This window comes from Streptomyces sp. RPT161, from assembly GCF_027533845.1.
Classification (GTDB): Bacteria; Actinomycetota; Actinomycetes; order Streptomycetales; family Streptomycetaceae; genus Streptantibioticus_A; species Streptantibioticus_A silvisoli_A.
The window spans coordinates 1-115343 of sequence record NZ_JAPZVN010000010.1 but is presented as its reverse complement, the minus strand read 5'-3'; the positions used below and the strand labels follow the sequence as shown (position 1 = coordinate 115343).

Annotated in this window: 84 protein-coding genes and 7 pseudogenes (1 of these 91 running past the window's edge); 51 read left to right on the top strand and 40 right to left on the bottom strand. The window is 69.5% G+C overall.

The window, feature by feature from the left end; all coding sequences use genetic code 11:
- The 4 genes from O5O46_RS20755 to O5O46_RS20740 all read right to left on the bottom strand — a co-directional run.
- Positions 1-821, bottom strand: partial view of a zinc-binding alcohol dehydrogenase family protein gene (locus O5O46_RS20755; protein ID WP_269857015.1) — the 5' portion only. It extends 214 nt beyond the left edge of the window; the window shows 821 of its 1035 coding nt (coding positions 1-821); the start codon lies at positions 819-821; its stop codon lies beyond the left edge, outside the window.
- A gap of 21 nt (positions 822-842) precedes the next feature.
- A complete protein-coding gene (locus O5O46_RS20750; protein ID WP_269857014.1) occupies positions 843-1649 on the bottom strand; it encodes a glycine betaine ABC transporter substrate-binding protein in 807 nt (268 codons plus the stop codon).
- Positions 1646-2638: an alpha/beta hydrolase gene (locus O5O46_RS20745; protein ID WP_269857013.1), complete on the bottom strand. Its 993-nt coding sequence runs from the start codon at positions 2636-2638 to the stop codon at positions 1646-1648. The genes O5O46_RS20750 and O5O46_RS20745 overlap by 4 nt, the downstream gene beginning before the upstream one ends.
- Positions 2639-2707: 69 nt before the next feature.
- On the bottom strand, positions 2708-3007 hold the full coding sequence (locus O5O46_RS20740; RefSeq protein ID WP_269857012.1) for a YciI family protein: 300 nt from the start codon (positions 3005-3007) through the stop codon (positions 2708-2710).
- Between the two features lie 144 nt (positions 3008-3151).
- Here O5O46_RS20740 and O5O46_RS20735 point away from each other — a divergent pair, with 144 nt between their 5' ends.
- Positions 3152-4096 carry a LysR family transcriptional regulator gene (locus O5O46_RS20735; protein WP_269857011.1) on the top strand — a complete coding sequence of 315 codons (945 nt, stop codon included), beginning with the start codon at positions 3152-3154 and terminating at the stop codon, positions 4094-4096.
- A 167-nt stretch (positions 4097-4263) separates the two neighbouring features.
- Here the strand turns inward: O5O46_RS20735 and O5O46_RS35595 are convergent, their stop codons facing one another.
- Positions 4264-4500, bottom strand: coding sequence for a hypothetical protein (locus tag O5O46_RS35595; protein WP_443072585.1), 237 nt, complete (start codon positions 4498-4500; stop codon positions 4264-4266).
- A 52-nt stretch (positions 4501-4552) separates the two neighbouring features.
- Between O5O46_RS35595 and O5O46_RS20725 the strand changes: the two are divergent.
- Positions 4553-5034, top strand: a pseudogene (locus tag O5O46_RS20725) (pyridoxal-phosphate dependent enzyme); the annotation flags it as partial.
- Positions 5035-5113: 79 nt separating this feature from the next.
- On the opposite strand, the gene O5O46_RS20720 reads toward O5O46_RS20725, so the two are convergent.
- From O5O46_RS20720 to O5O46_RS20705, 4 genes are all read right to left on the bottom strand, one after another.
- Positions 5114-5674 (bottom strand): hypothetical protein, encoded by a 561-nt coding sequence (locus tag O5O46_RS20720; RefSeq protein WP_269857010.1) that lies wholly within the window; start codon positions 5672-5674, stop codon positions 5114-5116.
- A 391-nt stretch (positions 5675-6065) separates the two neighbouring features.
- On the bottom strand, positions 6066-6875 hold the full coding sequence (locus O5O46_RS20715; protein ID WP_269857009.1) for a hypothetical protein: 810 nt from the start codon (positions 6873-6875) through the stop codon (positions 6066-6068).
- A 291-nt stretch (positions 6876-7166) separates the two neighbouring features.
- On the bottom strand, positions 7167-8519 hold the full coding sequence (locus O5O46_RS20710) for a DUF6183 family protein (protein WP_269857008.1): 1353 nt from the start codon (positions 8517-8519) through the stop codon (positions 7167-7169).
- A 204-nt stretch (positions 8520-8723) separates the two neighbouring features.
- Positions 8724-9359, bottom strand: a complete 636-nt coding sequence (locus O5O46_RS20705; RefSeq protein ID WP_269857007.1) for a TetR family transcriptional regulator — start codon at positions 9357-9359, stop codon at positions 8724-8726.
- A gap of 91 nt (positions 9360-9450) precedes the next feature.
- On the opposite strand from O5O46_RS20705, the gene O5O46_RS20700 reads away from it, so the two are divergent.
- The 4 genes from O5O46_RS20700 (at position 9451) to O5O46_RS20685 (ending at position 13041) form a co-directional block, all read left to right on the top strand.
- Positions 9451-10950 (top strand): FAD-dependent monooxygenase, encoded by a 1500-nt coding sequence (locus O5O46_RS20700; RefSeq protein WP_269857006.1) that lies wholly within the window; start codon positions 9451-9453, stop codon positions 10948-10950.
- Between the two features lie 255 nt (positions 10951-11205).
- On the top strand, positions 11206-11784 hold the full coding sequence (locus O5O46_RS20695; RefSeq protein ID WP_269857005.1) for a hypothetical protein: 579 nt from the start codon (positions 11206-11208) through the stop codon (positions 11782-11784).
- A gap of 223 nt (positions 11785-12007) precedes the next feature.
- On the top strand, positions 12008-12367 hold the full coding sequence (locus tag O5O46_RS20690; RefSeq protein ID WP_333482409.1) for a carotenoid oxygenase family protein: 360 nt from the start codon (positions 12008-12010) through the stop codon (positions 12365-12367).
- Positions 12368-12858: 491 nt separating this feature from the next.
- Positions 12859-13041, top strand: a complete 183-nt coding sequence (locus O5O46_RS20685; protein WP_269857126.1) for a hypothetical protein — start codon at positions 12859-12861, stop codon at positions 13039-13041.
- Here the strand turns inward: O5O46_RS20685 and O5O46_RS20680 are convergent.
- On the bottom strand, positions 13034-13612 hold the full coding sequence (locus O5O46_RS20680; RefSeq protein WP_269857004.1) for a dienelactone hydrolase family protein: 579 nt from the start codon (positions 13610-13612) through the stop codon (positions 13034-13036). The two genes, O5O46_RS20685 and O5O46_RS20680, sit on opposite strands and share 8 nt — an antisense overlap.
- 302 nt (positions 13613-13914) lie before the next feature.
- Here O5O46_RS20680 and O5O46_RS20675 point away from each other — a divergent pair, with 302 nt between their 5' ends.
- On the top strand, positions 13915-14079 hold the full coding sequence (locus tag O5O46_RS20675; protein WP_443072584.1) for a hypothetical protein: 165 nt from the start codon (positions 13915-13917) through the stop codon (positions 14077-14079).
- Positions 14080-14252: 173 nt separating this feature from the next.
- On the opposite strand, the gene O5O46_RS20670 is transcribed toward O5O46_RS20675, so the two are convergent.
- Entirely contained in the window at positions 14253-14552 is a 300-nt protein-coding gene (locus O5O46_RS20670; protein ID WP_269857003.1) for a TetR family transcriptional regulator C-terminal domain-containing protein, read from the bottom strand.
- 5 nt (positions 14553-14557) lie between these two features.
- On the opposite strand from O5O46_RS20670, the pseudogene O5O46_RS20665 reads away from it, so the two are divergent.
- The 5 genes and pseudogenes from O5O46_RS20665 to O5O46_RS20650 form a co-directional block, all read left to right on the top strand.
- Positions 14558-15121 (top strand): annotated as a pseudogene (locus tag O5O46_RS20665) (Tn3 family transposase); the annotation flags it as partial.
- Positions 15122-15338: 217 nt separating this feature from the next.
- Positions 15339-15668, top strand: coding sequence for a trypco2 family protein (locus O5O46_RS20660; RefSeq protein WP_269857002.1), 330 nt, complete (start codon positions 15339-15341; stop codon positions 15666-15668).
- Between the two features lie 40 nt (positions 15669-15708).
- Positions 15709-17535: a trypsin-like peptidase domain-containing protein gene (locus tag O5O46_RS20655; RefSeq protein ID WP_269857001.1), complete on the top strand. Its 1827-nt coding sequence runs from the start codon at positions 15709-15711 to the stop codon at positions 17533-17535.
- 209 nt (positions 17536-17744) lie between these two features.
- Positions 17745-18080 (top strand): zinc finger domain-containing protein, encoded by a 336-nt coding sequence (locus O5O46_RS35590; RefSeq protein ID WP_443072583.1) that lies wholly within the window; start codon positions 17745-17747, stop codon positions 18078-18080.
- A gap of 159 nt (positions 18081-18239) precedes the next feature.
- A complete protein-coding gene (locus O5O46_RS20650) occupies positions 18240-18830 on the top strand; it encodes a DUF4291 domain-containing protein (protein WP_269857000.1) in 591 nt (196 codons plus the stop codon).
- Between the two features lie 113 nt (positions 18831-18943).
- Here O5O46_RS20650 and O5O46_RS20645 read toward each other — a convergent pair whose 3' ends face one another.
- A complete protein-coding gene (locus O5O46_RS20645; RefSeq protein WP_269856999.1) occupies positions 18944-19132 on the bottom strand; it encodes an ArsR/SmtB family transcription factor in 189 nt (62 codons plus the stop codon).
- 752 nt (positions 19133-19884) lie between these two features.
- Here O5O46_RS20645 and O5O46_RS20640 point away from each other — a divergent pair.
- From O5O46_RS20640 to O5O46_RS20610, 7 genes and pseudogenes are all read left to right on the top strand, one after another.
- Entirely contained in the window at positions 19885-20130 is a 246-nt protein-coding gene (locus O5O46_RS20640) for a hypothetical protein (protein ID WP_269856998.1), read from the top strand.
- A 21-nt stretch (positions 20131-20151) separates the two neighbouring features.
- Positions 20152-20517, top strand: coding sequence for a hypothetical protein (locus O5O46_RS20635; RefSeq protein WP_269856997.1), 366 nt, complete (start codon positions 20152-20154; stop codon positions 20515-20517).
- A complete protein-coding gene (locus tag O5O46_RS20630; protein WP_269856996.1) occupies positions 20507-20719 on the top strand; it encodes a Tn3 family transposase in 213 nt (70 codons plus the stop codon). Before O5O46_RS20635 ends, O5O46_RS20630 begins: the two co-directional genes overlap by 11 nt.
- A gap of 487 nt (positions 20720-21206) precedes the next feature.
- Positions 21207-22703, top strand: a complete 1497-nt coding sequence (locus O5O46_RS20625; RefSeq protein WP_269856995.1) for an IMP dehydrogenase — start codon at positions 21207-21209, stop codon at positions 22701-22703.
- 154 nt (positions 22704-22857) lie between these two features.
- A complete protein-coding gene (locus tag O5O46_RS20620) occupies positions 22858-23394 on the top strand; it encodes a GNAT family N-acetyltransferase (protein WP_269856994.1) in 537 nt (178 codons plus the stop codon).
- Between the two features lie 242 nt (positions 23395-23636).
- Positions 23637-24707, top strand: a complete 1071-nt coding sequence (locus O5O46_RS20615) for a tyrosine-type recombinase/integrase (RefSeq protein ID WP_269856993.1) — start codon at positions 23637-23639, stop codon at positions 24705-24707.
- A 263-nt stretch (positions 24708-24970) separates the two neighbouring features.
- A pseudogene (locus O5O46_RS20610) lies at positions 24971-26557 on the top strand (tyrosine-type recombinase/integrase); the annotation flags it as partial.
- A 221-nt stretch (positions 26558-26778) separates the two neighbouring features.
- Here O5O46_RS20610 and O5O46_RS20605 read toward each other — a convergent pair.
- The 4 genes from O5O46_RS20605 to O5O46_RS20590 all read right to left on the bottom strand — a co-directional run bounded on the left by O5O46_RS20605 (position 26779) and on the right by O5O46_RS20590 (position 32756).
- The gene (locus tag O5O46_RS20605) at positions 26779-28581 is read right to left on the bottom strand and encodes an ISL3 family transposase (protein ID WP_443072582.1); all 1803 of its coding nucleotides are present in this window, start codon (positions 28579-28581) and stop codon (positions 26779-26781) included.
- A gap of 560 nt (positions 28582-29141) precedes the next feature.
- The gene (locus O5O46_RS20600; RefSeq protein WP_269856991.1) at positions 29142-30554 is read right to left on the bottom strand and encodes an amidase; all 1413 of its coding nucleotides are present in this window, start codon (positions 30552-30554) and stop codon (positions 29142-29144) included.
- Positions 30555-31205: 651 nt separating this feature from the next.
- Positions 31206-31673, bottom strand: coding sequence for a helix-turn-helix domain-containing protein (locus tag O5O46_RS20595; RefSeq protein WP_269856990.1), 468 nt, complete (start codon positions 31671-31673; stop codon positions 31206-31208).
- 474 nt (positions 31674-32147) lie between these two features.
- Positions 32148-32756 (bottom strand): DUF7691 family protein, encoded by a 609-nt coding sequence (locus tag O5O46_RS20590; RefSeq protein WP_269856989.1) that lies wholly within the window; start codon positions 32754-32756, stop codon positions 32148-32150.
- 295 nt (positions 32757-33051) lie between these two features.
- Here O5O46_RS20590 and O5O46_RS20585 point away from each other — a divergent pair, with 295 nt between their 5' ends.
- The gene (locus O5O46_RS20585; protein ID WP_269856988.1) at positions 33052-33489 is read left to right on the top strand and encodes a hypothetical protein; all 438 of its coding nucleotides are present in this window, start codon (positions 33052-33054) and stop codon (positions 33487-33489) included.
- Between the two features lie 83 nt (positions 33490-33572).
- Here the strand turns inward: O5O46_RS20585 and O5O46_RS20580 are convergent, their stop codons facing one another.
- The gene (locus tag O5O46_RS20580; RefSeq protein ID WP_269856987.1) at positions 33573-33785 is read right to left on the bottom strand and encodes a hypothetical protein; all 213 of its coding nucleotides are present in this window, start codon (positions 33783-33785) and stop codon (positions 33573-33575) included.
- Positions 33786-35213: 1428 nt separating this feature from the next.
- Here O5O46_RS20580 and O5O46_RS20575 point away from each other — a divergent pair.
- Genes O5O46_RS20575 through O5O46_RS20565 form a run of 3 tightly spaced genes read left to right on the top strand, consistent with a single transcriptional unit; the run spans position 35214 to position 37341 of the window.
- Positions 35214-35618: a type VII secretion target gene (locus tag O5O46_RS20575; protein WP_269856986.1), complete on the top strand. Its 405-nt coding sequence runs from the start codon at positions 35214-35216 to the stop codon at positions 35616-35618.
- A gap of 5 nt (positions 35619-35623) precedes the next feature.
- The gene (locus O5O46_RS20570) at positions 35624-36919 is read left to right on the top strand and encodes an amidase domain-containing protein (protein ID WP_269856985.1); all 1296 of its coding nucleotides are present in this window, start codon (positions 35624-35626) and stop codon (positions 36917-36919) included.
- Positions 36919-37341, top strand: a complete 423-nt coding sequence (locus tag O5O46_RS20565; protein WP_269856984.1) for a hypothetical protein — start codon at positions 36919-36921, stop codon at positions 37339-37341. The genes O5O46_RS20570 and O5O46_RS20565 overlap by 1 nt, the downstream gene beginning before the upstream one ends.
- 570 nt (positions 37342-37911) lie before the next feature.
- Here O5O46_RS20565 and O5O46_RS20560 read toward each other — a convergent pair.
- Both O5O46_RS20560 and O5O46_RS20555 read right to left on the bottom strand, forming a co-directional pair.
- The gene (locus O5O46_RS20560; protein WP_269856983.1) at positions 37912-38232 is read right to left on the bottom strand and encodes a hypothetical protein; all 321 of its coding nucleotides are present in this window, start codon (positions 38230-38232) and stop codon (positions 37912-37914) included.
- A gap of 380 nt (positions 38233-38612) precedes the next feature.
- A complete protein-coding gene (locus O5O46_RS20555) occupies positions 38613-38828 on the bottom strand; it encodes a hypothetical protein (protein ID WP_269856982.1) in 216 nt (71 codons plus the stop codon).
- Between the two features lie 245 nt (positions 38829-39073).
- Between O5O46_RS20555 and O5O46_RS20550 the strand changes: the two genes are divergently transcribed.
- Positions 39074-39613 carry a 2'-5' RNA ligase family protein gene (locus O5O46_RS20550; RefSeq protein ID WP_269856981.1) on the top strand — a complete coding sequence of 180 codons (540 nt, stop codon included), beginning with the start codon at positions 39074-39076 and terminating at the stop codon, positions 39611-39613.
- A 121-nt stretch (positions 39614-39734) separates the two neighbouring features.
- On the opposite strand, the pseudogene O5O46_RS20545 reads toward O5O46_RS20550, so the two are convergent.
- Positions 39735-41111, bottom strand: a pseudogene (locus O5O46_RS20545) (Helicase associated domain protein); the annotation flags it as partial.
- Positions 41112-41203: 92 nt separating this feature from the next.
- Between O5O46_RS20545 and O5O46_RS20540 the strand changes: the two are divergent.
- On the top strand, positions 41204-41494 hold the full coding sequence (locus tag O5O46_RS20540; protein ID WP_269856980.1) for a hypothetical protein: 291 nt from the start codon (positions 41204-41206) through the stop codon (positions 41492-41494).
- Between the two features lie 400 nt (positions 41495-41894).
- Here O5O46_RS20540 and O5O46_RS20535 read toward each other — a convergent pair whose 3' ends face one another.
- A complete protein-coding gene (locus O5O46_RS20535; protein ID WP_269856979.1) occupies positions 41895-42488 on the bottom strand; it encodes a hypothetical protein in 594 nt (197 codons plus the stop codon).
- A gap of 37 nt (positions 42489-42525) precedes the next feature.
- Complete coding sequence (locus tag O5O46_RS20530; protein ID WP_269856978.1) at positions 42526-43029, bottom strand: DUF4265 domain-containing protein; 504 nt, start codon at positions 43027-43029, stop codon at positions 42526-42528.
- A gap of 376 nt (positions 43030-43405) precedes the next feature.
- On the opposite strand from O5O46_RS20530, the gene O5O46_RS20525 reads away from it, so the two are divergent.
- The 5 genes from O5O46_RS20525 to O5O46_RS20505 all read left to right on the top strand — a co-directional run bounded on the left by O5O46_RS20525 (position 43406) and on the right by O5O46_RS20505 (position 48406).
- On the top strand, positions 43406-43897 hold the full coding sequence (locus O5O46_RS20525; RefSeq protein ID WP_269856977.1) for an Imm21 family immunity protein: 492 nt from the start codon (positions 43406-43408) through the stop codon (positions 43895-43897).
- Between the two features lie 291 nt (positions 43898-44188).
- Entirely contained in the window at positions 44189-44338 is a 150-nt protein-coding gene (locus tag O5O46_RS20520; protein ID WP_443072581.1) for a hypothetical protein, read from the top strand.
- Between the two features lie 244 nt (positions 44339-44582).
- Positions 44583-45719 (top strand): class I SAM-dependent methyltransferase, encoded by a 1137-nt coding sequence (locus tag O5O46_RS20515; protein ID WP_269856976.1) that lies wholly within the window; start codon positions 44583-44585, stop codon positions 45717-45719.
- 158 nt (positions 45720-45877) lie between these two features.
- The gene (locus tag O5O46_RS20510; protein WP_269856975.1) at positions 45878-46060 is read left to right on the top strand and encodes a hypothetical protein; all 183 of its coding nucleotides are present in this window, start codon (positions 45878-45880) and stop codon (positions 46058-46060) included.
- Between the two features lie 228 nt (positions 46061-46288).
- Positions 46289-48406: a HelD family protein gene (locus O5O46_RS20505; RefSeq protein WP_269856974.1), complete on the top strand. Its 2118-nt coding sequence runs from the start codon at positions 46289-46291 to the stop codon at positions 48404-48406.
- An 893-nt stretch (positions 48407-49299) separates the two neighbouring features.
- On the opposite strand, the gene O5O46_RS20495 is transcribed toward O5O46_RS20505, so the two are convergent.
- Both O5O46_RS20495 and O5O46_RS20490 read right to left on the bottom strand, forming a co-directional pair.
- Positions 49300-49662 carry a nucleotide disphospho-sugar-binding domain-containing protein gene (locus tag O5O46_RS20495; protein ID WP_269856973.1) on the bottom strand — a complete coding sequence of 121 codons (363 nt, stop codon included), beginning with the start codon at positions 49660-49662 and terminating at the stop codon, positions 49300-49302.
- Entirely contained in the window at positions 49578-50012 is a 435-nt protein-coding gene (locus tag O5O46_RS20490) for an SRPBCC family protein (protein ID WP_269856972.1), read from the bottom strand. The genes O5O46_RS20495 and O5O46_RS20490 overlap by 85 nt, the downstream gene beginning before the upstream one ends.
- 261 nt (positions 50013-50273) lie before the next feature.
- Here O5O46_RS20490 and O5O46_RS20485 point away from each other — a divergent pair, with 261 nt between their 5' ends.
- From O5O46_RS20485 to O5O46_RS20475, 3 genes are all read left to right on the top strand, one after another.
- Entirely contained in the window at positions 50274-51140 is an 867-nt protein-coding gene (locus O5O46_RS20485) for a helix-turn-helix domain-containing protein (protein WP_269856971.1), read from the top strand.
- Positions 51137-52036, top strand: a complete 900-nt coding sequence (locus O5O46_RS20480) for an aldo/keto reductase (protein ID WP_269856970.1) — start codon at positions 51137-51139, stop codon at positions 52034-52036. The genes O5O46_RS20485 and O5O46_RS20480 overlap by 4 nt, the downstream gene beginning before the upstream one ends.
- A 106-nt stretch (positions 52037-52142) precedes the next feature.
- Positions 52143-52919, top strand: a complete 777-nt coding sequence (locus tag O5O46_RS20475) for an alpha/beta fold hydrolase (protein ID WP_269856969.1) — start codon at positions 52143-52145, stop codon at positions 52917-52919.
- An 822-nt stretch (positions 52920-53741) separates the two neighbouring features.
- On the opposite strand, the gene O5O46_RS20470 is transcribed toward O5O46_RS20475, so the two are convergent.
- Both O5O46_RS20470 and O5O46_RS20465 read right to left on the bottom strand, forming a co-directional pair.
- Positions 53742-54233: a peptidylprolyl isomerase gene (locus tag O5O46_RS20470; RefSeq protein WP_269856968.1), complete on the bottom strand. Its 492-nt coding sequence runs from the start codon at positions 54231-54233 to the stop codon at positions 53742-53744.
- Complete coding sequence (locus O5O46_RS20465; protein ID WP_269856967.1) at positions 54230-54487, bottom strand: hypothetical protein; 258 nt, start codon at positions 54485-54487, stop codon at positions 54230-54232. The genes O5O46_RS20470 and O5O46_RS20465 overlap by 4 nt, the downstream gene beginning before the upstream one ends.
- Before the next feature lie 1307 nt (positions 54488-55794).
- On the opposite strand from O5O46_RS20465, the gene O5O46_RS20460 reads away from it, so the two are divergent.
- The 7 genes from O5O46_RS20460 (at position 55795) to O5O46_RS20430 (ending at position 59360) form a co-directional block, all read left to right on the top strand.
- Complete coding sequence (locus O5O46_RS20460; RefSeq protein ID WP_269856966.1) at positions 55795-56271, top strand: Asp23/Gls24 family envelope stress response protein; 477 nt, start codon at positions 55795-55797, stop codon at positions 56269-56271.
- Positions 56268-56612 carry a hypothetical protein gene (locus O5O46_RS20455; RefSeq protein WP_269856965.1) on the top strand — a complete coding sequence of 115 codons (345 nt, stop codon included), beginning with the start codon at positions 56268-56270 and terminating at the stop codon, positions 56610-56612. Before O5O46_RS20460 ends, O5O46_RS20455 begins: the two co-directional genes overlap by 4 nt.
- A 53-nt stretch (positions 56613-56665) precedes the next feature.
- Positions 56666-56869: a hypothetical protein gene (locus O5O46_RS20450; protein WP_269856964.1), complete on the top strand. Its 204-nt coding sequence runs from the start codon at positions 56666-56668 to the stop codon at positions 56867-56869.
- A gap of 92 nt (positions 56870-56961) precedes the next feature.
- Entirely contained in the window at positions 56962-57279 is a 318-nt protein-coding gene (locus O5O46_RS20445; RefSeq protein ID WP_269856963.1) for a hypothetical protein, read from the top strand.
- Positions 57276-57812 carry a DUF6286 domain-containing protein gene (locus O5O46_RS20440; protein ID WP_269856962.1) on the top strand — a complete coding sequence of 179 codons (537 nt, stop codon included), beginning with the start codon at positions 57276-57278 and terminating at the stop codon, positions 57810-57812. Before O5O46_RS20445 ends, O5O46_RS20440 begins: the two co-directional genes overlap by 4 nt.
- Positions 57809-58387: an alkaline shock response membrane anchor protein AmaP gene (gene amaP / locus O5O46_RS20435; protein WP_269856961.1), complete on the top strand. Its 579-nt coding sequence runs from the start codon at positions 57809-57811 to the stop codon at positions 58385-58387. The genes O5O46_RS20440 and amaP overlap by 4 nt, the downstream gene beginning before the upstream one ends.
- 364 nt (positions 58388-58751) lie before the next feature.
- On the top strand, positions 58752-59360 hold the full coding sequence (locus O5O46_RS20430; RefSeq protein ID WP_269856960.1) for a restriction endonuclease-related protein: 609 nt from the start codon (positions 58752-58754) through the stop codon (positions 59358-59360).
- A 420-nt stretch (positions 59361-59780) separates the two neighbouring features.
- Here O5O46_RS20430 and O5O46_RS20425 read toward each other — a convergent pair.
- The 10 genes and pseudogenes from O5O46_RS20425 to O5O46_RS20380 all read right to left on the bottom strand — a co-directional run bounded on the left by O5O46_RS20425 (position 59781) and on the right by O5O46_RS20380 (position 65615).
- Positions 59781-60633: pseudogene (locus O5O46_RS20425) on the bottom strand (integrase core domain-containing protein).
- Between the two features lie 9 nt (positions 60634-60642).
- Entirely contained in the window at positions 60643-60912 is a 270-nt protein-coding gene (locus O5O46_RS20420) for a gas vesicle protein K (RefSeq protein WP_269857114.1), read from the bottom strand.
- A 143-nt stretch (positions 60913-61055) separates the two neighbouring features.
- The gene (locus O5O46_RS20415; protein WP_443072580.1) at positions 61056-61310 is read right to left on the bottom strand and encodes a gas vesicle protein; all 255 of its coding nucleotides are present in this window, start codon (positions 61308-61310) and stop codon (positions 61056-61058) included.
- Complete coding sequence (locus tag O5O46_RS20410) at positions 61307-62098, bottom strand: GvpL/GvpF family gas vesicle protein (protein ID WP_269856959.1); 792 nt, start codon at positions 62096-62098, stop codon at positions 61307-61309. Before O5O46_RS20410 ends, O5O46_RS20415 begins: the two co-directional genes overlap by 4 nt.
- Positions 62095-62538 carry a gas vesicle protein gene (locus O5O46_RS20405; RefSeq protein ID WP_269856958.1) on the bottom strand — a complete coding sequence of 148 codons (444 nt, stop codon included), beginning with the start codon at positions 62536-62538 and terminating at the stop codon, positions 62095-62097. Before O5O46_RS20405 ends, O5O46_RS20410 begins: the two co-directional genes overlap by 4 nt.
- A 3-nt stretch (positions 62539-62541) precedes the next feature.
- Positions 62542-62868, bottom strand: a complete 327-nt coding sequence (locus O5O46_RS20400; protein ID WP_269856957.1) for a gas vesicle protein GvpO — start codon at positions 62866-62868, stop codon at positions 62542-62544.
- A 144-nt stretch (positions 62869-63012) separates the two neighbouring features.
- The gene (gene ccmI, locus O5O46_RS20395) at positions 63013-63264 is read right to left on the bottom strand and encodes a c-type cytochrome biogenesis protein CcmI (RefSeq protein WP_269856956.1); all 252 of its coding nucleotides are present in this window, start codon (positions 63262-63264) and stop codon (positions 63013-63015) included.
- Between the two features lie 2 nt (positions 63265-63266).
- A complete protein-coding gene (locus tag O5O46_RS20390) occupies positions 63267-64040 on the bottom strand; it encodes a GvpL/GvpF family gas vesicle protein (RefSeq protein WP_269856955.1) in 774 nt (257 codons plus the stop codon).
- 34 nt (positions 64041-64074) lie between these two features.
- Positions 64075-64527 carry a gas vesicle protein GvpJ gene (gene gvpJ / locus O5O46_RS20385; protein ID WP_269856954.1) on the bottom strand — a complete coding sequence of 151 codons (453 nt, stop codon included), beginning with the start codon at positions 64525-64527 and terminating at the stop codon, positions 64075-64077.
- A gap of 5 nt (positions 64528-64532) precedes the next feature.
- Positions 64533-65615 (bottom strand): SRPBCC family protein, encoded by a 1083-nt coding sequence (locus O5O46_RS20380; protein WP_269856953.1) that lies wholly within the window; start codon positions 65613-65615, stop codon positions 64533-64535.
- 817 nt (positions 65616-66432) lie between these two features.
- Between O5O46_RS20380 and O5O46_RS35350 the strand changes: the two genes are divergently transcribed.
- Positions 66433-66717: a CsbD family protein gene (locus O5O46_RS35350; RefSeq protein ID WP_333482408.1), complete on the top strand. Its 285-nt coding sequence runs from the start codon at positions 66433-66435 to the stop codon at positions 66715-66717.
- Between the two features lie 149 nt (positions 66718-66866).
- Entirely contained in the window at positions 66867-67265 is a 399-nt protein-coding gene (locus tag O5O46_RS20370) for a hypothetical protein (protein ID WP_269856952.1), read from the top strand.
- Positions 67266-67316: 51 nt separating this feature from the next.
- Here the strand turns inward: O5O46_RS20370 and O5O46_RS20365 are convergent, their stop codons facing one another.
- Positions 67317-67772, bottom strand: a complete 456-nt coding sequence (locus tag O5O46_RS20365; protein ID WP_269856951.1) for a transposase — start codon at positions 67770-67772, stop codon at positions 67317-67319.
- A gap of 155 nt (positions 67773-67927) precedes the next feature.
- Here O5O46_RS20365 and O5O46_RS20360 point away from each other — a divergent pair, with 155 nt between their 5' ends.
- Entirely contained in the window at positions 67928-68107 is a 180-nt protein-coding gene (locus tag O5O46_RS20360; protein ID WP_269856950.1) for a hypothetical protein, read from the top strand.
- 270 nt (positions 68108-68377) lie between these two features.
- Positions 68378-68650 (top strand): GlsB/YeaQ/YmgE family stress response membrane protein, encoded by a 273-nt coding sequence (locus O5O46_RS20355; RefSeq protein WP_269856949.1) that lies wholly within the window; start codon positions 68378-68380, stop codon positions 68648-68650.
- 310 nt (positions 68651-68960) lie between these two features.
- On the opposite strand, the pseudogene O5O46_RS35585 reads toward O5O46_RS20355, so the two are convergent.
- The 3 genes and pseudogenes from O5O46_RS35585 to O5O46_RS20345 all read right to left on the bottom strand — a co-directional run.
- Positions 68961-69068: pseudogene (locus tag O5O46_RS35585) on the bottom strand (AAA family ATPase); the annotation flags it as partial.
- 271 nt (positions 69069-69339) lie between these two features.
- A complete protein-coding gene (locus O5O46_RS20350) occupies positions 69340-69510 on the bottom strand; it encodes an integrase (protein WP_269856948.1) in 171 nt (56 codons plus the stop codon).
- A 114-nt stretch (positions 69511-69624) separates the two neighbouring features.
- Positions 69625-69913: pseudogene (locus tag O5O46_RS20345) on the bottom strand (transposase); the annotation flags it as partial.
- 1199 nt (positions 69914-71112) lie between these two features.
- Between O5O46_RS20345 and O5O46_RS20340 the strand changes: the two are divergent.
- The 7 genes from O5O46_RS20340 (at position 71113) to O5O46_RS20310 (ending at position 114848) form a co-directional block, all read left to right on the top strand.
- Positions 71113-72333, top strand: coding sequence for a cytochrome P450 (locus O5O46_RS20340; RefSeq protein WP_269856947.1), 1221 nt, complete (start codon positions 71113-71115; stop codon positions 72331-72333).
- A gap of 85 nt (positions 72334-72418) precedes the next feature.
- The gene (locus O5O46_RS20335) at positions 72419-73768 is read left to right on the top strand and encodes a serine hydrolase domain-containing protein (RefSeq protein ID WP_269856946.1); all 1350 of its coding nucleotides are present in this window, start codon (positions 72419-72421) and stop codon (positions 73766-73768) included.
- Between the two features lie 133 nt (positions 73769-73901).
- Positions 73902-92564 (top strand): non-ribosomal peptide synthetase, encoded by an 18663-nt coding sequence (locus O5O46_RS20330; protein ID WP_269856945.1) that lies wholly within the window; start codon positions 73902-73904, stop codon positions 92562-92564.
- A gap of 13 nt (positions 92565-92577) precedes the next feature.
- Positions 92578-112563, top strand: a complete 19986-nt coding sequence (locus O5O46_RS20325; protein ID WP_269856944.1) for a non-ribosomal peptide synthase/polyketide synthase — start codon at positions 92578-92580, stop codon at positions 112561-112563.
- Positions 112564-112747: 184 nt separating this feature from the next.
- Positions 112748-112951: an MbtH family protein gene (locus tag O5O46_RS20320; RefSeq protein WP_269856943.1), complete on the top strand. Its 204-nt coding sequence runs from the start codon at positions 112748-112750 to the stop codon at positions 112949-112951.
- A 93-nt stretch (positions 112952-113044) separates the two neighbouring features.
- Complete coding sequence (locus O5O46_RS20315) at positions 113045-113557, top strand: GNAT family N-acetyltransferase (protein WP_269856942.1); 513 nt, start codon at positions 113045-113047, stop codon at positions 113555-113557.
- A 37-nt stretch (positions 113558-113594) separates the two neighbouring features.
- Entirely contained in the window at positions 113595-114848 is a 1254-nt protein-coding gene (locus tag O5O46_RS20310; RefSeq protein WP_269856941.1) for an MFS transporter, read from the top strand.
- Positions 114849-115343 lie beyond the last annotated feature (495 nt).

Here is a 115343-nt window from a genome sequence, read left to right as displayed (position 1 = left end):
CAGTGGAATGAGGCGCTCTTGGGCTTGAGCGCGCCGATGTCGAGGGTGTCGAAGTCGTCGATGGCGACGATCTGGCTGAAGGGGTTGAGCGCCTCGGCGTAGGCCGCGATGTTGCGGTCGGTGCCCGCGGTGCTGAAGATGTAGTCCGCCCCGCCGGGTGCTACCTCGGCCAACTGCGCGGCCAGGGGCTTGCGGTGGTCGATGATGTGCTGGGCGCCCATCCGGCGTGCGAACGCGGCGGTCTCCGGGCGGGAGGCGGTGCCGATCACGGTCAGCCCGGTAAGGGCGCGGGCGAGCTGGGTGACGATCGAGCCGACCCCGCCTGCGGCGGCGGTCACCAGCAGGGCCCCGGTCCGTTCCAGGGCGCCGTTGCGCAATCCCATGCGGTCGAAGAGGCCCTCCCAGGCGGTGAGCGAGGTCAGCGGCAGCGCGGCGGCCTCGGCGAAGGAGAGCGTGGTCGGCTTGCGGCCGACCAGCCGTTCGTCCACCGTGTGGAACTGGGAGTTCGCGCCGGGCCGGTCGAGCGCGCCCGCGTAGTAGACCTCGTCGCCGACCTTGAAGAGCTCGACCTGCTCGCCGACCGCGACGACGGTGCCGGCCGCGTCCCAGCCGAGTACTCGGAGCTTTTCGCCCGGGTCGGCGTTCTGTCGGACCTTGTAGTCGACCGGGTTGACGGCGACGGCCTCGACCTGGACGAGCAGGTCGCGCGGGCCGGGCGAAGGGACCGGCAGTTCGACGTCCAGCAGGGACTGGGGGTCGTCGATCGGGAGGTTCTTGCGGTAGGCGACCGCGTGCATGGTCGTGCTGTGGTTCTCACTCATGACGGTTTCCTTCGTCAGGTGTTACGGGAGCAGTGCCGGGTGGGCGGTGAGGTAGCGGTCGGCGGCCTGGAGCGGGGTGAGGCCGTCGGCGTTGATCAGCGTGTCGAGTTCCTCGATGCCGTCGTTGCCCAGGTGGAGGGCCTTGAGGCGGGTGAGGGTGTCGGGGTGGATGCGGTCGAGGGACTCCCGGCGGATGACGGGACTGGCCGCGTCGACGGTGCCCAGCAGCCCCTTGGGCTCGGCGAGGGCGCGTAGGCCGTGGCAGCGGTTGAGGTACTGCGGGCGCCAGAGCGGGATGACGAACCATTCCCGGTCGGCGATCCCTTGTTCTACGCGGGCGATGAAGGCGGGCTCGGTGCCGGGTGTGAAGGTGTAGCCGACCCGGTCGAGGCCGTACTCGGAGACGATGTGCGTGGAGAATCTGCTGATGCCCGCGCCGGGGTTGATGCCGTCGATGGCGAGGGTCATCCGCGCGGCCACCTCGGGGCGGGCGAGGTCGGCGACCTCGCCGACCAGCTCGGCGGGGACGTACGGCGGCACGGCCCAGACGCAGTACGGCTCGTATTGCGGAGCGAGGACAACGGCCTGGTCGCGGTAGGGGGCGAGGTAGGCGTCGTGGCTGGAGGGCAGCCAGGCGGAGACGAGCACGTCCACCTCCCCGGTCTGCTGGAGGTGGAAGAGCTGCTCGTGCGGGGCCTCGAGGCCGCGCACCCGGTGGCCGTGGGCCTCCAGCACGCGGCGGGTGACGGCCGCCGCGGCGCGGTGGAAGGAGAGCGCGATGTTGCCTACGGTCAGTGCGGGCACGGGAGTTCGGGTTCGGGTGGTCATGAGGATTCCTGTCGCGTGTGGAGGGCGTCGCGCAGCGTCGCGGTGATCTGGGCGGTGGCGGCGCGGGCCGCCGGGGTGTCGCGCAGGTCGTTGAGGACAACGAAGGCGTGCACGGTGCCCAGGTAGCGCACCGCCGTGACGGGCACCTGGGCGGCGCGCAATCGGGCGGCGTACGCCTCGCCCTCGTCGCGCAGTACGTCCGCCTCGGCGGTGATGATCAGCGCCGGTGGCAGCCCGGCGAGTTGCTCGGAAGGGGCGTGCAGCGGGGTCGCGGTCGGCTCGGTGCGTCTGGCCGGGTCGGGGATGTACTGCTGCCACAACCAGCGCAGGTAGTCGGCGCTTTGGAGGTAGCCGTGCGCGAACTGCCGGTAGGAGGCGGTGTCGCCGTCCGCCGACAGCGGCGGGTAGAGCAGCACCTGCTGGACGAAGGAGAACGCGCCGTGCTCCTTGGCCAGCAGGGTCAGGGCGGCGGCCAGACTCCCGCCGGCGCTGTCCCCGAGCACGGCCATCCGGGACGCGTCCAGGCCGGCTGCGCGGCCGTGCGCGGTGATCCAGCGGGCGACGGTGTCGGCCTGCTGGAGGGCGGTGGGGTAGGGCGCCTCCGGGGCCAGGGCGTAGTCGACGAAGACCACGGCCGCCCCCGTGCCCAACGCGAGTTCGCGCAGCAGCCGGTCGTGGCTGGTGGTGCTGCCCGCGATCCAGCCGCCGCCGTGCAGGTGCAGCACCACCGGCAGCAGTCCGGCCACGCCCGCCGACTCGGGCGGGCGTACGACGCGCACGCGCACCGGGCCGGTGGGGCCACCGGGCACGGTCAGGTCATCGATGCGTGCCCCGGGTCGGGGGACCGGGCCGGACTGAGCCCGGTCCAGCCCCGCGCGGATCTGCGAGGGCGTCAGACGCCGTGGGTCCGGACCGGCGGCGGCCTGGCCGACGAGCGCCTGCGCGGCCGGGTCTAGCACCGGCGCCAGCAGGTCAGGGATGTCGGACATCGGTAGGCTCCAGACACTGCGGGTGATGCCGGACGCGGACACGGTGCACGCGCCCGGCAGGGGGTCGCGTCAGTCCTGCGGCAGCTGCAGCGGGATGAGCGGCATGATCGACTCGGTCTCGACCAGGCCGGCCGCGACCGCGGGCAGGGTGGCGAGGACGGCGCGGGCGGCCTCGACCGTCTCGGCGTCCACGATCAGCGCCGCGCCGACCAGGTCGGTGCGGTGGTAGCCGTGCACGATCACGCCCTGGTCAACGAGTTCCTTGGCGCGGGCCAGCTCGGCGTCGATGACCGTCGCGAAGTCCGCGTCAGTGGCCTGCGGGGCCGCCGCGAAGGTGGCGAGGACGGTGGCCTTGGGCTGGTCGGACATGACCATGGCTCCTTGGGGTTTCCAGACGAGGATGGGAGGCGCGGGTCGGGGCAACGCCCTCGCCGCGCGGCATGAGCCCATCCTGCGGAAACCCACTGCCATAGGTCCAAGGAATGGTTTCTATCAAGGGCATAAGCTGAGCACATGCCAACGCTGCGACAGCTCGAATACCTCGTGGCCATCGTGGACGAGGGCTCCTTCACCCGCGCCGCCGAGCGCCTCCACGTCACACAACCAGGGCTGTCCCACCAGTTCCAGGCCCTGGAACGCGAGGTCGGCGGCCCGCTGTTGGAACGCCTGCCCCGCGCGGTCCGGCTCACCCCCGCCGGGCGCGCCATGCTCCCGCACGCCCGCGCCGCCCTCGCCGACGCCGAACGCGCCACCACCGCTGCCCGCCGGGCCGCCGGCGTGGCCACGGGCGAACTCCACCTCGCCACGCTCTACTCCATCAGCTTCGGCGTGCTGCCCACCGCGCTCGGCATCTGGCGCGGCCGACACCCCGGAGTGCGGATCCGACTCTTCGAACACCGGCACGCGCACGACCTGACCGCGGCCATGGCAGCCGGGCAGGCCGACATCGCCCTCGGCCCACCGCCCGCCGACTGGGACGGCCCCACTCGGTACATCGGCGCGGAGGAGTTCCTGGTCGTCACCCACACCGCCGACCCCATCGCCGCATCTGACCAGACCGCGCCCCGGGTAGGCCTCGCCGACCTCGCGGATCGCGAGTGGGTGCACTTCACCCCCGACAGCGGACTCGCCGACATCCTCGATCAGGCCTGCGCCAGTGCCGGATTCCACCCGAAGACCGCGGTACGCACCGAACAGGCCCCCGCAGCGGCCAACTACGCGTCAGCCGGGCTCGGTCCCACCCTCGTCCCCGCCAACACCATCCCCCGGCACTTCGCCGGCGCGGTCCTGCGCCCCGACCCCCCGATCCACCGCCGGATCACCGCCTACACCCGCACCAGCCCCGACCCCATCGCCGCAGCGTTCCTGGAGATCCTCGCCGACCAAGCACTCCTGATGCCGGCCCACATCCGTCGACGACTCCACCTCCCCGACCGAGTGACCCGGCCCGCCCGATAGGCACTCGAGGTGCCCATCCCACCCGAAGAACTCAGCCCACGGTGACCGCCCAAGTCGACGCCTTCGTCGTCCACGGCTTGCGGCACCTTCGTCGCAAGGGTGGGGAGATCAACTGAGCAGGTCTGGCCCAACCCGGAGCACGGGGTGGGGATATTCAAGCAGCGCCATCAGAGCTGGCTGAGGAGACCGGTGTCCATGTGGCCGCCGACGACCTGCGTCAGATCGGCGTCTGGGATCACCCCGAACGCGACCCGCGCGGCAGGTACGTCACCGTTGCGTACACGGTTGTCGTCACCGCCGGGGCCGATGCCCGCACCGCCCGCTGGTGGCCCTTGGACGACCTGCCGGTACGGCTGGCGTTCGACCGCCGACATCCTCAGCGCGGCCGTGCCCTCCTGAGACACCGCAACGACACCAGAGCGCCGTGCCCCACCGGAAGGTCGGGCACGGAACTCCATCGCTGCGGGAGCCGGGACGCTGCTGGAGGAGATCCGACAGCAGATCCCTGCCTTGGACACGCTGGTCGTAGCGGTCGGCGGTGGCGGCTTGTTCGCCGGGGTCGCCACCGACGCCGCGGAGCATAGGGTACGCACCGTGGCGGACGAGCCGGGGAACTGCCGGGCATTGAACGCGGCGTTGAAGGCCGGCCGGGTCGTCGACGTGACGGTCGACTCGATCGCCGCCGACTCGCTCGGCGCCCGCCGTACCTCCGAGATGGCTCTCCACGCTGCCCTGCAGGAGGGCGTGCGGCCGGTCCTTGTTGCCGACGAGGAGACCGTGCGAGCGCGTCGGGCGTGTGGGACCACCGCCGCCTGGCGGTCGAGCACGGTGCGGCCACGGCCCTCGCGGCGCTCACTGGCGGCGTCTACGCGCCGGCCGAGGGCGAGCGCGTCGCGGTCGTCCTGTGCGGCGCGAACGCGGATCCGAGCAGCTTGTAGCCCCGAACGCGCGAACGGCCGGGTGCGTCAACGCCCGGCCGTTTCCTGATCAGCGGGGTGGGGGCCACCAGGCCCACTCTTACGGTGGGGGGAGTGCGTCCATCATGCGGGAGGTGAACGTCTCGAAGAGTTCCGCGACGGTTGCCCATGTCGGATGGCCTGTGTGCGCCTGCGCGTACTGTTGGCTCAGCTCGCTGATGCCCTTCGCGTAGTCGAGATGAATGCCGCTGTCGTCGATCGCTTTGAGGTGTTGTCCAGCATGTTGGATGTTCGTTTGAACAGTGTCGAGCTGAAAGTGCTGGGCGCAGCGCATATAACCCCATCCAAGGTGCGCACCGGCTGAGAACGCGTTTGCCAGGCGTGCCCCGAGTGTCGCTGACTCTTGGTTGAGGAACTCCGCCATGCGATTTTGTATATCGAGGGACAACGGAGTGACGGGGTAGCCGGACTGGGCTGTCTGGTGGGCTGTGCCTTGGATGCTGCGAAGTTCCCGGCACAAGGTACCGGTTTCAAGAATCGGGTTGATAGCGAGGTCTGCAAGCGCCTGTCCAAGGAACTGTTGCAGTAGTTCGGGCGAATTGGTAGCTGCTGCGATGTTGGCAGCGCCGATCGCGTGCCCCGACCCCATCATCCATTTCATCGCTTACTCCTGAACTGCGGGAGGGATGGGGAGGAAAGGACGAACCCGCGCGTGACCTCTGAGCAGCGGGATGCATGCTGCAGCACCGTAGCTGCTGTCGGACTGCGGGACTCGTTGCGGTTCCGTCTGTACCGGGCGTCTCGTTGCCGCGTCGAGGACCGTTTTCTCCACGCTAGTGCAAGGTGTGGGTCGGCGCAGGACGAGCGTTGGCGGCCCATCGAGATCCTGCGCACGGATCGGAAGGGGCGGCTTAACTGGTCGAGCAGGTCGAGGCACAACTGGACCTGCTGGACCACCCGGCGGTTGAGCTGCCGTACCGCGACCTGGCCCTCCAGGAGGCGAGTGATGCCTGATCGACACCGGCCCGGTGCGAACCGGGCCGGTGGTCGGGTCACGCTGGCCGGTCGTCGATGACGATGCTCACGACGTCCTTCGCGTCCTGGTCGGCTTTGTCCGCGGTTGGCTTGCTGCTGGTGGCCTCGACCGCGCTCAGGGCGTTGACAATCCGCTCGTAGACCTTCTCCGCGAGCGCCTGAGCGCCCGCGGTCATCTCTGGGGCCTGCTTGGTGTGCCACAACGCGTCGAGGACGGCGATGAGGGTCGGGCCGGAGAGGTCGGCGGCGATGAGGCCGTGTTTGTCGGAGGCGACGTCGGAGGGGAGGTGGAAGTGTTCTCCGTTGGCGGATTGGGCGACGAGGAACGCCCAGGTGTCGCGGTGGCAGTCGATGTGGGCGTAGGCGATGCCCGCAGCTTGGCGCAGGACCGCCGGGTAGTCGTCCTCGTTGCTGCTGGGGGCTGTGGGCCGGTCGCCTCCACCTCCGTCGCCGCTGACGGCCGGTTGTGGTGCGCGTGCTTCGGCGGCTTCGGCGCGCATGGTCAGGATCGTTTCGCGGGCCTGGGCGAGGTGCTCGACGGCTCGGTCGAGGCGGGCGCGGAGTTCGAGGTTCTCGGCGTGGACTCGGCCGAATCCGTCGCGGAGGGCTTCGGTGAGCTGGTCGCGTAACTGGTCGTTGTCGTGGCGGAGTTCGGCGAGGCCGCCGGAGAGGGTGTCGACGAGTTCGCGGCGTAGGTCGCTGGTTTCGCGGCGGTTGTCGTCGAGGCCGTTGGCCAGTCTCTGGGCGAGTTGGTCACCGGCCTTCCTGTGGGTCTCGCGGAGGTGCTTGAGTTCGTCGCGAATGCCGTCGTCGTTCCTCCAGGGCATGGTCGTCCCCCTCCGTGTCGCTGGCATGTGCCTGCTCACGATCGGGGCTGGTCGCCGGGCTGGGGTAGCTGTATTCCGGCCGCGGAGTGGTGTCGGGGGCGGTGGGGCGCGTCGGGTGGGTGGCCGCGCGCCCTGGCCGGTCTGCCCACCAGCCGCACATGCTCAGCCAACTCGGCGGGAACACGCCTGCGCAATAGGGCGCAGCCACTGTTCCAGCAGCCGCCACGCCCGCGGCGACAGCAGCAGGCTTTCTCTGCCGTGCGGCCCTTGGTGTAGGACAGCAGCGGCACGTCAGAGGGAAGAGGTTGCCATGAGTACGGCCATGCGTCGGCGGTCCGGGTGGAGTGTCGCGATGCCGAAACCCCGTTCCTCAAACCAGTCCGTCGTGATCTCGATGTCGAACCACTGGTGTTGCCAGGCCGCAGCCTCCACTTCGAAAGCCGTCCCGCCGATGGTGTCCGTCATGCCAGCGAGGGACCGCCATACGGCAAGGCGGGCGAAGGCGGAATACTCTCCGGGGCGGCGCGTGGCCGTTCCCTGGATCGATGCCGAGTACAGCAGCTGCCAGGCGTCGCGTAGATGGGTGGGGACGACGCTGAGGCAGTTCTCGGGCTCTCGTAGCTGCCCCTGTCCTGCGAAGAAGCGCATGACCGATGCGTTGAATTCCTGGGTGTCGATTGTGGTCCGGTCCAGCCCGCGCAGGCTTTCCAGTGGAAGGGACGCGAAAGCGTGCGGGATGTCGCCGACCGGTTCGGCGAACTCGAACGTTCTGGCCTCGTGCTTGACGAGCACTGTCGGCGAAGCGGTCGCCCGCGTCGTCTGCGGGCTTGTGGTCTCCTTCGCCGAAGGAACGTGGACCCCGGGATGGAAGGCGAACATCGGGTTCACCAGTCCGCCGCGCATGCAGGGGGCGTCGCCGCCTGTGTCGACGTCGAAGTCGAGTTCTTCGATGTTCGTCTCCATCGGTCTGAGCGACAGCGGCAGCCACGAGAGTGGATGACGGTGCCATTGCGGAGAGGACCGTGTCCAAGCCGTAGCGGGCTTGGGCAGTTGCTTTGCCCGTATGACCAACTCCTGTACCAGGCAGGCGCGTAGGTCGGTGATGTCGCCTGGGGTTGCGCGGTCGTCGAAGACGATCACCAGGTCGTCCGGGGTGTGGTGTTTTACCAGCAGGTGTGCCAGGTGCGGCTGGGCGCGGCCGGTCAGGGACGCTACCCGGCAGGCTTGTTCGATGTTCTCCCGGCCGGGTGAGCTGCCCAGCGTCTCCATGGCATCGGTGAAGAGGTGCGAAGGGGTTGCCGCGTTGGGTGCGGTGGACAGGTCGAGTTCGTGGAGCCTGATGGCGAAGTCGGCCAGTTGCTTGACGGCGCCCGCGCTGTGGCGGGCTCGTGCCGTCCTCCAGGCTTCCCGGAGTTCGTCCTCGTTGGGGCGGCCGAAAAGGCCAGCGGAATCGTCGTGGGTCACGGGTATCGGCTTGTTCCTACCGCTCGGGTCGCCACGTGTGTGGTGCCAGAGACGGCAGGGACTCTGGGCACCAACAGCGTGGGCCGTGCTGCGATGTGCTCGGGACTGGATGAGCATCGAATGCCAACCCGGCCAGAGCGTCAAACTCTTCACTACAACCGGGCCGGTTCCTGCCGTCACACACGCGAGCGGAGCGAACGGCCTGGTCGCTGTCACGGCACTGAGCAACAGACACGCCAACACATCCTGTCGAAGCTTTCGCCCTGACAATCCACGCAGCCCGCAGCCCGCAGCCCGCAGCCCGCAGCCCGCAGGCCGAGCCTGTCTGCGCTTGTTCCTCACCGCCTGCGTGGCATCCGGCATCCGGGGCGGGCGGAGGTCCGGTCAGACGGGAAGTGCTGAGGTTAGGCCTTGGCCGAGCAGCCGGAAGGCGCGGTCGGTGGCGGCGACGGCTTCCGGATACACCTCGTCGGCCGATCGGCCGGCTTGCAGCTGGCGGCTGTTGCGTTCCGCCAGCGTGCGCAGGACGGTGACGATCTGGACGGCGGCGAGCCGGGCGGTGAGCTCGTCGGCCCCTGCCTCCTGCAGTGCCTCGGCGAGGGCTGCCGTGCCGCGCTGCTGGTAGCGGATCAGTCGCTCGGTCAGGCTCGCAGTTTCACTGAGCAGTCGCAAGAAGGCCAGGATCTGGGGGTCGGAGGTGAGTCCGGTGTTCGGGTCCCGCCGGGCGAGGGCGTCGAGCTGGTGGGCGTGCAGGGCGGTCAACGGGTCCGTGCCGGCCGGGCGGGCGCGGACCACGCGGGCCGATTCGTCCTCGTGGTCGGCGAACCTGTGCAGGACCAGGTCCTCCTTGGCCGGGAAGTAGGCGAACAGCGTGCGCTTGGAGACCTCGGCTGCCTCGGCGATCTCCACGACCGACACATCGTCGAAGCCACGGCTCGTGAACAGCTCGATCGCCACGTCGGCGATCGCTTGCCGAGTGCGCTGCTTCTTGCGCTCCCGCAGTCCAAGGTGCTCATCCATGCGGCCATGGTAGCGGCAAACAGTCCCCGAGGAGATAATTGCACCCGGTATAGTTAGCTACCGGGTTGATAAATCTCCCGAGAGGAGCACCATGAGCACCAAGATCACCGAGGCTGTCGAGGTCATCGTTGTCGGAGCCGGCGGCACCGGACTCGTCCTCGCCGCCGAGCTGGCCCTGGCGGGTGTGCCAGCCGTCGTGCTGGACCAGCTGCCCTGCCGCAACCCCCAGTCCCGCGCCGGGGCGATCCAGCCCCGGACCACCGAGATCCTCCAACTACGCGGCCTTCTCGACGGCGTGCTCGAGCGGTCGGTCGACCGCTCCTCGCTCGGCGGTCACTTCGCGGGGTTGCCGGTTCCTCTCGACTACTCGGTCTGGGACACCCGTTACCCGTACCCCGTGAGCCTTCCGCAGGACCGGCTCGAGGAGCTGCTCGAGGACCGGCTCACCGAGCTCGGCGGGCGGATACTCCGCCAGCACCGTCTGGTCGCTCTCCAGCAGGGCGCCAACGGGGTCACGGCCACCGTGACCAGCCCGGACGGTACCCGGTCGTTCCACGGCCGCTACCTTGTCGCGTGCGACGGCGCGCACAGCACCGTGCGCAAGCTCACCGGCGCGGCGTTTCCCGGTCAGGCGGGCACCATCCGCAGTGCCAGCGCCGACCTGGTGCTCACCGGCGACATCGACGACTCCGCCCGCCACATCAGCGGCAACATCCGCACCTCGCCCCAGGGCTACTTCACCCTGCTCACGCCTCTGGGTGACGGGCTGCACAAGCTCATCTTCTCCGGCCCGCAGACCTCGCAGGCCGATCGCGACGCACCGGTGACGATCGAGGAGGTCCGCGCGGTGCTGCACGCAACCTACGGCACGGCCGTCGACGTGGCCGAGGTCCGCTACGCCTCACGGTTCAGCGACGCCAGCCGGCAGTTGGAGCACTACCGGCACGGCCGCGTGTTCTTCGCCGGTGACTCCGCCCACATTCACCTGCCGGCCGGCGGTCAGGGCCTCAACCTCGGTGTCCAGGACGCGTTCAACCTCGGCTGGAAGCTCGCCGCCGTCGTCCGGGACGGGGCGGACGAGCGCCTGCTGGACACCTATCACGCCGAACGGCATCCGGTCGCCGCCCGTGTGCTCACCCTGACCCGGGCCCAGGGCGCGATCATGGGGCCGCAGCGCGACGGTGGGCTGTCCGAACTGCGCGATGTCCTCACCGACCTGCTCGGCCTGCCCGAGGCCAACCGGCGCCTGGCCGGCATGATGTCCGGGCTCGACCTGCGCCACCCCATGCCCGCCGCTGCCGACCACCCGCTGCTCGGCCTGCGGATGCCCGACTTTGACCTCCTCGTCGCCGACTGCCGTGTCCGCTTCAGCGAGCTGACTCGCACCGGACGAGGTGTCCTGCTCGACCTCGGGGACGCCCCGGTCACCGACGCCGCCCCCTGGAGCGACCGGCTGGTGCAAGTGCGGGCGAAGACCGACGCGATCGACGCCGAGTCCGTGCTCGTGCGCCCGGATGGACACATCTGCTGGGCCGGCGGCACAGGCCTCGCCGACACGCTCACCCACTGGTTCGGCCCGGCTGCCGGCTGACCCCGCCAGGGCGTGCGACGGGCGTGACCGGTCGGTTACGACGAACCGGCCGATCTCCACCCCCACTTCCACCGCTCCAGCATCTCGCGCCCTGACACAGCAGGCCTGAACCCAGCTCAACGGCCGAACAGGCGAGCGGAACCGACCAGACAGGCACCGCGCCCTCCCCGGGGCCGCCACTCGCCCTACGTCCGGTCCCCCCACCACCGGTTCAGCACGACACACCACCCCTCAAGAAAACCCGGAGAAAAGGTCATGAAAGCCAACCAGATCCTGCTCGGGCTCCTGCCCTGGCTTTTGTTCTCATTTGTCACCCAGCATCTCGGCGCGGACACCGTTGGTTATGCCGCGCTGGCCTCCTGTCTCATCGGCATGGTCCTGACCGTGCGCGGAGCCCTCGTCGACGGCTTCAAGACCATCGACGCGGCCGGTGTGCTGACCTTCGCCGCGCTGGCCGCGGTCGGCCTGACTGGCGGCCACCACACCCGGCAGCTGCTGGTCGACTACGGACGCGCCGGCTCGGCCTTCGCCCTCGCGGTCATCATGCTGATCTCCGTCCTCACGGTGCCGTTCACGGAGCAGTACGCCCGGTCATCGGTTGACCGCCGCCACTGGAACAGCCCGGCCTTCCGGAGCGTGAACCGCCGTATCTCCCTGCTCTGGAGCGGAGTCGTTTTCGCCGCGGGAGTCTGCCACCTGATCGCGGGTGCCTCCGGTACCGGCAACCTGCTGCTCAACTGGGTCATCCCGCTCCTGCTCGGGGCGACCGCCGTCAAGCAGACGAAGGCGATCGTCCAGGAGAGCAGGGCCCGCGGCACACGGACACAGCCGTAAGCCCGTCTGCGGCACCCCTTGCAGGGACGGCAAGTCCCTGGCATGCGGGCCGCACCCCCTCTCCATCTCCTGCCCCGGCAGGCCCGAACGCAGCCTTCGGTGCCGGACCTGGCGGAAGAAGAATCCGAAGTAAGGAAGGAAGTAAGGAAGGTTGAACTGCCATGCAGCCCCAACACCCCCTGGCCGCTGCCTGCCCCTCGCGCCCCGCCGGGCAGGTGGCCCGATGACCACCGCCTCCGGGCAGGCACCTCTGCGGAAACCACGCGCCCGTCGGGAGGAACTCACCGCATACAACCTGCCGGTGACCGGAACGGTCCCGCCCGAACTGGCCGGCTGGTACCTGCGCAACGGTCCCAACCCGGCCGACGCCGCCTCCGGCCACTGGTTCTTCGGCGACGGCATGGTCCACGGCATCCGCATCGAGGACGGGCAGGCCGTCGCCTACCGTAACCGCTGGGTCCGCACCACCCGTTGCACGGACGGCGCCCAGCCGGGGCAACCTTGCCCTCACCGCCGGCGCGGCCAACACCCACGTCGGCCGGCGCCCTCGCCCTGGTCGAGAACGCCCTGCCCTACGAGCTGACCTGTGATCTGGACACCAAGGGCTCCTACGACTTCGACGGGCGGCTACACACCGCCATGACGGCCCACCCAAGACCCGCCCCGTCAGCGGGGAACTGCACTTCTTCGGCTACGGCTCCCGCGGCCCGGTCCACCTCACCTACCACCGCACCGACGCCACCGGGCAATTCCGCGCCCGCCACCGCTGCGAGCTTGTGCGCGAGGTGACGGCCCAGCAGCAGCACCTCGATCAGCGCCCGAGGGCCCTCGGCGTCGCCGTGCGCAATGACCGCCGCGGCCTACCAGGCGTCGTGGACCGGGGGGTGTGGTAAAGCCGTGCGGTCGACCGGCAACATCCCCCGCACCATTCCCCGCACCGTTCCAGGCATGGGCCGTGCGTTTCCGCTGGTCAGCCTGCCTTTTCGGGGCTGCTTGCCAAACGCTGACTTCCCCTCAACACCGCCCCGCCCAGCAACAGGTGGAGGAGGAAAGGGAGGTGGGGGAGCAGGCTGGGTGGTCTCGGCCGTGAGTCTGCTGCTGTCCGTTCGGGTGACAGGGAGGCGGCTGACGGTGGTCTTGGATCCGCACCGCTGGCTGGAGTTGAGGCGGTTTCGTCCGCTGTACGAGTCCGGAGCGATGAGCCTGCGGGAGATCGGCTCCTCCACGGGTGTCCTGGCCAGCGGTCGGGCTATTTGACGCGGTCGAGGAAGTCCAGTACTCGATCGGTGGCCTGCGTTGCAGCGTGTTCGTCGTGCGAGGGCAGGCTGCTGTCGGTGAACAGGTGCCTGTCGCCGGGGTAGAGGAACAGTTCGGCATCCGCCGCCGTCTCGACGAGCGCCCGGGCTGCCTCCAGGTCCCCTTCCCTGGCGAAGAACGGATCCGCGTCCATGCCGTGGACCTGGACCGGGACGTCGTGAGGCCAGGCGCCGCCGAACTCTGCGACCGGGACGCATGCCTCCAGCAGCAGCGCCCCCTTTGCCCGGGGGCGGGTCTGGGCCAGCTTCTGCGCCGGCAAGACGCCGAGCGAGAACCCGAGGTAGACGAGTTCGGCAGGCAGCCCCTCGGCGGCGGCGGTTCCGCGTGCGATGACCGTGCTGATCCCGATGTTCTCGGCGTAAGCCATGCCCTCCTCGAGGCTGTCGAATACGTGCCCCTCATACAGGTCCGGGACGTGGACGGTGTGTCCGGCCCGTCTCAGACGCTCGGCGAACTCACGGACGCCGACGGTCAGCCCGTACCCGTTGTGGAAAACCAGCACCTCAGCCATGTCGCTCCCCTCGTACGGTGCCCGAGCGGCGCCGCAACGCGAGTATGGCCTGCACCACTGACACCTGCTGAGTCCACCCGGACGCGATCAGATCGTTGAAGCTGGACCGGTGAGGCGGGCTTCGAGGTAGGCGACGCGCTACCCCTGGAAGCGGAACTTGAAGCGTGCGGTCTTGAGGCTCCCGTCAAGGCGCCGGGCGTGGAAAGCAGGACGCCCCACGGCCCCCGCCGCCTGCGCAACGCGCTGCGCGCATACGTCGCGCGCAAGTCGAGGCCATCACCGGGGAAGCCGAGATCCACGCCTTGGACCGCGCCCTGGCCGTATTGTCGGTCGACCCGGCGCTGGGCACCCCGATTCCCGCATCCCACCCCGAGCTACGCGAGTACGCCGACGACGTCGATGACGTCCGCGTCATCTACTACGTCACCGCCCTGCGCACCGTCGTCGTTGCCTACGTGGAGGCCTGAGTGACCACCCCGGCCCCGGAGAAGACTGCCGATGACGACATCCTCGTCTGCTCTTACTACCGCTGATGTCACGTTGGCGGCCTTGTTCACCCACCGCCGGACTGGGCCGCGACGGTGTTCTCCGAGTGATGCTCCTGCGTGAAGGTTGTGCCGGTTGGCCAGGCGCGGGCGGCTCAGGTCACGAACGTGTCGAGCATGGCGAAGAAGTCGTCCAGTGGCTCCCTGCTCCGCGTCACCTTGGCCCGGAGAGCGGCCCCTTCCCAGGCGTTGACGATGAAACCGGCCAGCCTCTCGTGCTCCAGAGGGCTTTTCAGTGTCCCGGCGGCGTCGGCCTCCTTCAGTACCGCCGCCACCAGGGCAGCCCAGAGGTCCAGCCCAGCTTTCACTTGGTCGCGGATCTCTTCGCTGTGAGTAGAGAGCTCGGCGCCGAAATTGCCGAAGAGGCAGCCTCGAGCGAACTGAAACTGTTCCAATCACGCACTGGGAGGACATGCTGCGCGTCGCGGGCTCCCTGGTCACCAACCAGGTGCGGGCCTGTGACCTGCTGCGGATGTTCGGCCGCGAGGGCAAGCCGACCCCGCTGGGGCAGGCGTTCGCCGAGTACGGGCGCATCGCCAAGACCCTGCACCTCCTCCAGGTCGTCGACCCGGTCGATGACACCTACCGGCGGCAGATGGGCAAACAGCTCAGTGTGCAGGAGTCCCGCCACACCCTCGCCCGGGACATCTGCCACGGCAAGCGCGGCACCATCCACCAGGCATACCGGGACGGAATGGAAGACCAGCTCGGCTCGCTGGGCCTGGTGCTGAACGCAGTTGTGCTCTGGACGACAAAAGACATCGACGCCGCGGTCGCCCAGCTACGTGCCGAGGGCCACGAAATCAGCGACGAGGATGTCGCCCGCCTCTCCCCGCTGAAGTTCAAGAACCTCAACGTCCTGGGCCGCCACAGCTTCACCCCCTCCACCCCGCGCCAGGGCCTGCGCCCCCTGCGCGACCCGGACGCTGCCGAGCTCGACGATGACGAGGACAGCGCGGACTGACATCTGCGGGCGACACGCCAGCTGGACCTTGACGTCGCACGGTGTCCCTCTCGGCTTGTCAATCTCAACTGCCGTGGCCGATATGGCTTCCGCGTCTCCCGCCCCATGACGGTGGCCTGCGACCCTTGCGCGATACGGCTACGACCGATCCCGACGAAGACGAGGACGCCTTCCTGGAGCGGGAGCACCAGGAAGATTGCAGTTTCAACCAAGGAGGATGGGAATGGATGATCGTATTGCCGCCGGACTTGCGGAGACGATCCAGGCGCTCCGTGCGGAGCTCACCGCTGCGATGAGCAGTGGACGCGACGAGGATTTGCGGTTCGAACTGGGAGCCGTGGAGTTGACCGTCACACTGGCGATAACCCGAGAAGCCGCAGGGGATGCCGGGGTGCGGTTCGGCGTCGTATCTTTCGGCACGAAGGGGCAGATCGGCGACCAGGCCACCCACCAGCTGTCGCTGTCACTCTCACCGGTCACGGTCGATGGCAACGGTCAAACCACACCGGTCAAGGTCAACGCCCAAGCGGTAGGTGAACCGGACTGACGTTTCGGAGCGGCGGACACCGAGACGAAGGAGTGCAGTGGTGCTGAATGAAAAGCGGGTCGTCGAGATCTATGAGCCTCAAACGGGCTCAGTCGGTTCCGGCTATTTGATCAACGAGTACGCCGTGCTGACCGCACGGCACGTCGTCGAGGGAGCGCTGCGAGATGATGGTCCGCTCGCCCCACCACCACTGGAGAACCTAGGGGAAGGGTTGGAGGGTCTCGTACGGGACCATCCGCATTGCCGAATCCGCCAACTGCATCGCGGAGGACAGGCGACTTTCGACGACGCCATCGTTGCATGGTGGTCACCACAGTTCGATGTGGCCCTGCTAATCGTCACTGACATCACCAAGTCGCGCACCCAGCACGGCAGGGATTTCGACGATTTCGACATCATGTGGGCGGATGTGACCGGCACGAATCCGGTCGAGGTAACCGCAGTGGGGTTTCCGGACAGCGACGTAGACGGACGGGTACGCGAATCTCGCCAGATCAAGGGGTTTGTCACGCCGTTGTCGGGGGTGAAGAGCGACCGGTGGGTCATCCAGATCGAGGGCGGGGCCCGTCTTGCACGGCCCGGTGGCAGCAGTGTCTGGGCCGGTATGTCGGGAGCGGCGTTGTTCGCCGACGGTCTTTTCATCGGAATCATTGAATCGGACAAGACCCCTGGCCATCCCGAGGGAAGAGAGCTGTGGGCGCTGCCAGCAAGGGCCTTTGCCGACGACCCGCATCTGATGGCCTGGGCGCGATTGCGGGCGAGGGCCTGGCACCGGTCACCGGCAGATCCCGGCGATACCCAGCGGATGCTGCGCCAAGTCGTTGATGCCAATCAGCGCCTGCCGGTGCTGGATGACGTATCCACGTCGAAGATCGCGCGGGCTTTGGCCGCGTTGCAGCATGCGCGCGATGACCGAATGGTCACGCGGCGTGCGGTGGGGCGCGTCCTTGCGATGATGCTCAGCAAGGGCGCGCTCCACGACGACCTCCATTTTGAGGTGTGGAGAGCCGTTTTCGGGTCGCTGCGGGAACTGCGCACGGCTCTGACGGAGGCCTACACCGAACTGGTCGTCACGGGGCCCGAGCCGGTGCGGGCCGCAATCGACGCCATGCTCACTACAGTGCGCGGCTACCTGGGACGGCATGAAGCGTCTTTCGACCGCCACGCTGCTGAGACGACCGGCACCTGGATGCAGGTACAGGACAGCTGGCCTGGGCTGCCGCGAGCTTCCCTCGAATTGCTGGCGGTGCGCGAGACCCTGGACGCGCTGGTTTACCCGCTCAACCAGTACGTCGACAACAGCGAGGTTGACGCTTCCAGGTTTACGCCCCCCCATTCCAACCGCCAGTCAGTATCAAGCTCCTACCTTCGCTGTCCTGTAGGCGATGCTGCTTCGAGGACACCTATGGTGTCGATGGCAGTGCTTGCGACTGCGTTGGAAAGTGAACCGCGCTCGCTGCGCATGGCGGCGCTCGAAGAGCTCGCCCAGCGCGCCGAGCGGGGAAACGTCCCGGCGGCGAGAGTACTTCTCGATCTCATGAGCCACCAGGACGACGTCGTGCGCACACGGGCCAAGACCATGCTGCCCAGGCTGCCCTCGGAGGCCGCCGAGCGCAGCCATATACCGCTCCTTATCGCCGCGTACGACGACCCAATGGACTGGGCGCATGAGTTCGACCGCGACAAGGACTTGGACCCGGGGTGGTTGCCGAGCGACTGGAGCCGAGAAGGCTGGCAAACGCAAGTATGCGTAGCAGCCCTACAACTGCTCACGCCTTGGAAGGCTGAACCCGGCGTCTCTGCTGTGTTCGCCCGAGCCGCCAACGACCCGCTGCTCACGCGCTGGAGGGCTGAGCCCGGCGTCTGACGGGGCAAATCCGCGAGCGACAGGATAGCGCCAAGTGACAGTTCACGGTGCGCGACGGTCGTCGCGCACCGTGATTCTCATAAATGACCATCTGTGAGAGTTCTGCGAGAGCCTCGGACCGCACCGCGTTTCCGCAGGTCACCGTTCGCAAAAGTCCTCTCGAACCCGCACGTTGTGCGAAGCATTTCTGAGAGGCCGCCGGCATCGACTTGACGCCCGATCAGGCCGCATTGGCGGTAGAACGTCACGACTGCCCGAACTGTGACGCGCCCGCCGGCAGCGCCTGTCGCACGAGGGGCGGGATTGGCGGTTCTGGAAATGGGCGCGATCGTCTGGGTACGAACGTCTGTGGGCAACGGTCTGGGACTGGAACACCGCTTCTCGCCGAGTGCTGGCCAAGGTCGGGTTCACCGAGACCGATCGGAAGGAAGTGGACGCGGTGCACGGGACCAACGTGTTCACCACGAGACGGCTCTGACACCCCCGACGCCCGGCGTGCCTCGCAGCTGGGGCACTGTCCGAGAATCACCCTCTACCAACACTGACCTCGCGGCGGTGCCCTCGCAGGCCGGCGGCACCTGGGCCACCTACGCCTCCCACCGACGCCAAGCCCGAAAAGCCTGATTCCACTCAGCGCTCAACCAGCCTCAGCCGATTTGGTAATTCGATGGCGCTAAGCGCACCCAACATCGACTCTGGTCACCGTGTCAGAACCCAAGCATCAGATCCGCGCCCTCCATACGGCCACCACCGTGACGGTCTACCAGGCATACGCGCCGGAGATCGGCCTGCCCGCCGCACTCGACGGCCGCTTCCCCGCGACCTGGCAGCGGGACCGAATGACGTGGATCAAACCGTCGTTCCTCTGGATGATGTATCGCTGCGGATGGGCGGCCAAGGAAGGCCAGGAGACCGTCCTCGCGATCGAAATCACACGAGAGGGCTTCGAATGGGCCCTGGCAAACGCCTGCCTGGCCCACTACGCACACGGGCTGCATCCCGACCGCGCCACCTGGAAACGCCAGCTCAAGCGAGCCCCGGCCCGAGTGCAGTGGGACCCCGAACGCGACGTGCACCTACAGCCGCTTGCTCACCGCTCCCTCCAACTCGGCCTCGCCGGCGAAGCTGCCGAGCGCTACGCGGAGGAGTGGATCGTCTCGATCAGCGACGTCACCGCGCTCGCGCGCACGATCCATGCCCACGTAAGGGGCGGGGCTCTGGACGCCCAGCAACTCCTCCCAGCGGAACGCCCCTACCCGGTGAGCGACACGCTTCTGGCCCATCTGCGCGGCTGAGCCGTCTCCGACGACCTGGGACTGCGGACTCCTCGTTCCTGCACCGCCCGCCTGGGCAACTCACGACGGTCCAATACGCGATGCCATCGGTAAACTCAAGGTGAGCTGGGCGGTCAGACCGGGTCGGCTGCCGGAAGGCGCTGGTAGAAGACGTGTCTGGAGCTGCGGGTGCGCTGAATGAGTCCGGTGCGGTGCAGGATCTGAAGGTGGTAGGAGACGATCGCCGGGCTCAGGTGCAGGCGTTGGGCGAGTTCCCCGGTCGTGCGGGGCTGCGCCCGGGTTGTGCCGATCAGTTGGTTCACCTACCACGGTCCAGTGATCCTCCACGGCACTGACTATGCAGCCTGACGCCATGTGAGGGTCAAGAGCCTCAGTCACGGCAGCAAGAGCCGAACGCGAAGGCTGACGCGGCGAGGTGGAAGGACTCAAAGTCAGCCTTGCCGGGACCGAGGACAAGATCACCCAGGTCGACCGACGCGCTCGCACGCGCATAGTCGATCTTGACCTTCCTGCCTCACAGGCATGACCTGACGAGACTGCATCGACAAGCCCGAACAACCAACGGGATAGTGGAGGATGCCAGAATGGGGCTGCGATCCAGGGGGAATTCATGATCACTGGTGCCGAAGTCGCGACAGTGGCAAAGGCCGGTTCGAGTGTCGCCCAAGGCATTAAGGCGACACTCGCTCAGCCCGAAAGCAGGTGGCCAAACGCTCACGAGGCACTGATGGAGCTATATATCATCCTCGACGACTGGTGCACGAGCGCCGAGGAGAGCAACAAGGCCGCACATGTTGCGGTCAGTGCGCGCCTGGGGCTTGGATCGCCACCGGCGCCATTCCTTGGGAGAGGCCAGATGTCGGGGCCGCCACCTCAGATGGCAGGTCACACATATTCACAGATGGCAGGCGGCGGCGCCCTGTCAAACGTCTTCCCTGGCTACATTGAGCGCACCACTCGGGACGCGGAAGCAGTGCTCAATCCGCCAGTTCCCTGGCTCAGTCGGTGGCGACGATCACGGAGCCGAGCTGCGGCGCGTCGCACACTCCGCAGCATGTTGCGGATCTACTGCCCGGATCTACTGGACGCATTTGAAGAGGCCGTAGCCAACCGCGCGAAGTGGGTCGTCGAGCATCGACGCGGGTTCACGGCGACCCTTGCGGATCCGCAGACATCCCTGGAAGTGCTCCGGACGATGGTGGACCGCATGGACGGCACACTCAACGACTTGCGTGCCGTTCGCGATGACCTCCGCGAATTGCTCCACGGACAGTACCCGCTGCGGCCATCGACGGACTGACGAGACCGCCCTGCGTTGCACGTGACCTTCCCGGACTGCAAGTTCAGAGAAGCTTGCGTCAGATGCTCGCTCCTCCGGCCTGAGCCGTCGCAGCGAGACCGGCTGATCGAGATCCGCGACAACCTGATCAACCGGATCTCCGAAGCGCAGCGCGAGGACTGGCTCGGCGAGGTCGAGGGCCTGGAGATCAGCCTGGCCGGCGCCAAGGACAAGCTGGCCCAACTTCGGATCATCCGGCGAGGCAGCGGGTCGGTGGTGACCTGGCGGCGGGCACAGACGGTGCTGCTTTCCGCGCAGGGCAGGGGCGAAGATCGCCGAGGTGACATTCACCAGCGGTACGACGCTCATCGTTGCGACGCGCCGCGAGGCCCACTATGTGCTGGATGAGATCCTGGGCAACGCCACCGACCTGCCGATCACCGTGCACGCCACCGACACGCATGGCGTGACCCAGGTCAACTTCGTCTTGTTCGACCTGGTGGGCAAGCAGCTCTCACCGCGCGTCCGCGACCTGGGCAAGATCACCCTGTACTGGATGGGGGCGAAGGCCGACTACGAAGAGCGTTTCCCACGGCGGGACCGCTGCTGACGAAGAAGGCCAATCGCGATCTCGTGGCAGCGCACGGGACGATCTGCTTGGTCTTGCCGGGTCACTGAAGTACGGGGACGCCATCGCGTCCCTGATCGTCGGCAGGCTCTCCGCCGACAGAACGCGCTGGCGGCGGCGCAGAGGAGTACGGCGCTGTTCGCAGGACGATCTACGCCGCCGTCCGCTGGGTCAACTACGTCCAGCGGGACGGGACGGAGTACCTCGCGGCCCGAGCCGGGGACCAGAAAGAACCGTCCGCAAATGGAGATTGCCGATAACAGGCACGATTCGTGCAGCCGCCGGGGCAATCGATAGGGTGCCGGTCACGACCGCACCCTGTTCGATCCACGGGCCGGTCAGGGCTCTGCCGCAGCTTGTGGCACTTCCACGGCTGCCTAGCCGACTCCTGCCTGTCCGAGCCCTCGGACACGGGGGCGATCTTGACGGCGGGGCAGCCGGGCCCCGGTCGACGGGTCAGGAGGAACGAGTGGCACAGATCATCGCCGAGGTCTCACGGACGTTCAACGAATTTTTGCTTTTGCCGAACCGGACCCGGACCGATTGCTCGCCTGCGACGGTTGACCTACGCACGCCCCTGGTGCGGCACCTTGCGGGCGAAGCATCGGCGATCGAGCTGCACTCCCCGTTCACCTCCGCGATCATGCAGGCCGTCAGCACACCCGACCTCGCGATCGCGCTGGCGCGCAACGGCGGTCTGAGCTTTCTGCACCACAACCAATCGACCCAGGACCAGGCCGCCGCGGTCCGCCAGGTGAAAAACTTCAAGGCTGGATTCGTCACCAGCGACACCAACGTCCGCCCCGACGACAGCCTGAGACTCCTGGCAGACCTCATGCGACGCACCGGCCACAGCACCGCCGCAGTCACCCACGACGGGACCGCCACCGGCCGCCTCCTCGGACTGGTGACCTCCCGCGACTTCCACCCCCAACGCCACGACCTCGACGGACCGGTCAGCGGCCGGATGACCACCATCGCCGACCTTCCCCATGCCGGGCCCGACACCACGCTGTCCGAGGCCAACACACGGCTGTGGGACGAGCGGCTCGACTGTCTCCCGGTGCTGAGCGCCGAGGGGCACCTGCAGCATCTGGTATTCCGATCCGACTACACCGACAACAAGCGCTTCCCGAACCAGGTCGTGGACGCCGCCAAGCGCCTGCGCGTGGGCGCGGGCATCAACACCCATGACTACCAAGAGCGTGTCCCGGCCCTGCTGGAGGCAGGCGCGGACGTGCTGTGCTTCGATTCGTCCGACGGGTACAGCGACTGGCAGGCACAGGCGCTGACCTGGGTGAAGAAGCACTATCCGCAGATCCCGGTCGGCGGCGGCAACGTGGTCGACGGCGACGCGTTCACCTTCCTCGCCGAGGCGGGGGCGGACTTCGTCAAGGTCGGCGTGGGCGGCGGCTCCATCTGCATCACCCGCGACCAGAAGGGCATCGGCCGCGGCCAGGCCAGCGCAGTGCTCGACGTCACTGCGGCTCGGGACGCCTTCCGCGAGCGCACCGGCGAGTACGTGCCGATCTGCTCCGACGGAGGGCTGGTGCACGACTACCATGTGGCCCTGGCTCTGGCGATGGGGGCCGACTTCGTCATGATGGGGCGTTACTTCGCGCGCTTCGACCAGGCAGCCGGCGCCAAGTTGCCCACCCGCGACGGCTTCGTCAAGGAGTACTGGGGCGAAGGATCGAACCGTGCCCGCAACTGGCAACGCTACGGCCAGGGAAGTCAGGGGCTGGTCTTCGAGGAAGGCGTCGACGGCTACGTCCCCTACGCCGGCGACCTCAACGAAGGGCTCGCCCTGACCATCACCAAACTCAAGACCACGATGGTCTCCTGCGGCTCCACCACCCTGCCGGAGTTCCAATCCACCGCCCGGCTCACTTTGGTCTCAGACCAGAGCTTCCAGGAGAGCCACGCCAACGTCACCCTGCGGGACACCCCGCCGACACTCGCCTGAGAAGCCATCCGCTTACCGACCAGCTGATGACGACCGCCTGGTCCCTCGGGAGGAGATGAACAGCGTCGCCAGCTGACCTCACACCAGTCCCTCTCCTGGTGATCGGCTGATCGATCACTTGGCCCGTCCTCGAAAGAGAGATCATCATGTGGGGATGTCTGACAACCAATCCTCTGTAGCACCGGCTGTAGTGCGGCTTTCTCAGTACACCAAGACGGACCAGGAGGAGATCCTCGGTCACGGCGATGATCCCTTCGGTGTTTCTGCGGCCGGTTTGACCTGGCTGCCCAAAGAAGAACACTTCGGTATCAGACACGGCGACCGGCTTGTGGCACACGCCGGCCTCCTACGGCTGCCTGTTGCGATCGGCGATGTCGAGACAGAGGTAGTAGGCGTCGGCGGAGTGGCCGTCGCACCCGACATGCAGGGCCAGGGGTTGGCCCGGCGCGTGGTCACAGCGGCACTTGACCACGCTCGCACGATGGGCCCTCAGCACGCGCTCCTGTTCTGCCGACCTCCCTTCGTGCCGCTGTACCAGCGCCTCGGATGGCACCCCCTCGACAAGGAGGTGCTTGTCGAACAACCCGAAAACCGCCTGGTGACCATGCCACTGCGGACCATGGTGACGCCCCTGCGCGACAACGCACGCTGGCCTTCAAAGCCGGTGCGTCTGTTTTCCCTCCCGATGTGACGGGCACCTTCCCCGAGCGGTCCAGCATTTTCCGGCTCTGTGATCAACAAGTGCTGCTCGAACTCGGGCTCTGGCCCACTTCGTGTGGTCCGGTGACGCTCGGTCACGCCAATAGAACCCGCGGGCGGAGGAGTTCGAATCCTGCGCGGCCGAACATCTGGCGCTTGAGCATCTTAAAAGTTACGTGGAATCTGCCGGGGTGATCATGTCTCCCCGGCACAACCACGGACTTGGGAGATGGCTTGAGCGGCACGACGGTGCTCACGGAGAAGTGGCCGGTGCTCGGCCGGCACGAGCAGGCGGCGGCCTGGCTGACGGTCTGGACGGATCTCGGACGTGCACCACGCACGATCGATGCTTATGGCCGGGGACTGGCCGAGTACCTGCTGGTGTGCGAGCGGGAGGGCGTCGACCCGGTTACCGTGAGCCGTGCACATGTCGCGCTCTTCGTACGGGAGTTGACCTCACGGCCGCACCGCCGGGGTGCAAACGTGATCTCGATCGACTCAGGGGCGGGGCTGGCGAACGCGACGATCCAGCAGCGGCTCGTGCCGGTCCGCCTGTTCTACGACTTCCTCATGGAAGAGGGATTGCGGGAGTCCAACCCCGTCGGCCGCGGTCGGTACACCCCTGGCCGGCGGAAGGGCGGTCAGCAGCGCGGTCTGGTGCCGCGGCTGACGAAGCTGCCGTGGATTCCCAGCGAACAGCAGTGGCTGGAGATCTTGGAGGTCGCACGGGAGGAGTCGGTCCGCAACCGAGTGATGCTGGCCCTGGCCTACGATTCCGCGCTGCGTCGCGAAGAGCTGTGCTCGCTGCGGACCGATGACCTGGATCCGGCTCACCGTACGTTGCGGGTGCGCGCGGAGACGACGAAGAACCGGCTGGAACGGGTGGTGCCGTACTCGGCGTCGACCGGCGTGCTGATGTCGGCCTACCTCACCCACCGGGCCACGGTCAGCCGGGCGAGAGGCCCGCTGTTCCTCTCCGAATCGCGGCGCAACTACGCCCAGCCGCTGAGCCTGTGGACGTGGTCGAAGGTCGTACGCCGGATCGCCGTGACGGCCGACGTCCCGCAGTTCTCCACGCATACCACCCGGCACCTGTGTCTGACCGATCTGGCCCGGATGGGCTGGGAGTTGCATGCGATCGCATCCTTCGCCGGCCACCGCCACACCGACTCCACGCTTCAGTACATCCATCTGTCCGGCCGGGACCTGGCCGACAAGCTCGCCCGCGGCATGGAGCACATCCACGCGTGGCGAATAGAGGCGCTCACCTCCCCGAACGGCACGTCGCCGGAGGTGGCGCGGTGAGTGCATCTCGGCTGACCCTGCCCGCGGAGGATGGGGCCGAACGCTGGTCCTGGCCGATCATCCCGGACCACTACGACACTGCTGTCGAGATCCGGCCCGCCGAGGCACTGGCAGTGAGCGAACTCGGGGTGCGGAATCTGCGCCGGCTCAAGGACCACGACCCGTCCGCTGCCGGCTGGCGGGTGATCCGCCGTCTGCTGGTCCCGCTGGAGGCGGTCAACGCCGCCCTGGACTCGCCACCCACCCCGCACCGACGACGTGCCATGCTCGACGTGATCGCTGTGCTGCTGACACGTTGCGCGGAGACCGGCCGGACCTTTTGGGGATGGACCCCGCAGGAGTGGATCCATCTGCTCGGCCGCAACCAGACCGAGTTCCATCAGCACGCCCCGGGCTGGGTCAACGACGAGGTCCGCCCCTATCTCGCTACGCACGCCTACCTGTTGGGCTCCTTCAACGAGTTCCACCGACTCGGCAGCTTCCAGCGACTCACCCTGTCCTGGCGGATCTTCGGACGCGGTCTGGTGAGCAGCGAGATCGCCCGCATCCGCGCGGTCCTCGCCTCGTGGGGATACCAACTGGGCCGGGACGATGACACGCTGCTGCCGATGGTCGTCTGCCAGCTGCTTCTCCTCAACCGCAGCCCGCATCTGGAGGATCTCGACACGTCGCTGTTCGACCGGGTCCGCCGCGAGAAGATACTGGACGGCTCACGGCTCTACACCCTGCACGCCACTCAGCGAGCGGTTGCCGAGCTCGGATTCTGTGATCCTCCGCAGCCCACCACGGGCCGCCAATCGGCACGGGCGACCGGCGGCGCGAAGACGTGGGAACAATGGGTTGATCGCTGGCACGCCACCTCTACGCTCACCCCAGGCGCCCGCGGCGGCATGCGCTCCACCCTCCTCAGAGTGGGCCGGTGGATAGCGGCTGAACAGCCCGACGCTGCAGACCCGACAGACTGGACGCGTCAGACCTGCGCGACCTGGATCGCCGCGCTGGACCGGATGAAGGTCGGTGACTACGTTCAGCGAACGGCTGGCCTGGGGGACCGTCTCGGCAAGCCGCTCGAAGCGGCGACCAAAGCCGGGCAGATCACCGCGCTGCGGACGTTCTTCAGGGACTGCCAGGAATGGGAGTGGCTGCCCCGCCGCTTCGATCCACTGCGCGCGCTGGCAATCCCCCGCAGCATCACCGCCCTCCTCGGCCCCGACCCGCGGGTGATCGCCGATGAGGTCTGGGCGAAGTTCCTGTGGGCGGGCCTGAACCTGGAAGTCGCGGATCTCCCACAGGCCCAGGCCGGGCACTTCTACCCCTTCGAACTGGTCCGCGCGGTCACGCTGACCTGGTTGTTCTCTGGTCAACGCAGCAACGAGATCGCCCGGTTGAGGGTGGGCTGCATCCGCTGGCAGCATGACGGAGTCACCATCACCGGTGACTCACAGCAGGTCTTGGCCCGCGACACGGTCTGCCTCCTCGACGTCCCGCCTCACAAAACCGGCACTGCCTTCAGCAAGCCGGTCGACCCGATCCTCGGCCAGGCCGTCGACGCCTGGCAGGCCGTCCGCCCAGACCAGCCGAAGTTCACCGACCGCCGCACCGGCGAACGCGTTGACCTGCTGTTCGCCATCCGGGCCCGCCGCGTCTCCACCCACTACATCAACAACACGATCATCCCGATGCTCTGTCGCAAGGCCGGAGTCCCGGATGCCGACGTCCGCGGGAACATCACCAGCCACCGGGCCCGGTCCACCATCGCCAGCCAGCTCTACAACGCCAAGGAACCGATGACTCTGTTCGAACTGCAAGCCTGGCTCGGACACCGATCACCGCAATCCGCCCAGTACTACGCGAAGATCACCCCGAACACCCTGTCCAAGGCATACTCCGAAGCGGGCTACTTCGAGAGGAACGTCCGCACGATCGAGGTCCTGGTCGACCGGGATACGGTTGCCTCCGGCGCCGCTGCGACCGGCGAACCCTGGCAGCACTACGACCTCGGACACGGCTACTGCACCTACACCTTCTTCGAGCAGTGCCAGCACCGCATGGCTTGCGCACGCTGCGACTTCTACACCCCCAAGGACTCCACCAGAGCCCAACTGCTAGAAGCCAAAGGCAACTTGCAGAAGATGGCCGTCTCGATCCCGCTCACTGAGGATGAGCAAGCAGCCGTCACCGACGGCCAGAGCGCGCTCGACCGCCTCCTCGACAGACTCGCCGACACCCCCACCCCGGCCGGACCAACACCCCGACAGCTCGACGTCCCGGCCGGCACCACCCTCCTGCCGATCCTCGGCGTCCGCCAGGGCAAAACACAGCAAGCTTGACAATTCTGATTCCATAGAATGATCCTTTTGACATGGCCTTCCACGACGCCGGAGTTCCAGTGGAGGGTGAGGCCAGCGGTGACGGCGTCGAGGTCGCGCAGGAGGTGCTGCGCGAAGTGGTGGATGCTGGGCAGTTCGGTGGTGGCACTGACGGCTTTGATCCATTCGGGAAGTTGGTTACCTTGCAGATGGGTGAGCATGTGAGCGAAGGAGCGCACGTGTTCGGCGAGTGCTGTCAGTTCGGGGCAGTTGGCCAAGGTGGCTTTGAGCTGGAGCCGGTCGCCTTCGGGTAGAGCGTCGGGGTGGGTGAGGATCCAGCGCGTGACGGCTCGGGCCGATGGCGGCCGGGGACCGACTGGCTGGGGCTTGCCGTGAAGAGTCCTGCTGACGTAGTCCCGGACGCTTGCGTAGCCCCGGGGATAGCTCTGTTCCTTGATCTCCTCCCACAGTTTCCAGGCGTTGGTGCAGCCTTCCCGCCAACGCTGGTCGAGGTAGGGCTTGTAGTCGTCCAGCCTGGTCGCACGGCTTTGCCACTGGCCGGTGAACATCTCCTCCGGGGTGGTGGCGCGGGAGAAGCGCAAGATCGTGTTGAGGGTCATTCCGAGTTGCCGGGCGACGGACCGCTTGCTGTGCCCGGCGGCGAGGAGAGCGTGGATGGTGGCGTGCTTGGCGCGGGTGCGTTCGGCGAACCGGTGCCCGGTCGGCCAGGGAGACAACGTGGCTGGCTCTGCGTCCTCCTGAGGTTCCTCCGGCGGTGTCGGCGTGGGTCGCAGGCAGCCTCGGTGCCGGTAGACGCACTTCTCGGCGGCTTCCCCCAGGTTGTGCCAAAGGTGCCATCGGTCGGCGACCTGGAGGGCCTGCGGGGCGCCGCGGGTGGCGCCATCGGCGAAGAAGGAAGCCCGGTCGCGGCAGATGATCTCGATGCCGGGCCGCTCGGCGAGCCAGGCCGCGAGCGTGTCCGCCTGCCGGTCGGGAAGGAGGTCTATCGGACGGCGTGTTTCGACGTCGACTAGCACAGTCCCGTAGATCCGGCCCTTGCGCTGGGCGCATTCGTCAACGCCGACCACACGGGGCGTCGCGGTAGCGGGGTCCGGAAGCGAGGCGATCAGCCTCAGCAGGGTGTTTCTGCTGACCGGGACCTGGAAGGCATCCGTCATGCGAGCGCCGGCCCGGCCTGCGAGTGCGAGACCGACCGATACCAGCGTCGATCGCAGCCGCTCGGTCCGTCGTCCGAACCGGCGAGTGAGCCCGGGGACTTGCTCAGCGAAGGTCTTACGCGGGCAGCATTCCTCCGTGCAGACGAACCGCCGCACCCGTAACGACACCACGACAAACTTGCCCGCTGTCGGCAGGTCACGAGGAATCCGCAGGTAGGAGCCATGTATTCGACCTGACGACCATCCGCACTCCGGACAGGCCGCCTGCCCTGCGGTCGTTCGAGCCTCGACGAGGATGACCGCGTCGGTCACCCCGACCGACTCCACCAGCACACCCTCGATCGAGGAGAACAGCAGCTCATCCAGCTGCGGCAGCACTTCGTTCACGACGAAGGACTGTCGACCGCGCCACCATCCAGCCGGGCGATTTTCGGGCGAACTCAACCGCCATCACATGAAGATTGACAGTCACCCTGCGTATGCGACCACACGAAGTGGGCCAGAGCCAGCTCTCGGTTACGAAGCCACGGGCGCGGCCTGAACGACCCGCAGCGTCGTCAGCTGCATCTGCGGGACTTCTTCCGGTTCACCATCGACGAACCGGAGTTGCATGGCCGTCGGGCCAGCCGGCCCTTCCCCGTAGTGCGGCAGATGACCACGTCGATCCTCGAAGAGGGGCTGAAGAAGGACGACTGGAACCGCTCCTGACCATTAAATGCGGCCGCTGCGTGGTTCGCAGGGCGCACGCGCCAACTGTAGTGCTCGGTGCGGGAGTAGCCTGCGGTCTCGGGACACGGACGAGAAGCGGGGATGGTATGGAGAGGGCACCTGGCGGCAGGTGTTCGGCTCGGTGCACCGGGACTTGGCCCGGTTCGCCGAGCCGAGGCGAGTTGTCCGGCCGCAGTCGCTGTCCCGGCAGATGGTGCCGGAGCCGCCATCCCGGCTGGTCAGGCGAGGTCGGGGTGGCGGTGCCGGACTGGGCTGACGTGTTCCAGGGCCGCGCCGAGCTTCAGGAGCGTCGCCTCGTCGTACCAGCGGGAGACGAGCTGGATGCCGATCGGCAGTTTCCCGCTGGTGGCTCCGAAGGGAAGGCAGAGCGCGGGCAGGCCGGTGAGATTGAACGGGACCGTCGCGCGCATGATGCCGCGCGCCGGGACGGTGACGCCGCCGACATCGAATGTCCGTCGGGCGTGCGGCGGCGCGGGAACGGGACACACGGGGCACAGCAGGACGTCGTAGTGGTCGAAGTACCCGGAAAACATCGAGCTGAGCACCTCGACCTGTTGCTGGGCGGCGACATAGTCGATCAGCGTCACGTCCGGCGCGGTCAGCGCGCGCCGGATGACGCTGTGCAGCTCGGACTCACGGCCGGCGACGGCCTGCCGGAAGTACGGCACGACCTCGGCTGTGAACAGCACCGTGCTCAGCTCGGTCGCGTCGAGGGTCTCCAGCTCGGGGAGCGGGGCCGGTTCGACCACGCAGCCCAGGGTGCGCAGGGCATCGGCCGCCGCGGTGACGGTGGCAGCCACCTCGCGATCCACCGGGCCGAAGGCGGGCTCGGTTGCCCAGCCGACCCGTAGCCCGGCTACGTCCCCCGGTCCGGGCAGGTCGGCAGGGTGCGGCTGGTGCCGCACGTAACCGTCGACACCGTCGGGTCCCGCGAGGACCTTCAACGCGGCCGCGATGTCCCGCACGCTGCGGGCCATCGGGCCGACGTGCCAGTAGCGCCGGGGAACCTCGGGCCAGTGGCCGGTGGCCGGGATACGCCCCCGGGTCGCTTTCAGCGCGACGATGCCGGTGTCGTGCGCCGGTCCGCGGACGGAGATGGCGACATCGCTGCCCAACCCGAGCGGGGACATCCCGGCGGCGATCGCGGCTGATTCCCCGCCACTTGATCCGCCTGGAGTGCGCTCGTGGTCCCAGGGGTTGAGTGACCTACCGGTGGTGAGGTTGTCCGTCTCGGTCCAGTAGGAGAACTCGGGCAGGTTCGTCTTGGCCAGCGGAATCCCGCCCGCCGCCCGGAGTCTGGCCACCGCGGTCGCGTCCCTGGCCGGGACACGGTCCCGGAACAGGGCCGAGCCGCGTGCGGTGACCACCCCCGCCACATCCAGCGAGTCCTTGACGGTGAACGGGACACCATGCAATGCGCCCACAGCCGTGCCCGCCCGCACGGCCCGGTCGGCGGCGCGCGCCGCGTCGAGTGCCCGCTCGGCGGTCACCGTCACGGCGTTGATCTTCGGGTCGACCGCCGCGATACGGTCCAGGTGCGCCTGCACCACTTCCACGGCGGATACCTGTCGTTCCGCGATGAGCACCGCCAGTTCGGTCGCATCCCGGTAGTACAGCTCACTGTCGCCCACAGGCCTACCCTTCCACTATCAAAAAGATGCGTATTACATCGACCGGCCGACCGGCCTGGCCATCAGTCACGGCAAGCACCGTTGCAGTACTGGCTAGTGCGGCGTTCCTCAAAGGACGTACGCATACCGGTGGCGTAGTCGGCGGGTTGGTGGGGTGGGTCTGCCCCATACCCAGGGTCTTGCACGGGCGTTCAGCTCGGCTGTCGTCGCACTGATGGCGTGGTCGATTTCGTCTGGGCCGGCGAAGGACTGGCCGGCCAGGGCGGCTTTGCGGAAGATCCGCCACCAGCCTTCTTGCAGGTTGAGCCAGCAGGCACCGATCGAAATGAGGACATCCGGATGCGAGGGTGGTCTTCCAACCAACTTCGGGTGGAGACACTGTTGTGTGATGACAGAGTAGAGGGCGCTGTTGCGGGATGGAGCGGTCATGGTTGACTTCGTGGCCGTCGGCCAGGCGTAAGGCACCGTAGACCCATGTCTTCTCTGGTCCGCGGCTGTAGTCGAGTTCGGCTTTGATGCGGTGTCCGTCCGGCGACCAGCCCGGCGCCGGCGCAAACGTGCGGGGGATCACTGGCCCCAGCTCGTCGGCACACACGACGGGGCACCGTCGGGCGGGCTGGTGTAGAGCTCCATGATCCGCGTCCCTTTCCCTCAAAGTCCGCGTCCTTCGACCTGGCATGACCTGGTGCGGTGCCAGCACACACCCTCGGCCAGCAAGATCCTGCGGACCGGCGAGCGCCCGACCTCGATCCCCAGCCGACTGGCCTCAGCCGCCAAGCTGTCGAGCGTCCACTCCAGCCGCCCTGCCCCGTCAGCCGCGGTCAACTCCCCGTCTGCCTGCACGGTCAACCGGCCCGGCGGAGGCTGCTTGACCAGGCCGATGATTCTCGAACGCTCGGCCTCGGTGATCCGCCGTTTGCGGCCCTGCCCGCCCCGGTCCTCCAGTCCTTCCAAACCCGAGCGGTTGAACCGGTGCAGCCTCCGCCGCACCGTCTTCTTGCTGCAGCCCAACTCGGCAGCGATCGCCGGTACCCACCAGCCCGCCCAGCTCAACTCGACCATCCCCGCCCGCATCACCACATCAAGCGGAGCTTTCCGCGCCCGCGCCAGCCGACGCACTACCGCTTCCTCGTTCTCATCACGGCTTTGCCGTGCCCGCAAAACCACTGACCAGTGTGGCCAGCCCGGCGCTTGCCTGGTGGGACAGCATTAACCCAGCCCGAAGACGATCGTGCGGTCCTCGCGACTGAAGCCGCGGCGCGTGAGGGATGGTGTTCAGCTTGCGAGGCTTGAGCTTTGGCGCCGGTTAGCGAGGAACGGCGGGCCCGGCCAACCACCGATCGACTGTTGAGGGCCTGTGCCCGTCCATGGAGACGAAGGGGCGCCACCGCACGACCGCCGCCCTCGACACGGACACGCGGGTAAGACCCGATACGCTTCTTCACCTGGCAAGCGCTTCTTTCCTCGCAGCCAACAGGACCCTCAGCAAGTCCTATCGCTACAGGGCAGGCGCTTTCCGCGTTTTTGATCAACCCTCGGACAGACCACCTCGCGGAGGCGCGAGGCTAGCCCTGCCGCTGCCTGGCGTGGACGTCACGAACGAAAGCCGATGATGCCGAAGCCAGGCCGCGCTGCCGCGCTACGCATCCAGCCGAGGCACTGCATGATCGCCTCTACGACCTCCGGCTCCAGCGGAGGGGCGTGGCCGGCCGCCTTGGTGGCCTCGAACTGCTCCAGCGCCTGCCCGATCTGCTCCGGCGACCACTCGCCGCAACCCGGTGTGTACGTCCACGGCAAGGAATCGGGCAGATTCGCGCGGTCGAAGCAGGCCACGGACACCGCGGTGATGCGCAATGCCTCCAGGCCCTGGTCGACCACCGACAGCCAGTCGCCCCGGTACGGACAGAAACAGTCGTTGTCCAGGGGGACGCCGGTCAGGGAGCACAGCCGCTTGTAGGCATAGCCGTACTGGAAAGCGTGCTCCTCCTCGCCGCTGAACGGGCCACCGTGGACGACCGCATGCAGCGCCTCATAGGCGGTGGGCGCGCCCTGCCCGATCTCGTAGCGGAAATAGTCGTCGTCGGAGGCCAGGTCGTCCGCGAAGCGGCTGCGTATCGCTTCGAGCAGCTGCTCGTCGCCGGACCCGACCAGGCCGCGCGTCGCGGCCGGATCGAGCAGAAACACACTCAGGGAGGAACTCATACAGGGGACTCTAGGCGCGAGCACTGACAGCGCACCAAGTGGCTGACCAAGCAGTCGATAAGGGCTTGCAAGGCCAGCACCCCGTGGTGTGGGCGGACCACGGCCACGCGCTCACGGGTGCGAGTGGCTATTCGACAGACGGCCACACAGCCGGTGCGCGCGAGCGCGGCGCGCACCCGGCAGCCTCGCCGCACACTAACGGTGCGTTCCCGCCGCACTGCGACGTAGTAGCGCAGAGGCGGCTGCGCGGCGAGCGCTGAAGGCGCGGTCTGGGCCGAAGCCGTCCGCGCACGACGTGCTGAAGGCGATCCGGCCCGGGTGGGAGAAGGAGGCGGCGCAGCAGGGGTTGACCGGCGAGGCGCTGGACGCGTTCAAGAAGCAGATCCTGGCCTCGGACGCCCCGCAGGTCTTCTGCGACATGGAGGGCCTGCTTGGCCTCGAGTACCACATTCACCTCAACAAGGCCGCCGTCGAAGTGATCTCCTGGAACACGGATGTCGTCCTTGAGGCGCTGGAGTGGGCCGCGGTGGGCCTCCCGATGATCGATGAGCTGCTCTCCCCGCTGGAAGCGTTCATCAGGGCAGAGGTCACAGCGATCCAGGCGACCGGCGCGGCCAACAGCAACGGTCAGGCCCAGCTCGTAGGGGTCTGGCCCGTCCCCATCCCCATCGTCGAGTCCGACGACACGGTCTGGGGCGGGCTGGACGACATCATCGGCCACCTCGGCCACTAGGGCCGGACAAACCCCCGGCCGCCGCCGGCGCCTGCCCTCCCGCGCAGCGCCCGGCGGCGGTGGGGGTAACCCGCTGGAGAAGCTCAGGCTGGGCCGAGATGAGCCAAGGCGGTGGTCCAGTTGGAAGCGATCGTCCGACGAGCCGCATCGAGGGTGACGGAGCCATCGCAGACCGCGGTCTTGAAGCGGCTTTCGACGCGGTCCTTGTCCGCGGCGTTCTTGCCGCCCACCTCATAGCGGGGCTCGGGCCATAGGGTCCTCGGATCCCGTGGCGCACCGCCCAGTTCGAGGGGCACGAGGTGGTCTTCCTCGTAATCGGCTGGGCTGGTGTCGCTGTAGTGGTACTCGGTGATCTGTCGCCTCTTGAGCGCGCTGGTGTAGGAGAGGGGGGTCGCACGGTTCTGGTCCAGCCAGGCATGCAGGTGGTCGAGTTGATGGTGCCTTGGGTGACGTCCGGGTTGAAGGTCCCGGGCTGGCGGGTTGGCTCAGGTAGCGGGAGATAGGCCTGTGAGTAGTTGACAGTCTGGCAACCCGTGCCGTCGGTGCGCCCGGCGCTGGTGAGAGCGACCGCGGAGTTGGCGGCGACCATTGCTGGTCGACTTGGCCCGCGAACGGATCGTTCGGACGCCCTGGACGCTGGTGGCGGGGGATCTGTGCGTCAACGCCGAGTTGCTGCGGGGTGGGGTCGTCGGGCGAGCGCGCTTTGACAACCTTCCCCCCGGCACGCAGCTCGCCTCGGACGAGCTGCCCGAGTGGTGGGAGGACGACCCTCCACCGTGGGGACCGTCCCGCGAGCAGGCGCGCGTACTGGCCAGGGGCGATGCCATCCTCGATGTGCTCCCCGCACTGCAGGCGGCCCCTACGGGGCCGAGGACATCGCCGTCGCCTTCTCCAGTCTCGACTTCACCAACCCCACCATCCTCGACCACTACTGGGCCGAGGACGGCCGAACGGTCCTGGCCTGCTACGCCCTGGCCACCTCGCAGGCCCGTTGGACTTCAACTCGACCGGTGAACCTGGTGGGCCGACGCACCCTGTTCGAACGTGCGTGGTCAGCACCTTCAAGCTCGGGGGCCGCAGCCCCTGCCTGGCGATCGAACGGGTTGTCTCCCGCCATTTCGCCTCCGTGCTGGTCTACGGCCACAGATACGGGTGAGATGTGGCCTCCTGCCGCGGGGGAGCGGCAGGAGGCCCGCGAAGGGACGCACCCACCAGGGAGGCACGGTCCGGTCAGGCTATGGCAGCCGATGAGCAGTTGCAGCGGGAAGCCGATGAGGGGTTGCGGCGGGGAATGAGCCGAGCGGCCGGGCCAGGGCTTGTGGGGTCCGTCCGCCTGGGCGTGGACGGTGCGCACGGCCTCCAGACACGTTGTGGTCTTACGGCAGTACGACGAGCCCGTTCCGCTCCGGGGCCCCCGAGTGCCAGGGGTCCGCACTAACCGCGTTGACGTTCAGGCTCACAACCTTGCTCCACGGGGCGTCATCAGCATTGGCGGGCAATGGTGAGCAACCCGAAGAACGCGGCGATGCCGAGGAGAATGGTGGTGCTACGACGCATGAACAGGCCTTTCACGTAAGGGCGAGTGAGTCCTGCGAGGACTGCCCTTGCCGATGGCCGACCATGCGTCAGGTCACCCGCACGGGGACGCAGAATCGATCACTCGCCCCCGGGCGCTGTCAGACGAAAGACAGGGAAGGCGGTCAAACCGCCGCCCGCCGCCGGGCTTGAGCTGGAAGGCTGCCCGGCCCAAGGGCAGTTCGCTTGAAACCCTGCGCTACCCTGCCGAGGGGCGAACGGGGGTAGCCATGGACATGCACGTAAGTACGGATCACGTCAGGCAGGGCGCCGGCGGTACCAGTGACGCCGCGACGACCGCGCTCGACAACCTTCGAAAGTCTCTAAACTCCAGCATCCACGTGGCGGCAAGCCACCACGGGTGGGCGTCGTCGGCGGCGCTGCAGCGGTGCGCCACCGCCTGGGAGAACCACATGCTGGACCTGGCGAAGCAGATGAACTCCATGGCGGATGGCTTGCAGGATGCCGCACGCGACTACGACAACACCGACCAGCAGATCGAAGAAGCCATGAACCGGCTGCACCGGGGCGTCAGCGACCTCGGGAAGGCGTGAGCATCATGGTGGTCTACAACGACCTGCACGACTGCCGCGTCGACCAGTGGACCAAGGCGGCCGACGACTGGGCGAAGCTCGCAAAGGACGCTCACACTGCCGCCGACGACCTGCGGAACCAGGGCAGGAAGCCGCTGGACGAACACTGGACGGACGCAGTCGGCAAGCAGGCCGCGAAGCGGCTTACGGACATCGCCACGCGGCTCGAAGCAGGTGGTGACATCATCAAAGGCGTCACCATGGTCGTCGACGGGCTGACCTCCTCGATGGACTTGGCACAACGGACGTTGAACCACGCCATCGACCTCGTCAACGAGTACGGGCTGCGCATCGAGAGCGGGCGCGCCGTGGGTACGTACACCGGCAACGCACCGACCGGACCCGACGTGCCGCAGAACGTACGCGACGCGTACACCAAGGAGTGCAGGCAACTCGACGAGGTCAACGGCCTCATCGACGAGGCGCTGCGCCAGGCGACCCAGGCCGACGAGAAGGCATCCGCCGAACTCGACAAGCTGGCCACGGACATCGACGTTGCCGATCCGGTCAAGGCACTCAACGAGGTGCAGAACGAGGCCTCGCATACGCAACTCGACATGCTCCAGGCGGACATCCCCACCGGGAAGGATCCGCACCTGGTGCGCGAGTGGTGGGACGGGCTCTCGCCGCAGGAGCACAAGACGCTGATGTTGGCGGAGCCGGTGGCCCTCGCCAATCTCAATGGCATTCCGGACAGCGTGAAGCAGGAACTCCGCGGCACGGATGGCAAGCTCGACCGCGTCAAGCTGGTGCAGTACGCGCTCGACCACTGGAACACGCCGGATAAGGAGAAGTTCGACAACAACTGCACCAACTTCGTGTCCAGTGCCCTGGAGGTCGCCGGCATGCAGCCCAAGTCCGACTTCTGGACCGGCTACATGGGCGACGACACCTGGGGGCACGAGAGCGGCACTGGCTGGGACTGGCTGGACCAGCGAGCGTACTACTCCAAGAGTTGGGCGTCGGCCGGCCATCTCCAGGACTTCCTGCTCAAGCACGGCGCCGAGGACGTTCCCGCGTCCGATGTGCGTCCGGGCGACATCATCTTCTTCGAGCAGGACGAGCCGGCCGAGGGCCGGGCCCCTGGGACGACCCACCATGCCGCAGTGGTGACGGCGGTGACACCCGATGGCGACATCCGGTACACCCAGCACACCGACTCGTACCAAAACGTAAGCCTGGACGGCCGGATGCCCCATGAGATCGAGGCGGAGGGCCAGCAGAAGATCCGCATTGTTCGCCCGAAACCGGACTGGTACTGATGAGCACAATGACTGAGCAGACGGCCCGACCCTCCACCGCTTGGCGCATGGGGGTCCTTGCCGTGCCGCTGTTCGCCGCGGTGGCGGCCGTGTGCTTCGTCGCACATGTGTCGTTGGCCAACGACCACTCGGCGCAACAGGCGGCGAGCTGCACGTGGCTGTCGCTTTCCTGGACGGTCTACGCGACGGCATACGGCGCTGTGCTACTCGCCGTTGCCGCTGTCGCCGTGCACTTCGGGATGTTCCGGCGGGCGAAGCGCAACCAGCAGAACGCCACGGCCGTCTGGCAGGGCTGGCTGTCGCTGCTCGGGGCGGCGGTGGCGATCCTCTGCGTCCTGGCCGGTGGGATCGCGGTTGTGCTGACACACGTGGAGGCGGCCGACCTCGCGGGCAAGATCGGTACGCACCTGTGCGAGGGCTAGATCCAACGCCGTGACTCTGTTGGCGATCTTTCGAGGGGTACTGACGGCGGGGGTTGGTCGGTGCTTCGCTGAAGGAGCGCGGGGTGGCCTCGGGCTCCGGGGGGTGGGTGCGGTGTCGCCAAGGCCGTCGAGGGCATCACCATCACGGTCCTGGCCACCACGCTGCCGCGCCTGCAGCGCGGTGAGCCGTGGTACGAGATCGGTGTCGATGCCCCCTACCGTCGGCGTGAGCGCTACCCGCAGGCGGTCCGCCGCTGAACGCGCAGGGTGGTACTGCGGAGATGGATTCGCTGATGCCTTCTTGATGTCGCCCAGGCCTCGTTGAGGCGTCCTGACCTGCCGTGGTGAGTTTCCGTACGGGCAACTCACCATCGGCGGTTCTGCACTCACCACGACAAGCCGCAGAACTCACCACCGCAGGTGAGCCACAAGGCGCGCGCCCGGGCGGTGAATCGATCTTGCCGCCGACTGACAGCCCGTCAGGATCTCCAGGCCGAGGCGTAGGGGGGCCGCGGATCGTGTGGAGGGCAAAGCCCCGGCGCCCGTCGGGGCCGGGTCACGCCAGAGCTATCAGCAGGACGGGGCGGCGACGAGGGTGAATACGGTCAGTGCCGGGCGGAGGCTGCGGCAAGGCCCGGCACCGACCGCGACCAGGGCAACGCTGAGCACTGCCACCAGGACCAGGACGCCGAGCCATGCCACGATGCGCTCGGACGCGCCGACTGCCCGGGCAGTCCAGGTGACCGCGCGGCCCACCACGAGACAGGTTCCGGCGGTCAGCAGTGCCCAGACCGCGCGGGCCGCCCACTTGGTCGTGGGGTCGGCGCTGTCGAAGGCGTGGTGCAGGCAGGTCCACAGCCGGAGCGAGTGCCGACGCAGCCAGGTGCTCATCGGGCTAGTGTGCTGACAGGCCGGGCTGGCTTGCCGGTGTTTGCGGCAAGACGCCCGTGGTCGCAGGCCAAGGGGCAAAGCTCGTGTGGTCGCCCGGCAACATCCCCCGCGCCGTTCCCCGCAACATCCCCGGCATCCTTCCGGCGATGCCCAGCGGGTTTCCGCTGGTCAGAAGCAGCTTTTCAGCATTGCTAAACGCTGACCTCCCCTCGATGACCGCCCCGTACCGCAACAGGTGGAGAAGGAAAGGAGTGTGGTGGTGGGCGGGCGGTGGTCTTGGGGAAGCCGGACGTGCGCTGCGCGTTGCTCTCAGAGTGGGCGTCGGCCGATGGCCGCCGCGGTGCGGCAGGGGCGCCGCTTGGGTGGATTCTGTCGGCCGCTCAGACCGGAGCTGCTGCCTTCGCTAGCGCGGCGAGCGGAGAGCGCCGGCCTTTGCCGACCCTGCGCAGATGCTCCCAGTCGACCTCGGCCCGGGCGGAGGGCAGGACATCCACGTCGGCGGTGCGGTAGAGCGGGACGTCGACAGCCCCGGCCCGGCTCGTGCCGAAGCGGACCTCGATTGACTGCGGCGAGCGGATCCACCCGAGCCGCACCATCCAATCGAACTCAACCCTGCGCCAGGCCAGCGGGTTCGCGGAGTCCTGAAGGGGAAATCCAGGGAACCGGAGGGAGGTTCCTCACCCAGAGGCAGAGTAGCCCGTGGGTTTGGCTTCGTTCACTTTACCCGGGCAGCGTCACTGCGTTGCCCATCCCACTCGTCGACCTGCTCCGCTGATCGACGCGATCGTTCCGCGGAAATGAAGCCGCACTGTCTGCCGCAGAGCTGACACCATGCGGTGTCATGGCAGATGACAGCACCAGTGAGTTTCAGGCGGGCCAGACGGCACTCATCGTCCGGATCCCGCAGGCGGAACCATCCGTCCGCAGGTGGCGTGAACGGTTCGACCCCTCAGCCTGGGCCGGGGTCCCAGCCCACATCACCGTGCTCTTCCCGTTTCTCGACGAGAGCCGAATAGATGCGCTCGTCCACTCCGCACTCACGGACGTGCTGGGCAGCCGCCAGGCCTTTGACCTGTGGTTCGAGAGATGCGGACGGCTTCCGGGAGTGCTCTACCTCGTCCGTGAGCCTGACATGCAGTTGCGGCAGCTAACGGAGGCGATCGCTGATCGTTGGCCTGAGGCTCCGCCGTATGGCGGCCGATTCGCCGAGATCGTGCCGCACCTGACCATCGCTCAAGGTCAGGAAGACGTCGTCTTGGAGGAGCTCGAGGCCGACCTCGCGGGCAGGCTCCCGTTCACCTCCCACGTCTCGTCAGTTGAGCTCATAGCTCACGACGGCACAAAGTGGCAGGAACGGGCGTCGTTCGCGCTCCGAGAATGAAGCGGGTCAAGAAGGCCTGACCGGGCCGCTGCCCGTTGGGGTACTGGCCCAGCAGAGGGCTCCGGTCAGCTGGCTTCAACGTCCTCGGCGCGCGCCCGGGCCGACCACTCGCCAGCGAGCACTACGCCCATTCGATGCCTAGTTGGGCGAGGGCGGTTCGCTGTGGTTCGGTGAGTTTGTTACGCCTTGTCTTGTTGTTGCTCATAAATACGCCTAGTTTGATGCACACGGGCGCTGCCTCGCCTTCGACCGTGATTGTCTCTGCATGCCCTCTGGGTACGCGGTGGTGGCCTTCGCGGGCGATGTATTGGGCGAGGGCTGCGATGCCTCGTTGGAAGGCCGCTGGCACCTTCTCGGCAGCCTTAACTGTCGGCGCGGGGGTGGGCGGCCGCTCAGTGGGCGTCACGCCCAGTGCGGACAGTCGCTGTTGCTGTTCTGCGGATAGTTCTGTCTAGTTGTTCGATTGCCGTTGTTTCCATCGTCCTAGGTCGTCGCCTTCGAACTGGACGCCGGGTTGAATGTCGGGCAGCGTGCCGTCGGTGTCGACGAGGTCGGCGAGGACCCGGTAGTGGCGTTGCCAGTCCAACGACCAGGGGCAGTCCCAGTCCGGGTCGATCTCGGCCAGTTGCGCGGCCCGCAGCGCGACACGCTCAGGATCCTTGCCCAGACCGTCTTTCCGGCGGAGGTTGGCCATGTGCTGCCCGACGGGCGCCAGCTCACCATCGGCGTCCCCCCACACGGCGTCTTGCCGCGGAGCCAGGTGCCCGTGCGCGCGGTGGTAGGAGCGTAGGACGGCGAGTTTGGTCTCCCAGGCTTCCTCGCCGGGCTCCCACACCATCCCTTCCTCGTCCAATTGTTCTTTGCGGTGGGCTCCAACTGGCCCGCGCGGTACGCGCGCCGCTGCTGGTGGACCCAGCGCCCCACCGGAAACATGCCGACTCCAGCTGGACTTCGCTGTCATAGGGCACGGCGTGCACCCCGGTGATCCCGTGTTCGGCGCGCCAGCGGCGCAGGGCTTGGAAGCCTTCGAGCCATACGGTGCTGTCGGGTCGGATGACGCGGGAGCGTACGAATGCGGCGATGGTGGCCGGGTCGCGCGGGCTGGCGAAGTTCAGCAACGCCGACTCCACGCCCTCGATCTTTTCTTCCTCCCGGCTCCCACCCTCACCCTCGCCGGTCGAGGCGCCGATGATGTTCCCCTCGGCGTCCCGCTTGACGTGCACTTTCCGCTGCCCGCTGCTCAGCGCCCGGTTGGCGAGTTGCTCGATCAGATGCTGCGAGTAGCTGCGCAGGCCCTGGAGGATGTCGATGAGGGGCTGGTAGCTGGCGGAGGCGAGCATGTTTTGCGGGTCTTCGCCGGGGGGCCAGGACGACGGGGATGATGATGTGGGCGACCTTGGTGGTGCCGTCCGGAGTCGGACGCAGCGCCCGGCCGATGGCCTGCACGATGTCGACTTGGGAGGTGCGGGTCGGCGAAGCACACGGCTTCGACGCCGCGTCCACGAGCCACACCAGGGACCATCCCCGCGCAAGGTCACCGTCGACGCCCAGGGCCACGAGCCCACCCTGAACGTGGGGGAGTGGGACGAGGTGGTCGACGTCAGCATCCACTTCGACACCGATGAAGCCGACCTCGAAAGCTTGGGCGGCGCCATCGAAGACGAACCGGAGGAGATGCCCATCTCCGCCGCAGGCCCCGGCTGGTACCGCTTGCGGGTCTATGCCCGCGGCCGCGACCAAGGCGCTGAAGCCATCGACCTCGACATCGACGACGACCCGGTCGAGGAATACCTGATCCAGTCCTGGCCCGCACCCCAGGCACCAGAAACCCACCACAAGATGACCGACGCCCACGGAGCCGAAGTCCGCGCCCGAAGGTAAGCCCTCACGCTGCGGCTCGGTGATTGACGGCCAGCGGTTCCCCTCGGCCACACAGACCGAGGCGGACCGCACCGTACGGCGCCGCTTCAGCTTCCGCAGGTGCCCTTCAACACGCTGGCCACCCACGGCGACCGTGCTGCGAGCGGGAGAACAGACGGCGTTGGTCGTTCTCCCCGCTTGGCACAGCGGAAACGTGCTGGCCCCCTGTGGCGACATGGGAGCTGAGTCGCATCACCTGTAGGGTCCGGGTCTTGCTGCGCACTGTCGGCGGATGATGCGCAGTGAATGCGCAAATCCGCGCTTCGATGCGCACTGGCTGCGGACGGTAGTGGCCAGTTGGCGATCACTTCTGGTCTTTCGGGAGAGAGTGTCTGGGCAAACGAGCAAGAGGCGCGTGCTTTCATACGGCGGGCGCGGACAGGGGACGCTGAACCTCCAGGACGATCGCCGTTCCGGCCACGGATCGGTCCTCGTGCATGGTGATCACTTGGCCGGGCCGAAGGTGCCGCCACTGCGAGGGGTCAAGGGGTGCGAGTCGCACCGAGGATCGTCCACCGGGCTCCAGGAAGGGCGTGAACTCCACCCAGAGCCGGGCAATGTTGAGGGCCGCCTCGCCGGTCGCGGTTCGATTGCCGATGTCCCACATCGGTCGCAGGATGCCAGCTCCGGGAATCGGGGTCTGCCGTCGGGCTTCGGCGGCCGGCCGGAGAGTGAGGTCGGCCCGGATGATCCCGTTGCGAGTTTCATAGCACCGCCAGTGACACCAGGCCGCGCTCTTCTCCAGCCGCAACTGCTCGGCTGCCGTGGCCAGGAGCTCCCAGAAGCTGAGTGGGAGCGGGCGTACGTCGCCGAGTTCCTCCAGCAGCCCGAGGGCTACCTCCCACTCGTCCTGGGTGAGGTACCCCCAGACGTCGTTCACCATGATGTCGTTCTCGGTGGCGATCTCTTCGGGGACCAGCAGGGAGGCCGCCTCCAGCAGCTTGGGGACGTCCATGCCCTGATTCTGGACCCCCGGCTATGAAGCGATCGGCTTACGCCCCTCTCCATGCGCCGGTCGCACATCCGACCTCGAAGTGCCACCAGCCCTCGTCCTGGCCGCGAACGAGGAGCTGTTTGATCTGGCTCAGGTCAGAGTCGGCCGGCACGTTGAAGCCCACCAGCGGGAACTCGTCGCTGAATGCTTCGCCTCCCAGCCCGAAGGGCGCCATTCGCTGGTGGACGGCCTGGGCGCTTCGTCCCAACGGGCCGTTGGGAAGCGGAAGAACGCGGATCGTGCAGTTGCCCGACGCCGACACCCGTTCCTTGGCCCAGTGACGACCGTCAGCGTCGGTGGTGAAGCGGACGACGTCACCTTCGGCGACTCCGTCCTGCAGGAAGGGAACGTTCTCCACGCGGGCGGTGTCGTCGCTGATTCGCGTGGCCCAAAGCCCCTCGGTGTCGTGCGGGAGCCAGCCTTCACGAGGAACGAACCGGAACCAGATCTTGATGCGCTGATGCCCGACCGTGTTCGGCTCTGGCTCTGTCGTCGACGTCATGGCAGACATGTTCGCGCATCTGGATCTTCGTGCCGAACGTGACAGGTAGTCGGTCCCAGTGCCGATGCTGACCCGAGTTGTGGGAGCATCCGGCTATGCATTTGATCACCGACGGAGCGACGCCCGTTCCGTGCATGGTGCTCGTGGATGAACTCGACACTGATGCCGGATACGCCTTTGAGCTGGATCAGCCGCTCTTCTTGGCAGTTGGTGATCGGATCAGCTTCGAAGACGGTGGCCTCACCGTCGCCCGCGCCAATGGCGAGCAGGTCCGGCCCGCCGGCTGCTGGTCCACACGCTGCAGGCTCCGATACCGACGACCGGTGGCGGCCTCTATGTCACCTCGCGCCCAGAGACCACGATGACGCACACCTGGGTGACCTCGATGGGCGGGCCTCTGATCGTGGTGCCCGAGTCTGCCTGCCACCTCTGGGGCGGCGCTCCACGAAACTACCCGGACGATGAAGGCGACTACGGCCGCGCCTGCGCGGTCGAGGACCTCATTGGCCTCATCGACGTCGGTCCGCCCAAGGCGCTGGTCCTCGGGGACGATCCGGCAGCGGCTACGTTCCTCCCGGGACATGGCGTCATCGTCCGTGAGATCGCCGGCGATCCTGACGTTGACTACGAGCCCATCGTCGCTCGACTCCTGCCCGATGTCACATGGGACCCAGAGCTCTCCTGGGACGTCCGGGAGCCGGTGATCCTCTTCGATTCCGTTCACGCCTCATCGGAGATCGCCAGCGGGGAACACCTCCGCATCGAGCTTTCGCCAGGGCGCTACTCCGTTGGGGCCGCCTACACCGAGATCCCTGGGGAGGCGTCTCTGATCCTCATCCGTCTCACCTTGGACGCCGGAGCCATCTGACGGCCGCACCGAGTTCGGTCACATTCCGTATGCAGCTCCCCACCCGGGAAGACAGCGATTGCGCAGCAACCACCGACGGGGCCAGTGCTCACTTCACCCGGATTCCGACGTTTCCGCAGGAACCGGTGCGCACCGAGTCGCGGGCCCTACATCACCGCTTAGGTGAGGATCTGAAGGGCCGGGAGGCCGTGGCCCGGCTTTCCTGACCAGGACGCGGGAAGGGGCGGCCGGTGTACCCGGCCCCCCGCCTCCCCCCGCTGCTGGAAAGTCGAGCGAACGATCGGCTGGTGCATGAATGCCCGCCGCAACGCACGCGACTACGAACGACTGCCCCAGCACTTCGAAGCACACCTGAACTGGGCACTCATCACCATGATGATCCGGCGCCTTACTCGCAAAAGCCCCCGCACCAGCAGTTGGACGAAGAACCCCACCCGCTGACCTGGCCGGGCTGGTGTTTTTGGCAACCGAGCAGCACCTGTGCGAGCCTGCTGCCACTCCTCCGAAAGGGCTGTGATGCTCGGCATGGTTGTCTGGGACGTCCGCTCTCGCGCTTCGACCCGAGAGCGGTAAACGGCCACTTGCCTCAACGTGCACGCCTGTCCGATGGACAGGCGTGGGTTCAGTCTGCTCCTTGTCGAAGTGCTCTTCGTGCCCCTGCACGTTCGACCACGAGGAGTACGTGGTGTCCACCATCCACTGGACCGAAGGCCAAACCGACCAGTCCGCCCGCTGGCATTCCGAGAACGCCGCCCCTCTTCCACAGCGAACCGTCGTCGCTGACGACGGGATGAAGGCCAAAGACGCCTACCGCCAGGCATGCGAGGGAACGGCGCTGCTCTGGCAAGGCGACTTCCACAACGCCCGGCAACTGTTGCAGGCGATGGGCCGCCGGATCAACCGCAAACTGCCCAGGTCCACCACTTCCCCGAGCGACGCCTTCGACCTGCACCGACGCGGCAGCAGTCACCGTGCCTGTGTCCTTGGAAAGCTCTTGGTGCTGCTGGACGACGACTACACCCTGGCGTTGCGCCGGGCTCCCGACGTCCGCCAGGCGTGTCTGGATGCCTACGGCCCCCCAAAGGGACCCATGGCGGTCTCACTCCGGGAACTTCTGGGAGTGATCGGCGCGAGCCAGTGGCGCTTGAGAGGGGTCGATGTGCCGGCGCTCGGCACCCGCGTCCACCCGCACTACGGCGTGTTCGCGCCCATCAGGGGCGAGTACGTCAACCTGGTCGCCCACACGCCGCTGCCACCGGCGACACGGCGTAGGCCCGCCACCAGTACAGCGTTTGATCTCGGCACGGGAACCGGCGTCCTTGCTGCGGTCCTGGCCCACCGCGGAATCAGCCGCGTCGTCGCCACCGACATCAGCCCACGCGCCCTGGCCTGCGCCAGGGACAACGTCCGCCGGCTCGCACTGAGCGACCGTATCGAGGTATCGGGCCCCGGCCTGTTCCCCGAAGGCCGCGCCGACCTCATCGTCTGCAACCCGCCCTGGATCCCCGCCTGTCCGACCAGCCCCATCGAGCAAGGCGTCTACGATCCGGACAGCACCATGCTCCACAGCTTCCTCGCTGGGCTGTCGGCCCACCTCCGACCAGGCGGCGAGGGCTGGCTCATCCTGTCCGACCTGGCAGAACACCTCGGACTCCGGACGCGTCAAGAACTGCTCGACGCCGTCCAGGCAGTACACCTCCGCGTTGTGGACAAGATCGACATCAAGCCCTGGCACCCACGCTCCAAGGACGCCACTGACCCACTCCACACAGCACGCAGCGCCGAGACCACGTCCCTATGGCGTCTGATCACAACAGAATGAACGGCACCCGGATCACGCAACGGCATCTAGCCTCCCAGTTCACCAGGTGAGCACATCCCGTGGGTGACTTCGTCGCGCCCACGGGATGACCCGGTTCCTCGCCAAGCCCGGCCTCGGGGATCAATAGAACCGTGATTGGCGCTGAGATTGATCAAGGTGTGCCAAGCCGTAGGGCTGCTGGTCGCCTGTGCTGCCACCTCAACACCCCGCCGATCCAGCAGGTACTGGCCGAGTCGAAGTGGGCCGACCGCCTCACCGACGCCGACCGCCTGGGCCTGGCCCCGCCGTTCTGGACGCACGTGAACCCGTACGGTCGGCTCGACTGGGAGCGCCGGGGCTGAGAGTGGATCGTCGGTGCCCGCGGCACAAGGAGCCAGCGGAAGCTCGGAGCGAGGAGGGGGATCGCTGTCGGAGCGTCGTATTTGCCCAGGTCGTCGCCATAGGGCGCCGCGCTGGCGGCTGACGGGAACAGGTAAGTCAAGCCTTACTTTCTCGGTAATTCGGCTGCATAGTGGGGAGCCTTAACGAGGAGAGGCTGGCCACGGCTGCGGTTCAATGACGGGGATGCTGTGCGCGAGGTCCGGGCGGAGCAGGTGCATGTGGGTGCCGCGTACCGGCTGCTGGACGAGCGGCTGGCCGAGGCGCGGGTGCAGTTGGCGGACGTGCTGAGGAGCGGGGCTGCGGCTCCGGCTGGGGTGCAGGAGCGAGAGGCTGCCGTCGGGCGTCTGGCCGGGCGCATCCGGCAGATGGAGGGGGCCGAGGAGGGGCTGGTGTTCGGCCGGATCGATGCGGTGGATGGCACGCGGTTGCACCTGGGGCGGATCGGTCTGCACACCGAGGGGTACGAGACGCCGATGGTGGTGGACTGGCGGGCGGAGGCGGCGCGGCCGTTCTACGAGGCGACGCCGCTCCATCCGATGGGGTTGCGCCGCCGCCGCCACCTGCGGGTCGAGGGCCGCCGCGTGCAGGCGGTGAGCGACGAGATCCTGGACGGCTCGGCCCCGGCAGCCGACGACGTCGTGGGCGACGGGCCGCTGGTGCAAGTGCTCGCAGCCGGGCGGACCGGACGGATGCGCGCTGCGGTAGCCACCCTGCAGGCCGAGCAGGATGTGATCGTGCGCTCGGCGCACCGTGGGGTGACGGTGGTGCAGGGCGGCCCCGGCACGGGCAAGACGGTGGTCGCGCTGCACCGGACCGCCTACGTCCTGTACGCCTTCCCGCGCGCCGCCGAGCAGGGCGTGCTGGTCCTGGGCCCGAACACGCGCTTCCTCGACTACATCTCCCAGGTCCTGCCCTCCCTCGGCGAGAACGACGTGGTCCTGGCCACGTGTACCGACCTCGCACGGATCACCGCTGTCGTTGAGGCGCCCGAGACCGCGCGCCTGAAGGGCCGGAAGGAAATGGCCGACGCGCTCGCAGCCGCGGTCCGCTCCAACCAGGCCCCGCACTGCTGTTTCGCCGCCCGGGTCGGGCGGGAGCTGGTCCGCCTCCCACTGGAGGATGTGGCCAGAGCGCGGGAGGCGGCCGTCACGAGCGGTCTGGCGCACAACCCGGCCAGGGAGCTGTTCAAGCACCACCTTGTCGAACAGGTTACAGACGCTCTGGAGCGCGCCACGGCCGCTGCCCTGGAAGCCATCGACACCGAGGCCGCGGAGAGCACCGGCCTGGATCTCGACCAGGCTGTCGAGGCCGATTTGCGCTCCCTCGGCCTCGACAGCACACCGACCACGGCGCCGGCCGTGGAGTTCGACGCGGACGCCGTCCGAGCGGGCCTCCTCGACGACCCCCATTTTGACCACGCCGTGGAGGAGCTCTGGCCTCATCTGACTCCGGACGGCGTCGTCGATGCTCTCCTGACCGACGCCGAGGCGATGACCCACCGCCTGCCCGCACTGACCGATGGAGAGCGAGAACAACTCCTGCGAACCCCCGGTGCCAGCTGGAGCGACGCCGATGCGGCCTTGCTGGACGAGGCCGCTGCCCTCGTCCAGGGCCCGCCCGGGCGCACCTTCGGGCACCTTGTCGTCGACGAGGCCCAGGAACTGACCGCCATGCAGTGGCGCATGGTCCTGCGCCGCTGCCCCTCGCGGTCCATGACCCTGGTCGGCGACTTCGCCCAGGCCGGCCCCGCCACGACAGCGCACACCTGGGACCAGGCGCTGGGGCCGCACCTGGGCACCCGGTACAAGCTGCACACCCTGACCGTCAGCTACCGCAGCACCCACGAGATCCTCTCCACCACCCGGGACCTGCTCGCCCGCATCGCGCCCGACCAGCCACCGAGTCGCGCGATCCGGCACGGCCAAACCCCTACCGAGCTCACCGCTTCCCGAGACCGACTCACCGACGTCCTGGTAGCCGAACTCCAAGCCCAGACAGCGGCACACCCGGGCGATCTCATCGCGGTGGTCTGCGCGGACACCCGCACAACCGCCCTGGCTGCCGCCGGGATCGGGCGGTGGGCCCGGATCGTCCCGGTCTCCCAGGCACGCGGCCTGGAATTCGACACCGTGCTCCTCATCGACCCGCCAGAGATCGCTATGGCCCACCCCGGCGGCGAACGCGACCTCTACGTCGCCCTCACCCGCGCCACGAAACGGCTCTGCACCATCGCCGTACAGTCAGCGCGAGCGGACCGCTCGCCCCGCGCCACACCGGGGCGCCATCACGGTCACGAGCCCCTATAGGGCTCACCACGGCCGCGCGGGACCCAGAAACCCAGGGCTACCCCCGGGGCCATGGCAAACCGGCCCCACGCGGCTGCGCAACTGGTGACCAGCGGGTGTCAGACCCACCTGCCACCATCGTGTCCAGGATTGGCCTCGAAGACGTACTTCACATGCCAAATGGAACCCTTGCGACCGACAATGCCCAGCTTGTCCGCGCCGCAGTCCGGCAGGTTCTCGGCACGCACCGCTCCCAAGATTGATGCGACGAGCTCCCCTGGGACATTTACGTCGAAGGCGCGCATATGCGGGATAGGAAGCGACCAGGCTCTCGCTGCCCTCCCCAAGGCCGCGGCGACGGGCTTCGGCCGAACCCGGGAAGCCTGTGGCAGCTGGTTCGCCCGACTTCCTAACTCTCACAGCGGCAACTGGGCCGTGCTGCCCCGCTGACCGGCGAGGAATGCTGGCGGTTTGCCATACATGTCCGCGGGCGTGACAGCGCCAGCCGCGAGGAAGAGTACGAGATCCTCGCCTGGCCAGCGGGAGGTGCGGTACTTGGCCACCCTGGACTGCGACGTGCTCGCGGTCCAGGACAGCGACCTGCGCATCGTCGCCTGCACCGCCGAGCCCGGCAGCGACAGTGCGAACCGGCTCAGCGTGCTCCGCGCCTCCCGCCATGCGACAGCAGCCGAACGCAGCGCCCGGCCTCGGTACCTCGCAGCCCGTCGTCCGGCTTGCTGCCGAGTGACTCGCCGTCATGTAGCTGGAGTTAGCGCAGGCGGTGAGCGGGCCGCTGCTGTCAACGCCGGGTTCAAGCCGACACTTGAGTGCGGTCCGCCCCTCGCGCCGCAGCGCCGCTGATCACTTGCCGGACTGACTGCCGCTCAGCCGGGTGAACGGGGCTGTCCAAGCAGCTACGGGACAGCCCCCAGCTGTTGCTCGATGATCTCGACAGCACGGCGAGTTCCGTCGGCTGCTCGTACTTCTTTCCGTAGCTTTTCTACGTTGGCTGTGATCCGGCTGTTCGAAGCAAGGTCGAGAACGGCTTCGCGTAGTGCTGGCGCGCTACGCGTATCGCACAGCTTCCGACCGATACCAAGTCGAGTAATGGAGTCGGCATTGGTGAATTGGTCGAGCGCTTGCGGTACGGCCAGCATGGGCACGCCACTCCATATGCCTTGCACGGTGCTACTCATTCCAGCGTGAGTGACAAAGACATCCGCCTGTTGTAGAACCGCCAGTTGCGACAGCCAGCGATGCAGGGGGTGGTTGGCCAAGCCTCGCAGTCCGGCGGTGAAGATGTCGGTCCGGAAGTTTCTCGCAAGCTCGTCGGCGTGGCCTGGTCGCAGTCGAAGTTCACCGACCAACCGAAGTAGGGGGAGCTGACGATGCCATAAGTCAGGGACCGTGCGTGGTCGTCCAGTGCCAGGAGGGACTCCACCACGGTCTGCCCGTCGGCCATGGACAGAGTGCGGACGCAACCGACACGGTCGGGTGCTTGTGCGTCCGACAGGACACAATCGGCGACGGCCGGCTGCCAGATGGCCAGGCCACCGAAGTCGCGGACCACGAGCCACACCTTGGTGACCTGGGCCGGGATGACAGCGCTGACGAATGCTTCGGGCATGAAGGAACTCCGGTTTTGAGGTCGAGGAAGCTGCCATGGCTGCCGTGACGGCTTCCTCGACGTGCCCGGGATGAGGACGGCAGAGGCGGCATCGGAGTGCGGTCGGCAGCGCAGTGACTGGAGACAGCACCGACGCTACGAGCGCGGCCGCGGGCGTGGGAGGGTGTGCTGCGGCTATCCGTGGAGCGTGCTCGGCTGTCATGTTCGGATGGGTGCAGCGCACCCACGCCCCGGCGTCCGTCCGCGATTAGCGTGGCTGTCATGGAAAGCGTGAACGAACTCGGCGACTACCTGCGAGCCCGCCGGGCGGCGGTCGCGCCGGCGGATGTCGGCCTGCCCGACGACGGGTCGCGGCGGGTGCCGGGGCTGCGGCGGGATGAAGTGGCGCTGTTGGCCGGGATGAGCACGGACTACTACATCCGGTTGGAGCAGGGCCGTGAGCGGCACCCGTCCGAGCAGGTGCTGCGGGCGATCGCCGGGGCCCTGCGGTTGAGCGACGCGGCGGCCACCCATCTCTTCCGGTTGGGCCTGTCCGTCTTCGGCACGGCGGCTGCCACGACCAGCGTCGCTCCGCAGTTGCTGCGGTTGATGGACGGCATGTGTGAAGTGCCGGCCTTCGTGGTCGGGGCGGCGCAGGACGTGCTGGCGGCCAACGCGATGGCGCGGGAGCTGTACGGAGGTTTCGCCCGGTACGACAACCTGCTGCGAATGATCTTCCTCGATCCCTTCGCGCGCGAGTTCTACGCCGACTGGGACCATGCGGCGCGGATCGCGGTGGGCAACCTGCGGGCGTCCTCCTCGCAGTTCCCGCAGGACGAGCGGATCGAGCGGGTCGTCGGCGAACTGAGCGTGCGCAGCCCCGCGTTCACGGGCCTGTGGGCGCACTACGAGGTCCGTCCCCGTACGCACGAAGATAAGCACTTGCGGCACCCACAGGTGGGTGAGATACGTCTGCACTTCGAGGCACTCGCCGTCACCAGCGCCCCCGGACAGCACCTGTCCGTGTACAGCGCGGAACCCGGCAGCGCCAGCGCCGACGCCCTGGTCCTGCTCGGCCAGCTGTCCGAGCAGGAAGTGGTCCTGACAGACCAGGCCACCCCCGCAGAAGAAGGAGAATCCCGATCATGACTGCGTCGCTCTCCGACGCCGCCGGCACCTTCGAGATCGCCGGCAAGAAGGTCGCCCGTCTCGGTTTCGGCGCCATGCGCCTGACCGGACTCGGGGTGTGGGGTGAGCCCGACGACCGTCAGGAATGCGTGCGTGTGGTGCGCCGCGCCGTCGAACTCGGCGTACAGCTGATCGACACCGCCGACTCCTACGGCCCGTATGTGAGCGAGGAGATCATCCGGGAGGCGATCCATCCCTACCGCGACGACGTGTTGATCGCGACCAAGGCCGGGCTGACCCGCAACGGGCCCGACGTGATCAGAACCGACGAGGGACTGATGCGCCTCGGTCCAGCCGCGTGGCCGCCGGTGGGCCGCCCCGAGTACCTGCGCCAGCAGGCCCTGATGAGTCTGCGCCGGCTCGGCGTGGATCACATCGACCTGTTCCAGTTGCACCGCATCGATCCGAAGGTGCCGTTGGAGGACCAGGTCGGTGAGCTGAAGAGGCTCCAGGACGAGGGCAAGATCGTCGCGATCGGACTGTCCCAGGTCACTGTCGGCCAGATCCAGCAGGCCCGCACGATCGTGGAAATAGCCACCGTGCAGAACCGCTACAACCTCACCGACCGCAGCTCCGCTGACGTCCTGGAGTACTGCACCCGCCACGGCATCGGCTTCATTCCCTGGGCGCCGGTGGCCGCGGGCGAGCTGGCCCGCCCCGGCGGCCCGGTCGACCGGATCGCGACCGCCCACCACGCCGGCCCGTCGCAGGTGGCGCTGGCCTGGCTGCTGGCCCGCTCCGGCGTCGTCCTGCCCATCCCCGGGACATCCAAGGTCGCGCACCTGGAGGAGAACCTGGCGGCGGCGTCCCTGAGGCTGAGCGACGCGGAGGCCGACGAACTGACTGGCGCAGCGTGACAGCCGTCCCAGGAAGGCAGATCTCCTGCTCCTTCGCACCGTGAGCCGGCTGTTTCCCTGCCTCCTTCTCCCCTTCCCTGTCCCCACCGAAGAAAAGACGCTTGCCATGCTGCTGCCCTCCGACGAAGCGGGCCGAGGCCGCCCCGTCGTCCTGCTGCACGCCCGTCCCACCGACCGCACCATGTGGGGCGCCCACCTTCCCCTGCTCGCCGATGCGGGCCTGCGGGCTATCGCCCTGGACCTGCCCGGCCACGGCGACGCGCTCGTGCCCGCCGACCGCGAGGTAGCCCCCTGGACGGACGTACTCGACACCCTCGACCACCTCGGGGCCGACCGCTTCGTCCTAGCCGGGAACTCCCTCGGTGCCCTGGTGGCACTCCAGGCCGCCGTCACGGCGCCCGAGCGGGTCGAAGGCTTGGTGCTCGTCGGGTATCGGCCCCACGACCAGCCGGCCTCTCCCCGTCTGCAAGCCGCCTGGGACGCCGAAAGAACAGCGCTCGCCGCCGGCGACCTCGACGCAGCCGTGACAGCCGGCGTCGAAGCGTGGACCTCCGCTGGCGCGACCGACGACGTACGCGCGCACGCGGCCCGCATGCTCCGCGGCCAACTCACCGAACAACTCGCCCACGGCGAGCCGTCTTTGGCAGCGGACCCGCTCGGAGAGGGAACGGCGGTGCTGCGCACGCTGACCGTCCCCGCCTTGGTCGGTGTCGGTGAACACGACATGCCCGACTTCTTCGAGGGTGGCGAAGGACTGGCCTGGGACCTCGACGCAGGCGAAACCGTGGTCATCCCCGCCGCGGGGCACCTCGCGCCGCTGGAACAACCCTCCGCGTTCTGCACCCTGCTACTGGACTTCGTCCGCCATCTCCCGGAGCGGTAACGCTGAACCGCGCACTCCGAGGTGGAGCCCTCTCTGCTGAACGACCAGGTGGCCCCACCATCCCAGGCTCCTCTCGGCAGGCCGGGAGGCTCGACGCGGTCTGTGCCGGATAAGTGAGGAGATCCACTGAGCAAGTGTGGGGACACCCCCGAGCAGGGAGTGGCCGCTTTCAGGAAGCGCCATCATCAGCGGGAGTGCGGCCTCCGCGCACGCTGACAGTGCCGACGCGGTGAGTGCAGCGGCGCCCGGCACGGTTCTCCAGGTCGGCCCGGCTGGCGGGGCGGTGGAGCGGCTGACAGGCGAGGAGCTGCCGGGGCTGGGTGTGCCGGTGGCGGCAAGTGGCAGCGGTGCTGGACTAGACAGTACGTCCGCACCCAGCCCTGTCCTCGCCTCCTAGCCGGCGTCGGCGGCCTCCTCAAAGGCGTCGGCACCGTTGTCGGCGGCGTCCCCGTTGCTGGCTCCATCGTCAAGCCCATCACCGACACTGTGATCGACAGTCATTTCTGATGGCTGGGCCGGTAGCGGGCGCTGGGGCGTGGGGGGTGTGAGACCCGGTAGCGGCGAAGGGGCGCTGGAGGACTTCGTCACCAGCCGCAACCGGATCGCCCACGATGGACGCGACGAATGGATCTTAAGGCGGCAAACTGCCGTTCAGCGGCTCACCAAGGTCGGGCCACAAGGGCAATGAGCCCGGTGATTATTCGGAATTACTCGTCTAGCTAGCGGCCTCATGGTCGTACCCCACGCTTTCTCGACGCGTAACCGTACGACCGCCCGCGTCGCCCCGGCGAGGGGCCACGCGGGCGATGATCACCGGCCACTTCAGACCAGCTGCGCGGACACGATCGTCACCGGCTCCTTCGGCACATCGCCGTGCCCGGCCTTGGTCGTGGTGGCAACTCCCTCGATCGCATCTACTACCTCGGTGCCCGCCGAGACCTTGCCGAACACTGCGTAGCCCCAGCCGTCCTGGCCCGGGTAGTTGAGGAAATCGTTGCCGTTGGTGTTGATGAAGAACTGCGCGCTCGCCGAATGCGGGTCCGATGTCCGCGCCATCGCCACCGTGTACTTGTCGTTGCGCAGGCCGTTGTTGGCCTCGTTCTCCACCCGCTGCGGTGCTGCCCTCTGCTGCATGTCTGCGGTCAGGCCGCCGCCCTGAATCATGAAATTGGGGATCACCCGGTGGAAGATGGTGCCATCGTAGTGGCCGGACTCGACGTACTCGACGAAGTTCGCCACCGTCTTCGGCGCCTTCGACTCGTCGAGCTCCAGGGTGATGTCCCCAGCGGAGGTATTCAGCAGAACTGTGGTCATTTGGCCATCGTATGCATATAGCTCGAAGAAACTTCAGGAACAGCCCAAAGCTCATCTCGGCCATGTCTGATGGGCTTTCGTGATCCGGCGTTGCGGAGGTTGTACTCGACGAGGCCAGCCTGGTCGACGGTGGAGGTGTAGCGCAGGGCCGCACCGACGGTCAGGCCGAACAGATCGCAGATCCTGCGGGGATCGCCTCCGGTGGCCTCGGCCTCGTGAAGGAGGCGGTCCTCGCGGAGGCGGCGGGCGGGCATGCCGAGTACGTCGTTGACCTATACGTGGCTGACGGGCTCCACGCCGCAGGCAGTGGTCTGGGACAGGAACAGGTGAGCGTTGGCGGTGCGTGGCCACCGTCTGTTGCGGTAGTCGAGGTAGGCCGCGAGTCGGTCGCGTACGGCGTCGGCGAGCAGGACGGTGCGGTTGGGCAGGAACAGTCTTCCGTCGCGCAGGTCCGTGGTCAGCAGGGTGCGCAGCTCCGTCGAGGTGAGCGCACTCCACCCCTACGCAGACCTTCAACCAGCCGGAACGCGCTCGGCCGACCTACGTAAATTCAGCCACCGCAGGCCCGGATCCGCCGGGTTATCCCCGGGGTGGGGCCGCCAATGGTGGTCGGCTCGTCGGTGTGACATGTGGTCAACGAATCGCACTTGTGGGGCGTGCTCACGACGCCCGGCGGCGGTGCCGCCGCGCAGTAGTCAGCGAGTTGATGAGCTCGTCGCGGCTCATCGTGGATCGACCGGGGATGCCGGCCGCCGTGGCGTGGGAGTACAGCTCGGCCTTGGTCAGCTGTTCAGCTCTGCCCTGCGGGCAGAGCGGCGCTTGGACTCCAACTCACTGGCCCACAGGCCCGCTTCGACATCCGACTCCATGACCGGCTCAACGCACTTCGATCGGGTGAGTCACGAACCACCACCCCCCTGATGGCGCGTCAGTCAAATAGACTCGAAACAGACGCACTGACCAGCACAAATAGAGAAGCGCGACTGGAGTATTAGGCGCCCGCAGATCACACCGCTGGCGATCAGTTGCGGCCGCATCGAGGGGGCCGCCCGCCTTCAGATTCACCAAGAGTGAAATTGCGTTCGATCACGCCTGAGGAATCTCCGGATCAGCAAGAACGCACCCACAGCGATCAAGGCTGCCCCCATGAGGATCAAGATCGCCCCTAGGGTCAACAGAAGCGACCCAATAAGGATCAATAGTGCCCCGATGATGAAGAGAAAGATAGCGAGGACGGTCACGGTTGCCCTCCTGTCCTTCCTCCCGCTCTAGCTTCTCCCCCGCTCCAAGAGTCTCCGATGCCGTCGATGTCTCGGGGGAGTGGGGAGTGCGAGGCGCGGATGATCCCGTAGACGTAACGTGGGGCGATGCCCGCCCGCCCCACGTCCGCAACGTGCCGGCCGCTGTCGCAGTACCTCATTGGCCGCCGCGGTCAGGGAGGCAGGCCATCAACGGTGCTGGAGGCCATCCGAGCAGACGCGTGAGCGTGTGGCATGTCTCAGAATAGTGAATAACATATGAAAGGGCTCTAATCGCATCGGAAGGTGGCAAGCTGATGAGAATGTCCGCAGAACCCGATGCAGGCAGCGGCGCCTCCAACAACCCGCCTTCCTCCATGACCGGGCCCAAGAGCCTGGTGACGGAACGGGGGCGCACCACGATCGCGGACGTGGTGGTGCAGAAGATCGCCGGCATCGCCGCCCGTGAGGTGGCGGGGGTGTACGACCTGGGGACCGGGGGGACGCGGGCGATCGGCGTGGTACGCGAGCGCATCCCGGGCTCACGGCGGCCGAGCGTCACTCAGGGCGTGTCGGTGGAGGTCGGGGAGACGCAAGCCGCCGTAGACGTGGTCATCGTCTGCGAGTACGGCGTATCGATCGCGGAGCTGGCGGCCGCGGTCCGCCGCAACATCATCCAGGCGATCGAAGGCATGACCGGTCTAGAAGTCGTCGAGGTGAACATCGCGGTGGACGATCTCCGCGTGGCCGGGGACACGGACGAGGACACGGGCGCAGGCCCAGCCACGCGCGTGCAATGAGGCGATCCCAGATATCCGGCCCCGCTGCCGCGGCCGAAGCCTCGCCAGCGCTCGAACGGGACCCGGACGCGATCGCGGCCGCCGCTGGCGGCTGTCCGGCGGTCAGCCGTCTGTCCGCGGGCCCAGTCGGCGCCGCAGCTGCCTGTCTGCCGGGGCGGCGCGTGGCCGGGGTGCAGGTCGCAGGAGAAGCGGTGCGCGTGCACGTGGTCGGCCGTCACGGCCATACGATGGCGGAGATCGGGGTGCAGGTGCGCGACGCCGTGGCCGCCGTCGCCCCAGGAGCGATGGTGGACGTGGTCATCGAGGACCTGGACCTCGGCGATCTGCCTCCCGACGGATAAGGCTCGCCAGCCGCTGCCTGTTTACTTCCGCTATTTCTGCTGTGAGGTGCGCTGTGACTCCTACCGCTCTCGGCCTGGGCTTTGGTGTGGCTCTGGGCTTCGCCGGTGTCTTCGGCGGCATCGTCGCCTTCGTCGTGGTCCTGGTCGTGGGGCTGGCCGGCCTGCTCGTCGGCTGGATCGTCGAGGGAGGATTCGACCTGCGGGCATCCCGCGATGCCTACCGCGCCGGTATCCACCGCTCCCGGACGCGGGTGTGAACGGCCCCCCCGGCGGCGCCACTGGCGCGCCGCAGGATCAGGCGTTTGGTCCAGCAGGCGGCCCGGGCCGAACCGTAATTGCCGAACGGGTGGTGGAGAAGATCGCGGCCCGGGTGGTGCAGGAGTCCGAATGGATCGGCGGTGATGTGCCCCGGGTGCTGGGAATGCCCTTCGGACATCGCGGCATGGACCGACCGGCGCGGGTGACGGCTTGGGTCGACGGCCACGTCACCGGCCTGACCATCACCGTCTCCCTCATCTGGGCGGACTCAGCGCGCGCCACCACCCGCCGGCTACGCGCCCATGTCATTGACCGAGTGGAACACCTGACCGGTCTGCACGTGGACCACGTCGACATCGACGTCGCACGGCTGCCGCCACCGCCGCGGCCGGCGCGGAGGATGGGATGAGCGGCGTCGGGCACCGGATCCTGTGCGCGCTAACCGCCCTGGTGCTGACCGCGGCCGGCACGAGCGTGCTCATCGACGTGATCGCGGTGGCAGCAGGCCACCCCACAACGGTCTGGCCGCAGCAGGCCCTGGCCACACACCTCGCAGATAGCCACTGGGGCGACATCACGGTCATGGCGGTGGCGGCCGCGATCGCCGTCCTGGGCCTGCTCCTGCTGCGCGCGGCAGCCTCCCGCGGTCGGCGCCGCCTGGTCCCGCTCCTCAGCGCGGACGAACACACCCGCACCGTCGCCACACGGCGCGGCCTGTGCCGGAGCGTGGCCGAGGCCGTAGGGCAGATCGACGGCGTTGACGCCCACCACACACGGATCGGCCGCCGCCGGGTCAAGGTCAAGGCCACCACACCGCGGCGCAGCATCGAGCAACTGCACGACCTGGTCCGCGACGCGGTCCACGAGCGGTTGGAGGCGCTGCGCACCGACCGCGAGTACCGGGTGACCGTGAAAGTGCGCACCACCGGGAGACGGCCATGAACCGTCCCCCGCACCGCATCAACCGGATCGCACTGGCCCTGGTCGGCCTGGTGCTGCTGGCTGGCGGCGTGCTGGCTCTGCTACGTGGCACTGGGTTCTTCGGCGCGGCCGGTCCGGACGCCGCACTGCTCGTCCCCGGTGAACGTCACTACGCGGCGGCCTCGGGCTGGGTATGGCCCGCAGTCGGCGCCGCAGCCGCCCTGCTAGCCGTCGCCGGCCTGGTATGGGCCCTGGCTCAGCTACGGCGGGCAGGAGTGCGGACCATCGCCCTTGAGGCCGACCTCAGCCGGGGCGCGACCCGACTGAGCGCCGTCGCGGTCACCGACGCACTGGAGGACGAACTGCAGTCGTACCGAGGCGTCCACCGCGCACGTGCCCGTCTCATCCACAGCTCCCGCCACCCTCGCCTCGACCTGCGCATCACCCTCGCCGCCGACGCCGACCCCCGCCCCATCCGCGCCAGGATCGAACAACAAGCCCTGACCCACCTACGACGCGTCCTCGACCAAGAGGACCTGCCCGCCCGGATCCGCCTGGACATTACCCCCCGCCCCGCAGGCGGTCGCATCGGATGAGAGGTGGACCAGTGCCGGGGCCACCGGGGGGACCGAAACCGCGATCACGAACGGCCTCGCGCGGTGGGTGAGTTGGGGCGTCAACTTCAACGTCGATTCCAAGGGGGCGCCTTACTCGGCGACGGCGTTCTTGAAGCTCGACCCAGCTCTCGGAGATGGTTGGTAGGCATTCTTGGCCTGGTCGAGCAGGTGTACTCCTACGGCGTTTTCCGACGGTTGCGGCTCGCTTCGAGGGAAGTCCGATCTCGGGTGTCGCACGCTGGACTGTCCTCGGCGAAGGCTTGACGTCGGAATCCTCGGCTCAGTTGTGGTCACGTGCGCGCATGAGGCAGCGCGGTCTGGTGCACGTGATCAGGAGAGTGACGTGGGCGGCGAGTCTGAGGGGATGACTTCCCCGGCGGAGGTGGTCCGCGGGCTTCGGGCTCTGGTTGCCCCACCGATCAGTGGCGGGAACATCATCGACTGGACGCAGATGGTCGACTACGGCCACGGCTTTCCCGACGACTACCGGGTCTACATGGAGGTCTACGGCGAAGGGATCGAGGTCTATATCCCCTCTTCTCCCGTGCGGGAGGAAACGGACAACGCTCGGTACACAGCGGAGATGGGGGACTTCGACGAGCCCGACATGCTGATCGCGCGTGGAGACGGGGAGAAGCAACAGACTCTCTTCGCCGTGGACTTTAAGGACTACCGGTGGTCGAACCACCTGGTCAGCAAGTTGCGGGCGGACGGCGGGGACAAGGGCAAGGCCGGATGGATCCTCGTGCCCGACCACCGCGAGAGCCAGATACGCCAGCTCACCGAGGGGTGTCGGCGGCACGGGATGAAGGCCGCCACCGCTACGGACTTCCTTGAACTGGTCGTCGAGACCGTCAAGCGGGTGCTGCCCGGTGAGCGACGAACTGACAGTAGAGCAGGCCGGGCTGCTGGTCGCCCTGGCCTTGGCGGCGCACTTCTTTCCGCGCACTGACGACGACGGCAGGATTATCGCCGCGTTCGAAGACGCCGCGTACTTCGCGTACCGCAAGCCGCAGGCGACCACCACGACGACCTCGTCGCCGTGGCCGCCACCCACCCCTGACTAGCCGCAGCTTGAGGGCCGACGGCGGGTTGGGGCCGACGGCTGCGCTGCTCTCGCGTGTAGGAGGCAGGCGCCCAGTACATGCTGCTGTCCCTGCCCCTACGCCGAGTTGACTGCGGCTGCCACCGGCGCCATGGCTCTCGGCTGGCTCATCGTGTGCTCGGCGGGCCATGGCCTGGGCCCGGCACCGGCCTCCCCTGGACGGGCCTCCTGGAGGGCCTGCTGGAGGTCGGTCCTTTGAACTGGCCGCGGGCGGCATCGGGGTGGGGGTGCTGAGGGTGCGATTGCCGAATACCTCATCCGTCGAGGTCAGGACGCATCTCGGTACTCGTGGAGGAGGCCGCCCAGGCGTTCACGCCTTCGAATGTCGGGGTGGGTAGTTTGCCACCGTTCGGTGACCGGTTGGGGGAGTGGGTGTAGCGGGCGGGCGTTGGTGAGCCCTCGGTGTGGCCTGTACTCGTTGTAGAAGTGCTCGAACTCGCGCAACGCGTGGAGCAGGTGGGGCTGGTTCCAGACCAGGGTGCGGTCCAGCAGCTCGCGTCGACAGGTTTGCACCCACCTTTCCATGATGGAGTTCATGCGGGGCATGCGGGCTCCGGTGAGTACGACCTTGATGCCCGCATCATTGAGGATCGCGTCGAACAGTGCCGGAAAACTTCCCGTCCCGGTCCCTGATCATGTAGCGCGCCCGGCATCCGGCGTCCTCAAGGTCCATGACGAGGTTCCTGGCGGCCTGCACCACCCAGGAGGCGGTGGGATGCGCGGTCGCACCGAGAACCCGGATCTTCCGGTTGCATGCTCGATCACTGCGAACACGTACAGCCGAGCCCCGGTCAAGGTCACGGTCTCGAAGAAGTCACACGCCAGGAGTGCCTCCGCTTGCGAGCGCAGAAAGTCCGTCCAGGTAGCAGAGACACGCCTGGAAGTTGGCGGGATGCCGGCGTCCTTCACCCAGACCGTGGATGCGGCCACCTTCACCTCGGATGGCGCATATCAGGCCGCACAACGGCCCCGGGACCGTATGAAGGAGGCGCCGCAGCTTGTCGGCGGAGAGGTGGTGAAGGAGGCCAGCGAGCACGGCGCGGTCGGTGTCGGCGAGTGTGGGCTTGCCGATCTGGCGCTGCCGACCCAGCAGTTGGTGGCGCAGCGTGTCACATCCCAGCCACCAAAGTCATTCGGTTCCGGGGTCCCAGGGCAGAAGCGGGCCCAGCGGGCCAAGGTCAATGTTCAGGTCTTCCGGTGACAGGCCGAAGTGCTCGCGCAGCTCGGTCATCCGCTCCTCCAGTGCCATCAAAGTGAGTCCGATCTCCTCGACCTGCTGTCCGGTCAGGTCGCCCTCGTCGATGCGACGTAGCGCTTGACGCTCCATCAGTTGCCGTAGAAGTTCAATAATGGTCAGGACCAGACCCGCCAGCCCACGCTCGACCGACTCACGATCCATAGCGACACGTCGGCCCACTCCTGGCTCGTGGTCGACGCCAGTTCGGCGGCCGACTACAGTGCCTTCAGACAGTTCTGGCTCTTCGCTGCGTTCGTCGCCATCGGCTGCTGAGTCGCGCCGTGGCTTGTTGTCGCCGATGCCGGTCACCGTGAGGTTCCTTCTTGGAGTTCCTCGGGGAGGCGGCCTCTGTCCGGCCTTGAAGCTGCGCGCACTGACGCTACGAGCGCGCGGAGGGAGACCCGCACGAGGTCGACATCGGCGATGGACAGGGTGATCTCTCCGGCGATGACGACACCTCCGGCTAGCACACGGTCGAGCAGGTCGACGAGAGCTACTTGTCGGCCCCGGAGTGCGGGAGGCGTCGCGTTGGGCAAGTCCTCGCCGCGCGAAGTACTCACGTGGTATCTCCCTGCTGCACTTCTTCCTCGTCCCCGGTGAAGGAGTAGGCCGGCCAGGGACCGCTGAGTTCCAGTCGCACCTCGGGGAAGCGTGCGTCACATGAGGTCACCAGTGCCGCGAACTGTTGGGCGCGATCGTCATCGACCAGGTAGGAGTCATTGAGGACCATCCACCCCCGGTACTGGGCGAGCCGAGCGTCCTGTGGCGGGTGCTGTACGGTGCGGGTGGCCACCTCCTTCAGCGCTGTCCGGATCTCTTCCGCACGCTGGAGCGCGCGCTGCTGCGCATCTTGCTGTCCCTGCCGCTGTGCTCTGCGACGCAGGAGGTAGGCAGTTCCGGGGCTGTCATCCGCCCCGGATTGCTCGGGAGTTGTGGGGAGTGCATCCGGGTCTACATAGGCCTTGACTCCCCACTCAGTACGCCCCCTAACGCGCTCCAGGGCCGCTTCGAAATCGGCGGCGCGCTCCATCAGGACGTCTTTGACAGCAGAGTCGTCGTGGTAGATCGTGGCGAACCGCAAGGGGACCACGTCTCCTGTGTTGCCCACCGCATCAATCACTTGGTGATGTGCGCGAGCGGTCTGTTCCAGCCAGGACAGATCCTCCAGGTGGTTCCGCAAGGGTTCTTCCGCGAAGTCACTCAACGGGACGGATCCGACGACAGCCGAAACGCCCTCCCCCGCGATGAGGCGCACCGGCCCACTCGCGACGCCCGTCAGCTCGGTGGTCTGCACGCACTGTGTGGCAGGGACCACCGCATAGAGCCAGACTGCGAAGTCTTCGGTCATGGTGACGCGTCTCCGCTCTGCTCGGAGGTTCCTTCGTCGTCCGGGCGCTGGTGTGGCGCCTCTTCCTCGGCCTGTCGCCCCCCGGACTCGATCGCACCGTCAGATTGCGTGTTCCGCCCCGCTTGGAGCTCACCGATGCGTTGGCGAAGACGACGGTTCTCCTCAAGCACATCGCGCTTTCCGGAAGACAGCGACGGATCGTGTTCCCACCAGTCGATGCCCATCTCGCGAGCCCTGTCCACAGAGGCAACGATCAGCCGGATCTTGATCGTCAAGAGCTCGATGTCGAGGAGGTTGATTCGGATGTCCCCAGCGATGACGATTCCCTTGTCAAGGACACGTTCAAGGATGTCGGCCAGGTTCGCCGGCTGCGGGTGGGCCACCTCACGTGAGGTTGCAGGACTTCTGCTGACGCCGCTCCACACCGGCTGCTGACTCATACCTCACTTCTCCTCTGCTCGGCCGCGGTAGTACCGGTCGGAACGGCCGTACGAGATGAGCTCGCCCCGGTCGTCCACCTCGACGCGATACACCGCGAGGATGTCCGTGGAATCCGGTATCCGGTGGGACTCGACGACCTCGATGCCGACGCGCCATCCGTTGTCGGTCCGTTCCAGTGACGTCACGCTCTCGGGCTGCCGCCCGGTGAGGCCCGCCACCTGCTCGGCGGCGCACTTTGCCGCCTTCCGTGCGGTGATCGCCGAGTGCTGGCGGTGGTGCGCCTTCTCGGCCTTGTCCTCCTCGTTCTCGTTGTGGCCGACGGGCTCCAAACCTGCTCGCCGGGTATTTCGCTCGTAGTCTTCCGCGCGTCCTTGCGCCGCCTTCCTGCGGGAGGCGGGGCGCCGCGCGTCTTGACTGTCGCGGCGGTGGCGCGAGGAGTCGCTCGGGCCCCCGTTGCCTGCTCGGGGCACGACTCACACCTCCAGGCCGCCGAGCGGCGGCCCAGATGCCAGCAAGCGGCGCACAAGGTCCTCCTGCAGGCGAGCGGCCTCGTCCTCAGGGATCTCTCCGGCGTCCCGTGCTCGCTCGACCTCAGCCAAGCGCCGACGCAGCGCCTTCGGGTTCTCGGTCTGCCGAAGGGCCTCGTCACGCACCTGCTCGGCAACCCAGATCACGCCACGGACCGGCGCGAGCGGCAAGGTGAGCAATCCAGTGATCAACCCCATGCTTAACCTTCTTCCTCCCCGCGGTCGCCCATGGCATTCGCCACGAAGTCGTACGGCGCGAGCGGCCCCAACAACTGGAGCCGGAGCCTGCCGTGCAAGCGACGGGCCAGGTCCTCTGCGGCTTCTTCGAAGTCCGTTCGGCGCGCGTCCTCCACCAAGAAGGAAGCATCCACGAGGCCGTCCTCCGATGAGGACTCCGACACGGCCGTCGCGACCGCCGAGGGCGCCAAGCACTTTTGGACCAAGGCCGCGTCCGCGTCACCCTTGGCGGCGACAGCTTCCGCCACGAGCTGGCCCAGTTCGATCCGCTGATAGTAGCCAGCCTCGCCGGACAACTTCTCTAGCTCTTCCCGCAACTTCACGATGTCGGGCCGCTCGTCCAGCACTTCACGCAATACTGCCTCTTGGTTGTACTGCGCCTTCAACGTGAACTGTGCACAGCCTTTCAAACGCTCCAAAGCGGCAACGAAGGCGTCGTAGCCGCTGGCGAGTACATTCTCTGCGACCGACTGCGCGTCCTCCACTACTGTGCCGAAGCGGAACGGCAGCACGGGCGCCTCTGCGGCAGCCAGGGTGTTGAGCACTCTGGCATGGGCCTGTAGGTCTTCCGGCGCACCGAGCGGCCGGTCGGTGGGTATTTCACTCACCACCGCGGCGATGGCGCGGTGCGGGACGAATGTCACGGGCGCGTTGGGGTTGCCGACTGCGGGCAGGTCTCCGAGTGCGGTGGCGGTGTCGGATTCCCGGACCACGCCGTATACGTAGCAGGCGCACATAACGGCCTCCCGACGTGCTGCGCTGGCCGCGGACTCATCGTTGTCGGTCCTTGCGACTCATAGGACGAGACCTGCCTTGGGGATGTTCCTCGTGTTCCACCTCGCGCTCGCCCTCGTCTTCTTCCTCATCGCCCTCGCCACCGCCAAGGACGTTGCCGACGGTGTCCTTGACGCCTTCCAGGACACCCTTCGTCTTGTGCTCGGCGCCTCCCTCGCGGATCTCTTCCATCATTCCCGGCAGGCCGCGCGTCTCGGTCCCACTGCGGGCAAGATCGAGTCGGTTGACGGCCTCGGCGAAGCGCAGATAGGTATCAACGCTTGCCACTACGACTCGTGCGTCTATCGTGAGAAGTTCGATCCCCACCAGGGAGACCCGGACATAGACATCGATCACCAGACCCTTGTCCAAGATCAGGTCGATCACTTCGACCAGACCGCCCCCTGAGGGCCTGTCCAGGTACTGCCCCTGTCGACTAGCTACGGTCATCGCCCTCACCGGGCCCTCTCCGCGGACCGGCGCTGGGGACGTCGCGCCCGCTCGTCCTCGGACTCACTGTTGTCCTCGGCTTCACTGTCGTCCTCGGGCCCTTCTTCACCCTCCGCTTCTTCCTCGTCGCCCTCCTCGTCGTCACGGTCTTCTTCGTCCTCTTGGCCCTCTTCGGCCTCGGGGCGTCCTTCTTCTTCCTCCCCTGCTGAAGTTCCCCGCTCTTCGCGGCCCTCTTCTTCCTCCCGCACCTCCTCGTCGCTGCGCACCACCTCTCCGTCAAGTACCTCGCCCCTCCACCCGTGGATGTCATCGGGGTTCAATATCGCCTCGGTCATGACATGGCGCTGGAAATGCTTGAGCTCCAGCCGTGCCCGCCGCCCTTGAGCCCGCCATATGTTCCCGGTCCGCTCGAAAAAGCCTTGGGGGTGGTACTGAAGAACCATGACGATTTTGGTCAGGTCAGGCGTCAACTCATGGAAGGTGACCGCCCCATCGACATGCCCCTTCTCCGCCTCCGACTCCCAGATGATGCGCTCATCGGGCACCTGCTCGATGACTCTGGCCTTCCACTTGCGGTGCGAGAAAAAGACCTGAGCCTTCCAGTCGAGCTCGGTTTCAGACTGCTGTTTGACGCTCTCCACCTTCTTCATGAAGGTCGGGAAGTCCTCGAACTGGGTCCACTGGTTGTAGGCGAGTGACACTGGCACGCCCACGTCGATGCTTTCGACGATGTTGGTGACCTTGATCTTCTTACCCTTGTCGCCGCCTCCGTCGTGGCCGCCGACGACATCCTTCACCTTCTCCTTGACCTGAGTCATTCCGGCATTCAGCAAGGAGGTGACCATGGACTTCCCCTCCGTCAGGCTGCGCCCACCGGTGAGCAGGGCGGTCAGCCCCGTACCGCCGTTGTTCGCGTAATCGGTGAGCCGCTCCGTCGCATCCCCGATCTTGCCCGCGACCCCCGTGAGGGCCCGCTCACCCGCCGCAGTGATCAGATTCTGCGCCTCCTCGAGTAGACGATCTGTGGGCAGTTCCTGAAGGAGACCACCAGCGCCACTCACAGCACGTTTGCCCGAACGATCAGCCATACGTCATCACCCTCGGCTCCGCCGCGCCGGCCTGCCGGAAGCGGTCCCAGCGGCGGACCGTCCACCGGATGTTCCTTCTCGGTCTGCCCTCTTCGTCCGGCTCCCCGCCGACGAAGGCTTTGTGGATGCTCGCGCGGATCCACTCGACTTCGACGCGCCCTCGGTCCCACTCCTGCTGCGGCTGCCACGACTACTTGCGCCGCCGCGCCGCGCAGCCTTGCGCCTGCGGGGCGTCTCCTCCCCACCGTCCTCGTCGCTGTCCTCCTCAGCCTCGCCAGGCGGTTCTCGGAGGGAGGCTGCGCGCTCCCCCATCTTGTCGCTCAATTCGTTGATCCGAGTGCCAACCGCCGCGACGGCCGCGCTACGGCCAGCCGTCAACAGATCGCTACGGATGTCCTGGGCGAGCCGCCCCATTTGCGGCGATTTCAGTAGTCCGGCGGGGAGTCCGCCCCCGTTCGCACGGAGCCGCTTCCCCGCCGCCAGGCCGGCAAGTGCCAACGCCCACCGCGCCTTGTGGAGGCGCCCCAAGAGGTAGCCGCCCGCGAGCGCGAGAGCGACCTGTCCGTTCTTCATAACTCTGCTCCCTTCCGCATCAGTACCGATGCGCCGCCGGAGACACCATGAACGGATGCCGCGATCTGCCGCCGCGTGACTTCGGCTGAACGCGCTACGCCCACTCCCACCGCGCTCGCCTGCACCGCCATACCGGGAACAAGGAGCACGGAACAGAACGGGTTTAGAGTCAAGTATGAAGCATTTGAGCGTGTTCGTCCGAATAGGTGCGGATCCACTGAGGAGCCTCGACTGCTCGCTGTAGGTGACCACAGGGCTGTCGTCATCGGCTGCATCCGCGCCAGCGCAAGGAAGGCTCGACACGCAGCCGATCACGGGAGATCCGCTCAGTATCGACATAAGCCCGGAGGGTGACATGGGCATCGGCAAGAAAGCCAAGAACCTCAGCAAAACGGCAGAAGGCAAGACCAAGAAAGTCACGGGCGAGGCCACGAGCAACGAAAGCCTGAAGGCGAAGGGGAAGGCAGAGCAGGTCAAGGGCGACGCCAAACAAGCCGCCGAGAAGACGAAGGACACCTTCAAGCACTGATTACCCGTCCCACGCGACCGACCGGTAGCCGGTCGGCCGCGTGGCAATCTGCCGTCAAGCCCTCTCATTACGATGCGACACCACCACGCGCACCCTGCGGGTCCAGGTGGGTGCACCCGGCCGCAGTACGCGCGCTGGTAGTAACACCAATGACGGGCTCCGGCCGACATCGGGACGCACGGCAGTTCGCCACGGCGCTCAGCCGCCACCTGTACGTCATGCGGGACAGTGTGGCCGTGCGGGACAGTGCGGCTGATGCCGAGGACTTTCGACGTTTGGAAGAGACCAAGGACAACTTTCGCGACCGCTGGTCCGAGGCGCTGATGATCGGTCCCGACACGGTGATCTCTCCGGATCACGAAGTAAACGAGGCACTGACTCGGGTCTACGGATTGGTCAAGCGCCTGAAGCGCCTGAAGCAGGGAATCCCCGGCCGGGTGAAGCCGCACGATCAGGGGCCGAGGCGCATCATCGACCCCATGCGTGAAGCCATGCGCCGTGATCTGGGTTTGTGTGAGGAGGAGCGTCCCAGAGCAGGGTCAGCTTAAGGCCATGTGCGATCAACGTGTCGTGTGCTGGTTGCGCAGCCCGATCCTCCGTTACCCGACCACGGTGAGGTTGTGCAGGCGAGCGATGTCGAGCATGGCGTGGTGAACGCCGTCACCTTTCAGTCGGCAGCCACCCAGGAGCTTCCAGCCTTTAATCCGGGCGGAAGCGTGCTCGACGCGGGCGCGGATCTTGCGGTGAGACGCGTTGTGTTCTTCTTTCCAGGCCGGGACTTCGGCCCCGCCGCTCTCGCGTCGGTGCGGGATGACCAGGCCGGTGTGTCTCGGTAGCCGCCGTCCGCGATCACGGTAGTGCGGCTGGCGGCGTCCTTCGCGCCGGACAGCTCCCACGCCTTTGCAGTCGTTGCGGTTGCCGGGCTCTGCCTGGCCGACGGCTACCAGGAACCGGGTGTCGGCATCGATGACAACTTGGTGGTTGGTCAAGTACCTGTAATTCTTCGACCGCTCGGCGATGTTGTGGTCACGGGTGGGCACCAGGGTTCCGTCCACGATCAGTACGTTGTCCTTGCGGAACCGGCTGCGCGGCTGGAGTGCGAGCGACGGCCCGAGCTCGTCGATGATTCGGTCGGCTGCGGACTTGGACACCGAACAGCGGAGTGGGGTGAGCAGCAGAACTCGATCCTCCGCAGGCTCCACGGCCGGCCTTGCGTACTGGGGCTGTCGCCCCGCAGTTCGCCCTCGGCGGCTTGGCGGCACCGCTGGTCGGCCTGGACGGAACCAGGTCCGCCGCACCCATGGCCTGGGCGGTCGTCAGCTTCTCGACGGCAGGGCTGCTGGTCTACGCGCTATCGGTGCTCAAGGCTGGCGCTCAAGAGCCCGAATAGTGTGACCCTGAGCTTCAGGACGACGCTAATGCCGCGGCGCAACCCACTCCCGCCGAAGCCTACTGCTCGACTGTCGGTGTGGGGGCGCGGCGCGCAGGCCGCGATCGGTCCTGAGGCCGACGTGACGCTATGGGGCTAAAGTGGTGGGATAGGGGAAAGGGGGAATTTGGTAGGGGCGTCCATGAGGCTCTAGGGGGAGAGCGAAGAGTTCGATCTGCGGGACACGGAGTCAGCAGACCGCGTGAGTCAATCGACGATTGGAGATCCATTGTGGGAATCGTCGCTTGGGTAGTGCTTGGATTGCTGGCCGGCATTATCGCCAAGATACTGATGCCAGGAAAGGACCCGGGCGGGTGCGTGGTGACGATGGTCCTCGGCGTCGCGGGGGGTCTACTCGGCGGCTGGCTCGGGAAGGTGATCTTCCACGTCCACTCCATCAAGGGGTTCTTCCATCTTTCCACCTGGATTGCGGCCATCGTCGGCTCGATCATCATCCTTATTTTCTACCGCCTCACTCTGGGACGACATCAGCAGAAGCGATAGGTAAGTCGCGTCACGCGCAGCTCACCCCCAGCACAGGTCTTAGCGCTGCAAGGAGTTCGCTGGCTGTGAGCTGATTGACCCTCAGGCTGCTCGGTGACGCACGCTGCCAAAGATCAGAATCAGTTGTGCGCTCTTCGCGCAGAGAGTGCACGAATCTTCCGTGTGCGGGCTTCAGCGGGGCTGCGCGGCGGATGCTCTTCGTCGCGGAGTGGCTGTAGCAGAGCGAGCCACGCGAAGGTCTGCGCGGCGAGGGACAAGTCATTCGCACGAGCGTGATATCGGATTCATGCCCGACCGCGGGCGACGCTCAAGAGAGCCGCAGGCACTGGCGAAAACGTCGGTCGTCGCGAACGGCGAGTTCCTCGGACACGACCAGGTCGAGGAAGTCGAGGCAGTCCCTCTTCCCTTCGTCAGCCCTGTGAGTGCCGGAAAGTTCATCCATGTTGTTCAAGCCGTATATCGGTATTCGTGGAGGCTTCCGCCGAGCCGGTCACGGCGGCGTATGTTCAGTTGGGCGATCCAGTCCGGCTCTGTGATCAGCATGGGCCGCGCTCTCAGGGATGAACCTTGGGCGTGGGCGCGGTGGGGGCGGTGGGTGTTGTAGTGGTGTTCGAACGCGCGTATGGCGCTGAGGAGACGCTGTTCCAGATCAGCGTCCGGTCGAGGAGTTCACGTCGGCAGGTGGCTACTCAGCGTTCCATGACCGGTTCCAACGGCGCTCGGTCGGCTTGTCGTTGGAGCACGGCGAGCTGATGCCGCAGCACCAGCAGTTCGACGTCTTTGGCCGCGCTACCCATCAGCCGTAGGCCTGCCAGCTCCAGCGCCTTCCGTGTCAGCAGGTAGATCCATGACCACCGCATGGACTCGGATCATCCTCGGTCTAATACTGCTCCCGCAGAAGAATGCACCAGCTCAGCGGCCCGAACCGGGGTTTTCACGCGGCACAGGGTGAGTTATCGGCAAGGGCAGGGTTGTTGATGAGCGCGGCAGGAGGTCGAGTCCACGCTCACCATGCTCCAGTCGATCCGGCCCTCTGCGTCGGCTTCGGCCTGGAGAGTCTGCAGGACCTTGTCCCACGTGCCGTCCGCTCGTAGACGGACTTTCATGCCCCGAAACGCGCAGGTAAATCCCGCCACGGGACGCTCGTCCGCTCGCGGAAGAAATCCCGTTGATCACCCTGCGATGGCTGGCCCAACGTCCGCCCCGCTGCAGATTCGGCTTCAGTCGTGCCCACTCGGCATTCGTCAGATCGCCTCGGCCCATGCCCAACACGCAGCCACGAGTACCGAACGGTTCAAAGATCCGCCGGACAGACCTTAGCCGCGGATGTCCGTCAAACCGAAACAAGCCCACAGCCCGTCGTCGTGGGTCTACCACCAGCAACCCGCGACGATGGCCGGACTGGCGAGCTGTGTCAACTGGCGTTCCGCGGCTGGAGCGGCTCCGATCACACTCTGTGAGAACTGGCGCCAGCGGCATAGGAGTTGACGTGATTGCCACCCGCGCAAGACATGAGCGCGGGTTCGGACGGAATGTCAACCCCTGGTACAGGCGTGATGGGCGCAGAAATGCTTCCGTGGAAGCATGCTCCCGCGCATGCGCTGCTACTTGTGCGCCCCGTCGTGCTTCTGGGCTCAGTCTCACCGAGCTATGGGGTCGCCGTGGCCCTTCGCTGGTCCCCGCGGCTTCAGTTGTGCCGAAGCGTGAGTCGCCTGACAGGTGCGAGGTGTATGTTTCGGCAACCGCCTTTGGGGGAGGCGTTGGCGGGCAACCGTGTGGTGACGACCGGCACGACGGTTGTGCCGGGCGAGGCCCTGTCGAAGCGACCGGGCGGTCAGAGTAAGCACTCGACAAAAGGGCACCTTTGTTCAACCTCGGGGGGTTGCTATCGGGTGACTCACCGTGAAAACTGGGCCCGAGTTCGACCGAGACGAAGGCGTGGAGTGCGCATTGTGCCAACTGTCGGACAGCGCTTTTCAGATGCGCGTAGCCTCTCATCATGCCTTGTGCTTTCGGCGCTTGGTGGGCGGCCAGCGGCCCCGGATGCGCTCGACCGGAGTACTGTGCGACGGTCGCGCGGAAGGTGTCGCTGGGAGCGCCATGTTGCTTGGTCCGTGAGGCGGGAGCCGTACGTTTCTCGTGGACGCAGGCGAGCCGGGAGCGCGGACCCGCAGCTGTGGTGACGGTGCTCGAAGCACCTCAGTGACGAACGCGTGACGGCCGCCCGCCTACGGGACCGCGACGTCACCTCACTGTGCCGGGCATATCGCGCACCGGTCGGCTGAGCCAGCGGAAGACACTACGGTTCGCCGCGGGTCGGCAGGCCGGGGAACATACCGCGGCCATGGGGTTTCCCCAGGAACGGTCCCGCGGACGCGTCGCGCGACGGTCCTCCTGCGGCGCGTTATGCCGACGTTGCGCGGAACCTCTCAAGTGCGTGCCGCCGATGCAAGGGAGAAAAGGTGACCACTGAACAGACGACGCCGCCCGCGTCGGTTCTGGAAGAGTTAGCGGGACGGTGGCGGTCCTTACGCGAAGCCGGGCCCGTCCGGTACGACGACGCACAGGGCACGTGGCGGGTGGTCGATCACGCGGACGTCGCCGCCGTACTCGCGGACCCGGTGACGTACTCCTCTGATCTCTCCCCGATCGCCCCCAGCCAGCCCGACTTCGAGGCGTTTCGCCAGGGCAACTTCGTCGGTATGGACCCCCCGGAGCACCGCAAGCTGCGCGCCCTGGTGAGCCAGGCGTTCACCCCGCGCGTAGTGCACGGACTGGCGCCGCGCATCGAGGAGGTGTGCGCGCGGTTGCTGGACGCCGTCGCGGACCGAGACCACTTCGACGTGGTCGACGCACTGGCCTATCCTCTCCCAATCATCGTCATCGCCGAACTGCTCGGCGTGCCCGCCGCTGACCACGAACTCTTCAAGGAATGGGCGAGCATCCTCTTCGGAGGGGACCAACTCGGTGAGGCGGCCGGCATGGCCGATCTCGAGCGGGCACTGGAAGCCATCGCACCGACCGTGCGTGAGATGAACGACTACGTTCTAGACCATATCCGCCACCGCCGCGCGCACCCAGCGGACGACCTCACCGGCAAGCTCCTCTCGGCAGAGGTGGACGGCGTCCGCCTGGAGGACCAGGAGATGGTCGGTTTCGTGGCTTTGCTGTTAGTCGCCGGGCACATCACCACGACGGCGCTGCTGGGCAACGCCATCGTCACCTTCGACCGGCACCCCGGCACGCTCAGCGCTCTGCGCGACGATCCCGGCAAGCTGCCGGACGCCGTGGAGGAGGTGCTGCGCTGGCTGCCGCCCTTCCCCGAGTTGGGGCGCCGCACCACTCGGCCGGTGATGCTCGGCGGTCACGAGATCCCGCCCGACAGCCTGCTGATGGCCCACCTGGGCGCAGCCAACCGCGATCCGTCCCGATTCACCGCACCCGAAGTCTTCGACGTCTCCCGAAGTCCCAATCCCCATCTGACCTTCGGTCACGGCATCCACTTCTGCTTCGGCGCGCCGCTGGCCCGGCTGGAGGCGCGGGTCGCGTTGAATTCGTTGCTTAAACGTTTCTGCGCGATCGACGTCCCGTCCCACGACGACATCACGTTCCAGAACCCGGCGGTCATCGTCGGCGTACGCCATCTGCCCGTCGAGGTCACCAGACCGTCGCGCACGTGCTGACGCTGTGTGTCCGGGCCCCGCGCCGCTCACCTCGCGGGCGCCCAGACCACTGCCATGAGTCCCAGCCACCTGGAGTCCCCTACTCATGCCCTACGCCACCACCGCTACCCTCACCGATCGGCGACTGTCCTCCCCACCCCGAGCGTTACAGGAGCGCCTGGAGTCTCTAGCCCTCACCCACCGGGTACCCGGAGCCCAACTGGCCGTGGACACCGGGACGCACGTCCTCAGCGTGTGCACCGGAACGGCCGACGCCGCCACCGGTGCCCCGTTCACCGCGGACACCGCCGTTCCGCTGGGATCGGTCACCAAGACCTACACCGCCGCCGCGGTGATGCTTCTCGCCGACGACGGCGACCTCAGCCCGGACGATCCGGCCGCCCTGTTCCTGCCGGAGCTGCGGGCGTTACCTCAGTTGACGGTGCGCCACCTCCTCAGCCACACCGGTGGGTTGCCCACCGGCCCCGACTCGGACACGGCCGTCGGCACCACCTTCTCCCGCTACCTGGCGGAAGCCTGCACCCCCCGCGACACCCTGTTCGCACCGGGAGCGGGCTTCTCCTACTCCAACGCCGGATACGTCGCGGCCGGACGACTGGTGGCGGAGGTGACGGGCATGACGTGGCAGGACGCCGTCCGAGCGATGCTCCTGGAGCCGCTGGGCACCGTGCCCGCCTTCCTCGGCGACACCGCCCCGGCCCGCCCCACCGCTGCTGGCCACGCCCGCAACACGGCTTCCGGCCGCGTGCGTACGGCGCAGCAGAACCTGGCCCCGGTGGAGGCGGCTGCCGGTGGCCTGCTGGCGAGTGCCCTGGATCTCGCGGCTCTGGGAAGGAGCCTGGTGGGCCGGTCTGCGGTGTTGCCGGCCGCCGTCGCCGCGACAATGCGCGGTCCCGAACCGGAGGCCGACCCCGGGGCCTTGGCCGACGCCTGGGGACTGGGCGTGGCGCTGTTCCAGCAGGACGGCCGGTGGTGGTGCGGCCACGACGGCAACGCGCAGGGCACGTCGTGCCATCTGAGGGCTGAGCCGGACAGCGGAGTGGTGGTCGCGTTCACCGGCAACTCCAGTGGCGCTACCGCTCTTTGGCACGACCTCGCCGAGGACGTGGCCCGGCTCATCGGCCTACGGGTGCCGACCGCTCCGGCCCCCGTGCACCGTGGCCGTCCCGTGGATCTCCCCGAGTGCGCAGGCACGTACCGCAACGGCCGCACCGAGTACCGGATAACACTCGACCCGGGCGGCTCGCCCACGCTGTCAGTGGACGGCGACCGCCCGCTGCCGCTGGTGTGTTACCCGGACCTGACCTGCGAGCTCGTCGACCCGGCCACCGGTCGGCGAGAACCCGGTGGACGCTTCCACCGCGACCCGGCCACAGGCGCCATCGACCGGGTGCAGATATCCGGACGCACCGCCCGCCGCACCGCGTCCGTCTGAACGGCGGTCTGCCTCACCCGTTCGCACGCGCGGACGCCCGCGACACCGCTCCGCCGCGCCCGGCCTGTCCGCCTTGCCCGGCGCGCCCCACTCCGCGCGCACCGCATCGTCCCCGCCCCGAAGGACTTCTCCCATGACGGACCTGCACGACACGCCCGCGGCGTCCCCCCTGCCGCGGGCCGAAAACGCCGCCGCAGTTCCGGGCAGCGCCGCGGCCCGTCCGGCGCCGCACCCGCCGTTCGGTGAGCTGTTCACCGCGTGGCTCGCCCGTACACCGCACGCGCCCGCAGTGACCGACGGTCGGCGGACCTGGTCCTACGAGGAACTGGCGGCGCGGGCAGAGAGCCTGGCCGACGACCTCCTGCGGCGGGGAGCCGGACCGGACCGGGCGGTGGCGCTCGTGCTGCCGCGGTCCATGGAACTCGTCGCCGCAGAACTGGCCGTGGCCCAAGCGGGCGCCGCCTTCCTGCCAGTGGACCCCGACTATCCCACCGAGCGCCGCGCCCTCATGCTGACCGACGCCGCACCCGCCGTGGTCCTCGACGACCTGACCGAGGTCCGTCACCTCATGGGTGACGGCACCGGTCGACGGCGAGTGGCCCGGTGCGCGACGGTGGAAACGGACCACGCGGCCTACGTCATCTACACCTCCGGTTCCACCGGGATGCCCAAGGGCGTGACGGTCACTCACCGGGGCATCGCAGGCTTCGCGGAGGCCGCCGCCGAACGCTATGCCGTGGGCCCCGGCGACCGTGTGCTGCAGTTCGCGTCCCCCAGTTTCGACGCATCCGTTCTGGAACTGTGCATCTCCGTCCTGTCCGGCGCCACCCTGGTCGTGCCGCCGGACGGCCCCTGGTTGGGTGACGAACTCGCCCGCGTCCTGGACGAGCACCGCATCACCCACGCCCTCATCCCGCCGGCCGCCCTCGCCACCCTGCCCGATCCGGAAAGATGCGGTGCGCCGCATCTGCGCACGTTGATCGTGGGCGCCGAGGCGTGCCCGGCCGCACTGGTCGACCGCTGGGCACCACGGTGCCGCATGATCAATTCGTATGGGCCGACCGAGGCCACCATCGTGGCCACCTGGACCGGGCCGCTCGCCGCCGGCCTCGGCACCCCCACGATCGGCAGCCCCCTGCCCGGCACGCAGGCACATGTGCTCGACGAGACGATGCGGCCGGTACCGGTGGGCACCGACGGTGAGCTGTACGTGGGCGGGGACGGGCTGGCCCGAGGCTACCTCGGCCGCCCGGGCTTGACCTCGACACGATTCGTCGCCAGCCCCTTCGGGCCGCCCGGCACCCGCCTCTACCGCACCGGCGACAGGGTCCGCTGGAACGCTGACGGAGAACTGGAGTTCCTCGGCAGGCTCGATCGCCAGGTGAAGGTGCGGGGCTTCCGCATCGAGCCGGGCGAGATCGAGGCGGCCCTGCTCTGCCACTCCGATGTGCGAGAGGCCGTGGTCGTGGTGCGGGAGGACGAGCCGGGCCGGCAACGGCTGGTCGGCTACGTCACGCCCGCCGACGGAGAACGAGCGCCCGAGTCCGCGCGGTTGCGCGCAGCGGTCGCCGCAGCCCTGCCGGCGCACATGGTGCCCTCCGCCATCGTCGTCCTGGACCGGCTGCCGCTCACCCCGCAGCACAAGGTCGACCACCGCGCCCTGCCCGCGCCCGGCCCCACATCGGTGGCAGACCACGTCACGCCGCGCACCCCGAACGAGCGCAAACTGGCCGCCATCTGGTCGGACGCGCTGGGGGCCGAACCCATCGGTACGCAGGACGACTTCTTCGATCTGGGTGGCGACTCGATACTGGCCGCGCGCGTGCTCTCCCGGATCCGCGACGAACTGGGCGCCCGGCTGTCGGTCCGGGACGTCTTCACCGCCCGGACCATCGCCGCTCTGGCCCCATTACTCGACGACCCGTCAGCCGCCGCGCCGGCGGAAGCGATCCCGCCCGCCCCGCGCGACCAGCCGCTGCCGCTGTCCAGCGCGCAACGACGGCTGTGGTTCCTGGACGACCTCACCGCGGGCGGTACCGAGTACAACACCGGCGTGGCGCTGCGATTGCGCGGACCACTGGACCCCGGTGCGCTGCGCCGCGCCCTGGACCGGCTCGCGGCCCGTCACGTGTCCCTGCGCACCACCTTCACCACCGTCGACGGCCAGGGGGTGCAGCGGATCGACGCCGACGCCACGCTCCCGTTGCGCACCGCGGACCTGGGCGCGCTGCCCGCCCAACAGCGGGCCGAGGCCGGCGAACGCCTGCTGACCGAGGAACTGAGCCGCCCCTACGACATCGCGACGGGGCCACTGTCCCGGGCCCTGCTCATCCGCATCGACTCCGACGACCATCTACTGCTGCTCGCCCAGCACCACATCGTCACCGACGGCTGGTCGGTAGGCGTCCTCACCCGGGAGCTGGCCGCGCTCTACCACGCGGAGGTGTCCGGCGAGCCCGACTCCCTACCCGTGCCGAGCGTCCAGTACCCGGACTTCGCCGTGTGGGAGCGGCAGCGGCCGGCCGGGGACGCTGATGCGGAGGATCTGGCGTACTGGAAGCGGCACCTGACCGGTATGCAGCACCTCGATCTGCCCACGGACCGCCCCCGGCCCGCGGTGCGCACCACCCCCGGCGCGGCGCATCGCCAGCACCTCCCGGCGGATCTGGTCGCACGGCTGCGGAACCTGGCGGGCGGCCGGAGCACGACCGTCTTCACCCTCTTCGCCGGGGCGGCTGCCCTGCTGTTCTCCCGGTACTCAGGGCAGCGCGACGTGGTCTTCGGCACCATCACCAACGGACGGGGCCGCCGGGACCTTGAGGACGTGACCGGCTTCTTCGCCAACACAGTGGTACTGCGTGCCCAAGTGGACGACACCGCCACGGTCGACCGGTTCGTCGAGACCATGCGGGCGACGGTGCTGGACGCCTTCGCCCACGACGGCGTGCCGTTCGACCGCGTGGTCGAGGAGCTGGCCCCGGCCCGGGACCCCAGCCGCACGCCGCTGGTGCAGGTGCTGGTGGTCCAGCAGGCGCCCCTGGACCTCCCTTCGCGAGCCGGTGGGCTGCGGATCGACGACCACCCGCTGCCCCGTCCGGCGGCACGCTTCGACCTCGTGCTGGAGTTCACGCCGCGCGCGGACGGCACCTGCGAACTGACCGTCGAGTACAACACGGATCTGTTCGAGGCCCGCACCGTGGACCGGATGAGTCGTCATCTGCACCGCCTCCTGGAAGGCATGGCTGACGGCCCGCACCGGACGCTGGGGGAGCTGCCGCTGCTGTCGGAGGAGGACCGGCGCACACTGCTGGAGGCCTGGAACCCGCCCGTACGCGCCCAACAGGGCGGAGCGGCCAGCACGTTGCCCGCACTGTTCGAGGCGCAGACGGCCCGCACCCCCGACCGGACCGCGGTGGTCTGCGGCCCAGTCCGGCTGGACTACGCCGAGGTGAACCGGCGCGCCAACCGGCTCGCACGGCTGCTGACGGCTCGCGGCGCGGGCCCGGAGACCCTGGTGGCGCTCTGCCTGCCGCGCTCGGCCGACCTGATAGCGGTTCTGTGGGCGGTGCTGAAGTCCGGGGCCGGATACCTCCCGGTCGACCCCGGTTATCCGCCCGACCGTATCCGCTTCATGCTCGCCGACGCCGCTCCCGCCCTCGTCATCGCCACCCGCGAGACCGTGGGCGCGCTGCCGGAGGGCTGCGACCCGCTGGTTCTGGAGGACTGCGCGGCCCACGACGGGACAGCCGGGAAACAGGACTGTCTCCCGAGCACCGTCGCGGACGGACCGGCCGACGCCAACCCGACCGACGCGGACCGGCTGCGGCCACTGGACCCCGACCATCCCGCGTACGTCATCTACACCTCCGGGTCGACCGGCCGCCCCAAGGGTGTGGTGGTCACCCACAGCAGTGTGTCCGCGCTGGCCGACTGGGCGGCGGAGCGGTTCGGCCCCGAAGGGCTGGCCCATGTGGTGGCGTCCACCTCGCTCAACTTCGACGTCTCGGTCTTCGAGATGCTCTGCCCGCTGCTGGCTGGTGGATCCGTCGAGGTGGTCGCCGACCTCCCGGCGCTCGCCGACGCACCGGAGCCGCGACAGGCCGGGCTGGTCAGTGGTGTGCCGTCGGTGGTCTCCCGGATGCTCACCGAGGGCACCGCCGTCCAGCCGGACACGGTCGTGCTGGCCGGCGAGGCGCTGCCCGCCCAGACCGTCCGCGACCTGCGGCAGACCCTGCCCTCCTGCGCGGTGGCCAACATCTACGGGCCGACCGAGGCCACCGTCTACGCCACCGCCTGGTTCGTCGGCGAGACCGTGCCGGACCAGGCGCCGCCGATCGGCAAACCCGTGGCCCGCACCCGGGCCTACGTCCTGGACCGGCTGCTTCGCCCGCAACCCCCAGGGGTGACGGGGGAGCTCTACCTCGGGGGCGGCGGCCTGGCGCGCGGCTATCTACGCCGACCGGGCCTGACCGCCGCGCGGTTCGTCGCCGATCCCTTCGGGATCCCCGGGGACCGCATGTACCGCACCGGCGACCTGGTGCGCTGGACCGCCGACGGAGAGCTGGAGTACCTCGGCCGGACCGACCAGCAGGTGAAGGTACGCGGCTTCCGCATCGAACTGGGCGAGGTGGAGGAGGCGCTGCGGCGCTGCGAGGGTGTCGCCGAGGCTGCCGCGACCGCCCGCGAGAGTGACCGCCACCGCCGTCTGGTCGGCTACGTGGTGCCGGCCCCGGGCGCCCGGGTGGAACCGGAGACGGTGCGCCGCACCCTCGGCCGTACCCTGCCCGACTACATGGTGCCCTCGACCGTCGTGGTCCTGTCCGCCCTGCCGCTGAACCCCAACGGCAAGCTGGACCGCGGCCGGCTCCCCGACCCCGGCCCTGCGGCGCAGGGCAGCCGCCATGTCGCCCCGCGCACCCCGACCGAGCGGACGCTGGCCGCGATCTGGGCGCATGTCCTCCATCTGGAGCGGGTGGGGGCGGACGACAACTTCTTCGCACTGGGGGGCGACTCGATCCTCAGCATCCAGGTCGTGGCCCAGGCCCGGCAGGCGGGCCTCACACTGACCTCCCGCGATGTCTACCGGCACCAGACGCTCGCCGCCCTGGCCCGATGTGCGGACGCCGCGGACAGTCGGCGGTCCGCGGCCCCAGCCGCGGTGTCCGCCACCGGCCCGACACCACTGACGCCCATTCAGCAATGGCTGTTCGACAGCGCCGCGGAGCGGGCTGGCCACTACGCCCAGACACTCTCCCTGGAAGTCCCCGCAGCCGTGGACGCGAGCGCCCTGGAGGACGCACTCAACGACGTACTCGTCCACCACGACGCGCTGCGCTCCCGCTTCCTCACCGAGGACGGCGATACCGGTGTCCAGTGGCACATCGACGACAACGCGCCCCGTCTGCGCCTGGTACGCCACAGCGGCCCGGAAACCGACACACCGCACCTGGGCCCCTTCGACCTGCGCAACGGCCCGCTGCTGCGTGCCGTCCTGCACGACCGGGGCTCCCATCAGCCCCGTGTGCTGCACCTGGCCGTCCACCACCTCGTGGTGGACGGAGTGTCCTGGCGCATCCTGCTGGAGGACCTGGACCGGGCTTACCGCGCCCGCCGCGACGGGCGCGATACGACGCGGGAGCTGCCCGCGAAGTCCTCGGCACTGCGGCACTGGGCCCAGCGCCTGACCGCGTACGCCGCTGAGGGCGGCTTCGACGACGAGCGGGAGTACTGGACACGGTCGGTCGCGGGCGCCCGGGCGGCGCTGCCAACGGACCTGAGCGGCATCAACTCCTATGCCACAGCCCGTTCGGTGACCGTGCGCCTCAGCGCGCAGGACACCTCCGCCTTGCTGCGTACCCTGCCCGAGACGTACCGCACCCAGGTCAACGACGTGCTGCTGAGCGCCCTGGGGCGGGTGCTGTGCGCATGGACCGGACACGACCGGGTGGTGGTGGACGTCGAGGGGCACGGCCGCGAGGAACTGTTCACAGACGTCGACACCAGCCGCACCGTCGGCTGGTTCACCACTCGCCACCCGGTCGCCCTGGCCGTTGCGCCGGACGACGACTGGGACACCGTCCTCAAGCAGGTCAAGGAGCAGTTGCGGGCGGTGCCCCTGCACGGCCTGGGCCACGACGTCCTGCGCTACCTGGCGGCTCCCGGGGCGCTGCCGTCTGAGCCGGCCGCGCAGATCAGCTTCAACTACCTGGGACGGTTCGCGCAGCCGGGAGGACCGAACGGCCTCTACCACGGCCCCTTCCGCCCGCTGGAGTTGGACGCCGACCCGCTGGCCACACGTCCGCACGCTCTGGAGGTCGTGGGACGCCTGGACGGCGACGTGCTGGAGTTCACCTGGTTCCACTCGGCACAGTTGCACCAGGACAGTACCGTCGCCCGCCTGGCCGGCCGGTTCGCCGAGGCGCTGGCCGACCTGGCCCGGCACGCCACACGACCGGGCACCGGCGGCCGCACGCCCTCCGACTTCCCGCTGGCCAGGCTCGACCAGGGTGCCGTCGACCAGATTGTGGGCGAGGAGCCGGAAGCGGTGGAGGACATCCATCCGCTCACCCCCACTCAGGCGGGCATGCTCTTCCACGGCCTGTCCCCGGACGCCCGCGGCGTGTACTTCCAGCAGCTGACCTTCGTCCTGAACGGCGTACCCGACCCCGCCGCACTGGCCGAGGCATGGCAGCGGGTCGCGGACCGTACCCCGGTGCTGCGCGGGCGCGTCGTCTGGCAGGACGTGCCCGAACCACTGTTCGTGGTACAGCGTCACGCACCTGTGCCGGTCGCTCGTCTGGACTGGCGCGACCTGCCGGAAACCGCACGGGAGGGACGACTGCGCGAGCTGCTCCTGGCAGACCGTGAACAGGGCATCGACCTGGCGAACGCCCCCCTTCAGCGCTTGGTACTCGCCCAGCTCCCGGACGCCGCGGTGCAGGTGGTGTGGTCCTTCCACCACCTGATCCTGGACGGCTGGAGCCTGTTCCAGGTCCTGTCCGATGTCTTCGCCTCCCACGCGTCACTCGCCGGACGCCCTGGACGGCCGGGCATCCCGGAGCAGGACGCCCTGCCCGACCGGCGCCCGTTCCGCGACTACGTGGCCTGGCTGAGCGGCCGCGATTCGGCGGAGGCCGACCGGTACTGGCAGGCCCGCCTGCGTGGCCTGACCGAGGCCACCGCGCTGCCGTACGACCGCGAGCCGCGCGAGAGCCACCGGGCGCAGTCCACCGAGGCGGTCCGCGTCACCGTCGCCGCCGACACCACCCGGGCGCTCGAAGCCCTGGCCAGGACGGCGGGGCTGACCCTGAACACCCTCGTCCAGGGCGCGTGGGCGCTGCTGCTGAGCCGACAGGCGGGCCGCGACGAAGTGGTCTTCGGCACCACCGTCTCCGGACGGCCACCCGAGCTTCCCGGCGCTGATGCCATGACCGGTCTGTTCATCACGACGCTGCCCACCCGGGTCACGGTGCCGCGCACCGGAACCCTCCTCGCCTGGCTGCGGCAGCTTCAGCAGGACCAGAGTGAGGACCGGCGCTTCGACCACCTGCCGCTTCCCCGGATGAGGACGTTCACCGGCCTGCCCGAGCGGGCCGCCCTCTTCGACAGCATCGTCGTCTTCGAGAACTACCCGGTCGACGACACGCTCGCCGCCGCACACGGGCTGCGTCTGAGCGGCCTGGACGGCATCGAGACCACCAACTACCCGCTGAGCCTCGTCGCCTATCCCGGCGCGGAACTGGCCCTGCGCCTCGGCTACGACCCCCGGCTGTTCGACGCGGACACCGTCACCCGGATGGGCGAGTACCTCACCGTGCTGCTGGCCGGGATCGCCGCCGACGCCCAGCGGCCGCCCACTCGGGTGCAGCTGCTGGCGGCCGACCGCCGGGAGCAGGTGGTGCGCGAGTGGAACGACACGGCCACCAACACGCCCGACGCCACGGTGGCCGAACTCTTCGCCGCCCAGGTGTCGCGCACGCCCGGAGCCGTCGCCCTGGTGACCGCAGACGAGCGCTTCACCTACCGGGAACTGGATGCCCGTGCCCAGGCGTTGGCCGCCCGGCTGGCGGCGCTCGGCGTGACGGCGGAACGCCCGGTGGGCGTGCTGATGGATCGCTCTGTCACGCTGGTCGCCGCCCAACTAGCCCTCGCGCGCACCGGCGGGGTGTACGTCCCCTTGGACGGCAGGGCGCCACTGGAGCGGCTGCGGCGGATGCTCGCCGAGGCGGGTGCCGATCTGTTGCTCGCCGACGCCGCTTGGGAGGAGACGGCACGGGATGTGCTCCCCGGCGGACGTGTCCTGAGGGCGGACGGTGACGCCGCCGCATCCACGCCGCCACGTGCGGCCGACGCCGCGGTGCACCCGGACAACGTCCAGTACCTGATGTTCACTTCAGGCTCCACTGGCACGCCCAAGGGCGTCGCGGTGCGCCAACGGGACGTCGCCGCGCTCGCCCTCGACCGTGCCTTCGCCGGTCACGACCGGGTGCTCGTGCACTCCCCGCACGCGTTCGACGCGGCCACCTACGAACTGTGGGTGCCCCTGCTGCGCGGCGGCACCGCTGTGCTGGCGCCGCCGTCGGAGCTCGACGTCGCCACGGTGCGCCACGCGATCGCCGACCAGGGCGTGCGGTGCCTGTGGCTCACTGCCGGCCTGTTCCGTCTGTTCGCCCAGGAGGACCCCGGCTGTCTGCGCGGTGCCCGGGAGGTGTGGACCGGGGGTGAGGCCGTGCCCGGTGCGGTGGTGCGCCGCGTCCTGGACGCCTGCCCCGGCCTGACAGTCGTCGACGGCTACGGCCCCACCGAGACCACCACCTTCGCCACCCGGCGCGTCTTCCGCGCCGGTGATCCGCTGCCCGCGGTGCTGCCCATCGGGCGTCCCCTGGACAACGTGCGGGTCTACGTCCTGGACGGCGCGCTCCAGCCCCAACCGCCCGGCATACCCGGCGAGTTGTACATCGCGGGCGCCGGAGTGGCGCGCGGCTACGCCGGTCAGCCCGGAGCGACGGCCGCGCGCTATATGGCAGACCCGTTCGGTCCACCCGGCGGGCGCATGTACCGGACCGGCGACGTCGTCCAGTGGAGCCCGAAGGGCGAACTGCACTTCGTGGGCCGCGCCGACGACCAGGTCAAGATCCGTGGGTTCCGCATCGAACCGGCCGAGATCGAGGCCCGGCTCACCTCCCACCCGGCCGTCGTAGAGGCGGTCGTATCGGTGTACGAGCACTCCGGACACAAACGCCTGGCCGCCCACCTCGTCCCGGCCGAGGGCGGCGCGGTACCGCCCGCGGCCGAACTGCGCTCCCATCTGTCGGCCGACCTGCCGGACTACATGCTGCCTGCCGCGTACGTGACGGTGCCGGAGCTGCCACTGACCGCCAACGGCAAGGTGGACCGGCGCAGCCTGCCCGTCCCCGACTGGTCGTCGGCGGCCGACGTCACCTACCGCGCGCCGCGCACCGAGACCGAGCGCCTCCTCGCCGGGATCTGGGCGGATCTGCTCGGCGTCGACCGGGTCGGTGCGGACGACAACTTCTTCATGCTGGGCGGCGACTCCATCCTCAGCATCCAGGTGGTCTCCCGTGCCCGCACCGCGGGTCTGGCGCTGACCCCCCGGGACCTGTTCCGGCATCCCACGATCGCCGCCCTGGCCGCCGCCACCGGTACCAGCGCGCCCGTCGTCGGAAGCGCACCGGTGAGCGGGGAAGTCCTCCTCACGCCGATTCAGCACTGGTTCCTCGACCCCGGGCCGCGGTGTCCGGAGTTCTTCGACCAAGCCGTCGTCGTCGAGACGGCCGGCGACCCCGACCCGGATGCCCTGCGCCGTGCGCTTGCGGCCCTGTGGTCCCACCACGACGCCCTCCGCTGCCGTTTCGTCCGGCGGGAGGATGGATCCTGGTACCAGTCCTGCGCGGCTCCCGACGCGGCCCCACCGGAACTGCTCACGGTGTGTGACCTGACCGGGCTGGACGCGGCGGCGGCCGAGGCGACCGAGGCGCGCGTCACGCAGGAGGCGCACAGCGGGTTCCGGCTCGACACCGGGCCACTGGTCACCGCACGACTGTTCATGGCCACCGGTACCCGGCCCGCACGGGTCCTGCTGGCCGCACACCACCTGGTGGTCGACGGCGTCTCCTGGCGGATCCTGCTGGAGGACCTGGAAACCGCCTACCGGCAGGCACGGGCGGGGGAGCCGGTGCGCCTGCCCGAGCGCACCACCTCCGTCCAGGAGTGGGCGCGGCGGCTGCGCGCCCACACCAGCGACGGCGGTTTCGCGGCACAGCGCGACCACTGGGAGACGGCGGTCCGGCAGTGCGCGGCCCCCCTGCCGGTGGATCGCGACGGCGGCAACTCCGTAGGCGACGTACGGGCGGTGACGGTCCGTCTGGACCGACGGCGCACCGACGACCTGCTGCGCAAGGTGCCCGGCGTCTACCGCACACGCATCGACGACGTGCTGCTGGCCGCCCTCGGCCGGGTGCTCGCCGCATGGACGGGATACGACACCGTCGCCGTAGCCCTGGAGGGGCACGGCCGCGAGGACCAACTGTTCGACGACGTCGACCTGTCCCGGACCGTCGGCTGGTTCACCACCCTGTTCCCGGTCGCCCTCAAGGTGCCCGAAGGGGACTGGGGCACCACCCTGAAGTCCGTCAAGGAGCAACTGCGGGCCGTACCGGACCGCGGCATCGGCTACGGGGCCCTGCGCCACCTGGCCGGGGACGAACGGCTCACCGAGGCGCCGATGCCCGGCATCAGCTTCAACTACCTGGGCCGCTTCCAGTGGTCCGCCGACCCAGGGGGACTGGTGTGCGCGGTGCCCGGCGGCCTGGGCGGCGCGGAGGCCCCCGAGTCGGTGCGCCCGCATCTGCTGGACGTGGTGGCCCGCGTCGAGGACGACCACCTGGAGATCAGCTGGCACTACAGCACAGGACGGCACCGCGAGGAGACCGTCGCCGGGCTCGCCGAGGGCATGCTGCGGACTCTGGAGGAGATCGTCGCCCACTGCTCCCGGCCGCACGCCGGCGGCCGCACGCCGTCCGACTTCCCGCTGGCCCGGCTTGACCAGGCGGCCGTCGACCGAGTCGTGGGGGACGGCCGGGCGGTCGCCGACCTGTACCCGGTGACGCCGATGCAGGCGGGCATGCTGTTCCACAGCCTCATGAACCCCGATGGCCGCACCTACGTCAACCAGGTGCAACTGGTGCTGTCAGGGGTGACCGATCCGCATGCCCTCGCTGATGCGTGGCAGCGCACGGCGGACGCCAACCCCATGCTGCGCACGCGGCTGGTGTGGCAGGAGACCGCCGAACCGCTCCAGGTCGTGCAGCACAGGGCCACTGTGCCCGTCACCCACCACGACTGGTCCGGCTGGCCCGTCGAGCGGTGCGAACGGGAGCTCGCCGCACTGCTCGCCGAGGACCGGCAGGACGGAATCGACCTGGCCGCGGCACCGCTGATGCGGCTCACGCTGATCCGGTTGTCGCCGGAGCGCGTGCGGATGGTGTGGACGTTCCACCACGTGCTGCTCGACGGGTGGAGCGCCGCCCAGGTCTTCGACGAGGTGTGCGAGCGGTACGCGGCCCTGACCAGGGGGTGCCGCCCGGACGTGCCGGAACGTGCGCCCTTCGCGGACTACCTGCGCTGGCTGGCCGGGCAGGACACGGCGCGCGCGGAGCGCTACTGGCGAGAGGCGCTGGCCGGTTTCTCCGTCCCCACCCGACTGCCGTGCGACCGGCGGCACGCGGAGGCGCATCGCACCTCCTCGTCCGGGTCGGTGCGGGTGACGCTGGATGCCGCACTCTCGGCGCGGCTGCGGGAGACGGCGCAGCGGGCCGGCCTGACCGTCAACACCGTGCTCCAGGGCGCCTGGGCGCTGCTGCTGTCCCGCTACGGCGGCGGCGACGACGTGGTGTTCGGCACGACTGTCTCCGGACGCCCGGCCGAGCTGCCGGGAGTGACCTCGATGGTCGGCGTGTTCATCAACACCCTGCCGACCCGCGCGCGGATCGACGGGCGGCGCGAGGTACTGGAGTGGCTGGGCGAACTCCAGGCCGCCCAGTCGGAGTCGCGGCGCCACGACTTCGTCTCCCTGGCCCAGTTGCAGACCTGGAGCGAGGTCCCGGGCGGCACGAATCTCTTCGACAGCATCGTGGTCTTCGAGAACTACCCGTTCGACGGCGACGCCCTTGCCCGGCACGGGTTGTCCATGGAGCAGGAACGCGACCTGGAACCGACCAACTACCCGCTCAGCGTGGTGGTCGCCCCCGGCGACGCCCTGTCGATCGCGCTCGACTACGACCCGGCGGTCTTCGACGCGGAAACGGTCGAGGGCCTCGGCGCCAGTCTGCGGACGCTGTTGACGCAGATCGCCACCGACCCGGACCGCAGCTTGGCCGACCTGCCGCTGGTGGACCCAGTGCAGGGCCGCAACCTCCTTGAACGGTTCGGCGGCCCGGTGATCCAGGTGCCGCACCGGACGCTGCCCGAGGTCTTCCAGGAGCAGGTCGCGCGCACCCCGGACGCCCCGGCCGTGCTGGCCGGCACCGAACGCCTGACCTACCGGCAACTCAACGAGCGCGCCAACCGGCTGGCCCGCACGCTCGTCAACGCGGGCACCGGCCCCGAGCGGTTCGTCGCTCTGGCCCTGCCCCGCACCGCCGACCTGGTCGTGGCGCTGCTGGCGGTCCTCAAGAGCGGCGCCGCGTACCTGCCCGTGGACCCCGGCTACCCCGCCGAACGCATCACCTTCCTCTTCGACGACGTCCGGCCCGACGCCGTGGTGACCAGTACGGAAACCGCCGGTCGGCTGCCGGACGGCCCGTTCGAGCGGATCGTGCTGGACGACCTGGCGTGCTCCGAGCGGCTGGCGTCGGCGTCCTCCGCCGAACTGCGGGACGAAGAGCGGCACGGCGCGCTGCTGCCCGCCCACCCGGCCTACGTCATCCACACCTCCGGCTCGACGGGGCGCCCCAAGGGCGTCGTGGTCGCACACGAGTCGGTGGTGGCGCTGACCGACTGGGCCGCCGTCGAGCTCGGGGGCCGGGGGCTCGGTCATGTCGTGGCCTCCACCTCACTCAACTTCGACGTGTCGGTGTTCGAGATCCTCTCCCCGCTGCTCTGCGGCGGGTGCGTGGAACTCGTACCCGACCTGCTGGCCCTGGCCGAGCGTCCCGGCCCCTGGCGCGCCGGCCTGCTCAGCGCGGTGCCGTCCGCCCTCGGACGGTTGTTGGCGGAGGACACCGTCCGCGCCACCGCCGACACGGTCGTGCTGGCCGGCGAGGGGCTGCCCGCACGGACCGTCCGCCAGGTACGTGCGGCGATTCCCGGCTGCAGGGTGATGAACATCTACGGCCCCACCGAGGCAACCGTCTACGCCACCGCTTGGACCTGCGACCCAGCGGACCCCGATCGGGAACCGCCGATCGGCCGGCCGATCGGCGGTTCCCGAGCCCATGTCCTGGACGACCGGCTGCGTCCCGTCCCGGTGGGGGCGCCGGGAGAGCTGTATCTCGCGGGGACCGGAGTGGCCCGCGGCTACCTGGGCAGGCCCGGTCTGACCGCCTCCCGGTTCCTCGCCGACCCCTTCGGTCCTCCTGGGGCCCGCATGTACCGCACCGGGGACCTGGTGCGGTGGACCGCCGAGGGTGACCTGGTCTACCTCGGCCGCACCGACGACCAGGTGAAGGTGCGGGGCTTCCGCATCGAACTCGGCGAGGTCGAGGCCGCATTGGCTCGGCACCCGCTGGTGTCGGCCGCCGCCGCCCGCGTGGTGGAGGACGGCGGTCACCGGCGGCTGGTGGCCTACGCGGTGCCCGAGGGGCGCGCGGCGCTGGAGCCCGCCGCGCTGCGCTCCTTCCTGGCGGGCACACTCCCCGACCATCTGGTCCCGTCGCTGGTGGTCCCGCTGGAGCGGCTGCCGCTCGGCGCCACCGGCAAGCTGGACCGGCGTGCGCTGCCCGAACCGGTGTGGTCCGCCCCGGCCCCCGGCGGGGGCCTGCCGCCGCGCACGGACGCCGAGAGGACACTCGCGGCGATCTGGTCGGAGGTGCTGGGCGTGCCCGACGTCGGGGCGCGCGACAACTACTTCGCGCTCGGCGGCGACTCGATCCTCGGCATCCAGATCGTCTCCGCCGCTCGCAGGGCCGGTCTCGCGCTGACCCCCCGGCACCTGTTCCAGCACCAGACGGTCGCCGAACTGGCCGCCGCGGCCGAGGACCTGCCGGTCCCGGTCACCGCCGCCGAACAGGGCCCGTTCGTGGATGAGGCCCCACTGACGCCCGTGCAGCACTGGCTGTTCGACACCCTCACCGGCGATCCGGCGGCCTTCACCCAAGGGGTCTGCTTCCACTTGTCCGCCGACCCTGACGAGTCGCTGCTGCGCGCCGCGCTGGCCGAGGTCCTGGAACAGCACGACGCGCTGCGCCTGCGGTTCACGCTGGGCGGCGACGGCCGATGGCGCCAGCAGGGCACCGCGCCCGGCGGCGCACCGCACCTGGACATCCACGAACTGCCCGAGGAAAGCGCCGAGGACCTCGACAGGACGCTGCGACGGCTGGCCGACAGGCTGGCCTCCGGCTTCGACCTGGCCGACGGACCGCTGCTCAGGGCTGCCCTGTGCCGCCCAGCTGGCGACCGGCGCCCGGTTCTGCTGCTGGCCGCCCACCACCTGGTGGTGGACGCGGTGTCCTGGCGGGTGATCCTTGAGGACCTGGACGCCGCCTACCGGGCGCTGCGGGACGGCTACGCGGTGGACCTCGGGCCGAAGACGACCTCCTTCGGGGCCTGGGCCACCCGGCTCGCCGGGCATACCGCGGCTGGCGGCTTCGACGACGAACTCGCCCACTGGCAGGGCCTGAGCGGGTACGCCGACGTGCCGACCGACCTCGACGGAGGCAACACGGCCGAAGACGAGGAAACCCTGACGGTCGGTCTGGACGACGACCTGACGCGCCGACTGCTCCAGGACGTGCCGGAGGTCTACCGCACCCGGGTCAACGACGTCCTGCTGTGTGCCCTCGGCCGGGTCCTGGCGCGCTGGACGGGGCGGGACCGGGTGGCGGTCGTGTTGGAGGGCCATGGCCGGGAGGAACTCTTCGACGACGTCGACCTTTCCCGTACCGTCGGTTGGTTCACCACCATGTTCCCCGTCGCCCTCGCGGTGCCGCCAGGAGCGGACACCGGGGCTGCCCTCAAGTCCGTCAAGGAGAGCCTGCGCGCCGTGCCGCGGGGCGGAGTAGGTTACGGCGCCCTGCGCCACCTGCGCCCCACGGCCGAGGCGCGGCTGCCGGAGCCGCCGCGGATCGCTTTCAACTACCTGGGCCAGCAGGACTGGAGCGCGGCCCCCGGCGGCCTGCTGCACACGCCGTACGGCGCGTTGGCGGGCGGTATGGACCGAGCGGGAGAGCGGCCGCACCTCATCGACGTTGTGGGTCAAGTGCGCGACAAGCGGCTGGAGTTCACCTGGTCCTACTCGCGCGAGGCGCACCGGCGCGAGACCGTCGTCCGGCTGGCGGCCGAGATGAACCAGGAACTGGGGGAGATCGTGCGGCACTGCGCCGAGCCCGGCGCGGGCGGCCGCACCCCGTCGGACTTCCCGCTGGCCCCGCTGGACCAGGCCGCCGTCGACCGGTTGGTGGGTACCGGCCGCGACGTGGTGGACCTCTATCCGCTCACCCCCACGCAGACCGGCATGGTCGTTCACGGGATGGACGAGCCCGGCCAGCGCCTGTACGTCGAACAGATCACGTTCGTGGTGGACGGAGTGCGCGACACCCGCCTGCTGGCCGCCGCCTGGCAGCACGTGGTCGACCGCACGCCCGTCCTGCGCACGGCCGTGGTACTGCACGGAGTTCCGGTGCCGCTCCAGGCCGTGCACCGCACTGCCACCCTGCCGGTCACCGAACACGACTGGAGCACCCTGCCGCTGGGGGAGCGCGAGGCGGAACTGGAGCGGCTCCTCGCCGCCGACCGAGCCCGCGGTCTGGCCCTCGACAGCGCCCCGCTGCTGCGCGTCGCCCTGGTCCGACTGGGCCCCGACGCGGTGCGGGTGGTGTGGACCTTCCACCATGTGCTGCTGGACGGGTGGAGTGTCTTCCACGTGCTGTCGGACGTCATGGCCTGTCATGCCGCACTCGCCCGGGGCGACGAGCCCCGTCTGCCGGAGCGCCGGCCGTTCGCTGACTACGCCGCCTGGCTCGCCAGCCGGAACACCGCCCGGGCCGTGGAGCACTGGAAGCGTGCCCTCGCCGGTATGACCGCGCCCACGGCGCTGCCGTACGACCGCAGGCCCGCCCAAGGCGCCGTGGCCCGCTCCGGGACCTGGTTGTCGCAACGTCTCGACGCCGCGGAGACGGCCCGGCTGACGGAGTTCGCCCGCCGACACCGCCTCACCCTCAACACCGTGGTGCAGGGCGTCTGGGCGCTGCTGCTGTCGCGCTGGAGCGGCGAGCGGGAGGTGTGCTTCGGTACCACCGTCTCCGGGCGCCCCGCGGACCTGCCCGGCGCCGACACCATCACTGGCCTGTTCATCACCACCCTGCCCGCCCGGATCACCGTGGAGGGCACCGCGCAGTGCGACGCGTGGCTGCGCGAGGTGCAGGAGGCGCGGGCGGAAGACCGCCGCTTCGACCACCTGCCGCTGACCGACCTGCACGCCTTGACCCAACTGCCCGCCGGGGCGCCGATGTTCGACAGCTTGCTCGTCTTCGAGAACTACCCGGTCGGCGATGCGACGGCCGACGCGAACGGCGTACGGGTACGGGACCTGGACGCGCGGGAGGCCACCAACTACCCGCTCACCGTGGTGATCTCGCCCGGCGACCGGCTGAGTGTCGAACTGGGCTACGACCCCAGGTACTTCGAGCAGGCCACCGCCCGCTCCCTGGCCGCCCAGCTACTGCACACCCTGCATGCCCTGGCCGCCTCGCCGGACACCGTCCGCCTGGTCGCGGTGGACTCGCTGCCGCCCGAGGAGCGGGCACGGCTGGTACGAAGCCCCGCGCGTCCGACGTCATCGCCGGTCCCCCCGGCCACCCTGCCCGCGTTGGTCGAGGCCGCGGTCGACCTCCTGCCGACGGCACCGGCGCTGAGCGCACCGGGTCTGCTGCTGTCGTTCGCCGAAGTGGAAACGCGGGCGAACCGCATGGCGCACCGGCTCATCGCCCGCGGCGCGGGCCCCGGCGACATCGTCGCCCTGCTGCTGCCGCGCTCGGCGGACATGGCCCTCGCCCAACTGGCGGTCGCCAAGGCGGGCGCCGCGTTCCTGCCGGTGGACCCCGGCTATCCGGCCGAGCGGGTCGCGATGATGCTGCGCGACGCGGCCCCCGCCGTGACCCTCGACGCCCCCGAGGTCGCCGAGCTGCTCACGGCACCGACCGAGGGGATGCCCGAGAAACGGCCCACCGACGCCGACCGGCTCCGCCCGCTGGACCTCGACGATCCGGCCTACGTCATATACACCTCGGGCTCCACCGGCACCCCCAAGGGAGTCGTCGTCACCCACCGGGGCCTGGCGCCCTTCGCCGCCGCCGAGGCCCAGCACTACCACGTGGCCACCGGAGACCGGGTACTGGCGTTCGCCTCCCCCAGCTTCGACGCCTCGGTGCTGGAACTGTGCATGTCGCTGCCGCACGGCGCCCGTCTGGTCGTACCGCCACCCGGCCCGCTGCTCGGCGCCGAACTGGCCGAGGTGCTGCGCCGCGAGCGCATCACCCACACGCTGCTGCCGCCAGCCGCGCTCGCCACCCTTCCGCCGGACACTCCCGGCACTCTGCCCGACCTCAAGACCCTCGTGGTCGGCGCCGACGCGTGCGGCGCCGAACTGGTCGCCCGCTGGGCCCCGCACCACCGCATGGTCAATTCCTACGGGCCCACCGAAGCCACCGTGGTGGCCACCTGGTCCGCCCCACTGGAACCCGATGGAGCGGCGCCGCCCATCGGCCGCCCGCTGCCGGCTACCGGCGTCTACGTCCTCGACGAGCGGCTTCGCCCTGTCCCCGACGGTGTGCCGGGTGAGCTGTGGCTGAGCGGCCCGGCCCTGGCGCGCGGCTATCTGCGCCGCCCGGGGCTGACCGCGACCCGCTTCACCGCCGACCCGTTCGGCCCGCCGGGCGCCCGCATGTACCGCACCGGTGACCTGGTGCGACGCGACGCCCGCGGCGAACTGCACTACCTGGGGCGCACCGACCATCAGCTCAAGTTGCGCGGCCACCGGATCGAGGCGGGCGAGGTCGAGGCCACCCTGGCCCACCACCCAGCCGTGGTGGACGCGGTGGTGACCGTACGGGAGGACGAGCCGGGGCTGCCGCGTCTGGTGGCCCACGTGCTGGCCCAGCCGGGCGCCGAGCCGCCCGCCGCCGCGGAGCTGCGGGCGCTGGCCGCCCGGTCCCTGCCCGGTCACATGGTCCCCTCGGCGTTCGTGGTGATGGACCGTTTCGCGCTCACCGAGAACGGCAAGACCGACCGGGCCGCCTTGCCCGCCCCGGCACCGGCCGAGGAGGAGCCGGCCGGCCGCGTCGCCCCGCGCACTCCCACGCAGGAGGCCCTGGCCGCCTTGTGGGAGGAGGCCCTGCACACGGCCGTGGGCGTGGAGGACGACTTCTTCTCCCTGGGCGGCGACTCCCTGCGCGCCCTGCTCATCGCCTCCCGGGCCAATGACGCGTTCGGCGTGACGCTCACGCCCCGCGACGTGCTGGTGCGCCGCACCATCGCCGCCCTGGCGGAGCTGGTGGAGGAGCAGGTACTGAGTGACCTTGAGGACGCCGCGCGCGGCGACAGCGACCACGACGAACGGTGAGGACCGGACGACCATGACGTCTTCGAAGCGAAACCGCGCCGAGGCCCTGCCCGCGGACCTCCAGGAGGCACTGCGCCGCCGGCTCGCCGGACGGGCAAGCGAGCCGGGCGCGGGCGCCCGCCAGGCCATACCCCGCGCGGACCGGACCCGGCCGCTGCCGTTGTCCTTCGCCCAGCAACGGCTGTGGTTCCTGGACCGGCTGCGCCCCGGTGACGCCCGCTACAACAGCGCCGTCGCGCTGCGGCTGACCGGACCGCTGGACTGCGCGGCCCTCTCCCGGGCGATCGGCCTCGTGGTCGAGCGCCACGAGGCGCTGCGCACCACGTTCGACGAGAGCGAAGGGCGGCCGGTGCAGACCGTGCACCCTGCCGGACCGGTACCGCTGCCGGTCCGGGACCTCGGCGCGCCGGACCAACGCCGGCAGGGGCCAGACGCCCTGGAGACGGCGCTGCTCGAGGAGTACTCCCGCCCCTTCGACCTGCGGACCGGCCCGTTGCTGCGCGCCCTGCTGCTGCGGGAGCGGTCCTCCTCACACGTGCTGCTGCTGACCGCCCATCACATCGTCACCGACGGCTGGTCGATGGGCGTGGCGCTGGAGGAGCTGTGCACCGCCTACGACGCCCTGGCCCGCGGCGCGCAGCCGTCGCTCCCAGCAGTGGCGACGCAGTACCCGGACTTCGCGGTGTGGCAACGCGAGCGGTTATCGGGACCGCCGCTGGAGCGACAACTCGCCTACTGGTCAGAGAAGTTGTCCGGAGCGGTGCCGCCGGACCTGCCCCTGGACCGCCCGCGTCGAGGAGAGGAGTCCGGGGCGGGCGCGGTGCACACCTTCACCGTTCCCGCCGACACCACCGCCCTGCTGCGCCAACTCGCCGCCGAGCAGCACACCACCTTGTTCGCCGCCCTGGTCGCCGCCTGCCAGGGCCTGCTGTCCCGCTGGTCCGGGCAGGACGACATCACCGTCGGCTCCCTCACCCCCGGGCGCTCCCGCACCGACCTGGAACGAGCCGTCGGCTTCTTCGCCAACACCGTGGTGCTACGCACCACGGTCGAGACCAGTGGTACCTTCCGGAACCTGCTGGCGGCTGCCGCCGACACCGTCAACGGCGCCTTCGCGCACGCAGACACGCCGTTCGAGCGGTTGGTGGAGGCCGTCGGCGCACCCCGGGAGGCGGGCCGCAACCCGCTGTTCGACGTGATGGTCCTGCTGCATCCGGCACCGCCCGCGGCCCCCGCGTTTGAGGGCCTGGAGACCGGCCCGGTCACCGTGCCACGGCAGGCGGCCACCTTCGACCTGAGTGTGGAGTTCCTGCCGGACGGGGACGGGCTGACCGGACTGCTGGAGTACCGCACCGACCTGTTCGACGCTGCCACCGTGAGCCGGATGGCGGATCAACTGCTGCGCACCCTGGCGGGCGTGGCCGCCGAACCGGACCGGCCGCTGGACACGCTGCCCCTACTCTCCGCGCAGGACGTACGGCGGATGACCGAGGAGTGGAACGACACCGCACGTCCGCTGCCCGCCACGACGTATCCCGAACTCTTCGCACGGCAAGCGGCGCGCACCCCGCACGCCACCGCACTGGTGGCCGACGACGAGCGTCTGGACTACGCGGCGCTCAACGCCCGCGCCAACCGGCTCGCCCACCACCTGATCGCCCTCGGCGTGGGCCCCGAGCGGCTGGTCGCGCTGAGACTGCCGCGCAGCGCCGACATGCTCGTGGCGATTCTCGCCGTCTGGAAGACCGGCGCCGGCTACCTGCCCCTCGATCCGGCGCTGCCCGAGGACCGCGTCCGGTTCCTGCTGGACGACGCGCGGCCCAAGCTGGTGCTCGACGAGGCCGCCTTGCGTTCGGCGCCCGGCACCGGCCCGGACACCGACCCGTGCGACGCCGACCGGCTCGCTCCGCTCGATCCGCACAACACCGCGTACGTCATCTACACCTCCGGCTCCACCGGCCGTCCCAAGGGCGTCGCCGTCCCGCACCAATGCCTGACGAACCTGCTCGCCGGACACCGCGCGGGGTTCGTCGCCGAGGCGGGCGGCGGCCCGCTGCGGGTGGCGCTGACCGCCTCCTTCTCCTTCGACACCTCGCTGGAGGGCGTGCTGCTGATGGCCGACGGCCACCCGCTGCACCTGGTCGACGAGGCGACCCGGCTGGATGCGGCCGCTCTGGTGGAGTACGTCGTCGAGCACCGCATCGACTTCCTCGACCTGACCCCCTCGTACCTGCGGCAGCTGCTACCCGCGGGTCTGCTCACCGACCCGCGTCACCACCCCAGGGTGCTGATGCTCGGTGGCGAGCCGGTGGGGCCCGGCTTGTGGCGTGAGCTGGCCCGGCACCGGGACGTGACCGCGTACAACTTCTACGGCCCCACCGAGTGCACGGTCGACGCGCTGGCCTGCCGCATCGAGGGCGACCGCCGCCCGTTGGTGGGCCGGCCGCTGCCCAACGTGCGGGCGTACGTCCTCGACGCCCGGCGCCAGCCCGTTCCGCCGGGCGTCGGTGGCGAGCTGTACCTGGCGGGCGAGCAGGTGGCCCGTGGCTACGCGGGCCGCCCCGGCCTGACCGCGGCGCGGTTCGTGGCCGACCCGTACGGGCCGCCCGGCGGACGCATGTACCGCACCGGCGACCTGGCACGCTGGACCGCGGAGGGGCGGCTGGACTACCTCGGCCGTACCGACGACCAGGTCAAGGTCCGCGGCCACCGCATCGAGCCGGGCGAGGTCGAGGCGGCCCTGCTGGAGCTGCCCGGTATCGCCGCCGCCGCCGTCGTCGCGTTGCCCGACGCGCACGGCCACCTACGGCTCGCCGCCTACCTGGAGGCCGCCGCGGGCGCCGCGCGGCCCGCCGCCTCCGAGCTTCGGGCGGCCTGCGGGCGTGTGCTGCCCGGCCACATGGTGCCGTCCTCCTTCACCGTGCTCGACGCCCTGCCGCTGACCACCAGCGGAAAGCTGGACCGCCGGGCCCTGCCCGCCCCCGACCTCGACGCCGCCCCACGCGAACGGGAGTTCGTCGCCCCGCGTACCCCCGCCGAGGAGACGCTCGTCGGCATCTGGTCGGAGGTGCTGGGGGTGGCCAGAGTCGGTGTCACCGACAACTTCTTCGAACTCGGCGGCGACTCCATCCTCAGCATCCAGGCCGTCTCCCGGGCCCGCGCCGCCGGTCTGCGCCTGACCTCGCGGGACGTCTTCCGCCACCAGACCGTCGCCGATCTGGCCGCCGCCGCGGCCCACCGGACCGCCGGGGAGACCGCGCCGCCGCGCCCGCATGACGACGGACCCGCACCGCTGACCCCCGTCCAGGAGTGGTTCTTCGCCACCCACGGCCTGCTGCGGCACTTCAGCATGTCGATGCTCCTCGACCTGCCGTACGACCTCGACGAACAGGCCCTGGAACGGGCTTTGGCGGCGGTGGTCGGCCACCACCCGGCGCTGCGCACCCGGTTCACGCCCACCGGGGACACCTGGGAGCAGCGACCGGGCGCCGACTCGGCCACCGCGCTGCTGACCCGCCACGACCTGTCCGCTGTGGCCGCCGCCGACCTGTCGGCCGCCCGCGCGGAGGCCGCCGACGCCGCCCGCGCGGCGCTGGACCCCGCCACCGGCGCCGTGCTGCGCGCGGCGCTGCTGCTGCCCCCGGAAGGCGACCACCCCCAACTCTTCCTGACGGCCCATCACCTGGTGGTGGACAGTGTCTCCTGGCGCATCCTGCTCTCCGACCTGGAGCGGGCGTACCGGCAGGTGTCCGCGGGCGAGCCGGCCCACCTGGAACCGGCCACTACGCCGTTCACCCACTGGGCCGCCCACCTGGCCCGGCGGGTGCGCGCCGGCGACCTGGACGAGGACCTGCCGTACTGGACGAAGGAGGCCGCCACCCCGCGCACCCCGCTGCCCGTCGACCGACCCGGAGCACCCCTCGCCGGATCGGTGCGCACCGTGCGCACCCGGGTGGACCACGCCACCACCGCGGCGCTCCTGCGCCGGGTACCCGCGGTCTACCGCACCCAGGTCAACGACGTGCTGCTCAGCGCGCTGGGCCGGGTGCTCGCCGACTGGGCGGGCGCCGAGCGGGTGACCGTCGCCCTGGAGGGCCACGGCCGGGAGGACCTCGGCGGAGGTGGGCCCGACGAGGCGATCGACGTGTCGCGGACGGTGGGGTGGTTCACCGCCCAGTACCCCGTCACCCTCACCCCGGCCGGGCCGTCCGGCGCCCCCGACTGGGGCGCCACGCTGAAGGCGGTCAAGGAGCGGCTGCGCGCGGTGCCGCGGCGGGGGCTCAGCTATGAGGCACTGGCCCGCCTGGGCTCGCCGGACCGCGCCGCCCCCGCGCTGCGGGACGTGCCGCTGCCGCAGGTGTGCTTCACCTACCACGGCCAGTGGGAGGCGGCCGCCGGGCGGGACTTCGCTCCCGCGGCCGAGGCGCCCGGCCGGGACATGGCGGTCGGTGAACCGCTGGACCACCTGCTGGACGTCTCGGCCGTGGTGGCCGACGGCCAGCTGGAGATCACCTGGCACTACAGCGACCAGGTGCACCACGCCGAGACCGTCCAGGAGCTGGCGGACGGCATGGTGCGGGCGCTGGCCTCGATCACCGAGCACTGCGCCCGGCCGGACGCTGGCGGCCGCACCCCCTCCGACTTCCCGCTGGCCCGCCTCGACCAGGCCGGTGTGGACCGGCTCGTCGGCGACGGCCGGGACGTGGAAGACGTCCTTCCGCTGACCCCGCTGCAGGAGGGCATGCTCTTCCACCGGCTGGTCGGCGGCCCGGACGACGTCTATGTGGACCAGGCGGCCCTGCTCCTGGACGGGGTGGCGAACCCGCGTGCCTTCGCCCTGGCCTGGCAGCGGGTCACCGACCGCACGCCCGCGCTGCGTACCTGTGTGGTGTGGGAGGGCGTCCCCGTACCGCTCCAGGTCGTCCACCGGAACGTGCGGGTGCCGGTGACCCAGCTGGACTGGCGGGAACACAGCGAGGGCGAGCGCGCCGAGCGGTTCGCACGGCTCCGCTCCGACGACCTCGCGCGCGGCCTGCACCTCGGCACGGCGCCGCTGATGAGGCTCACCCTGATCCGGCTGCCAGACGCGCGACTGAAGCTGCTGTGGACCTCCCACCACCTGATCCTGGACGGCTGGAGCCTCGCGCAGGTGCTCACCGAGGTGTGCGAGGAGTACGCGGCGCTGATCGCCGGAGGCGAGGCACTGACGCCTGTGCGCCGGCCGTTCGGCGACTACGTGCGATGGCTGGCGGATCAGGACGCTGAGGCCGTACGCGCGCACTGGCGCGACGTCCTCGGCGGCTTCGCCACCCCGACGCCGCTCCCCTTCGATCGGCCCCTGCGGGAGGTGCACCGGGCCCGATCCGCGGGCGTCCACACCGCCGCGCTGTCCGACACGGCGTCAGGAAGCCTGGTGCGCACCGCCCGGGACGCCGGGCTCACCCTGGGCACCGTGGTGCAGGGCGCCTGGGCGCTGCTGCTGGCCCGCTACAGCGGGGAGGCGGACGTGGTCTTCGGCACCACCGTCTCCGGACGCCCCGACGACCTGCCCGGCGTGGAGTCGATGGTGGGCATGTTCATCAACACCCTGCCCACCCGGGTCCGCGTCGACAGCCACCGCACGGCCGCCGCGTGGCTCCGCGACCTCCAGGACGCCCAGGCCGACGCACGACGCTTCGCGGCGGTCTCCCTCGCCGAGCTGACCTCCCTGAGCGAGGTACCGTCCAGCGCCGCGCTGTTCCACAGCATCGTCGCCTTCGAGAACTACCCCTTCGACGAGGCCCTCACGGCCGCCTCTGGGGTCCGCCTGATGGACGTCACCTCCCGGGACGCCACCAACTACCCCCTCGTGCTCCGCGCCTACCAGGGCGAACGGCTCGGCTTCGACCTGGCCTACGACCCGGAGCTGTTCGACGGCGCCACCGTCCGGGCTCTCCTCGACCGGCTGTGCCTGCTCCTCACGGAGATCGCCGCCGCCCCCGAACGGCCGCTGCGCACCCTGGCGTGGACCACCGCCGAGGAGCGGCGCCGGATGCTCGTGGAGTGGAACGGCACCGAGGAGGGACGGCCCGCTGAGACCCTTGTGGACCTGTTCGAGGCCCAGGCCGCTCGCTTCCCCGACGCGATCGCCGTCACCTGTGCCGGCGACCACCTCGACTACGCCGGGCTCGACGCACGGGCCACTCGGCTCGCCCACCGCCTGGCGGAGTACGGCGCCGGACCCGAGCGCTACGTGGCCCTCGCGCTGCCCCGCTCCACCGACCTGGTCGTCGCGGTACTCGCCGCCCTGAAAACAGGGGCGGCCTATCTGCCGATCGATCCCCGGCTGCCCGCCGAACGCGTCGCCCACCTGCTGCGGGACGCCGCCCCGGTGGCGCTGGTGACCACCACCGACTTCGCCGCACCGGCGGAGGACACCCCCGTACCCGTTCTGCTCCTGGACGACGCGGCGGTACGGGCCGACCTCGCGGCCCGCCCCGGCACCGGCCCGGTCCACTGCCACCGCCCGACACCGGAAAGCCCGGCCTACACCATCTACACCTCCGGCTCCACCGGTCACCCGAAGGGTGTCGTGGTGCCGCACGCCAACGTGGTGCGGCTGTTCACCCGCACCCGCCCCTGGTTCCGCTTCGACGAGCACGACGTGTGGACGCTGTTCCACTCCTACGCCTTCGACTTCTCCGTGTGGGAGCTGTGGGGCGCGCTGCTGCACGGCGGCCGGCTCGTCGTCGTCCCCGACGACGTAGCACGCTCCCCAGAGGACTTCCTGCGCCTGCTGGCCGACGAACGGGTCACGGTCCTCAACCAGACCCCCTCCGCCTTCTACCCGCTGGCGCGCGCGGATGCCGAGCACCCCGAGGTGAGCGCGCGCCTGACCCTGCGCACGGTGGTCTTCGGCGGCGAGGCACTGGACGTCGAGCGGCTCGCAGACTGGTACACGCGCCACCCGGACACCGCCCCGCGCCTGGTCAACATGTACGGCATCACCGAGACCACCGTCCACGTGACCTACGCCCCCCTCGACCGGGCGAGGGCCGCCGCGTGTGCCGCGAGCCCCATCGGCACGGGCATCCCCGACCTGCGGATCCACGTGCTCGACGGCGCGCTGGCTCCCGTACCGCCCGGCGCCGTCGGCGAGATGTACGTGGCGGGCGAGGGCCTGGCCCGCGGCTATCTGGGCCGACCCGGCCTGACCGCGACCCGCTTCGTCGCCGACCCGTTCGGACGGCCCGGCAGCCGGATGTACCGCACCGGCGACCGGGCCAGGTGGCGGGCCGACGGCACGCTGGAGTACCTGGGCCGTGCCGACCAGCAGATGAAGATCCGCGGCTACCGCATCGAGCCCGGCGAGATCGAGGCCGCCCTGCGCACCCACCCGGGCGTCGCAGCCGCCTCGGTGGGTGCGTACGAGGACGCCTGCGGTACCCGGCGGCTGGTCGCGCACGTGGTCACTACCGGCAGCCGCGAGAACGCCGCCCCTCCGACCGCCGCCGAACTGCGCGCCCATCTGGAGCGCCTGCTGCCCGCGCACATGGTGCCCGCCGCCTACGTGCCGCTGACGGCGCTGCCGCTCACCGCCAACGGCAAGCTCGACCGGCGCGCCCTGCCCGCGCCCGGCCCGGACGGCTTCGCCGCGGGCGCCGACCGCACGCCGCCGCGCACCCGCGCCGAACGCCTGGTCGCGGCCGCATGGGCGGACGTCCTGGACGCCGAGGAGGTGGGCGCCGGAGACGACTTCTTCGCCCTCGGCGGTGACTCGATCCTCGCCGTCCGCGTCACCTCCCGGTTGCGCGCGGCGTTCGGCGTGGACGTCTCGCCCCGACTGCTGTTCACCCACTCGACGGTCGCCGCACTGGCCGCCGCCCTCGGCGACCCGCCCGCGGCGCCGACCGCTCCGGCCGACGCCATCCCGCCCGCGGACCCGGGCGCCCCCCCGCCGCTGACGTACGCACAGCAGCGGCTGTGGTTCCTCGACCGATTCGAGCCGGGAAGCACCGAGTACACGACCCTGTCCGTGCTGCGGCTGCGCGGTCCGCTCGACGAGGCGGCACTTCGCACCGCCCTGGACGGCCTGGTCGACCGGCACGAGGCGCTGCGCACCACCTTCGCCGAGCAGGACGGCCGCGCGCGGCAGGTCGTGCACCCGCCGTACCCGGTGGCGTTGCGGGTGGAGGACCTGAGCGGCGCCGCGGACGCGTCGGCGGTCCTGGACGCACTGCTCGAACGCGAGGCGGCCACTGCCTTCGACCTGACGGTCGGGCCGCTGCTGCGCGCCCGACTGGCGCGCCTGGCACCTGACGAGCACGTGCTGGTCCTGGCCCTCCACCACATCGTCACCGACGGCTGGTCGCTCGGGGTTCTCGGCAGGGATCTGGGTGAGCTGTACGCGGCGGCGCACGAGGTCAGAGCTCCCGAGCTGCCCGAACTGCCCGTGCGATACACCGACTTCGCCGCCTGGCAACGTGCCCGCACCGACCGGGCAGAGGAGGACCTCGCCCACTGGCGCCAGGCGCTGGAGGGTGTGACCCCGCTGGAACTGCCCACCGACCGACCCCGGCCCGCCGTGCGGACCCACGAGGGGGCGCTCGTCACGTTCACTGTGCCCGCGGCGCTGACCGACCGGCTGCGCGAGGTGGGCCGTGCCGCCGACGCCACCCTCTACGTGACTCTCCTGGCGGCGTGTCAGGTCCTGTTGGCGCGCTGGGCGGACCAGGAGGACGTCGCCGTCGGCACGGTGACCGCGGGCCGCGAGCACCCCGAACTCCATGACATCGTCGGCATGTTCGTCAACACCCTGGTGCTGCGTGGCCGGGTGCGCCCCGGCATGTCGTTCCGCGAACTGCTCGCCGAGACGCGCACCACTGTCCTGTCGGCGTTCGCCCACCAGGACGTGCCCTTCGAACGGCTGGTGGACGCCCTCCAGCCCGAGCGGGACACCAGCCGCACGCCGCTGTTCCAGGTCATGGTGGCGCTGCACAACCTGGGCGCCGAGGCGCCCCGCCTGCCCGGTCTGGAGGTCGCCCCGGTGCCGCCGCCGGTCCGGCACGCCACCTTCGACCTCGCCTTCGACTTCGTCGAGGGCGACGACGGCGTTACCGGATTCCTGGAGTACAACAGCGGCCTGTTCGACACTGAAACCGCCGAAGGCCTGGCCGCCCGGCTGCGCCTGCTACTGGAGGCCGCCGCTGACGATCCCGAGCGGACCGTCGGTGCACTGCCGCTGATGACCCCCGCCGAGTCGCGTCGCGTGCTGGGGGAGTGGCAGGGGGAACGGCTGCCGGTGCCGGACACCACGTTCACCGCCCTGTTCGAGACGCAGGCAGCCCGCTCGCCGCACGCCACCGCGCTGGTGGCCAGGGACGCCACCCTCGAGTTCGCCGCGCTCAACGAGCGCGCCAACCGGCTGGCCCACCACCTCGTCGGACTCGGCGCCGGTCCGGAACGCGTCGTCGCCGTCCGTCTGCCGCGCACCAGCGACCTGTTGGTGGCGCTGTTCGCCGTGCTCAAGGCGGGTGGCACCCTGCTGTGCCTGGACCCCGACCTGCCAGCGGAGCGCATCGCTTTCCTTCTCGCGGATGCCGCGCCGCACACCGTAGTGACGGCCGAGACGCTGCGTGAGGTGCCGTGGGGCCGGCTGCCCGCCCACGACCCGGCCGACACCGACCGCCTCGCGCCGCTTCGCCCCGAGAACACCGCCTACATCGTCTACACCTCCGGCTCGACCGGGCGGCCCAAGGGCGTCGCCGTGGAACACCGGCACCTCGTCAATCTCTGCCGCGACCACCGGGTCGGACTCGTCGCCCCGCACACCACGGACGGGCGCCGTTTGCGCGCCGCGCTCAGCGCCTCCTTCTCGTTCGACACCTCCTGGGAAGGACCGCTGCTGCTTGCCCTGGGCCAGGAGGTGCACCTCGTCGACGAGGACGTCCGCCTGGATCCGGAGGCATTCTGTGCCCAGGTCGCCGAGCGGCGCCTGGACCTGGTGAACGTCACCCCGTCCTTCCTGCGCGAACTGACCGCCGCCGGGCTCCTCGCGCCAGGCCGCCACCATCCGCGCCTGCTGCTGGTGGGCGGCGAGGCGGTCGGTCCTGACGCCTGGGGGGAGCTGTGCGCGGCCGAGGGCCTCGGTGTCACCGCGTACAACATGTACGGACCCACTGAATGCACGGTCGACGCCGTCTACGGCCGCTGCGCCGAGCAACCCGAACGCCCGGTCATCGGACGGCCCGGCCGCAACCTGCGCGCCTACGTCCTGGACGGCGCGCTCCGCCCGGTACCGCCCGGTACGCCCGGCGAGTTGTACCTGGCCGGAAGCCAGGTGGCCCGCGGCTACCTGAACCGGCCCGGCCTGACCGCGTCCCGCTTCCTCGCCGACCCGTTCGGCGCGCCGGGAGAACGGATGTACCGCACCGGCGACCGCGCCCGCTGGGACAAGCGGGGCGCCCTGGAGTTCCTCGGACGCGTCGACGAGCAAGTCAAGATCAGGGGCTTCCGCATCGAACCGGGCGAGGTGGAGGCCGCTCTCCTCGGGCACCCGGACATCACCGAGGCCGTGGTGACCACCCGCGAACACGCCGGGCGCCTCGTGCTCGTCGCCTACCTGGTGCCCGCGGGCAACAGCGTCCTACGCGCGGACGAGCTGCGGGTACGTTTGCGGCGGACGCTGCCCGACCACATGGTGCCCGCCGCGTTCGTCCCCCTGGCGCGGATACCCCGCACCACCAGCGGCAAGGCCGACCGGCGCGCGCTGCCCGCCCCGCCGCACCGGCCCGACAGCGGGACGCCGTACGTGCCGCCCCGGCCCGGCGCCGAGGAGCGCCTGGCCGCCATCTGGGCCGAGGTACTGGGCGTGGAGCGGGTGGGAGCGCGAGACAACTTCTTCACCCTCGGCGGCGACTCGATCCTCAGCATCCAGATCGTGGCCCGGGCCCGCCAGGCCGGGCTAGCACTCACCACCAAGGACGTCTTCCGTCACCAGACCATCGCCGAACTGGCCCTGCGGGTCACGGAGGCGGACCAGCGTCCCACCCCGACGGACTTCGCCGCGCCCGCCGAGGCACCGCTCACCCCGATCCAGCGCTGGTACCTCGACGGCCGCCGCCCCGGGGAGCGGCTGCGGTTCACCATGACCCAGCGCCTGGAACTGGCTCCGGGCACGGACCCGCACGCCCTGCGGCAGGCGGTCGACGCCCTGGTGCGCCACCACCCGGCGCTGCGCACGCGATTCCGGCACACCGACACCGGCTGGCTCCAGGAGGTGCTGCCCGAGGCGCCGGAGGGCGTGCTCACCCAGCACGATGTGGCGGATCTGGACGCCCCCATGCTGGAGGCGCGGGTGCGGCGAGAGGCGGAGGAGGCGCAGACAGCGCTCGACCCCACACAGGGCCGGGTCGTGCGGGTGCTGCTCTTCGACCGTGGCCCGAACCGGCCCGCGCAGCTGCTCATCACCGTTCACCACCTGGTGGTGGACGGGGTCTCCTGGCGCATCCTGCTGGCCGATCTGGAGACCGCCCACCGGGCCGCCGCGTCCGGAGGGCCCGTCGCCCTGCCCGCGGTGGGCACCGCCTACGGCCACTGGGCGGCCCGGCTGGAGCGGCACACCCGCGCCGGGGGCCTGGACACCGACCTGGACTACTGGACGCGCACCCGCTGTGCCCCCACTGCCCTCCCGGCCGGCAGGCAGGGCCCCAACACCCATGGCACCGCCGCCACTGTCACTGCGACGCTGGACCCGGCGGAGACCGAGGCACTGCTGCGCCACGTGCCGGACGTCTACCGCACGCAGGTCAACGACGTGCTGCTCAGCGCTCTGGGCCGCACGCTGGCCCGCTGGTGCGGGCGCGACACCGTGCTGCTCGGGATGGAGGGGCACGGGCGCGAGGACGTCTTCGACGACGTGGACCTGTCGCGGACCGTCGGCTGGTTCACCGCCGAGTTCCCGCTCGCCCTGACCGTGTCCCCTGACGCCGGCTGGCGCGAGACCCTGCGGTCCGTCAAGGAACAGCTGCGCGCGGTGCCGGCACACGGCATGAGCTACGGCGCGCTGCGCCACCTGTTGCCCGACAGCCCGTTGGCCGACGCACCGTCAGCCGAGGTGGGGTTCAACTACCACGGCCAGTGGGACGCCGGGAGCAGCCCCGCGGGGGACGGCCTGTACCGCGCGGCGCTGCCGCCGGCCGGCAGCGACACCGACCCGGACGAACCCCGCCCCTACCTGCTCGACATCACGGGCGTGGTGCAGGACGGCCGGCTCCAACTCGGCTGGACCTACCCGACGGCGGTCTACGACGAGTCCACGGTGCGCCGCCTGGCAGACGACATGTGCGCGGGGCTGCGCGAGATCGTGGCGCACTGTGCCGAGCCGCACGCCGGCGGCCGCACGCCTTCCGACTTCCCGCTCGCCGGACTATCCCAGGAGCATCTGGACCGGCTGGTGGGCGACGGGCGGAACACCGCCGACGTGCTGCCGCTCACGCCGCTGCAGTCCGGCATGCTCTTCCACGGGCTCGTCGACACGGCGGGCGCCTACTTCGACCGCACGGCGGTGCGGCTGTCGGGCGTCGCCGACCCGCGGGCGTTCGCCGCGGCCTGGCAGCAGGTCGCCGATCGCACCCCCGCGCTGCGCACCAGTGTGCACTGGCAGGGCCTGCCGCATCCGGTGCAGGTGGTCCACCACCTGGTGCGGCTACCCGTCACCCACCTGGACTGGCGCCAGCTGACCCCGGGCCAACGCGCCGCCGAGAGCGAGCGGCTGCTCGCCGAGGACCGTGCGGCGGGCATGGAGCTGACCAGCGCGCCGCTCACCCGCGTCACGCTGGCCGCCCTGCCCGACGACGAAGTCCTGCTGCTGTGGTCCACCCACCACCTCATCCTGGACGGCTGGAGCACCGCGCACCTGCTCACCGAGGTGTGTGAGCGCTATGCCGCCCTCACCGGCGGCCCGGAGGCCGCCCCGCCCCTCCGGCGCCCGTTCGCGGACTTCCTGCGGTGGCTGCGCGACCAGGACGAGGAGGCGGCCGAACGGTACTGGGCCGACACCCTCGGCGGGTTCACCGCGCGCACCGCGCTGCCGTACGACCGCACGCCGGCCGAGGCGCATCGCGCCCGCTCCGCCGCCTCCGTCCACCATGAGCTGGACGCGCGCACCTCGGCGCGGTTGCGAGACACGGCCGCCCGCGCCGGTCTCACGGTCAACACCCTGGTCGAGGGCGCCTGGGCACTGCTGCTGGCCCGCTACAGCGGTCAGCGGGACGTGGTCTTCGGCACCACCGTCTCCGGCCGCCCGGCCGAACTGCCCGGAGTGGAGGCGATGATCGGCATGTTCATCAACACCGTGCCGACCCGGGTCCGCGTCCCGGCGTCGGGTGTACTGCCGTGGCTGCGTGTACTGCAGGACCAGCAGAGCGACGCCCGGCGCTTCGACTTCCTCGCGCTGCCGCGTGTCCAGGCCGTCAGCGATGTCCCGGCGGGCGAGGCACTGTTCGACAGCATGGTGGTGTTCGAGAACTACCCCGTCGACGAGACGGCCACCGCGAGGACGGGGGTCCGCGTCGAAGAGATACGGGCCGACGACGCCACCACCTTCCCCCTGTGCCTGCGCGCCCACCTGGCCGACCGCCTGGGCTTCGACCTCGCCTATGACGCCGCGCTGTTCGACCGCGCCACGGTCGAGCGGGCGGCGGCCCGCCTGACCGCTGTACTGACCGCCCTCGCCGACGGCCTCGACGGCGACGTGGACGACCTGGAGCTGATCACCGCCGAGGACCAGGAGGTGCTCCGGCGGTGGAACACCACCGCCCGCCGCGTCGCCCCCCGCAGCCCGGTGGACCTGTTCGCCGAGCGGGCACGCCACCTCCCGGACGCGACCGCGCTGTCCGACGGCGACCGGCGGGTGACCTACCGGCAGCTCGACGAGTGGTCCGACCGCGTTGCCGCCCGGCTGCTGGACGGCGGTCTGGCGGCCGAGGACCGGGTGGCGCTGCTCATGGACCGCTCCGCCGAACTCGTCGTCGCACAGCTCGCGGTCCTCAAGGCGGGCGGCGCCTACCTGCCCGTCGACACCCGTGGCCCGCGGGAGCGGCGCGTCGCCCTGCTCGCCCACGCGGGCGCCGCATTGTGCCTCACCGCCGACGAGGTCGCCGCCGCCCGCACCGGCGACACCGGCGGCCCGCGCCTCCCGGCCGCGGACCCCGACCAGCTCGCCTACGTCATGTTCACCTCGGGGTCCACCGGCCTGCCGAAGGCCGTGGCGGTGCGTCACCGCGACGTGGCCTCGCTGGCCACCGACAGCCGTTTCACCGATGGGGTGTGCGCACGCGTGCTGTTCCACTCGCCGGTGGCGTTCGACGCGGCCACCTTCGAGGTGTGGGCACCACTGCTGAACGGCGGATGCGTGGTGGTGGCCCCCGACCAGCCGGTGGACGCGGCGCTGCTGCGGCGCCTCGCCCACGACGGCGGACTGACGGCGGCCTGGCTGACGGCCGGTCTGTTCCGGCTGCTGGCCCAGGATGCTCCCGACTGCTTCGCGGGACTGCGCCAGGTGTGGACCGGCGGCGACGTGGTCCCCGCGGAGCCCGTACGCAGGGTGCTGGCAGCCTGCCCCGGGCTGACCGTGGTCGACGGCTACGGACCGACCGAGACCACGACCTTCGCCACCTCCCACGCCCTCACCGACGCGGGGGCGGTGCCCGACACCCTGCCCATCGGCGAGCCGCTGGACGACGTGCGGATCCACGTCCTCGACAGCCGCATGCGGCCCGTCCCGCCGGGCTGCGCGGGCGAACTGTTCGTGGCAGGAGAAGGCGTGGCGCGCGGCTACCTCGGCCGCCCCGGGGACACCGCGGCCCGTTTCCTCCCGGACCCCTTCGGGCCGCCCGGCGGCCGCATGTACCGCACCGGTGATCTGGCCCGACGCCGGCCGGACGGTACGGTCGACTTCCTCGGGCGGGTGGACGACCAGGTGAAGATCCGCGGATTCCGGGTCGAGCCCGGCGAAGTGGAAGCAGCCCTGGCGGCCCACCCCGCTGTGACCGACGTGGCCGTGGTGGCCCGTGAGGACGCGCCCGGAGCGCGCAGGCTGGTCGCCTACGTCGTCGGACCGATCGGGAAGGACACCGAGGAGCTGCGGGCGTTCGCCCGCCACTCGCTGCCTGACTACCTCGTTCCGTCCGCGTTCGTCCCCCTCGCGGTGCTCCCACTGAGCGGCAACGGAAAAGTCGACCGCGCGGCGCTCCCGGCGCCGCGAACGCAGGCCGCGAGGGTCGAGCCCCGCACGGAGGCCGAACACCGCACGGCGGCGGTCTTCGCCGAGGTTCTGGGCGTGGACCGGCCCGGCGTGGAAGACGACTTCTTCCAGTTGGGTGGCGACTCCATTCTCAGCATCCGCCTCGCCGCCCGCCTGGGCGAGGCGTTCGGGACCGACCTGTCGCCCCGGGCGGTGTTCACCCACCCCACCCCGGCCGCGCTCGCCGCGCTGATCGCCGAAGGTGGGACGAGCGACGCGAGCGGGCCCGCTCTGGTCCCGCTCCCGCGCGGCACGACGGCACCCATGTCCTACGCCCAGCAACGCCTTTGGTTCCTGGCGGAGTTCGCACCCGACAGCGCCGAGTACGTGACGGCGCTCGCGATGCGCCTGCGCGGCGAACTCGACACCGGCGCCCTCACCGCGGCTCTGCGGGCCCTGGTGGCCCGGCACGAGTCGCTGCGCACCACCTTCGACACGGTGGACGGCCATGGCGTGCAGATCGTCCACCGTCCCCAGGAGGTTCCTCTGCCCCTGCACGACCTGTCCGGGCAGCCGGCGGTGGACCGTGCGGAGCGGCTGGAGCAGCTGCTGGCGACCGAGCGCGCCCGTCAGTTCGACCTGCGTCGCGGTCCGCTGCTGTGCGCCGGTCTGGTACGACTGGCCGACGACGACCACGTGCTGACCCTCACCCTGCACCACATCGTCACCGACGGCTGGTCCACCTCCGTGCTCACCGGCGACCTGGCTCACCTCTATCGTGCCGAACTGGACGCCAGCACCGCGCAGTTGCCGCCGCTGACGGTCCAGTACGCCGACTACGCGCACTGGCAGCGGGCCATCGTCGACACCGGCACGGACGGGCAACTGGCGTACTGGAAGGAGCAACTGGCCGGCACCGAGCCGCTGGAGCTGCCCACGGACCGGCCGCGCCCGGCGGTGCGCACCGGCAACGGCGCGTCCACCCGCCTGGTCCTGCCGCCCCGGACGGCCCGTCGCCTGGCTCAGGTTGGGCGAGACCACGGAGCCACCCTGTTCACCACGCTCGTCGCCGCGGTTCAGACCTTCCTCGCCCGGCTGTCGGGCGGACGGGACATCGCGGTGGGCACCGTCACATCCGGCCGTGACCGGGTCGAGACCCAGAACCTGATCGGGTTCTTCGTCAACACGCTGGTCCTGCGATCGCGGGTGGAGCCGCAGCGGCACTTTACCGAGTTCCTCGCCGAGGTCCGGCAGACGGTGCTGGACGCCTTCGCCTCCCAGGACGTGCCGTTCGAGCGGGTGGTGGACGAGGTCCAGCCCGTACGGGATACCAGCCGCACACCGCTATTCCAGGTCATGGTGGTCCTGCAGAACACCCCGGCCGCCCACCTCGAACTGCCGGGCCTCGACGTCTCCGATGTCGAATCCGACCTGCGGCATGCCGCGTTCGACCTCACCATGGAGTTCGCCGAGACCGACTCCGGCGCCCTGCACGGCCTGCTCACCTACAACACCGACCTGTTCGACGCGGCCACCGCGGAGCGGATGGCCGACCAACTCGGCACGCTGCTGGCCGCCGTCGCGGAGGACCCCGACCGCCCCCTGGGCGCACTGCCGCTCGCCACGGACGAGGATCTCAAGGCCCTGCTGCAACAGGGTCGGGGCACCTTCCGGCCGATGCCGGGGGCCACCTTGGCGGAGCTGTTCGAGCGTCAGGCGGCGCGCACACCCGACGCGGCGGCGCTGACGGACGGCTCGCGCGAACTGACCTACGCGCAGGTCGACCGGGCGGCCAACCGGCTGGCGCACCGGCTCCTGCGGTGTGGTGTCGGTGCCGAGACCGTCGTCGCCCTGGCCCTTCCCCGGGGCGTGGAGTCGGTGGTGGCACAGTTGGCCGTCGCCAAGGCGGGCGGGGCGTTCCTGCCCGTGGACCCGAACTACCCCGAGCGGCGGCGGGAGTTCATGCTGCGTGACGCGGACGCCCAGCTCGTGCTGGACGATCCGGCGCAGGTCTGGGTCGTGGAAGGGCCGGACATCGCCCCCACGGACGCGGACCGCGCCGCGGCCGTCACCGCCGACCACCCCGCCTACGTCATCTACACCTCGGGATCCACGGGAACCCCCAAGGGCGTGGTGGTGACGCATCGAGGGCTGGCGAGCTTCGCCGCGGCCGCCGCCGAGCAGTACGCGGCGGGGCCGGGCGACCGGGTGCTGCAGTTCGCGTCGCCCAGCTTCGACGCCTCCGTGCTGGAACTGTGCGTCTCCCTGCTCACCGGCGCGACCCTGGTCACCGTGGAGGAGGGGCCGCTCGTCGGGGACCGGCTGGCGCAGGTACTCGCCGACCATCGCGTCAGCCACGCGCTGATCCCGCCGGCGGCCCTGGCCACCGTACCGGCCGGCTCAGCCGCCGCCCTGCCGCACCTGCGCACCCTCATCGTCGGTGCCGAAGCGTGCCCGGCCGACCTGGTGGAGCGGTGGGCCCCCGGCCGCCGGATGATCAACTCCTATGGTCCGACCGAGGCCACGGTGGTCGCCACCTGGACCGGCCCACTGTCACCGGGGCCGGGCGCGCCGCCGATCGGCCGCCCGGCCGGCGCCGGTCGCGTCCACGTCCTCGACGCCGCTCTGCGGCCGGTGCCGCCCGGCGTGATCGGCGAGCTCTACGTGGCCGGCCCCGGGCTCGCCCGCGGCTACCTGAATGGCCCAGGCCTGACCGCCCGTCGGTTCGTAGCGGACCCCTTCGGCCCGCCGGGGGAGCGTATGTACCGCACCGGCGACCTGGTGAGCTGGGGCTCCGACGGCCAGCTGCGCTTCGTCGGGCGCGCCGACGACCAGGTCAAACTGCGTGGCTTCCGGATCGAGCCGGGCGAAGTCGAAAGCGCGCTGCGCCGCAGCCCTCAGGTGCGCGACGCGGTGGTGGTGGTACGGGCCGGCGGCCCGAGCGGCGAGGCGGCGCCCGGCACCGGACGGCTGGTGGCGTACGTCGTCCCCACCGAAGCCACCCCAGATCGCCTCGCCCCCACGCAACTGCGCGAGCACCTGGCGCGGCAACTGCCGCCGCACATGGTCCCGTCGGTGTTCGTACCGTTGGACCGGCTGCCGCTCACGCCCAACGGCAAGACCGACCGGCGGGCCCTGCCCGACCCCGACCCCCGGCACCTCGCCGGCGGATCGCGCACCGCGCCGCGCACCGACACCGAGCGCCGCATCGCGCGCATCTGGGGCGACGTCCTCGGCGTGGAGGAGGTCGGCGCACACGACAACTTCTTCCACCTTGGCGGCGACTCCATCCTCAGCATGCAGGTGGTCTCGCGGCTGCGGAGGGACGGCCTGCACCTGGCCACCCGCGACTTGTTCACCCACCAGACCGTTGCCGAACTGGCCACCGTCGTGCGCACCGCGTCGCAAGGCCTCGCTGACGGTCCGGTGACCGGCGAGGTGCCGCTCACCCCCATCCAGGAGTGGTTCCTGACCACCCCGCGCGCCGACCACCAGCACTTCAACCAGTCGGCACTGCTGGAACTCGACACCGCGCCCGATGCGGCAGCCCTGCGTGCGGCGCTGGACGCCCTGCTGGAGCACCACGACGCACTGCGCATGCGGTTCACCCAGGACGCCGACGGCTGGCACCAGTTCAACCCGCCGCCCGGCGGCAGCGACGGCGTCCTCGTCCACAACGACCTGACCGGGCTGTGCCGCGCGGAGGCCGACGCGGCCATGGAGAAGGCCGCCGACGAACTGCACACGAGCTTCGACCTCGCTCGCGGGCCCCTGCTACGGGCAGGGCTGTTCACCGGCCACACCGATGGGCGCGCCTTCCTGCTCCTGGTCGCGCACCACCTGGTGGTAGACGCGGTGTCCTGGCGCATCCTGCGCGACGACCTGGAAACCGCCTACCAGCAGGCCCTGCGCGGCGATCCGGTCACGCTGGGGGAGCGCACCACCCCCTTCCGCGACTGGGCACGGAAGCTGGCCGCTCACGTCGCCGACGGCGCGCTTGACCATGAACTCGCCTTCTGGGAGCAGGCGTTGTCCGCCGAGCCGGGCCCGGCCGATCCCGTGGTCGGACCGGAGACGGGAGAGACCCGCACGATCACGGTGGAACTGGCCGAGGCAGACACCACCGCGCTGCTGCGCGCCGCCCCGAGCGCCTACCGCACGGGGGTCAACGACGTCCTGCTGGCCGCGCTGGCCCTCGCGCTGGCCCGCTGGCGGGGAAGCGACCGGATCCGCCTGGACCTAGAAGGGCACGGTCGCGAGGAGCTCTTGGACGGGGTGGACCTCTCCCGCACGGTGGGATGGTTCACCACCGTCCACCCGGTGGCCCTCCAGGTCGACCGCCCCGAAGACCTCCGGCCCGCCCGGGACTGGCGTGCGCTGGTGAAGTCGGTGCGCCGCCAGTTGCGTGCGGTGCCGGGGAACGGACTGGGCTTCGGCGCCCTGCGCACCTACGGACCTGCCGAGGTCCGCGAGCGGCTCGCCACCGCGACCCTTGGGCAGGTGGTGTTCAACTACCTGGGCCAGTGGGATGCCCGCCCGCAGACCACAGGCGGCGGCCTGGTACGCGCCGAGCACGGCTCCTTCGGTCAGGACCACGACCCCCGGGACAGCGGATCGCACCTGCTGGAGGTGGTGGGCGCGGTTCAGAACGGTCGCCTCGCCTTCACCTGGCACCACCGCCCCGCCGTCCACGACACGGCGACCGTGCGGCGCGTCGCCGAGGAGTTCGCCGAGGCGCTGCGCTACATCGCCCAGCACGCCCGGGCCCCCCGGTGACGACCCACCGCCCGGCACGCGCACCACCCGTGCGCCGCCGGCACGCTTCGCGGTCGCCGAGGGCCCCCTGACGGGCCGCACCGGACCACTGTGTGACCGCCGCGCTTCGCACGGCGGGCCGGACCGACCCCGACGGACCGGCAGGCCCGAGACGAACCAACCGGACTCACGACAGGAGAACAACATGGACGAGAACGCCCGCTACCAGGTGCTGCGCAACGACGAGGAGCAGTACTCGCTGTGGCCGCTCGACGTGGAGGTGCCCGCCGGCTGGCACACCGTCGGCAAGGAGGGCACGGAATCCGAGTGCTCCGCCTACGTGGACGAGGTCTGGACCGACATGCGCCCGCGCAGCCTGCGCGAGCGGATGGAGAACGCCACCGCCTGACCCGCCCTACTCGAGCTGGACGCCGGTGGCGGCGCGGTCGCCCCGGCGTCCGGGCTGCCACCACCTCTCCGTCCCACCGCCGAGGAGCCTTCCATGACGCCCGCCCTGAGAACCGAACGGCTGCATTTCATTCCATACAGACCGCAGGACGAGGACGCCTTCGTGGCGCTGCTGAGCGAGGAGGAGGTCAGCCGATGGATGGGGCAGGCACAGGTATCCGCGCCGCAGATCCGCACACTGTTCAGCGCCATCCTCACCGATGTCTATCCCAACGACCTGTTCGACGTCTGGGGCGTGTGGTGCCAGGAGGAGTACATCGGCCACGCCGAGCTGAAGAAGACCGGCAACGTAGCCGGGCACGAACTCGTCGCCGCGCTCGCCCCGGCGTACTGGGGCGAGGGGCTGGGCAGCGAGGTCGTCCGCGGCCTGCTGCGCCACGCCGCCGACACCCGCGGGCTGAAGGAGGCGTACGGCATGGTGGGCGCCGAGAACACCGCCAGCCTCAGGATGTGCCGCCGACTCGGCTTCCGGCATGTGCGGGACATCGTCGGCGACGACGGTTCGGTGACAAAGCTGCTGGTGAGCCCCACCACCGACATCACCTGACGCACCGTGCACTGGCGGCCCCCGCGCGCAGAGGAGAATGATGGAGCAGAGCACCGGGGCCGCCGCCGTCACGGCGGAGAACGAACGGCCCCTGAGCCTGTGGCGTAACCGTGCCTTCAACTTGCTCTGGGCCAGTCAGTGTCTATCCGACGTGGGCAGCGCCATGGCCAATCTGGCGCTCCCGCTCCTCATGCTGGAGCTGACACGGTCCCCGGCTCAGGCGGGTCTGGTCGGCACGGCAGGCCTGCTGGTCGCCATGGCCTGCCGACTGCCGGCCGGCGTCCTCGCCGACCGTGTCGACCGACGCCGTCTGATGGTGGCCTGCGACGCGCTCCGGATCGCCGCTCACACCGTCCTTGGCTGCGCGGTGCTGGTAGGCAAGGCTGGTGTCGCGCTGATTCTGCTGGTGGTGATCAGCAGCGCTGCGGCCGATGCAGTGTTCGGCACGGCCGAACACGCCGCAGTGCGCAACCTGGTGCCCCCGGACCAACTGCCCACCGCCGTCGCCCGCAACGAAGCACGATCGTACGGGAGCTCGCTGGCCGGACCACCGCTGGGCGGCCTGCTGTTCGGGCTGGGAAGGGCGCTGCCGTTCCTCGGCGACGCGCTGACCTTCCTGCTGTCGCTGACGGCCATCATGTCCATCCGCCGGCCCATGCAGCAGCCAAGGAGCGAGCCGCCCCAGAACAGCGGGGCGGCCGGGGTCGAGGGGCTGCGGTTCGTGCTCGGCAATCCGTTCCTGCGTGCCCTGCTGGCGATCGCCGCCCCGCTCAACATGGCCTTCACCGGCATGCTCTTCGCGATCATCGTCTCCCTGCAGCGCTCCGGGACCTCATCGTTCGTCGTCGGTCTGGCCAGCACGATCTTCGGCCTGGGCGGCTTCCTGGGCGCCTGCGCCGCCCCGGTCATCCAGCGCTGGCTGGGCCTACCGAGACTTATCGTGGTGCTCTGCTGGACCACCACCGCACTGATGGCGGTCAGCGCCCTGGTCCCCACCAGCCTGCTCGCCGCGGTGCCGCTGGCCGCGGCGCTCTTCCTCGGGCCCACCACCAACGCCGCGCTCTTCGGCTACCAGTCGGCCGTCACCCCGGACCGTCTCCAGGGGCGGGTGGTCAGCGTGCTACTGCTGTCGGCCACTTCGGCGGCCGCCCTCGCACCCGCCCTGGTGGGCTTGCTCCTGGCACGCTTCGCCTCCGGCACGGCGATGCTGGTCTTCCCGCTGCTGGTCGCCGTCGCCGCGGTGACCGCCACCTTCAGCAGCGGGATCAGGTCGATGTCCGCCGGATCATGATCTCTATCTCGACCGTTGCCACGGCGTACGCCTCGAGCAGGGCACGTTCCACACTTCCTGTCGGCGTGCACGATCCGGTCGGGACGGCGGCCGTCGATCAAATCGGCCATCTGGCGGGCGTGGGCGAGTTTGCCGGTGTGGCGGGGCCGCTACAGCCGGGCGAGCGCCGGAAGGCACACCGGCCGGGAGCAGGACGGCAGTTCAGCCACGATGCCGACGACCACCCAGCACTCCCCGAACCCGGCCGACTTCGATGCCTTGTGCCGTGTCGTGATGCCACACGGCGGCGAACACCTTCTTGCCGGACCGTTTCGTCAACCGCCACGGTGATCGGCGATCCTGCGGGCAGAAGGCGTGCCACGATCGCATCGACGAACACCAATCCCACATGGTCGGCACACCAGCGGGCCGCGGAGAAGAGTCGATGAGCGCGGCTGTGGTGACGTGCCCACAGTCGATGCAGCGCTAGCGACGGATCGTGACGTGAAGGATCGT

Excerpts from the sequence above, each read along its gene's own strand:
- O5O46_RS20570 (WP_269856985.1), top strand. The coding sequence starts at position 35,624 with ATGGTGGTCTACAACGACCTGCACGACTGCCGCGTCGACCAGTGGACC.
- O5O46_RS20480 (WP_269856970.1), top strand. The coding sequence starts at position 51,137 with ATGACTGCGTCGCTCTCCGACGCCGCCGGCACCTTCGAGATCGCCGGC.
- O5O46_RS20620 (WP_269856994.1), top strand. The coding sequence starts at position 22,858 with ATGTCTGACAACCAATCCTCTGTAGCACCGGCTGTAGTGCGGCTTTCT.
- O5O46_RS20320 (WP_269856943.1), top strand. The coding sequence starts at position 112,748 with ATGGACGAGAACGCCCGCTACCAGGTGCTGCGCAACGACGAGGAGCAG.
- O5O46_RS20560 (WP_269856983.1), bottom strand. The coding sequence starts at position 38,232 with ATGAGCACCTGGCTGCGTCGGCACTCGCTCCGGCTGTGGACCTGCCTG.
- O5O46_RS20735 (WP_269857011.1), top strand. The coding sequence starts at position 3,152 with ATGCCAACGCTGCGACAGCTCGAATACCTCGTGGCCATCGTGGACGAG.
- O5O46_RS20470 (WP_269856968.1), bottom strand. The coding sequence starts at position 54,233 with ATGACCACAGTTCTGCTGAATACCTCCGCTGGGGACATCACCCTGGAG.
- O5O46_RS20330 (WP_269856945.1), top strand. The coding sequence starts at position 73,902 with ATGACGGACCTGCACGACACGCCCGCGGCGTCCCCCCTGCCGCGGGCC.
- O5O46_RS20380 (WP_269856953.1), bottom strand. The coding sequence starts at position 65,615 with ATGGCTGATCGTTCGGGCAAACGTGCTGTGAGTGGCGCTGGTGGTCTC.
- O5O46_RS20475 (WP_269856969.1), top strand. The coding sequence starts at position 52,143 with ATGCTGCTGCCCTCCGACGAAGCGGGCCGAGGCCGCCCCGTCGTCCTG.
- O5O46_RS20370 (WP_269856952.1), top strand. The coding sequence starts at position 66,867 with ATGACGGGCTCCGGCCGACATCGGGACGCACGGCAGTTCGCCACGGCG.
- gvpJ (WP_269856954.1), bottom strand. The coding sequence starts at position 64,527 with ATGACCGTAGCTAGTCGACAGGGGCAGTACCTGGACAGGCCCTCAGGG.
- O5O46_RS20680 (WP_269857004.1), bottom strand. The coding sequence starts at position 13,612 with ATGGCTGAGGTGCTGGTTTTCCACAACGGGTACGGGCTGACCGTCGGC.
- O5O46_RS20530 (WP_269856978.1), bottom strand. The coding sequence starts at position 43,029 with ATGACGTCGACGACAGAGCCAGAGCCGAACACGGTCGGGCATCAGCGC.
- O5O46_RS20720 (WP_269857010.1), bottom strand. The coding sequence starts at position 5,674 with ATGAAATGGATGATGGGGTCGGGGCACGCGATCGGCGCTGCCAACATC.
- O5O46_RS20390 (WP_269856955.1), bottom strand. The coding sequence starts at position 64,040 with ATGTGCGCCTGCTACGTATACGGCGTGGTCCGGGAATCCGACACCGCC.
- O5O46_RS20440 (WP_269856962.1), top strand. The coding sequence starts at position 57,276 with ATGAGCGGCGTCGGGCACCGGATCCTGTGCGCGCTAACCGCCCTGGTG.
- O5O46_RS20325 (WP_269856944.1), top strand. The coding sequence starts at position 92,578 with ATGACGTCTTCGAAGCGAAACCGCGCCGAGGCCCTGCCCGCGGACCTC.
- amaP (WP_269856961.1), top strand. The coding sequence starts at position 57,809 with ATGAACCGTCCCCCGCACCGCATCAACCGGATCGCACTGGCCCTGGTC.
- O5O46_RS20740 (WP_269857012.1), bottom strand. The coding sequence starts at position 3,007 with ATGTCCGACCAGCCCAAGGCCACCGTCCTCGCCACCTTCGCGGCGGCC.
- O5O46_RS20535 (WP_269856979.1), bottom strand. The coding sequence starts at position 42,488 with ATGGACGTCCCCAAGCTGCTGGAGGCGGCCTCCCTGCTGGTCCCCGAA.
- O5O46_RS20555 (WP_269856982.1), bottom strand. The coding sequence starts at position 38,828 with ATGGTGCGGCTCGGGTGGATCCGCTCGCCGCAGTCAATCGAGGTCCGC.
- ccmI (WP_269856956.1), bottom strand. The coding sequence starts at position 63,264 with ATGGGGTTGATCACTGGATTGCTCACCTTGCCGCTCGCGCCGGTCCGT.
- O5O46_RS20640 (WP_269856998.1), top strand. The coding sequence starts at position 19,885 with ATGTTGCGGATCTACTGCCCGGATCTACTGGACGCATTTGAAGAGGCC.
- O5O46_RS20750 (WP_269857014.1), bottom strand. The coding sequence starts at position 1,649 with ATGACCACCCGAACCCGAACTCCCGTGCCCGCACTGACCGTAGGCAAC.
- O5O46_RS20520 (WP_443072581.1), top strand. The coding sequence starts at position 44,189 with ATGAATGCCCGCCGCAACGCACGCGACTACGAACGACTGCCCCAGCAC.
- O5O46_RS20550 (WP_269856981.1), top strand. The coding sequence starts at position 39,074 with ATGGCAGATGACAGCACCAGTGAGTTTCAGGCGGGCCAGACGGCACTC.
- O5O46_RS20590 (WP_269856989.1), bottom strand. The coding sequence starts at position 32,756 with ATGAGTTCCTCCCTGAGTGTGTTTCTGCTCGATCCGGCCGCGACGCGC.
- O5O46_RS20490 (WP_269856972.1), bottom strand. The coding sequence starts at position 50,012 with ATGCCCGAAGCATTCGTCAGCGCTGTCATCCCGGCCCAGGTCACCAAG.
- O5O46_RS20310 (WP_269856941.1), top strand. The coding sequence starts at position 113,595 with ATGATGGAGCAGAGCACCGGGGCCGCCGCCGTCACGGCGGAGAACGAA.
- O5O46_RS20455 (WP_269856965.1), top strand. The coding sequence starts at position 56,268 with ATGAGGCGATCCCAGATATCCGGCCCCGCTGCCGCGGCCGAAGCCTCG.
- O5O46_RS20465 (WP_269856967.1), bottom strand. The coding sequence starts at position 54,487 with ATGCCCGCCCGCCGCCTCCGCGAGGACCGCCTCCTTCACGAGGCCGAG.
- O5O46_RS20695 (WP_269857005.1), top strand. The coding sequence starts at position 11,206 with ATGAAAGCCAACCAGATCCTGCTCGGGCTCCTGCCCTGGCTTTTGTTC.
- O5O46_RS20660 (WP_269857002.1), top strand. The coding sequence starts at position 15,339 with ATGGGAATGGATGATCGTATTGCCGCCGGACTTGCGGAGACGATCCAG.
- O5O46_RS20420 (WP_269857114.1), bottom strand. The coding sequence starts at position 60,912 with ATGGATCGTGAGTCGGTCGAGCGTGGGCTGGCGGGTCTGGTCCTGACC.
- O5O46_RS20460 (WP_269856966.1), top strand. The coding sequence starts at position 55,795 with ATGTCCGCAGAACCCGATGCAGGCAGCGGCGCCTCCAACAACCCGCCT.
- O5O46_RS20745 (WP_269857013.1), bottom strand. The coding sequence starts at position 2,638 with ATGTCCGACATCCCTGACCTGCTGGCGCCGGTGCTAGACCCGGCCGCG.
- O5O46_RS20350 (WP_269856948.1), bottom strand. The coding sequence starts at position 69,510 with ATGCGGTGGTCATGGATCTACCTGCTGACACGGAAGGCGCTGGAGCTG.
- O5O46_RS20715 (WP_269857009.1), bottom strand. The coding sequence starts at position 6,875 with ATGCCCTGGAGGAACGACGACGGCATTCGCGACGAACTCAAGCACCTC.
- O5O46_RS20705 (WP_269857007.1), bottom strand. The coding sequence starts at position 9,359 with ATGGATGAGCACCTTGGACTGCGGGAGCGCAAGAAGCAGCGCACTCGG.
- O5O46_RS20690 (WP_333482409.1), top strand. The coding sequence starts at position 12,008 with ATGACCACCGCCTCCGGGCAGGCACCTCTGCGGAAACCACGCGCCCGT.
- O5O46_RS20565 (WP_269856984.1), top strand. The coding sequence starts at position 36,919 with ATGAGCACAATGACTGAGCAGACGGCCCGACCCTCCACCGCTTGGCGC.
- O5O46_RS20485 (WP_269856971.1), top strand. The coding sequence starts at position 50,274 with ATGGAAAGCGTGAACGAACTCGGCGACTACCTGCGAGCCCGCCGGGCG.
- O5O46_RS20335 (WP_269856946.1), top strand. The coding sequence starts at position 72,419 with ATGCCCTACGCCACCACCGCTACCCTCACCGATCGGCGACTGTCCTCC.
- O5O46_RS20410 (WP_269856959.1), bottom strand. The coding sequence starts at position 62,098 with ATGACCGAAGACTTCGCAGTCTGGCTCTATGCGGTGGTCCCTGCCACA.
- O5O46_RS20315 (WP_269856942.1), top strand. The coding sequence starts at position 113,045 with ATGACGCCCGCCCTGAGAACCGAACGGCTGCATTTCATTCCATACAGA.
- O5O46_RS20700 (WP_269857006.1), top strand. The coding sequence starts at position 9,451 with ATGAGCACCAAGATCACCGAGGCTGTCGAGGTCATCGTTGTCGGAGCC.
- O5O46_RS20405 (WP_269856958.1), bottom strand. The coding sequence starts at position 62,538 with ATGAGTCAGCAGCCGGTGTGGAGCGGCGTCAGCAGAAGTCCTGCAACC.